We start from the raw sequence: 104,265 nt of genomic DNA on the forward strand, positions 1-104,265 counted from the left end.
AGAGTGCACGGCGACGGAGCCCTCTGCCTGTGGAAAGGAGTCAGGGCTCCGGGTATTGAGTAGGGGTCATCCGGCGCCGTGCACTGCTATTAGGTCCTGAGCATTGCTCCATGGAACCCCGTCACGTTAGTCGGAGCCAGGGTCAGCGGCCGGCCGCGGCTGGAGCGTTGCCCAGTGGCGATCTGCCAATCCGCGATCTGCGTCCACGGACGCAGCCAGCGCTGCTCCTCGCCGAGCTCCCGCCCGCGTGGACCGCGGTCGCGCGGAATCACATGCACCGCGTGCGCCGACAGCGTGCGGTGGTGGACCCGCCGGGAGTGCGCGGAGCGCACCGTCTCGGCAAGCTGCCGCACCAGCGCGAGGCGCCCCTGCAGATCGAGACCCTCACCGTGCTGGACCAGGTAATCGTCCAGGCGCAGCGTCTCCGGGTGGTAGTCGAAGAGGATCGCGGGCCCGGCGGGATGCCCCGACGGCAGATAATTCTTCAGCTGTACCGCACCGGGATGACGAAAACGGCTGAGTACCGATGCCTCGCGGGCGGCGGCACGCTCCACCGAGCGCCGCTCGTCGTCGGAGGCACCACGTTCACTGAGGAAGACCCGCACCCGTGCCAGATCGTGCAGCTGGGAATGGCGTCCCAGATAGTCGGCCCAGGACGGCCCGGAGTCGAACGCCTTCGCCTCCAGGAGGTAGGAGCCCACCTCGTACTGGCGGCGGATCGGTGCGATACGGAGCTTTTTCAGGGCTGCATCGACAAAGCGGGATGCCTCGGCTGTGATCTGGTAGCGGGCGTCTCCCGGCGGCACGGCCAGCATCTCCACCAGCTGCTTGACCGTGAACACGCCGTTCATGTCGGCAGCCGGAAGGTTCACCTGAAGCTTGTCGTCCGTGAAGCAGACAGCCTCACCCACCCAGATCTTCGTTCGGTGCGCGGGCCGACCGGAGACGCCGTTAATCAGGCCCGACAGCTCCTTGGCCTTCCGGTTCGCCAGGTGCAGCGGATTGCCGTGCCGACGGCTGGTCCCGCTGGGCGTGGTCTGCACCCAGTCGTTGCCGCCGCCGTGGACCGAGCCGTGCCAGTCCTTCAACTCGACCAGGAAGACCCCGGCCGGCGCTACCACCAGAAGATCGACCTCACGGACGTGCCCGCTGTTCGCGGTGAACATGAAGTTCGTCCAGGCACGCCACGGTTCCTCATCTGGCAGACGCCGGCGGATCGCCTCAAGACCACGGCGCTCGTGCTCATACTCGGACTCGGTGACCGTCGTCCACCGGTCTTCCAGCATGCGGCTCCCCGTCCGTGTCTGTATGCCCGCCGTGGTTCCTGTCGGCGCCTTCAGGAAGCACAGCTCAACCCTCGGACCGAATCCTAAAGGGTGACACTGACATCAAGAGCGGCCTGAGCGTGCTACGACAGAGGCCCTGCCACGCAGACCTGGTGGCGTTGGAACGGGGGAGAGTGCACCGCGAACGGATTCGGCCAGGTGGACCATAGCGATTCAAGCCGCAGCAGTGCCAAGTCGATTGCGTGTACGGATGAAGCGGTGGGTGTCGGGTGGGCGATCACATCGCCGGTGCGGTGGTGTTATACCTTCGCGTCGCAGCAATTGCTGACGCGGTCATGCCAGGTCGAACCCATGTGTCGCCGACTGCCGCCGGGGGGCGGCAAGGGCTGATTGGCAGGAGTGGGCCGTCGCAGTGATGCCCTCTGCGTAAGATCCAATGACTGTGTGAAGATCGGCCTTGGGTGCAGGAGGGGCCGGGTGGCCGGAGGGGGAATGCCATGAGCGATTCAGGGACCCAACTTTCCAGGCATATCTGGTCGCTCACGGATCTTCTTCGCGGGGACTTCAAGACATCTGAGTATGGCGGCGTCGTATTGCCGTTCACCGTGCTGCGGCGCTTGGATTGCCTGCTCGAACTCACTCGCCAGGAAGTGCTGGACACCTCGGCCAAATTGGCGGATAAGGGTGCACATTCGGACTCATTCCGGGATGTTGCGCTGCGCCGCGCCTCTGGCCATCCCTTCTTCAACACCAGTCGCTACGCCCTGGATGCTGTCGTCGCCGACCCGAGCAACTTGGTCGCGTTGCTGCGTGAGTACGTGCGCGGTTACTCCGAGAACGTCAGGGACGTGTTCCAGCGCTTCGAGTTCGACCGCACCGTCGAACGGCTGCACCACGCTGGGCTGCTGTATGCCGTCGTCAGCCGGTTCCTTTCCATGGACCTGGGGGCACCCCTCTCTGCCGGCGACATGGGGCTTGTGTTCGAGGACCTCGTACGGCGCTCTGTCGACCAGGCAGGAGGGGCTGGCGCCGATGAGCACGTCACCCCCCGTGACGTCGGCCGGCTGATGTCTGCACTGCTACTGCAGCCCGATCAGCATGAGCTCACGCGTTCCGGCGTGCTCCGCACGGTCCACGACCCGGCCTGCGGGACGGGCGGACTGCTCGAGGAGGTGGCCGAGCGCATCGAGACCGCCAACCCCTCGGCGCATGTGTCCCTGTACGGCCAGGAGATCAACGCCGAGACCTGGGCTGTCGCTGGCTCCAACATGCTGATGAGCGGACGCGATCCGGGACAGATCCTGTTCGGGAACGTCCTGCGGGAGGACCTCTTCGGGGACCAGCGCTTCGACTACCTGTTGGCGCACCCTCCATTCGGCCTCAGCTGGAAGCACGCTGAGCAACAGGTCCGCGCCGAGCATGAACTGGGCAATGCAGGACGGTTCGGTGCGGGACTGCCGCGTGTCAGCGACGGATCGCTGCTCTTCCTTCAGCACATGCTGGCGAAGATGAAGCCGGTGGACGCTTCCGGTGATGGTGGCAGTCGTGTCGTGGTCCTCTTCAGCGGCTCTCCCATGCAGGGGGGAGCCACTGGCCTGGGTGAGTCCGACGTCCGGCGATGGATTGTCGAGAATGACTGGCTCGAGGGCATCGTCGCCTTGCCTGACCAACTCTTCTACAACACCGGCGTCAGTACGTACCTATGGGTCCTGAGTAATCGCAAGAAGTCGGCGCACAGGGGCAGGGTGGCCCTGGTCAAGGCGCAGGACCACTGGCAGAAGACGCGGCAGTCATCGGGCAGCAAGCGGAAGTACCTCGGCCCCGATCAACTCAACAAGATCGTCCGGCTCTACGAAGAGGCGCTGTCGGCTCCGGTCGGCGGGTCTCCCCGCGACCAGGTGAGTGTCGTGCGGAACGAGGACCTGCTGTACCGGCAGATTGTCATCGAGCGCCCGCTGCGCTTGCGCTTCGAACTCACCACCGACGGCTTGCAGCAGCTCTCCTCCCTGCGGCCGATCCAACGAGGGGACCACCCCGATAAGCTGGTTGGCGCGCTGCGTGGGCTCGTCGGAACGTCTTGGACCACCAGCTCAGACGCCTTCTCGGCACTGCGGCACGCGGTCGCGACCGTCGGCCAGACCTGGCCGCGAGGTGCCGCCTTCGAAAGGAGCGTCCGAAACGCGATCGGGGTGCGCGATGACCAAGGAGAAGTGCAGCAGCGCCGGGGTGTGACGGAACCTGATCCGGAGTTGCGTGACCTGGTCGTCGTGCCGTTGCGGGACGATCCTGATGAATACTTCCGCAAAGAGGTGCTGCCCCACGCTCCAGATGCCTGGCTCGACCATGCGAAGACCCGGCGCGGGTGCGCCATCCGGACTTCGCTCTTCTACGTCGCGGAGCTTGACGGGGAGTTTGGGCCGCTGCGTTCCTTCGCACAGCTGGAGACAGAGCGTGTCAAGCTGCGACGTCCGCGACGCGGCGAGGCAGAGCCCATCCCGCCCAAGCATCTCACGGCCTCCTACCTGCACAGTGTCGACTCGGCCTTGGAACTGCCAGATGCGGAACTGGATGACTCCGAACTGACACCATGCACGGGCGGCGACTTGGTCGGGCGCTCTGGTAACTGGCGCCTTCTGCCTGCAGGGTTCGGTGACGCAGCCACTCGGCTGTTCGTGCTGCACCCCACCCCGGGGAGCGGTCGTGGACTATGCGAATGGCTCAACTCCCGTAAGAGCAACGCGGCTTACCCGCAAGCCCGAGAGCTGCTCGATACGCCCGTACCAGTGGAGTTGGTCGCAGCCCCGGAGGTGGAGGATCTACTGGCAGAGGTGCAGGAGGGCCGTCATGCGCTGCGAATGGCGACGGACGGCATCTTGCCGAACGTCTTCGCCGGCCCCGAGACACGCGTTGCGGAGATCCGTCAGTCCATCCGGTTCGTCGCTCGTGAGGCGCGCCTCGCGGGACAATTGGTGCGCCCTTTCGATGACCCTGTGTGGCGTGCGGAGGCGAGCTATCCATTTCACGTAGCCGCTCTCGCGCGGCGTTACCGCGTGAGCACCCACCCGGCCGAGAGGAAGGACGGACTGCTCAAGCTTGGTGAAGGAACGGCGCGCACGCTGGGCGTCCTTGCCTTGCGTGAACTTATTGCGCACCACGGGAGCTTCACCAGCTCTCTACGCAAAACTTTCGGTCAAGGGGCGACCTTTGGTACCTGGACCACGCTCATTAAGAGATTCATGGATGAGGTCCCAACGCCTCAGCTGCCGGAACTCGTCGCGCTCCGCGAACACGGCGTCACGCTATCGCTTCTGAAGGACATCAAGGATTTCCGTAATATTTCCCACCACGCTCACGGGGTACGCAGGAGTCACGAACTCGACGAGGACGTCGAAAAGCTCGAACCGTATGTGGTCTCGGCGCTCAACTCAGTCAACTGGCTGTCGAGCACCGACTGGTTTTGGGTGGAGCGCTGTGAATACCTCGATGATTCCTCCTTCCAGGCTGTGGGCCTGAGGCTACGAGGGAGCCACCCGAGTTGGGAGCCGTTTAGTCGGCCGATCAACCGCCCCCTGCGGCCGGACAGGATATATGTCGACGGCACCCCGCCAGGCGTCCCGATCGATCTATGGCCATTGGCCATGGTCAGCCTATGCCCGGATTGCCGCACTCGGGAACTGTTCCTACTCAATAAGATTTCAAATGGCACGGCAGTTCTGCGCAGCCTGGAGGAGCACGAGTTGACAATCCCGTACACTGCCCAGGCTCAGAACTAAGTTGGTGAATGCGTCTAGTTTGAGGCGTGTTCACTGAACTAGGGCGTGCTGTTTGTGTGGTTGCTGCTGGGAGGAGAATTTCGGTCGCACGCGAAACTCGCAGTTCACAGGTGGTCGCCGGATCCGTTGCTTGCTGGAGTCTGCAGCTCCGTCTCCTCGCAGCTGCGTCGCCAGTAGGGGTGGTCTTTGTCGATCTGTCTTGCCAGACGAAGAGGTGTGGGCTCGGTCTGTCGACCATCCCAACTGACGCCCTGGTTGGTGAGTACGATGCCGACTTTGCCGATGAGATCTGCATCGGCTGTCTCTGCCGCGGGGATGACGGTGAGGCGTACTGCGGTGTGGGCGTATCCGTTCTTTCCTTGCCGTGCCTTCGCCTGCGCGTCTAGCCGGGTGTATTCACCTCCGAAACGGCCACCGGGCCCAGCGGCATATGTGCGCGGGACGCTGATGAGGAGGAAGTCAGGCAGGTAAGTTGCACCGTCGTCCGAGGCAAGCTGGAACGGACTGTTGGTGGTGCTGGTGCGGCGCCATTGACCGTCCTTGCCGTAGACGTAGGCGCCGGTGGGGCGGCCGATGCGTTCCAGGTCGTTGATCGTGCGCACCACTGCCATGGGGCGCTGGGCCCGCGGAAGGCCGTGCCCGGGCAGCCACGAGGCTGGTCGTGGGAGGTCGCTGGGGGGCTGCTGACCGATATTCTCGTCTCGAAGGCCGGCCCAGATGTACTCGGAGGTGTCGCCGTTGACGTAGATCACCATGGGGCCAGGCGGAGGCAGTTGGGTTCGGGCTGCCAGCAGAGCGGCCTCGGTGATCTGTGCCGCGGCGGATGCTTGGTGGCTCTCGTCGCCGACGGTTTCGAAGTCGGCGACGTCGAGTCCGAGTTCAGTGGCGTGCACGGCGAGGCGGGTGTGGAGGTAGGGGGCCCATTGGGAGGTGACGGGTGAGTAGGCCCACATGGTCCATGGTTCGCTGGTGCCGCCGGTGGGGCGGATGGCGGTGAGCGTGATGGTGATGGGGGCGGGCTTGGTGTTGCGCTGGCCGTACTGGCGTGGCTGGTGGTGGCGTCGTACGTGGATACCGATGTGCCACCAAGGGTGCAGCGGCAGCGGGCCGAAGGCGGCGCCGAGGCGGTGGTCGGCGAGGCCGAGGCCGCGGAGCATGTCGCGCAGTGAGTTCTCGGTTGAGTTGGCGAGGCCCGACTCCCGTGCTGCGGTGGCCTTCTCGATGTACTTGGGGGAGCAGGGATCGCCGTTCTTCTTGTGCGTGGGGACGGGGGCAGGGGCTTGCTTGATGTACTGCGATGTGATGCCCATGCGGGCCAGCGCGGCTTTCGAAGGCCACTTGCCGTCTTCGGCCTCAGCCTGTTCCTTCTCCTCCGGAGTGGCGAACTTGCGGTCGGGGTCCCATTGGGTCTCGCACAGGGCGGCGATCGTCAGTCCTGGCGTGCGATGCGGGGCCAGGAGGGCCTCGAGCTGCTGCTGGCGGTGCGCTGAGGACGCGGGGCCGTGCGTGAGCGCACCGGCCTTGTCCTCCAGAAACAGCAGGTGCACCCGGCCCGGGATCACATCGGTCACGACGGTGTTGTCCGGCGCGACGAAGTCAACCCCGAGGTTCCACTGCCGGGCGATCTCGCGCTGGAGGCGGGCGCGAACCTCATCCGTGTGCCACAGCACCACGACCAGGATTGTGTCGAGCTGGGCAGCATCCATGGCGGCGGGCAGGTCTTGGGGAAGGATCGGGCCGCTGATACGGATGCCGGTCTTGGCCGGGGGAACGGAGAGGTCCGGCACCTCGACATACAGCGGGCTGCGGGATCGGTAGCGCTCGCAGTGTCCGTCGATGTCCTCCTCGATCCGGCGGAACATCTCCATCCCGTGGCCGCGCCCGAGGCCGGGCGTGACGACGCTCTTGGGGGCGACGGCCCGCACCGCGCCCAGCTCGGCATCGGGCGCGATGGCCTGTTCATCCAGCGTCTCGGGGAAGGGCGGGACACCTCGGCTCAGCCGGGATAGGCCGGCGAGCCGTCGGCTGGCGGCGACAGCGGGCACATTCAAGCGGCGCTGCCACGAAGGGCCGTCGGTGTGAGCGGCAACCGCGAGCGGCTGCTCAGGGTTGGAGAGCAGGACGGTGGCGACGCCGTACCACCGGTTTGCCAGCAGCGTGGCGACTGCATTGATGGTGACTGCGTGGCGTGAAGAGTGTCCTGTGGCTGCCGTGCCGATCTTGATGCGGGGCAGGAGGCGGCGGATTCTTCCCTGGGTATCGGGGGCGCTGGGCAGCTCGTGGCCGATGGCAGCGAGCGTGCCGTCCGTGCACAGCGTGAAGCGGACCGGATCGTTCGAGCCGAGCTTCCAGTCGATGCGGGCCAGATCCTGGGCCAGGCGCCAGCGGGCGAGTTCGCCGGGCCACCAGCTCAGGGTGCGTCGTCCGGCCACCGGGCGCGGGAGGTCGGGGTAGGGCAGGAGCGGGGCCCGGGCGACCAGCTCGGCCAACTGCTGGGCGAGCTGCCTGCCGTGCCCGTCGGGGAAGATCGCTTCGCCCCAGTACAGGAAGACGTCATAGCGGTCCTCGGCTGTCATCTCTGCGCCGGTGATCAGCTGCGCCTGCCCGTCGTTTACGTCCCAGCGTGCCCAGTCACCGAGAACGGCCCGCAGGATGGCCTCCAGGGAGCGGTACGGGGGCTGCACGTCCTTCTTCTTGTCGCCGAAGCGTTCCTTGTAGGCGCTGCACAGGTCGCACCAGAGACCAAAGGCCGTCGGGCCGGGGCGGTAGGCATAGACGGTGCCCAGGACGTTGGCGTCGGTGCGGTATTGCAGGAGGCCGGCGCGCTTGCGGGTCTCGTCGCCGGGGGGACACGGGTTCATGCGGCAACTCCGAAGTGGTCGGGGTATCCGTTCCGCAGGCCGGCGCGCAGCTGGGGGGCCTGGGCGTAATCGAGGAACTCTTCGGCGGTGTACCCGTAGGTGCGGCCGGTGCCAGCCAGTTCCTTGGGGGTGTAGCTCGTGTACAGGTCGCGCACCAGAGTGGGCAGGTCGCTGCCCCAGGTGGTGTCGTGGAAGGCGCCGTCGATGAAGTGCAGTTCGACGTGGGTCTGGCCCCGCCTGCCGCGGCCGGCCAGTTGGATGCACTGCCCGAGCAGGGTGGCGATCAGCTCACTGCGGAGATCGTCGGGGAGGGCGGTGAACCGCTTGGGGGCGGCGAGGATAGCCCACAGACGCTGCCGGGCCATCTTGCGGACCGCGGCGAGGCGGACTGCAGGAGAGCCTGCACGGGGCGTGGAACGCCAAGCGCAGGAAGCGATGCTGGCGGCCAGGACGGGCGGCTCGTCCACCGGCATGACCGGGCGAATGGCGAGTCCGATCAGCGTGATCGCCGACTCCCGCTTGCCCGACGGCGCCGTGGTCAGAATGTTCAGGCCCCGCTCGGTACGCGGCAACGGTGAGATGAGGACGTCCCCGCCTCGGTCGGCGAGCTGCGAGAACTGGTCGCGGGTGACCAGGCTGACCGCGTCGGGAACCGGCGGCAGGTCGGGGTTCTCCTTGTCGGGGGTGGCGACGCAGATCTTCAGCTTGCGGCCCAAGGCCAGCGCGGCTTCGTACAAGGCGGCGGCGAACAAGCGTGCCTGTGCGTAGGAGTTGACGGCGATCAGAGCCCGGGCCCGATGTGCGGTGGCCGGGTCAGCGGCCAAACGGGCTAGGTCTGCGATGAGGGCAGGCGCGTATCCGCTGGCCAGTGCGGCGACGCGTTGGGCGCGTTCGCGGTAGGGAGTGCTGCCCACCGCCAGGGTGCGCTGGTCGACGACGGGGGTACTTCGGAAGATGGTGAGGCCGCCCTGTTGAGCGTCGGGCATTGTCCACTGCGGTTCGGCCAGCAGGTGTGTCCGTGCGGCCCGGGGCAGATATCCGGTTGCTGACATGCCCAGGATGACCCTGCGGTGGCCGGCGAGGGCCAGCGACACGATGTCGCCGAGGTAGGCGGTCTCGGTGTGCGGATCGCCGCGCAACACCTCCATGAGCAGGCGGGGTTTTGCCGTGGGGTCGTCCAGGCCCTCGAACCGGAATCCGCTGATCTGCTGTCCCAGCGGGCCGAAGGGAACGATGTTGCCGGTGTCGCGGTGTCCGACCGCATCCGCCACCGTTGAGGCGGCGTCGATGCCGTGACCAGCCAGTTCACCGGCCCGGTCGGCGAGATCGAACACGGTGTGGTTCAACGCGCTCAGCCATGCCTTCATCATCACCGCGTGGAAGACCCCAGCGGCGAGGACCGGGGCGGGCAGCTCCTGGCGCTTTTCGCTGCGGCTCTTCTGCTCGGAATGCGGTGGTGCTTCGTGGGCCTGCTGACCCGTGTCCCTCTTCTTGCGTTCGCGGGCCTTGGCGAGCTTGGTGACGGCCTTCTCCACGATCTCGCGCAGCAACTCCTTGGTTTCGTCGAGCTCCCACTGACCGCCTTCGTCAATACTGAGTATCCGCTCCAGCACGTTAGGGACCTGCCGCAGATGGTCCGGCAGCACAGCAGCGGAAACGCGGTCTTCCGGACGGGCAGCGACAGGTGGCAGCAGGGCCTGCAGCTGGTCCATCTGCGCGATGGAGGCGCTGTCATCGACCTCCACACCGATGAGATCTTCCAGGAGTTCGCGGTCCCAATGATGCGGCTGATACCAGCGCCGGCGGTCGCGGAGCACCTGCCGCATCCGTCGCGGGTCCTGCCCGGAGGCCAACGCGTGCGCCTGATACGTCTCCGTGCACACCTCGCCACTGCTGGCCAGGTCCAAGAGCTGCTCGGAGAGGAAGACGGCCCGAGTCAGCGGTCCCCGCGCCTCCAGTCGCAGCCGTTCAGGGGCACGGTGCAGGTTGTCACGGATCTTTCGCATCATGGTGTTCGGTTCGCTGACCGACGCCAGCACCAAGCTCTGCGACGATTCGAAGCCACGGGACTGGTAGGCGTCGACCTCATCAATGATCACCAGGTGGGAGAGACGCAGCAGCGTCTCGCGCACGCTCACCTGACGACGCAGTTCGCCGTCCACGATGACGGGAATCTTCACCATGCCGCGCTGGAAACAGGCATGCGTCGTCACGATGATCTGGGCCGAGCAGGCAGCCCGGATATGGGAGAACTTGTCACACCGGTTCACGAACGGGCACAAGGCGGCGCCTTGGGGACCGTCGGGGTCCGTATGACGCAGGCTGCTGCACGGCTCCCGCCCGTCACCGAAGGCGTCGCGCCCCTCCAACTGCGCCCTAACCGCGCAGCCATAGCCCGACTCGGCCAGGCGTTCCATGAGGTCGGCCGGCATCTGGGAGAGGGCAGTGTGCTCGTCGACTGCCTTGTGCGCGGTCTGGAGTGTGAACTCGTGGCGACTTCCCGGCGCGATCAAGGGCGTCACCGCCACATCGAGGCTCAAGGCGGCCAGCTCCCGCCGCAGCGTGGCCACCTCGCCGAAGACGTCAGCGTTGTCGCTGACCAGCAGGGTGACTGTGTAACCGTCCCGGGCCAGCTGCTTGGCCTGGGCGCGGGCGAACACATTCTTTCCCACACCCGTCGGTGCGCTCAGATGACGCATCAGCCCGGGGTCCATCAGCACCGCGGACTGCGGAAGCTTCCCTCCCCCCATCGTGCCGCTCAGCAGGAGCCCCACCTGTCGCTCCCGGAACGGATCGTCGCCCATTCCGGCGTCGGTCTTGCGCGTGAGCCAGCTCAGTACGTTCGGGTTGATGGGGATCGGGCCGGTCGCGTCGACCGTGGTGATGACGGGCGGGTTGTAGGGCATGGCGGTGGTCCCGAAGGCCAGCTGCAGCGGACCGCGGGAGCTGGTGGCGACCCAGCCGCCACCACTGGCCACGCGGATCTGGACCTCCCGGTCCGTGGGCACGAGCAGCCGGTCCGCCGACTCCAGCGGGTCCTGGCCGTGGCGCGGGTAGACCTCCACCATGCGCCAGCCATCCCGGGCCCCTGCGGTGTAGCGGTAGAAGACGGGATCTTCCCACTGCTGGTCGAAGCACTTGCGCACACGGCGTTGTACCGACGTCAGATCGGCCTCGCCGCGAGACCGCTGAGCGACTAGCCGTCCGATGCGCTGCTGCTCGGGGTACGTCAGCGAGTCCCATTCGGGCCACACCTGTGCCGCCTGCCCTGACATCAGGACGTGGGCGTCCTCCAGCCGGACGACTGCACGACCTGCGTCGTCCTTTGCCGGGAAGTAGTGCTCAGCCAGCGCGAGACCCGCCGCGAGAGTCCGGCTCATGCCGCGCGAACCTCCGCGATGAGATCCAGATCCGTGATCACCCTCGCGCCGAATGGGCCCAGCACCCGGTTGAGCACAGCGGTGTATCCGCGTAGGTGCTCGGGGATGACCACGGTCAGACCTGAGCAGCCCTCCGGATCCGCGCGCATCTGCTCCGCGATGCCCTGTGGGTCAGCCCAGGTCTTGACATCGACACGCCAGGTGATGCCGTTCTTCGTGATGTGGAGGTCGTAGCTGTCGCCGAACGGCCACAGGCGAACATCTGCGCCTGCGCCGTCAGCAAGCGCCTCCAGGTCAATCTCCAGCAACCCGGGAATCGTGATCCACTGCCACAGCCCATACGACAGAGCGACCCACCCTTCGACAGGGCGGAGTTCGGGGATCTCCCGGATCTCACCCAGTGGCTTGAGCCGCCACTGTCCGTCGTCCGACTCCATCTTGAAGCGCGCACCCCGCTGGCGATGACGCTCGTCCTCACAGGCCAACTCCGCGCCGTGGCGGCCTCGTGGCGTCGCCCGCATGGTCCACTTGCACAGCGGACAGGGCGCCCACTGGCCGGCGAACTGCCGGACGGGGGAAATGCCTGTATACACCCCCAGGTCCGTGAGAAGGGCATAGCGAGACAGGGCACGCCGTCCAAGGACGGGCTCGTTCACCAAGATCCCGCGGCCTTCGGTGTAGGCGGCGAACCCGGCCTGCTGCAAAGTACGAAATACGGCGTGCTGCACCGCCTCGGCCGCGATGCGAGCCAGCCGCGCTCCTGGCGGAAGCTTCCCCAGGGCTCGCAGCACACTGTGAAGGTGCCGCAGATCAGCCGAGAGACCAGGCACCTCGTGGGCCTGATCGGACGCTTCCATGATCAGACGCGTCAGAGCGGCCGTGGCGGTGCCGTCATCCTCCAGCAGACGCGCGTCCCAGATCTCTGACCACGACCCAGGCCCCGGCAACAACGCGCCAACAGGCGCTGACTGCAACTGGTTCAGGAAGGCAGGGAACGAAGCTGCTTTACCGAATACGCCCCACGACCGCGTATAGCGACCGTGACACTCCATCAGGAGACGCGCACGACCCCGCGCATCCCCCTCGGGGGTGCACAACGTCATTGCTGCGATGACGCACGCATCAAGAGCGTCGCGCTGGCATTGATCCAGCTCATCGATCTCGGCTGGCGTTGCTTCGAGGGCAAGCATCTGTGAACGGTCCTCGATATCGTGCGCGGCGGCTGTGTCATGGATCCCTGCCTAGATGGCGGGTCGCCCTTTTGCTGCGCTTCTATCAGGTTTGTGCTCTTGTGCGTAAGAAGCGGGGCCTTGGCGGCAAAAATCTCCCCAAGGCTCGAGAGGGCGAAGAGACCGCCGTTGTGCCGTCCGGATGGGACCAGCTGACGGGCGTCTCACATGCGGCGTCGGCAGGGCATTCGCCCACGGCAGACGAGAAAGAGCCCCAGGGGACTGGAACCTCCGCCGGGACCATGTCAACGTACAACGTCCCGGAAAGCACCAGGTCAGCGAAGGGGCGAGGGTTCTGGGGCAGTCGGCTTACGGCTGGCCTCTTCGGCAGCCCGCGCCCCTCGGCCTCGCGGCCGAGCCCTGTCCCAAGGAGGCCCTTCTGTCGAAAACTTGCTCTGCGATCTGCTCGCTTCACTGCTCCTGTCCTCTTGGCGCTCGGCGCCATGAACGCGTGGACGGCCCAAAAGACGGAGGACTATGCGTCGCTGTCCACGGCACTGTGCCTCTGCGTCTGCGCGGCCGGCCTGTTCGGCGAAGATCTGTTGCAGCGCGGCTATCACCGAGACCGCGAGGTCCTCGCGCACGTCGCGGGGCACCCAGGAGCGGCGACCCGCCAGATAGCCCGAGCCGTCGGAGCCTCCGAGCGCGTCGTTGCCCGTAACCTCGACCGCCTTACCGCCGACGGACTCCTAACGCTCGTCACTGACGGCGCTAACCCTGCGCACAGGTCCTACCGACTGGCTTCCTGACCAGGGCAGGATCCCGCCCCCGGAGTGCAGGGCGATACATAGCAGACGATCCCCGGTTACCGAAACCGGGGATCGTCCGGACCATAGGTGCTGTTCGTCTTCGGCTGTGCTTGGCGGTGGAGCCGTAGCGGACGGTATAGCCCATTCGCCTAGACCCTTATTGGCGGAGGCGGCGCAGTGTTAATAATTCCACGCATTCGAGGAGAGTGAGCATTCTGTCCGATCCCATCAAGAAACTTCCTCCGAACTCGAAGGGGAAGGTTAGATACCGGTTTGTCGTCGACGTGGGGGTCGACCCTGAAACCGGGAAGCGTAAGCAGTTGAGGCGCACCTTCGATTCGTTGAAGGAAGCGAAGGCTGAATACGCGAACATAACTAACCGGCGGAACGAGGGATCGTTCGTGCCGCCCAACAAGATCACCGTGAACGAGTGGCTCGATCGATGGCTGGCCATGAAAGCCGATGACCTCGAAGAGACCACCATCTACAACTACACGATTACCCTGGATCGAGTTCGGGGGAGACTTGGCAAGATCCTCCTCCAGGATCTTACTGAAGAGCATGTGGAGGAATGGAGGGACTGGGCGCTGGCGCATGGTCGTGTGCGTGGCAAGAGGACAGGTACGCCACTCGGTGTCACGAGTGTGGATATGAGCCTCGCTCGGCTGAAGGAAGCTCTGGGGAGAGCTGTTACCCGGCGGTTGGTGTACGTCAATGTCGCTGAACACGTCACCATTCCTCGCAGGGCGCGAAAAGAGGAGCGGAAGAATAAGGAAGAGGTGCAGCCCTGGAACGTCCAGGAGGTTCAGAAGTTCATCCATGGCATCAGGGGAGAACGCCTCTACGCTGCGCTTCTGCTTTCTCTGATGGGGCTCCGCCCAGCTGAAGTCTGCGGCCTTCGTTGGGAAGATGTTGACTTGGAAAACGCTACGATCATCATTGCCAATACGCGCACGATGATGGGCAACCGGTACGTAGTGGAGAAGGACACCAAGTCTCTTGCGGGCGAGCGGGATTTGCCGCTGCCGGCTCTGGTGCTAGCCGCCCTCAAGGCGTTCAGGGCTCTCCAGGCCGAGGAGAGGCTCGCTCTGGGCGAGGCGTACGTGGTGTCCGGATATGTGCTGGTGCACGAGACCGGAGAAGCCTTCACGATCAAGCAACTTCGTCGGCGCGCGTACCGGCTTATGGAGCTTCTCGGCCTCCGCCGCGTCAGGCTCTACGACGCCCGCTCGTCGTGCTTCACCTTCCTAGCCAACAACGGCGTGCCGGACCACATCCTCGCGCGATGGGCCGGTCATACGAACGTAAAGACGACCAAGAGGTGGTACGTCAAGCCGGATGTAGAGGACCTCCGCGGAGCCGCCACCACATGGGACGGCCTGCACGGGGGTGCGGCGGAGGGGCAAGCGTGAGCCACGCGTTCCACCAGCCGAGCGACTTGCCGAGCCGTATGGCCAGCAGGATTGAGGCGGATTCGGAGTGCGGCTGCCGCTTGTCGACCGATAGCCATGATCGGGAGGGCCCATCCGGCTACGGCCAAGTCTCCTACCGGGAACGCACCCGCAGGGTCCGCTGTCGACGCGGTCATGAGTACACGCCGGAGAACACATAACTGGACGCCCAGGGGTTCCGGCAGTGTCCGGACCTGCCGACGCGAGAGGGCTAAGGTCCGCTAGGTTCACCCCGGCGATGTGACATCTCGTGACAGATGAGAGGCTCGGACGGGTGAGCGAGACACCACCGAACACCCTGCAATACCGCTTTGACGGGCCAGAAGAGGCTCCCGTCCTGATCCTGGGTCCCTCACTGGGTACCACATGGCACATGTGGGACCGCCAGGTGCCGGAGCTGACCAAGCAGTGGCGGGTCCTGCGGTTCGACCTTCCCGGTCATGGCGGGGCCCCTGCCCACCCGGCCGGGTCGGTCGCCGAGCTGGCCACCCGGCTGCTGGCCACGCTGGACTCGATCGGCGTGCAGCGGTTCGGCTACGCGGGCTGCGCGCTCGGCGGTGCCATCGGCATCGCACTGGCCCTGCGCCATCCCGAGCGGCTCGCCTCACTGGCCCTGGTCGCGGTCTCGCCCCGGTTCGGGACCCCCGACGAGTTCCGCCAGCGAGGGGTGATCGTCCGTACGAACGGGCTCGACCCGATCGCCCGGACCTCGCCGGACCGCTGGTTCACCGGCGGGTTCGCCGCGGCCCAGCCGGCCATCACCGAGTGGGCGGTGCAGATGGTCCGCACCACCGACCCGGGCTGCTACATCGCCGCCTGCGAGGCGCTCGCCTCGTTCGACGTGCGGACCGAGCTGGGCCGGGTCGGCGTGCCGACGCTCGTGCTCGTCGGCGCCGACGACCAGGTCACCGGGCCCGCCGAGGCCCGCACCCTGGTCGCCGGCATCCCGGACGCCCGGCTCGCGGTCGTCCCCGGCGCCTCCCACCTGGTCCCGGTCGAGCAGCCGGCGGCCGTCACCGACCTGCTGGTGCACCACTTCTCCACCGCCTGGCAGCAGCCCTACGACACCGGCCAGACCGCCCTGCCCGCCGTCCCGGTCAGCCCGGCCATCGCCGCGGCGCCGCACGTCAGGCCGGTCGCCGAGATAGCCCCGGCCGCCGTACCGGCACAGCCGGCCGGGCAGCCCGACCGGTACGAGACCGGGCTCAAGATCCGCCGGGAGGTGCTCGGCGACGCGCACGTGGACCGGGCGCTGGCCGAGGCCGACGGGTTCTCCGGGGAGTTCCAGGAGTTCATCACCCGCTACGCCTGGGGCGAGATCTGGGACCGGCCGGGACTCGACCGCCGTACCCGCAGCTGCGTCACGCTGACCGCGCTGGTCGCGGGCGGCCATCTGGAGGAGCTCGCCTTCCACATCCGGGCCGCCCTGCGCAACGGGCTCACCCCGGACGAGATCAAGGAGGTGCTGCTGCAGGCGGCCGTGTACTGCGGGGTGCCGGCCGCGAACAGCGCGTTCCGGGTGGCCCGGCAGGTCATCCAGGAGGAGACCACGCCCGCCGAGTGAGCCGTGCCGCGCCGCGCGAGGCGGTCGGTCCGGCAGGATGGTGTGACATGAAGCTCACGAAGAAGTCCCACGCCTGTGTCCGCCTCGACAAGGGCGGTCAGACGCTCGTCATCGACCCCGGCGGGTTCAGCGAGGAGGACGCCGCGCTCGGCGCCGACGCCATCCTGATCACGCACGAGCACCCGGACCACTTCGACGAGTTCCGGCTCCGGGCCGCCATGGAGAACAACCCCGCGGCCCGGATCTGGACGCTGAAGTCCGTCGCCGAACGGATCACGGCGGCCTTCCCGGGCCGGGTGCACACCGTCGGCCACGGCGACACCTTCACCGCGGCCGGCTTCGACGTGCAGGTCCACGGTGAACTGCACGCGGTGATCCACCCGGACATCCCGCGGATCACCAACGTCGGCTATCTGATCGACGGCGGCAAGGTCTTCCACCCCGGCGACGCCCTCACCGTCCCCGCCCATCCGGTTCAGACGCTGATGCTCCCGGTGATGGCCCCGTGGAACAAGATCTCCGAGGTCATCGACTACGTCCGCGAGGTCAGGCCGCGGCGCGCCTACGACGTCCACGACGCCCTGCTGACCGACCTGGCCCGCCCGATCTACGACCGCCAGATCGGCGCCCTGGGCGGCACGGACCACCAGCGGCTGACGCCCGGGGCTTCCGCGGAGGTCTGAGCCCGTTGTCAGAGGCTCCGGGTAGGTTGTGAGGCATGCGCATCGCTACCTGGAACGTGAACTCGATCACCGCCCGCCTTCCGCGGCTGCTGGCCTGGCTGGAGAGCAGCGGCACCGACGTGCTGTGCCTGCAGGAGGCCAAGGTCGCCGAGGAGCAGTTCCCGTTCGACCAGCTGCGCGAGCTGGGCTACGAGTCGGCGGTCCACGCGACCGGCCGGTGGAACGGCGTGGCGGTGCTCTCCCGCGTCGGCATCGAGGACGTCGTCAAGGGCCTTCCCGGCGACCCGGGCTTCGAGGGCGTGACCGAGCCGCGCGCCATCTCGGCCACCTGCGGCCCGCTCCGCGTCTGGTCGGTGTACGTACCGAACGGCCGCGAGGTGGAGCACCCGCACTACGCCTACAAGCTCCAGTGGTTCGAGGCCCTGAAGGCGGCCGTGTACGGCGACGCGCAGGGCAGCCGCCCCTTCGCGGTCATGGGCGACTACAACGTGGCACCGACGGACGACGACGTCTACGACGTGGCCGCCTTCGAGGGCTCCACCCATGTCACCCCCGCCGAGCGCGCCGCCCTCGCCTCCCTGCGCGAGACCGGCCTGGACGACGTGGTGCCGCGCCCGCTGAAGTACGACCACCCGTTCACGTACTGGGACTACCGCCAGCTCTGCTTCCCGAAGAACCGCGGCATGCGCATCGACCTGGTGTACGGCAACGGCCCCTTCGCCAAGGCCGTCAAGGACTCCTACGTCGACCGTGAGGAGCGCAAGGGGAAGGGTGCCTCCGATCACGCTCCGGTGGTGGTCGACCTCGACGTCTGATGCCACGCTGGGTCCATGAACCTTCCGTTCCTGGGCCACCGGCACAAGAAGAGCGGTGATGCGGCGACGCCCGCCGACCCCGAGGGGATCGCCGCGCTGCTGTCCGAGTGCGAACTGCTCCGCTCGCAGGCGGCCCAGGCGGGCGTCGGCCTCGACGACACCCCGGCCTCCCTGGAGGCCCTGGACCAGCTCGTCCCGCGCTGGCGCGACGACGCCGAGGTCCTGCCCTGGCTGGGCAACGACGCGGGACTGTATCTGGGCACGGTCGTGGTGCGCACCGTGCCCGGCGCCGCCTGGCTGATCCGCCCCGACGGCGAGCCCGTCGTACGGCTGGCCTCCGGCCGCGAGGTCGAGGTCGTCGGCGCCGGGCAGGACTGGGCCGCGAGCGGCGTCCCCGAACTGTCCCAGCTGTACGCGGAGATCGCCGAGACCTGAGCCGGTATCTCCTCCTCGACACCGGCCGGTTCACGTGTACCGCGTGGATGCCTCTTGGCACAAGGAGGAGTTCCTCCCGGCCGGGAAGCCCAGCGCCGCCAACCTCGACTAAGATGTGCCGTTCTGCATGCTGCGAGGCCCCAGGGGGCGGCGGTTCACACGGGCCGGGCTCGTCCGGCGGCAGCCGGAGATCACTGCTCGCCGAGCGGGACGGACACGTACGACGGGTCGTCCGGGGGCGAGGAGAAGGTCAGCTGCGCGCCGGACGGGTTGTGCTCGATGTACAGCGGGTCGACCGTGTCGACCACCAGCGCCAGGCGGTGCCCGGCGGGCACGTCGTAGGCCGTGGAGAACAGGTCCAGGTCGACGTCGAACGACTCGCCGGGCGTCCGCCCGTGCCAGGTGTACGGCGCGTTCGTGACGAGCTTGCCGACACCGAGCGGCCCCACGTCGTACAGGTAGGCGACGAGGGTGCCGCTCTCCGCGGTGGGAGTGAGCGTGGTGTGCAGGGTGGCCGTGCCGCGCACCTTCTGGGCGCTGCCGTACCGCTCCGACTGCCACACGGCCGCCCAACGGCGGGGCAGCAGCGGGATGGAGGCCATGGGCGGCAACTGGGCGACCTGGTCGAGGATGCTGGAGAGGAACACGATCCCGCCGTCCGCGCCGGAGTCGACGTTCGCGTGGATGGTGGTGGAGCCCGTGAGCGCGAACTTCCGCCGTGTCGCCTCGACCGACTTCCAGTCCGGGTAGCCCTCGTATCCCCCCGCGCTACGGGACTTCAGCTGGACCGGCTGCTCATGGTCGATGCCGTTGTCGGCGCCCTTCAGATAGTGGTCGAACCAGCGCTGGGTGTCGGTCCAGACGTCGTTGGGCAGCCCGAACAGGCCGGTCAGTTCGGCGGTCGCGTGGTCGCCGGGGCGCAGTTCGAGCCGCTTGGGCACGGTCAGCTTCTGGTAGAAGTCGGCGTACTGGTTGGCCGGGAAGATCGTGTCGCCCCAGGCGTTGGCGAGCATGAGGGCCGCGCCGTTCTTGTTCAGCTGGTCGACATAGGTCGCGGCGGAACGTTTCCGCCCCCAGTCGATCATCTCCTGTTCATTGGACAGGTCGGAGGCGTAGAAGTGGTCGAAGATCTCGCGCACTTCGGGGCTCTCCCGGCCGGTGAGAGTAGCCGCGCCGTCCAGTACGGCGGCCGCCTGGACGTGCTGGGTGCGGCCCGAGTAGATCGAGTCGATCAGGTCCGACCAGCCGCTGAGCGCGGCCACGGCCTTGATGCGCTTGTCGTGCGCGGCGGCGAGCAGACTGATCCCGGCGCCGTACGACACCCCTGCCATGCCCACGTGCCGAGGGTCGGCCGGGGTGTTCGCGAGGGCCCAGTCGATGACCTTGGAGGCGTCCGCTATGTCCGGCGGACCGGCCACTTCTATCTGTCCGCCGGACTGCCAGAAACCGCGCACGTTGTAGGTGAGCACCACATAGCCGGCGTCGGCGAGCTTCTGCGCCTGGGCGAGGTACTCCACCTGGGGCAGGCCCCAGCTCGTGGGCAGCACGATGAGCGGGTAGCCGTGCGAGCCGTCGGCGCCGGCGGGTGTGACGACGTTCGCCTTCAGCACGGTGCCGCCGTCGCCGGTGATGTCGACGAACCGGACGCCCGGGGTGCCGGCCTGAGCGGCGGGCGCCAGGACGACGCCGCCGGCGACGAGCGCCGCCGAGACGGCTCCTGCGGCGGCGGTGCGCAGAGCGGTGCGACCCTGCCCGCCCGTCGCCCGCCACCGCCCTATTCGATGGCGCGTCGCGCCACCCCGTTGAATCATGGGTCACTCCTTCACTCGAGTCAGTGCAAAGTGACCCGACGGTAACCGCGCGCGCTTACCGCAAGTAACCCGTCAGTAAGTTACGTACCAGTAAAGATTGTTGAACCGCTAAGCGGCGGCCTCGGCGGGCGCCGTCTCCGGCAGGGGAGTGCGGGCCGCCCGCGTCACGTCCGCCACCAGCTCCACCACATCCGGGCCGTACGCCTGGGAGTTGACCACCTTCAGCAGCAGCACGAAGGAGCCGGTGCCGTACTTGCGGGCCAGCCGCTCGTGGTGGCGGGCGAGATAGCGGGTGGCGGCCTGGTTGGTGATGGCGCGCTGGCCGCAGAAGAGGAACACCGGGCGGGCGTCCCGGCCCATGGTGAGCCGGGCGAGCAGCACGTACTCGCTCTGGCCCTTCTCCAGCCGGTGGTTATCGCCGCCGATGCGGAAGGCGCCGCGGTCCGGGCCGGGTTCGCCGTCCGTGTTCACCCGCACCCCCGGCAGCAGCGAGGCGAGATGGGCGGCCATCCGGCGGTTGGAGGCCGGGCCGCCGAGGCAGAACTCGGTGCGCTCGCCGAAGCCCTGCTGGGCCGCGTCGTGCGCGACGACCCGGGCGTTCGCGTGGCAGTCCTTGATTAGGGCCGAGAGCTCCAGCAGCGCGAACACGTCGTTCCGCGTCACCGTCAGGTCCGGCCCGCCCGCGTCACGGTTGACCACCAGCAGGGACTCGGAGTTGTCCGGCAGCCCGAAGAACGCCTGCTTGCGCCGGAGTTTGCGCCGCCACAGATACGTACGGGCTAGCCAGCCCAGCGAGGCGGATATCCCGGTCGCGACCAGGCCCAGGACGATGTTGCGCACGTCGTCGTTCATGGCCGCGCATGGTAGCGGGCCCGGGCGACGGCTACGTACCGGTGTTCGATCTGTGACGGTCCTATGGCGGGTGCCCCAGGCGTACTGTCGGTACTACGACAATCTGGCTACGCTGCGCGGACTGTCCCGACGGGAGGTACGGATGGGTCGTCCTGGCACGCGGAGACTGGCGGTACTGGCGGTCTCGGCCGCGTTGGTGTCGGTGGGAGCGGCGGCGCCGCCTCCCGCGACGAAGAGCGAAACTCCCCCGAAAGTTCCCGTGGCCGTCGGCTACGGCGGCGCGGTGGCCAGCGTCGATGCCGACGCCTCCGCGGCGGGCATCGAGGTACTCAGACGCGGCGGCAACGCGGTCGACGCCGCCGTCGCCACCGCCGCCGCGCTCGGCGTCACCGAGCCCTACTCGGCCGGCATCGGCGGAGGCGGCTACTTCGTCTACTACGACGCCAAGTCCCGCACGGTGCACACCATCGACGGCCGCGAGACGGCGCCGCTCAGCGCCGACTCCGACCTGTTCGTGGAGAACGGCAAGCCCCTCTCCTTCACCGACGCCGTCAGCAGCGGCCTGAGCGTCGGCACCCCCGGCACGCCCGCGACCTGGCAGACCGCGCTGGACGAGTGGGGCAGCAAGCGGCTCGGCACGGTCCTGAGGCCGGCCGAGCGGATCGCCCGTGACGGCTTCACGGTGGACGACACCTTCCGCTCGCAGACCGCGTCCAACGAGACCCGGTTCCGCTACTTCCCGGACACCGCGAAGCTGTTCCTGCCGAACGGACAGCTGCCGGTCGTCGGTTCCACGCTCAGGAACCCCGAACTGGCCCGTACCTACGAGGAACTGGGCCGCGAGGGCGCCGGCGCCGTCTACCGCGGGGACATCGGCGACGACATCGTCAAGACGGTCGAGCACCCGCCCGTGGACCCCGCCTCCGGCTGGAACGCCCGCCCCGGCAAGCTGGAGGAGAAGGACCTCGCCGTCTACCGGGCCAAGTTCCAGGCGCCCACCAGGACGTCGTACCGTGGCCTGAACGTGTACTCCATCGCCCCCTCCTCCTCGGGCGGCACCACGGTCGGCGAAGCCCTCAACATCCTGGAGAACACGGACCTGTCGAAGGCGAGCGAGGTGCAGTACCTGCACCACTTCATCGAGGCGAGCCGCATCGCCTTCGCCGACCGCGGACGCTGGGTCGGCGACCCCGCCTTCGAGGACGTACCGACGAAGGAGCTGCTCTCGCAGGAGTACGCCGACTCGCGCGCCTGCCTGATCAAGGACGACGCGGTCCTCACCAGCCCGCTCGCCCCCGGCGACCCGCGCCACCCGGCGGCCTGCGCCAAGGGCGGTACGGCGGCCCCGACGACGTACGAGGGCCAGAACACCACGCATCTGACCGTGGCCGACAAGTGGGGCAACGTCGTCTCCTACACGCTCACCATCGAGCAGACCGGCGGCAGCGGCATCACCGTGCCCGGCCGGGGCTTCCTGCTCAACAACGAGCTGACCGACTTCTCCTTCACCCCGGCCAACCCGGCCGTGCACGACCCGAACCTGCCGGGTCCGGGCAAGCGGCCCCGCTCCTCGATCTCCCCGACGATCGTGCTGGACAAGAGCAACCGGCCTGTGGTGGCGCTCGGTTCGCCCGGCGGCGCGACCATCATCACCACCGTGCTGCAGACCCTCACCGGGTTCCTCGACCGGCATCTGCCGCTGGTCAACGCCATCGCCGCACCCCGCGCAAGCCAGCGCAACGCGGCCCAGACGGAACTCGAACCAGCTCTGTACAACGGTGACTTGAGGAAGCAGCTGGAGGCCATCGGGCACTCCTTCAAGCTCAACCCCGAGATCGGCGCGGCGACCGGTGTGCAGCGGCTGCCGGGCGGCAAGTGGCTGGCCGCCGCCGAGAAGGTACGGCGCGGCGGCGGCTCGGCGATGGTCGTGGACCCGGCGCCGTAGCATGTCGTAGGTGCCGTAGCGTGTCGTAGGTCTACAACTCCGGTGCGGGCGGCTGGGTTTCCCCGGAAACGGGCGGCTGGGTGTCCTGGGGGCGGAAGTCCAGCCGTCCGTCCCGGACGTCCACCGTCACCCGGCTGCCCTCGGAGATCGTGCCGTTCAGCAGCAGCCGGGACAGCTGGTTGTCCACCTCCCGCTGGATGGTGCGGCGCAGCGGCCGGGCGCCGTACTCCGGCTGGTAGCCGCGCTCGGCGATCCAGTCGACGGCCGCGTCCGTGAACGTGACCGAGACGCCCTGCCCGTCCAGCAGCCGCCGGGTGCCCTCCAGCAACAGGTCGGTGATCTGCCGCAGTTGCCCGCCGGTCAGCTGCTTGAAGACCACGATCTCGTCGATGCGGTTGAGGAACTCCGGCCGGAAGTGCTCGCGCAGCGGCCGGAGGATCTGCTCGCGGCGCGCCTCCTCGTCCGCCTCCGCGCCACCCGGCCCGAACCCGATCCCGGCACCGCGCCGGGTGATCGCCTCGGAGCCGAGGTTGCTGGTCATCACGATGACCGTGTTGGTGAAGTCCACCGTCCGGCCCTGGGAGTCGGTCAGCCGGCCGTCGTCCAGCACCTGCAGCAGGATGTTGAAGACGTCCGGGTGCGCCTTCTCCACCTCGTCCAGCAGGAGCAGCGAGTACGGGTGCCGGCGCACCACCTCGGTGAGCTGACCGGCCTCCTCGTGGCCGACGTACCCGGGCGGGGCGCCGATCAGCCGGGAGACGGTGTGCCGCTCCTGGTACTCGCTCATGTCGAGCCGGACCATGCGGTCCTCGCTGCCGAACAGCGCCTCGGCGAGCGCCCGGGCCAGCTCGGTCTTGCCGACGCCGGTCGGGCCGAGGAACAGGAAGCTGCCGATGGGCCGGTTCGGGCTCGCGAGCCCCGCACGGGAGCGCAGCACGGCCTCCGAGACCACGGCGACCGCGTCCTCCTGGCCGACGACCCGCTGGTGCAGGTGTTCCTCCAGGCTGAGCAGCCGTTCCTTCTCCTCCTGGGTGAGCCGGCTGACCGGGATGCCGGTCTGCCGGGACACCACCGCGGCGATGGCCTCCGTCGTCACCTCCAGGTCCAGCCCCTCGTCGGCCTTGTCCTCGTGGCTCGCCTGGGCGATGCGCTGCTTCAGCTCGCCGATCCGGTCGCGCAGCTCCTTGGCCTTGTCGTAGTCCTCGTCCGCGACCGCCTGGTCCTTGTCACAGACCAGCTGGTCCACCTCGCGCTCCATCGCGCGCACGTCCGCGCCCTTCGTCCGGGCACCGAGCCGGACCCGCGCGCCCGCCTGGTCGATCAGGTCGATCGCCTTGTCCGGCAGCCTCCGGTCGGTGAGATACCGGTCGGACAGCGCCACGGCGGCGACCAGCGCCTCGTCGGTGTAGCGGACCTGGTGGTGGGCCTCGTACCGGTCGCGCAGCCCGCGCAGGATCTCGATGGTGTCCTCGGCCGTCGGCTCGGGCACCAGGATCGGCTGGAAACGCCGGGCCAGCGCCGCGTCCTTCTCGATCCGCCGGAACTCCTCCAGCGTGGTCGCGCCCACGATGTGCAGCTCGCCCCGCGCCAGGGCGGGCTTGAGGATGTTGCCCGCGTCCAGCGAGCCGCCCTCGCCGCCGGAGCCCGCGCCCACGACGGTGTGCAGCTCGTCGATGAACACGATCAGCTTGTCCGAGTGGGAGCGGATCTCCTCGACGATGTTGTTCAGGCGCTCCTCGAAGTCGCCCCGGTAGCGGGTGCCGGCGACGACGCCGGTCAGGTCCAGGGCCACGACCCGGCGGCCCGCCAGGACGTCCGGGACGTCCGAGTCGGCGATGCGCTCGGCGAGGCCCTCGACGATGGCCGTCTTGCCGACGCCCGCGTCCCCGATCAGCACCGGGTTGTTCTTGCCGCGCCGGGACAGCACCTCGATGGTCTGCTCGATCTCGGTTTCCCGGCCGATGACCGGGTCGATCCGGCCCTGCCGGGCCAGGTCGGTCAGGTCACGGCCGTACTTGTCCAGCGTGGGCGTGCCGGTGGCGCGCTGCCGCTCCACGCGGACCGGGGTGCCGCTCTCCGGGGCCTCCGACGGCAGGGAGCCGGCCGAGAACCGGGCCGCGTTCAGGATGTGACCGGCCGCCGAGTCCGGGTTGGCCGCCAGCGCGCTCAGCACGTGCTCCGGGCCGATGTACCCGGCGCCGCTCGCCCGCGCCATGTCGTGCGCGTCCAGCAGGGCGCGCTTGACGGCCGGGGTGAGCGACAGCGAGGTCGGCGGCGGCACCTCGCCCGGCGGGTGCTGGGCCGGGCCGGCCCGGTCGTCGATCTCCGACGCGAGCGAGTCCGGGTCCGCGCCTGCCCGGCTCAGCAGGCTCCGGGTGGGCTCGGCCGCCACGGCCGCGCGCAGCAGGTGCTGGGTGTCCAGGTCCCGGCTGCCGTGCTCGGCGGCGTACAGGGCGGCCCCTCTGACCAGCTCGCGGGCCGGCTGGCTGAGCAGGCGGCCGATGTCGATATGGCGAGGCGCGCCCCGGGCTCCGCCGGACCCGCCGAAGAAGCGGGCCAGGAATTCACCGAAGGGGTCAGGAGGGTAGCCGTCGGTCATGGCGTGGGCTCCTTCGCTGACGACATACGGAGCGGCCGGGTAACCCGGGGTGGGTTGCTCATGCCCACGATGTCACGATCTGTGGGGGTGAGCATGTTCGCCTACGGGGAAGCAGCCCCGCGCCCCTTCAGGGCGCTTCCCGCGCCGTGAGGATCCTGGGACCCGAATCCGTGATGGCCACCGTGTGCTCCACGTGGGCCGCGCGGGAACCGTCCGCCGTGCGGAGGGTCCAGCCGTCGCCCGCCTCGTAGTAGGCGTCCTTGCCGCTCGCGATGAGCATGGGCTCGATGGCGAGGACCATGCCGGGGCGCAACGGCAGCCCTCGCCCCGGGCGGCCCTCGTTCGGGACGTCGGGGTCCTCGTGCATACGCCGGCCCACGCCGTGGCCGCCGAAGCCGTCCGGGATGCCGTAGCCGGCCGTACGGCAGATCCGGCCGACGGCGTGGGCGATGTCCCCGATGCGGTTGCCGGCGACGGCCGCCTCGATGCCCGCCGCCAGCGCCCGCTCGGCCGTCTCGACCAGGCGGAGGTCCGCCGGGCGCGGGCGGCCCACCGCGAAGCTGATCGCCGAGTCGCCGGCCCAGCCGTCCAGGGTGGCGCCGCAGTCGATCGAGACGAGGTCGCCGTCGCGGAGCCGGTAGCGGGTGGGGATGCCGTGCACGATGGCGTCGTTCACGGAGGCGCAGATCACGGCGGGGAAGGGGGTCGGGGCGAAGGACGGGCGGTAGCCCAGGAACGGTGAGGTCGCCCCGGCCTCGCGCAGCACCTCCCGCGCCACCTCGTCCAGTTCCAGCAGGGAGACGCCGACGTCTGCGGCCCGTCGTACGGCCGTCAGGGCCCGCCCGACGACCTGGCCGGCCGCGCGCATCGCGTCGATCGATGTGTCTGTCTTCAGCTCCACCATGCCAATTACTATACCGGTATTTAAATGGGGATCGCCGTTGCGGGCCGGTATTAGAATGGGTGCATGGTGCGCACCCCTCTCACCCCCGAAGAGCGTGAACGCGGCGAGCGGCTCGGGCAGTTGCTGCGCGAGGCGCGTGGCGGCCGGAGCATGACCGAGGTCGCCGCGCAGGCGGGCGTGTCCGCCGAGACGCTCCGCAAGATCGAGACGGGCCGGGCGCCGACGCCCGCGTTCTTCACCGTGGCCGCGCTGGCCGGCGCCCTCGGGCTGTCGATGGACGAGTTGGTCGCGCGGTGCGCGCTCGTGGCCGCGTGAGGCGCCCGCGCTCTGCCGGAAAACTCTGCGTAGCAACGCCGTAACACGATTCGTGTTGCCTACCCACCGAGAGGGCCGGCGGTCGGGCGGGAGCTGAGCGATGGCGGTGGATCGACTTCCCGGTGGAGTACGGGAGTTCGCGAGCTACCTGGACGGTCTGCTGGCGCGCCTCGATCAGGGGGGAGGATGGAGCGGGGTCTTCTGGCAGCGCGACCCCGAGGGCATGCGGGCCTGTCTGGACGGGCGCGAGGTGCCGCCGTGGGACGTGGTGGAGGCGCTGCTGGAGGACCTCGCCACGGCGTACGGCCCCGCCGCCGCTGCCGCCGAGCGGGAACGGGCCCGCGCCCTGTACCGGGCCGCGCTCACGGCGTACGACGCCCGCCCCGGCGCGCGGGACACCCTCCTCGACCGCCTCGACGTGATGCTCCGCGAACAGCGCTACGCCGCCGAACGCCACGCCGAACTCACCCGCCTCCTCTCCACCCCCTCCGCCACCGCAGACCCCGACTCCCTCCGCCTCGACCTCGCCTGGGCCCAGGACGACTACGACCGCGCCACCGCGAGGTACGCCGAACTCCGGGCCCGACTGGCGGAGTTGGACCGGCGGGGAGCGACGGATACGGGTGCGGCGCGGCGTGGGGGTGAGTCCGGGCCGGGCTGGGTCGAGGACGGGGACCCGGGGGCGGCGGGGCGGGTGGCGCCCGCCGGGGTGCCGTCAGCCGCCTGGGGTGCCGGCCGTGAGGGGCGACCGGCGGAAGGGGAGTGGCGGGAAGTGCGGCGCGGGAGTGAGTCCCGGACGCCGTGGTTCGGCGAAGGCGGGGGTCTGGAAGCGGCGGGGCAGCGGCAGCCCACATCGGTTCCGCCGCGCTCCCCGGATGCCGAACACGCGCCACCCGTCTCGGCGCCCGCTCCGGCCCCGTCTGGTGTCAGGCCCGCCCGCACCCCGCAGGCCCGCACACCCCACCCCCGCACTCTTCGTGTCCCCGCGCCCGACGCCGCGGCGCCGACCCCGGAAGTCATCTCGCCCGCTCGGGGTGTCGCCGCTCCGGCCCCGCCTGGCGTCACACCCGCCCACGCCTCCCGCGCCCGCACTCTTCACGTCCCCGCACTCGACGCCGCGGCGCCGACCCCAGAAGCCATCTCGCCCGCTCGGGGTGTCGCCGCTCCGGCCCCGCCTGGCGTCACACCCGCCCACGCCCACCACCCCCGCACTCGCCACGTCCCCGCCCCCGACGCCGCCGCGCCGACCCCGGAAAACACCCCGCCCGCTCCCGACGCCGGCACGCCGGCCCGGCCGGCCGCCCCTCCCGGCGCCATGCCGACCCGGCTGGCCACCTCGCCCGCTCCTGGCGTCGCCGCGCGGGCCTGGCCAGCCACCCCACCCTCTCCCGACGTCAACGCGCCACCCTGGCGAGCCACCCCTCCCGACGCCGCCACGCCGACCCGGCAAGGCACCCCGCCCGCTCCCGGCCTCGCCATGCCGACCCGACAAGGCGGCCCGCCCGCTCCCGGCCTCGCCACGTCGACCCGGCAAGTCACCGCCCCCGCTCCCCACGCCGCCCCACGGACTCCGCAAGCCACCCAGGCCTCACTGGGCACCCAAGCCACCACCCCGCCCTCAGCCCACACCCAAGCCCCCACCCCGCCCTCCCCGTCCCCCGAAAAACCCGCCCCCGAGCCTCCCCGCAGCCCCGCCAAGCCCCGCAAACGCCGCCGTGGCAGTGCGCGGTTCGCCGGGATGGTGGAGGAGGGGGACGCGGCCGAGGGGGGCGTGCTGCCGCCGGCGGCACCGCCGGGCGTGCCGGAGGCGAGCGTGCGTCGTACGCCGCGTGGGGCGCGGTTCGCCGGGGGCGTGCAGGCGGACGAGCCCGCGGCGGCCCCCGTCGAGGTGGTGGACGCCGAGGTGGTGGCGGTCGTGGCCGGGGTCGTGGAGCGGCTCGCGCGGCTCAGGGCCGAGGGGCGTAGCGGGGAGGCGCATGTGCTGCTCGTCGAGGCCGTGCAGTGGCCGGCCGAGCGGTTCCCGGCGCTCGCGGACGCCCTGCACCGCGCCGGGCTCGGCGCCGACTGGGCGACGCTGCTGTGGGAGGGCGCCTCGCTGCCCGCGGAGCGGCTGGTCGCCGCCGCCGACGCGCTCGCCGCGGCCGGACGGGAGTCCGACGGGCTGCAGTTGCTGCGGCAGGGCGTGGCCCGCCCGGCGGAGCAGATCGGCGTGGCCGTGCTGCGGCTGGAGAGGGAGGGGCGCCGACGGGAGGCGGAGGCTCTGCTCGACGCCTGGGTGCGGGTCCGTACGGCGGAAGAGGCCGTGCGCAGTGTCGTACCCGATCCGCCCCGGCTCGTGCCGCTGCTGCTCCGCGCCGCGCAGGCCGTCTCCGACGAGCGGCACTGGGATCTGGTGCACGCGCTGCGGGTGGCCGGACACGCGACGTGACCGGCAATCCATCGCCTCGTCCCGGTATGCTCCGTTTCACCCCTTCGAGCGACGCCCTCGCTCACCCACAGGAGTGTGAAACGTGATCGACTCCGCGGGTTGACGACGATGGTCTTGGCAAGGGCCTCCCGGAGGCTTACTTTCGTCCCTCTACGGCCTGCTCTACGGGCGTAGAGGCTCTGACGGTCCCGTCGAAGGAGCAGCTCATGGCCAACGTCGTACGAGCCGCCCTGGTCCAGGCCACCTGGACCGGCGACACCGAGTCCATGGTGGCGAAACACGAGGAGCACGCCCGTGAGGCGGCCCGGCAGGGTGCCAGGGTCATCGGGTTCCAGGAAGTCTTCAACTCGCCCTACTTCTGCCAGGTCCAGGAGCCGGAGCACTACCGCTGGGCCGAGCCGGTGCCCGACGGGCCGACCGTGCGGCGGATGCAGAACCTCGCCCGCGAGACCGGGATGGTGATCGTCGTCCCCGTCTTCGAGGTCGAGCAGTCCGGCTTCTACTACAACACCGCGGCCGTGATCGACGCCGACGGGACCTACCTCGGCAAGTACCGCAAGCACCACATCCCCCAGGTCAAGGGCTTCTGGGAGAAGTACTACTTCAAGCCCGGCAATCTGGGATGGCCCGTCTTCGAGACCGCCGTCGGCAAGGTCGGCGTCTACATCTGCTACGACCGGCACTTCCCGGAGGGCTGGCGGCAGCTCGGGCTCAACGGCGCCCAGTTGGTCTACAACCCGTCGGCCACCCACCGCGGACTGTCCGGCTATCTGTGGCAACTGGAGCAGCCCGCCGCCGCCGTCGCCAACGAGTACTTCATCGCCGCCATCAACCGGGTCGGCCAGGAGGAGTACGGCGACAACGACTTCTACGGGACCAGTTACTTCGTCGACCCCCGCGGGCAGTTCGTCGGCGAGGCCGCGAGCGACAAGTCCGAGGAGCTCCTCGTCCGTGACCTCGACTTCGACCTGATCGAGGAAGTGCGGCAGCAGTGGGCCTTCTACCGCGACCGCCGCCCCGACGCCTACGAAGGGCTGGTGCAGCCGTGAACGACCTCTACTCCCGCCACCGCCAGGTCATGCCCGACTGGCTCGCCCTCTACTACGACGAGCCGATCGAGATCACCCACGGCGAGGGCCGCCATGTCTGGGACTCCGCCGGCAACAAGTACCTGGACTTCTTCGGTGGCATCCTCACGACGATGACCGCGCACGCGCTGCCCGAGGTGACCAAGGCGGTCAGCGAGCAGGCGGGGCGGATCATCCACTCCTCGACCCTCTACCTCAACCGGCCGATGGTCGAACTCGCCGAACGCGTCGCCCAGGTGAGCGGCATCCCGGACGCCCGGGTCTTCTTCACCACCTCCGGCACCGAGGCCAACGACACCGCCCTGCTGCTCGCCACGGCCTACCGGCGCAGCAACACGATCCTGGCGATGCGCAACAGCTACCACGGGCGCTCCTTCAGCACGGTCGGCATCACCGGCAACCGCGGCTGGTCGCCGACCTCGCTGTCCCCGCTGCAGACCCTGTACGTCCACGGCGGCGTGCGCACCCGGGGCCCGTTCGCCGGGCTGGACGACCGCGCGTTCATCGACGCCTGTGTCGCCGACCTGAAGGACATCCTCGGCCACACCCGCCCGCCCGCCGCGCTGATCGCCGAGCCGATCCAGGGCGTCGGCGGCTTCACCTCGCCGCCCGACGGGCTCTACGCCGCCTTCCGCGAGGTCCTGAAGGAGCACGGCATCCTGTGGATCGCCGACGAGGTGCAGACCGGCTGGGGCCGCACCGGCGAGCACTTCTGGGGCTGGCAGGCGCATGCGCGCAGCGGCCCGCCGGACCTCGTCACCTTCGCCAAGGGCATCGGCAACGGCACCTCGATCGGCGGGGTGATCGCCCGCGCCGAGATCATGAACTGCCTGGACGCCAACAGCATCTCGACGTTCGGCGGCACCCAGCTCACCATGGCCGCCGGTCTCGCCAACCTCACCTACCTCCTCGAACACGACCTCCAGGGCAACGCCCGCCGGGTCGGCGGCCTGCTCATCGAGCGGCTGCGGGCCGTCGCCGCCCAGCTGCCGGGAGTCCGGGAAGTGCGGGGACGAGGGCTGATGATCGGCGTCGAGCTGGTCAAGCCGGGCACGGACGAGGCCGATCCGCGGGCGGCCGCCGCCGTGCTGGAGGCGGCCCGCGAGGGCGGGCTGCTCATCGGCAAGGGCGGCGGCCACAACACCAGCGCCCTGCGCATCGCCCCACCGCTGTCGCTCACCGTCGCGGAGGCCGAGGAGGGCGCGGAGATCCTGGAACGGGCGCTCAGGAGCACGCACTAGAGAACGGGTGTACGGCCATGACCACCACCTTGGAGTCCCGGTACGGCTGGGAACCCGCCCTCTCCGTCCGCCAGGTGCTCACCCTGGAGCGGGTGCTCGCCGGGGAGCCCGAGGTGGTGGCCGGTGCCGGGCAGCTCGACCGGCCGGTGCGCTGGGTGCATGTCGCCGAGGCCGCCGACGTCGGGGTGATGCTCAGCGGCGGCGAGATGGTGCTCACCACCGGGGTGCTGCTGGCCGGCGACGAGGCCAAGCAGGCCGAGTACATCCAGTCGCTGCACCGGGCGGAGGCCTCCGCCGTCGTGCTCGGCCTCGGGCGGGCCTTCCCGGCCCCGCCCGAGGTGATGCGCCGGGCCGCCGAGCGGTGCGGACTGCCGATGGTCGTCCTGCACCGGCCCTTCCCGTTCGCCGAGCTCACCGAAGAGGTCCAATCCAGGCTGGTGCGACGGAAGTTCGCCGCCGTCAGCCTCTCGGAGACCGTACGGACCGAACTCACCGCCCTGATCACGGCCGGTGCGCCGCTGCAACGCCTGCTCGACGAGGTCGCCCGGCACAGCGGCTGCCCGGTCGTGCTCACCAACCTCGCCCACCGCGTCCTCGCCACGGCGGGCGAGCGGTCCGCGGTGGACGACGTGCTGCGCGACTGGGAGCGGATCGCCCGGCAGGCCGGCGCCGGCGCCGAAGGCGGCTGGATCAGCGCCGAACTCGGCGGCCGCGGGGAGCGCTGGGGCCGGCTCCTGCTGTGCGGCTACCGGGGCGATACGGCCACCGGGCGGCTGCTCGCCGACCGGGCCGCCGAGGCGCTGGTCCTGCACCGCATGCTCGACGGCGGCGCCGCGCACTCCTGGGAGGAGGAGTCCGCGCAGAGCCTGCTCACCGACCTGCTCTCCGGTGTCGTACCGGCCTGCCGGCTGCTGCCCAGGGCGCGCGCGGCCGGGCTGCCGGTCAACCGGCGCACCTTCGTCCCGCTCGTCGTCCTCGGCCGCGCCCCGGACGAACTCGACCGCGTGCTGCGGTTGCTGGGGATGTCCGGGCTGGTCGCCGAACTCGCCGACGGCCGGGCCGTCGTGCTGCTCAGCCTCGCCCGCGACCAGGACGCCGAGGCCCTCACCGCCCACTTCGCGGCCCGGCTGCGCGCCGGGCCAGGGGCCGTGGTCGCGGCCAGCGACCCCCGTACCGGCTGGGACGACGTGCCCGCCGGACTGCGCGAGGCCCGGCATGTCGCCGACGCCGTCGCCGACTCCTCGGCCGCCCTCGACCTGCCGGCCGTGGTCCGCCTGAAGGACGTACACCTGCGCGGACTGATCCGGCTGCTGCGGGACGACCCACAGGTGCAGTCCTTCGCCGAGCGGGAGCTGGACGGGCTGCTGTGCGAGGCGGAACCGGAACTGCTGAACGTCCTGCGGACGTATCTCGCGACCGGCCGCAACAAGTCCCGCACCGCCCAGCTCCACCATGTCTCGCGGCCCGCCCTCTACCGCCGCCTGGAGGCCATACAGGCCCGCCTCGGCGTCGACCTGGACGACTTCGAACAGGCGGCCTCCGTGCACATCGCGCTCCTCGCGCACGACGCGCAACAGGGGTGAAACTTGCGACGACCTGGGAAAACGGCGGTGAAACATGGGACTGCGCACACGTGACACGGTGGCACGCGCACGGCCCGCAGACGTGACACGCTGCCAATCGAAGAGTCCTCGCGGGCTTTCTACGCTCACGGCACACCGAGCTACCGGAGGTCCCGATGAGCCGAGTGATCCGCGCCGCCCTGTTCCAGACCGCATGGACCGGCGACAAGGAATCCATGATCCAGGTCCACGAGCAGGCGGCCCGCGACGCGGCCGCGCAGGGCGCCCAAGTCCTCTGCTTCCAGGAGCTGTTCTACGGCCCCTACTTCTGCCAGGTCCAGGACAAGGCCTTCTACGAGTACGCCGAACGGATCCCCGAGGGCCCGACCGTACGCCGCTTCCAGTCCCTCGCCCGCGAGCTGGGCATCGTCCTCGTGCTGCCGATGTACGAGGAGGAACAGCCGGGCGTCCTGTACAACACCGCGGCCGTGATCGACGCGGACGGCTCCTACCTCGGCAAGTACCGCAAGACCCACATTCCCCAAGTGCAGGGCTTCTGGGAGAAGTTCTACTTCCGTCCGGGCAACAGCGGCTGGCCCGTCTTCGACACGGCCGCCGGCCGGATCGGCGTCTACATCTGCTACGACCGTCACTTCCCGGAGGGCTGGCGGGCGCTGGGCCTCGCGGGAGCCGAGATCGTCTTCAACCCCTCGGCCACCTCCCGCGGCCTGTCCCGCTACCTCTGGCAGCTGGAGCAGCCGGCGGCGGCCGTCGCCAACGAGTACTTCGTCGGCGCGATCAACCGGGTCGGCGTGGAGGACCTGGGCGACAACGACTTCTACGGCACGACCTACTTCGTCGACCCCGAGGCCCAGTTCGTCGGCGAGGTCGCGAGCGACAAGGAGACCGAACTCGTCGTCCGCGACCTGGACCTGGCCAAACTCCGCGAGGTCCGCGACCGCTGGCAGTTCTACCGGGACCGGGCGCCGGGGGCGTACACACCGCTGACCGCACCCTGACCGCACTGTTGACCGAGGGAGCAGCATGAGCAGCCGTACTGTCATCCGCGGCGGCCTGGTCGTCACCGCGTCGGACGAGATCCACGCCGACGTCCTGATCGAGGACGGCCGCATCGCCGCCCTCGCCGCCTCCGGCACCCCCGCCGCCGAGGCGTTCGCCGCCGAGCAGGTCATCGACGCCACCGGGAAATACGTCATCCCGGGCGGCGTCGACGCGCACACGCACATGGAGCTGCCGTTCGGCGGCACCTTCGCCTCCGACACCTTCGAGACCGGCACCCGCGCCGCCGCCTGGGGCGGTACGACGACGATCGTCGACTTCGCGGTGCAGAGCGTCGGCCACACCCTGCGCGAGGGCCTGGACACCTGGCACGCCAAGGCCGAGGGCAACTGCGCGGTCGACTACGCTTTCCACATGATCGTCTCCGATGTGAACCAGGAGACGCTCAAGGAGATGGACCTCCTGATCGAGGAGGGCGTGACGTCGTTCAAGCAGTTCATGGCCTATCCGGGTGTCTTCTACTCGGACGACGGACAGATCCTGCGCGCCATGCAGCGCTCCGCCGAGAACGGCGGGCTGATCATGATGCACGCCGAGAACGGCATCGCCATCGACGTCCTGGTCGAGCAGGCGCTCGCCCGGGGCGAGACCGATCCGCGCTACCACGGCGAGGTCCGCAAGGCCCTGCTGGAGGCCGAGGCCACCCACCGCGCCATCCGGCTCGCCCAGGTCGCGGGCGCCCCGCTGTACGTCGTCCACGTCTCGGCCATGGAGGCGGTGGCCGAGCTGGCGCGGGCCCGGGACGAGGGGCTGAACGTGTTCGGCGAGACCTGCCCGCAGTATCTGTTCCTGTCCACCGACAACCTCGCCGAGCCCGACTTCGAGGGCGCCAAGTACGTGTGCTCGACGCCCCTGCGGCCGAAGGAGCACCAGGCCAGGCTGTGGCAGGGCCTGCGGACCAACGACCTGCAGGTGGTCTCCACCGACCACTGCCCGTTCTGCTTCGTCGGCCAGAAGGAACTGGGCCGCGGCGACTTCTCCAAGATCCCAAACGGCCTGCCGGGCGTGGAGAACCGCATGGACCTGCTCCACCAGGCCGTCGTCGACGGGCACATCTCCCGCCGCCGCTGGATCGAGATCGCCTGCGCCACCCCGGCCCGGATGTTCGGGCTGTACCCGAAGAAGGGCACCATCGCCCCGGGCGCCGACGCCGACATCGTGATCTACGACCCGCACGCCGAGCAGGTCATGTCGGCCGAGACCCACCACATGAACGTCGACTACTCGGCCTACGAGGGCAAGCGCACCACCGGCCGGGTCGAGACCGTGCTCTCGCGCGGCGAACCCGTCATCACCGAGCGCGAGTACACCGGGCGCGCCGGCCACGGCGCCTTCACCCCGCGCTCCACCTGTCAGTACCTCAACTAGGAGTGGCGCCATGGACTTCGGACTCGTCCTGCAGACCGACCCGCCGGCCTCCCGCGTCATCAGCCTGATGAAACGGGCCGAGCGCAACGGTTTCACGTACGGCTGGACGTTCGACTCCGCCGTGCTCTGGCAGGAGCCGTTCGTGATCTACAGCCAGATCCTGGCCAACACCTCGAAGCTGAAGGTCGGCCCGATGGTCACCAACCCTGGCACCCGCACCTGGGAGGTCACCGCCTCCACCTTCGCCACCCTCAACGACATGTTCGGCAACCGCACCGTCTGCGGCATCGGCCGCGGCGACTCCGCGATGCGGGTCGCGGGCCGCAAACCCAACACCCTCGCGCGCATCAGCGAGGCGATGAAGGTCATCCGGGCCCTCGCCCGGGGCGAGTCCGCCGACCTCGGCGGCGGCGCGGTCGTGAAGTTCCCGTGGATCAAGCCGGGTGCCCAGCTCCCCGTCTGGATGGCCGCGTACGGCCCGAAGGCGCTGAAGATGACGGGCGAGGAGGCAGACGGGTTCATCCTCCAGCTGTCCGACCTGTATCTGACCGAGTACATGGTGAAGGCCGTGAAGGACGCTGCGGTGGCCGCCGGGCGCGACCCCGGCGAGGTCACCATCTGCGTGGCGGCCCCCGCGTACGTCACCGCCGACGACTCGCCCGAGACCCTCGCCCACGCCCGTGAGCAGTGCCGCTGGTTCGGCGGCATGGTCGGCAACCACGTCGCCGACCTGGTCGCCAAGTACGGCGAACACTCCGCCCAGGTCCCCGACGCACTCACCGACTACATCAAGGCACGGCAGGGCTACGACTACGCCCACCACGGGCGCAGCGGCAACCCGGACACCCAGTTCGTGCCCGACGAGATCGTCGACCGGTTCTGCGTCATCGGGCCGGCCGAGAAGCACATCGAGAAACTGGCCGCGCTCCGCGCGCTGGGCGTCGACCAGTTCGCGGTGTACGACATGCACGACGCTCAGGAGGCCACCATCGACGCCTACGGCACGAAGGTGATCCCGGCCGTCAACTCCTGAGCCCTCCGCCGCCACTTCGAGTCCCCCACCTCCTGGTCACCCCTCCCCGCTCCGAAGGGGAGGGGCTGGTGCCCGCACGGCCTCTCCCGTCCCGACCTCGTTTGATTGGCCTGCCCATGACCGACACCGCTCCCACCGCCATACCGTCGTCCGCCCAAGTCACCTTGCCCGACGGCCGGGTGACGATAGCCCCCGGTTCGCCGCAGCCCAGCGGCCCCTACGCGAACGCGGATCTGCTGCCGGTCCCGGTCGAGAGGCGCACCTGGACCACGTACAACTTCTCCGCGCTCTGGGTCGGCATGGCCCACAACACGGCCTCCTGGACGCTGGCCTCCGGTCTGATCGCCGTCGGCATGGACTGGAAGCAGGCGGTGTTCACGATCGCCCTCGCCAACCTGATCGTGCTGGTGCCGATGCTGCTGACCGGGCACGCCGGCCCCAAGTACGGCATCCCCTTCCCGGTCTTCGCCCGCGCCTCCTTCGGCGTGCGCGGCGCCAACCTCCCCGCCGTCGTACGGGCGTTGGTGGCCTGTGGCTGGTTCGGCATCCAGACCTGGATCGGCGGCGAGGCGATCTACTTCCTCGCCGGGAAGCTGATCGGCGACAGCTGGTCTAACGCGGGCCACATCGGCGGCTACGCCTGGACCATGTGGCTGTCGTTCGCGATCTTCTGGGTGATCCAGGTCGCGATCATCTACCGGGGCATGGAGACCATCCGCCGCTTCGAGAACTGGGCCGCGCCCTTCGTGCTCGTCGGCGCGTTCGTGATGCTGTGGTGGATGAGCAGCAAGGCCGGCGGCGTCGGCCCGCTGTTCGACCAGCCCTCCAAGCTCGGCTGGGGCGGGGACTTCTGGAAGCTGTTCTGGCCCTCGCTGATGGGCATGATCGGCTTCTGGTCCACCTTGAGTCTGAACATTCCCGACTTCACCCGCTATGGGCGGAGTCAGAAGGCCCAGACGTGGGGCCAGGCCCTCGGCCTGCCGACGACGATGACCCTCTTCGCGTTCCTGTCCGTCCTGGTCACCTCCGGCTCGCAGGCGGTGTACGGCCAGCCGGTCTGGGACCCGGTCCAGCTTGCGGCGAAGACGGACAACGTGGTCGGCTTGCTCTACGCGCTGGTCACGGTCCTGGTCGCCACCCTCTCGGTGAACATCGCGGCCAACCTGGTCTCCCCGGCGTTCGACTTCTCCAACGTGGCGCCGCGGAAGGTGAGTTTCCGCACCGGAGCCCTGATCACCGCGGTCCTCGCCGTCCTGATCTTCCCCTGGAAGCTGTACTCCGACCCGCAGGGCTACATCTTCACCTGGCTCGGCCTGGTCGGCGGTCTGCTCGGCACCGTCGCCGGCATCCTCGTCGCCGACTACTGGCTGCTGCGCCGCACCCGCCTGGATCTCGCCGACCTGTACCGCACCGGCGGCCGTTACTGGTACGCGGGCGGCTGGAACTGGCCGGCCGTCGTCGCGTTCCTCGCGGGCGGTGTGCTGGCGATCGGCGGAGCCAGCTTCAAGCCCCTGATCGACGGCCGTCCCATCCCCGCCCTGTCCTCCCTCGCCGACTACGGCTGGGCGGTGGGCCTCGGCACGTCCCTGGTGCTCTACCTGGCCCTGACGCTGCTGACGGGCCGCAGGGAGGCGACGGCGTAAGGAGGTCGGGGGCGGTCAGCCGGACTGCGAGTCCGACTGCCCGCCCCCGAGCGCGCCCACCGCGGCCCGCGCCGCCTTGATGGCCCCCTTGTTGATCTCGTCCGTACCGGGCGCCTTCTTCGTCTCGAAGTCGCTGCCGTTGTAGGTGACGATCACCAGGGCGTTGGACACCCGGACCATCACCACGCCCTCGCGCGTCTGCTGTTTGTCCTCCGTGGAGAGGCCGACGACAGAGTAGGCGCTGTTCCCGAGCCCCGGTACGGCCCCGCCGCCGCTCTTCTCCTTCACCCGCTGCTCGTACTCCTGCGTCGCCGCCTGGTCCGACTCGCTGATCTCGAAGGTCACGTCGAGCCAGCGGTAGTCGTAGCCCTGCAGCGCGTTCCAGGAGCAGGTGCGGCGCAGCTTGGTGTCGGTCGAGGGGATCTCCTTGCCGGTCGTCTTCGCCCCCGGCACCAGCGACTTGACGGTCGCCGCGGGCACGCTGGTGCAGGGCGAGGGCGCGGTCCCGTACGCCTTCGCCGCCGCGGTGGACGACGGGTCGGAGGAGGCGGAGGAAGACGAGGAAGAGGAGGACTGGCTGGACGTCTGCTGGTTCGCCTGGTGCCCGGCGGCCGCCTGCGGCGCGGCCGGGCCGGACGACAGTGCCCAGCCGGCACAGGCGAGGACCGCGACCGGCGTCAGTCGCGCGGTGAGGGCGAGCGGCAGAGGAAGGGAACGCACGGCTCACTTCTCGTGTGGGGGAGGAGGTACGGAAGGGGTCCGCGTGGTGGACGTGGGACGCCAGTGTCACACGAGTCCCTGTGGCGCGGAAGCGGAAACTCGCAGCGTGCCCGCGCGGTCACGGCGGTGCCCTCATGACGTACTGCTCTGTCCGTTTTGTGCCTCCAGTCGGCGACGGGCGCCGACTTCGCCGGGGTGCTCGCGGAGGTTGAAGGCCGCGACCGACCGACCGACCGACGGCCCAGGCGGCCGGAGCGGGCAGAACGGGTGCGGCGATCAGCCAGAGGGCACGACCGGCGACGGCCAGGCCGGTGGAGCGGCGGCGCTCGTCTCGCTCGGCGGCACGGCACTCGTCGGGGGCGGGCGGGGCGAGGAGCTTCCCGTGGTGATCCCGGCGCTGCACCGGCCACCCCCGCACGAGGGCCACGCCAGACGCCGCCACCTGCGCCCAGTCCCACACCGGGTGGACCGCCGGCGGCAGGGCGCCGCGGGGGCTTCCGTAGAGGACGGGTGCGGTGCAGACGCAGAAGACCGGCACCGCTGGCCACGCGGCGGCACGGCGCGGCCATTGGCGCGGGCCGCGCCGGTACCAGGTGGTGCCGAGGCCCGGCAGGGACGGGATGCCGAGGGGTGTCCTGCTCGCTGTCATGACCCGGTCGGGTGTGCCTCCAGCCAGCGGCGGGCGCCGACCTCGCTGGGGTATTCGCGGACGGTGACGTGCCCGGCGAACCAGCCGACGCACCACGCCGCCACCATCGGCAGGACGGGAGCGAGGACCAGGGCCAGCCCGCGGCCCAGCGCGACCCGTCCCGGGGCACGGCTGCGCTGCCCGCGCCTGGCCGCGAGGCTCTCCGCGGGGCTGGGCGGATCGAGGAGCCTCCGGCGATGGTCTCGGCGCTGTCTCAGCCACCCCCAGACCACTCCCACACACGCCCCCGCCACCTGCACCCAGTCCGAAACGGTGCGCGCGGTGGCGGACCACTCGCTGGTGAACCCCCGGTAGACGCTCACCGCGAAGAAGACCAGGAGGGCCGAGGCGAGGAGCAGGCCGAAGGCCGTCCAGCAGCGGCGCAGCCAGTAACGCGGGCCGCGCCGGTACCAGGTGGTGCCGAGGCCCGGCAGCGCGGGGATCCGGTCGCCGCCCACGGTGGCGGACGTCTCAGAAGATGCTCGTGATGCCATGCCAGACGTCCTTCCCGAGCCGGCCGAGGTCTTGCCCTGTCTCCTTCAGCACATGGCCGCCGCCCACCGCGATGCCGCCGACGACCCCGTGGTCGTGGATGTCCTCGCTCCAGTGCTCGTGCAGGGAGTGGTCGATGACGCTGGTCGACACGATCACCGCCCCCACGCCCACCGCGGCCACTGCGGCGGCCGGTGCCTCGACCGGCAGCAACGCCGCCGCGATCGCCGTACCGGCGACCAGACCACCGACGTTGGCGGTCCCGTCGACGGCGATGGAGTGCTGCCAGGACCAGCCCTTGTCGTGGTCGTCCTTCGCCTCGATCAGACCACAGGCGCCGGCCGCGGCGACGTCCAGGACGGGCAGCTCCCTCAGGACGTCCGGCAGTGCCTCCAGGCCCTTGCCCATACGCAGCGCGTCGGCCGCGTCGGCCAGTTTGACGTTCAGGGCACGGTCGTACGGCAGCGCGGTGCTGCCGTTGTCCGCGCGGGCGATGTCCGTCTCCAGCGCGTCGACCTTGGTGACCGCGTCGCGGTAGGCGCTCTTCGCGGGCAGGTCCTTGGGCAGTGCCTTGCCCGCCTTCTGGTAGGCCTTGCGCTCCGCGCGGAGTGCCTTCTTGGCGTCCTGCGCCTCGGACTTGGCCGCGTCGAGGTGCTTGCGGGCCTCGATGCCCCCGGCCCGGGCGTCCTCGGCGTCGTACGCGTACAGGCCCCGCAGCGCGTCGTACAGGGTGATCTTGTCACCGGGGGACACCGAGTCGTCCTTCGACGTCACCTTGTCGTACAGCCCCTGCAACTGCTGCGCCGCCACCAGCCGCGCGTGCTGGGCGGTGTGCAGGATCTCGTCGCGCGCCGTGGCGTACTCGTTCATCGCCGAGATGGTCTTCTGGTCGTCCGCGCTCGGCGGATTCGCCGTCATGACCGGCAGCGGCGCGCCCTTGGCGTCCGTCGACACGCCCTTGCCGGCCGCGATGTGCTGCGCGTTCTGCAGGGACGACTCACAGGTGGACAGCGCGCCCGCCAGCGTGTCCAGGATCTCGCCCGCCGCGTGCACCAGTTCGGCGAAGCCGCCGGCGGCCAGCGCGTCCTCGCTCCACTTGGCGCGGAAGCTCTCGGCCGCCTCGCCCTTCCAGCTCGCGTCGTCGACCAGTTTGTCGACGGCGCCGCCGAGCGGCTTGACCACGCCGTCGAGCTTGTCCTTGGCGTTCTTGTACGTCTCGGCCATCGTGCGCAGTCCGCCGATGTCGCCGCCGATCCAGCTGTCACTCATCGGCTCTCACCCCATCAGGTCTTCGAAGACACCGTGGACGTCCACGTCGTGCCGGTGGAAGGAGTCCCGCGCGTAGGCGACCTTGTCCCCGTGGTCGTCGAGCCGGTCGGCCAGGCCGGTGTGCAGGGCGATGATGAGGTCCGCGACCTCCTTGACGGCCGAGTCCAGGCCCGCGTCACCGCCGCTGACCACGGGCGGTGCCACGTCGGGGTGCAGCTTGCGGTAGTCGCCGGCCTGCTCGTGGAAGGTCTTCGCCATGGTGGCGAGGTCGTCGTAGACCGCCTTGAAGTCGCTCACCGGCGTACCTCCCGCGCGTAGGCGGCCAGATCGTCGGGCCGCCAGTTGGGTTCTCCGGGCTTCACCCGCGGGTCCAGCAGGACGGTGACGCCCTGCTCGCGCACCCCCTCGGCCAGGGGGCCGAGCGAGGTGGCGGCCCACGGCTGTGCCTCGCCGAGCGCGTCGACCAGCTTCTCCAGGGAGGTGAACGCGAAGGTCACCGTGCCGAGCGCGGGGTGCTCGAAGAGTTCGAAAACGACGAAGGGCACGCGCGCGGGGCGGCTGTCCTGGCCGGTCGCGGCGACGGATCTCGGATGCGCCGGTACGAACACCGGCGTGTGGTAGGCGGGAACACCCGGCTTGGGTGCGGGCCGCTCGTCCGCGGCCGCGCGCGGCAGCGGCGCGGCCTCGACGAAGTCCAGCAGGGCGGAACGACGCCCTTGCGGAACCTGTTCCGGGCGCTCTCGTCCCGGCGGATCCGGCTCGGTGAGATCAAGCAGGCGTGAACGTATCGGCGCCCCCATCGCCGTCACCTCTTCCCCGTTGTCGCGTGGCCGATCGGGCCCGACCACGGTAGCCAGCGGTCAAGGGCGCAAATCCGGCTATGTCGGGGTGGGAGAGGGGGCGTACACGGAACTCATACGACTGCTTGGCCGACGACAGAGCAGCCCTTGACCCGTTGCTGAACCAGGCCTTCCGACCGGTACGGCGGCTACGGCACCCGAGCCGTCCACTCCGCCGACGTGAACTTGGTCCGCGCCAGCTCCTCCGCGCGCGCCAGCTCCTCGTCCGTGATCTTGCCCGGCGCCAGGCCGTAGCGCGCGCGGAACGACTCGATCATCCGGTCGATGACCGCCGCACGCGGCAGACCGGTCTGCCGCCGCAGCGGATCGACCCGCTTCTTCGCGGAGCTCGTCCCCTTGTCGGACAGCTTCTCGCGCCCGATGCGCAGCACCTCGACCATCTTGTCGGCGTCGATGTCGTACGACATGGTCACGTGGTGCAGGACGGCGCCGGGGCCCCCGCCGGGTCCGACGATCCGTTTCTGCGCCGCGCCCGCGATCTTGCCCTGGTCGGTCGCGATGTCGTTCAGCGGCTGGTACCAGGCCCGGATGCCCATGTCGCCGAGCGCGCCGAGCACCCAGTCGTCCAGGTAGGCATAACTGTCCTGGAAGGACAGGCCCTGCACCAAAGACTCGGGCACCGACAGGGAGTAGGTGATGGTGTTGCCGGGCTCCACGAACATCGCGCCGCCGCCGGAGATCCGCCGCACCACCTCGATGCCGTGCCGCGTGGCGCCCTCCGGGTCCACCTCGTTGCGCAGCGACTGGAAGCTGCCGATGATCACCGCCGGGGCGCCCCACTCCCACACCCTGAGGGTCGGCGGCCGCCGGCCCGCGGCGACCTCGGCGGTCAGCACCTCGTCCAGCGCCATGTGCAGCGCGGGCGGCTGCGGGTCCTCGTGGATCAGCTGCCAGTCGTAGTCGGTCCAGTCCGTGGCGTGCGCGAGGGCCCGGCGCACCGCGATCCCCACGCCCTCCGAGGTCAGCCCGTACATCACGGTCCCCGCGGGCAGCGCCGCATCGATCCGCTCGGCCAGGCCCGCCGCGCCGGTGTCCGCCGGGGCGCCCTCCAGCGCGCGGTTCACCGCGTCCAGGGCCTCGTCCGGCTCCAGGAAGAAGTCGCCCGCCACGCGCACGTGCCGCAGCACGCCGTCCTCGACGTCCACGTCCACGACGACGAGCTTGCCGCCGGGTACCTTGTACTCACCGTGCACTGCGTGGGCCTCCGTCCCTGCCGCCTCCCGCACGAGATCAACGGCGCAGGTCGTCGCCGTGTTCCCCGGACGGCGATCACACTCGTACGATCACCCGGACGAGGTACCCGAACGTAGGAGGCGTCTGTCGTGTTCACCACCCGGCCCACCCTGCAGGGCACCTTCGGCATGGTGTCCTCCACCCACTGGCTGGCCTCCCAGTCGGCGATGGCGGTCCTGGAGGACGGCGGCAACGCCTTCGACGCCGCCGTGGCGGGCGCGTTCGTGCTGCACGTGGTGGAGCCGCACCTGAACGGGCCGGCCGGCGAGGTCCCGATTCTGCTGGCTCCGGCGGGCGGTGCGGTGCAGGTGCTGTGCGGTCAGGGAGTCGCCCCGGCCGGCGCCACCGTCGCCCACTACCGGGGGCTCGGGCTGAACCTCGTACCCGGCACCGGACCGCTCGCGGCGGCCGTGCCCGGCGCCTTCGACGCCTGGCTGCTCCTCCTGCGCGACCACGGCACGAAGTCCCTGGACGACGTCTTGAAGTACGCCATCGGATACGCCGAGCACGGGCACGCGCCCGTGGAGAAGCTCGGCGCGACCGTGGAGACCGTGCGGGAGCTGTTCGAGGCCGAGTGGACCTCGTCGGCCGAGGTGTACCTGCCCGGCGGCCGGGCGCCCCGGCCCGGTGAGCGCTTTCGCAATCCCGCCCTCGCCGCCACCTGGAAGCGGCTGCTGGCCGAGACCGCCGGTGCCGGCGACCGGGAGGCACGGATCGACGCCGCGCGCGAGGTGTGGCGCTCCGGGTTCATCGCCGAGGCGCTGCTGCGGCAGTCCCGGCGGCCCACCATGGACACCAGCGGCGCACGGCACACCGGCACGTTCACCGAGGCCGACCTCGCCGGCTGGTCGGCGGCCTACGAGACCCCGGTGACGTACGACTGGAACGGCTGGACCGTGTGCAAGGCGGGCCCCTGGAGCCAGGGCCCCGTCCTCCTCCAGCAGCTCGCCCTGCTCCCGCCCGAGCTGCCCGGCTACGGCTCCGCCGAGTACGTCCACCTGCTGATCGAGGGCTGCAAGCTCGCCATGGCCGACCGCGAGGCCTGGTACGGGGACGCGGCCGAGGTGCCGGTCGCCGAGCTGCTGTCGGACGACTACAACGCCGGGCGGCGCGCCCTGGTCGGCGCCAAGGCCTCCGTCGAGCTGCGGCCCGGCAGCCCCGGCGGACGCACCCCGCGGTTGCCGGCGCCGGCGTACACGCGCGTGGAGAGCGGCGGGGAACGCGGCTTCGACGCGATGGGCGCCGGTGAGCCGACGGTCGCGGAGTTCCCCGGAGAGCCGCAGGTGGCCGTCGACGGCACGACCCGCGGCGACACCTGCCACCTGGACGTCGTGGACCGCTGGGGCAACATGATCGCCGCCACGCCCAGCGGCGGCTGGCTGCAGTCCAACCCGGTCGTGCCCGAGCTGGGCTTCCCGCTCGGCACGCGCCTGCAGATGACCTGGCTGGAGGAGGGCCTGCCGAACTCCCTCACCCCCGGCCGCCGCCCGCGCACCACCCTCACCCCGTCCCTCGCGCTGCGGGGCGGCGTGCCGGTCCTGGCGTTCGGCACGCCCGGCGGCGACCAGCAGGACCAGTGGCAGCTGCACTTCTTCCTCGCCGCCGCCCTGCGCGCCCCGGTCCGCGGCGGCCTGGACCTCCAGGGCGCGATCGACGCCCCGAACTGGCACAACGACAGCTTCCCCAGCTCCTTCTACCCGCGCGGCCGCCGCCCCGGCAGCGTGACCGTGGAGTCCCGCATGGACGCCGAGGTGGTCGAGGAGCTGCGGCGGCGAGGCCACGACGTCACCGTCGGCCCCGCCTGGTCCGAGGGACGCCTGTGCGCGGTGGCCCGGGACCCGGAGACCGGCGTGCTCTCGGCGGCGGCGAACCCGCGCGGGATGCAGGGGTACGCCGTCGGCCGCTGACTGATCATCCGGCACCTGTTCTTCATCCCGATTCCACCCGCTGTGCACCGGGCGGGCGGGGATTGTCAGTGGGGCGTGGTCTCATGGAGGCATGATCGAAGCAATGACGGAAACCATCGACGAGTTTCTCGCCCGCTGCTCGGCCGACGTGGAGGACGCGGTCCGCAAGGCCGCCGCGGCCGAGATCCTGCCCCGCTTCCGCCGCCTCGCCGAGCACGAGGTGGACCAGAAGAGCGGCCCGCACGACCTGGTGACGGACGCCGACCGGCTCGCCGAGCTGCGGCTCACCGCGGACCTCGGCGCCCTGCTGCCCGGCTCGGTCGTCGTCGGCGAGGAGGCGGTGCACGCCGACCCGGCGACCTACGCGGCGCTCCAGGGCGACGCACCGGTCTGGATCGTCGACCCGGTCGACGGCACCCGCCAGTTCGTGCACGGCGACGACGGGTTCTGCACCCTGGTCGCCCTCGCCCACCGGGGCGTCGTCCTCGCCTCCTGGACCTACGCCGCGGCGCGCGACCAGCTCGCCACCGCGGTCCGCGGTCAGGGCGCCTTCCTCGACGGCGAGCGGCTGTTCGCGGGCCCGCCCGCGCCCGGCCGGGACCTCGTCGTCGCCACGTCCCACCCGGACTACACCACCGACGAGCAGAAGCGCGCGCTGCGCGTCCTGTGGACCGACGGCCTCGCACCCCGCCCCTGCGGTTCCGCCGGCCTGGAGTATCTCGCCATAGCCCAGGGCGAGTTGGACGCCGTGGCCTTCTCCTGGGAGGCGGCCTGGGACCACGCGGCCGGGCTGCTCCTGGTCGAGGAGGCGGGCGGGACGCATCTCACCCGCGACGGCGAGCCGTTCCGCGTGACCGGCGGCAACGCCCTGCCCTTCACCGCGGCCCGGGACACCGCGACCGCCCGCCGGCTGGCCGATCTGCTGCGCACGGTGGCCTGAATCCGACGGGCGGCGTCCCGCCGGGCCCCATCCGCCGGTCCACCGGGCCACCCGGCCCGGGGGAATGTCAGACCCCCGGCATATCCTGAGCCCGAGTGGCCATCGGCTGACGAAGGGGTCCGAAGGTGCCGTCAATGCTCGATGCGGTCGTGGTGGGTGCGGGACCGAACGGACTGACCGCTGCCGTGGAGCTGGCCCGCCGTGGCTTCTCCGTCGCGCTGTTCGAGGCGAAGTCCACCGTGGGAGGCGGCGCCCGCACCGAGGAACTGACCCTGCCCGGCTTCCGGCACGACCCGTGCTCGGCCGCCCACCCCCTCGGCATCAACTCACCCGCGTTCCGCGCCATGCCCCTCGATCGCTACGGCCTTCAGTGGCTGCACTCCGAGCTGCCGATGGCGCATCCCTTCCTCGACGGCACCGCGGCGGTGTTGTCCCGTTCGGTGGCCGAGACGGCCGCCTCCTTCGGCCCACGGGACGCGGGCGCGTACCGCAGACTGGTCGAGCCCTTCCTCGCCCACTGGGACACCCTCGTCACGGACTTCATGTCCCTGCCGCTGACCGCGCTTCCGCGCGACCCCGTCACCCTGGCCCGCTTCGGCCTGGCCGGGCTGCCGCCGTCCACCTGGCTGCTGCGCCGCTTCAAGGACGAGCGGGCGAAGGCCCTGTTCGCCGGCCTGGTCGCCCATGTGATCGCGCCGCTCAGCGGCCTGGCCACCGGCGCCATCGGTCTGGTCTTCGCCCTGGCCGCCCACGCCCGCGGCTGGCCGGTGCCCCGCGGCGGCTCCCAGGCCATCTCCGACGCCCTCGCCGCCTACCTGAAGGACCTCGGCGGCGCCGTGCACACCGACTACGAGATCAAGCGCCTGGACGACCTGCCCCCCGCGCGGGCGTACGTCTTCGACACCTCGCCCACCGCGCTGGCCCGCATCGCCGGCTTCGGCGACCACTACGCCCACTACCGCTACGGCCCCAGCGTCTTCAAGATCGACTACGCGCTGGACGGCCCCGTGCCCTGGACCGCGCCCGAGGCCCGCTCCGCCACGACCGTGCAGATCGGCGCGAGCAAGGACGAGATCTCCACCGCCCTGCGCGCCGCCTCCCGCGAGGACCGCGCCCCCGGCCGGCCGTTCCTGATCACCGTGCAGCCCAGCATCGTCGACCCGACCCGTGCCCCCGAGGGCAAGCAGGTCTTCTGGGCGTACGGCCATGTACCGAACGGCTGGTCCGGCGATCTCACCGACGCCATGGAACGCCAACTGGAGCGCTTCGCCCCCGGTTTCCGCGACCGTGTCCTCGCCCGCGCCGTCGCCGGGCCCGCCGAGCTGGCCGCCCACAACGCCAACTACGTCGGCGGTGACATCGCCTGCGGCGCGGCGTCCGGACTCCAGCTGCTGCTGCGCCCCAGACTGTCCCTGTTCCCGTACCACACCCCTCATCCGGCCGTCTTCATCTGCTCCTCGGCCACCCCGCCGGGACCCGGCGTGCACGGTATGTCGGGGCACAACGCGGCCAAGGCCGTATGGCGAAGACTGAGGCAGGCATGACCACCATCACCCTCGTCCAGGGCGACATCACCCGGCAGAGCGCCGACGCGATCGTCAACGCGGCCAACTCCTCGCTCCTCGGCGGCGGAGGGGTCGACGGCGCGATCCACCGGCGCGGCGGCCCCGCCATCCTTGAGGAGTGCCGCGCCCTGCGCGCCTCCCGGTACGGCAAGGGCCTGCCCACCGGCCAGGCGGTCGCCACGACGGCGGGTGAACTCGACGCCCGCTGGGTCATCCACACGGTCGGCCCGGTCCACAGCCAGAGCGAGGACCGCTCCGACCTGCTCGCCTCCTGCTACCGCGAGTCCCTGAAGGCCGCCGACGAACTCGGCGCCCGCACGGTCGCGTTCCCGGCCGTCTCCACGGGCGTGTACCGGTGGCCGATGGAGGACGCGGCACGGATCGCCGTGGAGACCGTACGGAACACACCGACGGCCGTCGAAGAGGTGCGCTTCGTCCTCTTCGACGAGCGGGCGTACGAGGCGTTCGCCCGCCAGGTCGGCTGACCGGCGCTGCTGTTGATCCCGCCCCAGGCCCCCGGCGGGGCGTCCGGAACGTGCCTTCGCGCAGATCGCCGCGCGGCGAACGGTGCTCTGACGAGGCGGTTGCCGCCTGCCTCGTCGCTGCGACGTGGCACCTCAGCGGACCTCTGTCATCGCCACATCGCAGCCGCATCGGAGAGCGAGGCACACGCTGAGTGACTGAACTCCTCCGCGGACATTGAATACGCGACACCTCAACATGCGAGCCCACCAGTCCCAGGGCCGCTGACAGCACGCTGGTTCAGAGAAGCCCGGAGTGGCCGTCAGGACAGTTCGCGCAGGGTCCTGCCGAGCAGTGCCACGCCCTCGGCGATGACTCCCGGCGCGGTGGCCGCGTAGCCGAGGACCAGGCCGGACGGTCCGGGCAACTGCCGGTGCCAGGACAGGGGTTGGCATTTCACGCCCCGGGCCAGCGCGGCGGCGGCGAGCTCGGTGTCGGGTACGTTCGCGGGGTACGTGACCGTCAGATGCAGGCCCGCCGCGGCACCGTGTACGGTCCCGCCGGGCAGGTGTTCGGCGAGCGCGGCGATCATCGCGTCCCGGCGGTCGCGGTGCCGCCGCCGCAACAGCCGCAGATGCCGCTCCAGCCCACCGGACTCCATCAGATGGGCGAGCACCAACTGCGGCAGCATCGCGTTGCCCAGGTCGTTGAACCGCTTGGCGTCGACCAGGCCGGTGCGATAGCGCGGCGGGGCCACCAGCCAGCCGATGCGCAGCGCCGGAGCGAGCAGCTTCGACACGCTGCCCATGTAGCACACCCGGTCGGCCAGCAGCGCCCGCAGCGCGGGGACCGGCGGCCGGTCGTAGCGGTGCTCCGCGTCGTAGTCGTCCTCCAGGATCAGCCCGCCGTCCCGTGCCCAGCCCAGCAGCTCACGCCGGCGCTCGCCGCTGGTCACCACGCCGGTCGGGAACTGGTGAGCCGGCGTGAGCAGCACCGCGCGGGCGCCGGTCGCGCGCAACGCGTCCACCCGCACCCCGTCCCCGTCGACCGGCACCGGCGGGGTGTCGAGGCCCCCGTTGCGCAGGTGCTGGCGGCCGCCGAGCGAGCCGGGGTCCTCCACCGCGACGGAGTCGATGCCGTCCGCCCGCACCACCTGGTGCAGCAGCGTGAGCGCCTGGGCGGTGCCGGCCACGATCAGCACCTCGTCCGGCTCCACCCGTACGCCCCGCATCCGCGCGAGCCATTCGGCGACGGCCCGCCGCAGCGCGGGAGCGCCACGGGGGTCGCCGTAGCCGAAGTGCTCGGCGGACAGTTCCGCGAGCACGGCACGCTCGGCACGCAGCCAGGCGGTACGCGGAAAGGCGGCGAGATCCGGCCGCCCGGGAGTGAGATCGACGACGGCCGGCGCCTCCCGCAACGCGTCGAAGACATCGGCACCGGGGGGTCGGAGGAACGGCGTCGCGGGTGCGGTGGGGGGTGTGGGGCGGGGGCTGGGGCTCGTGCGGGAGGTGTGGCCGTCGGCTGCGTGCGGGGGTCGGGGTGCGCGTGGGGTCGGCGGCGGGCACTGCGCGCTGGAGGTCGGCGCGGCGTGGGCGCGAGAGGACGGTGCGATGGGTGCGGGGTGGGGCGCTCCCGACGGGCCCGATGGCTCGGTGCGGCATGCTCGTGGCGGGCCGGACGACTCGGTGCCGGATGCCCCTGACCACACGGCGCCGGTCATGCCGGTGCCCGGGCTTCCAGGCGTGTCGGCGGGCCAGGTCGATGATGTCCTGGGAAGGGGTCTGCCGAGTGCCGCATCCTCAGGGGCCGGCCGCGACTCCTCGCGTCCCGGTGCCCCGCCGCCGTGGACGCTCCCTGGCGGAGCGAAGGGTGCCGCCACCACCACCGTGCCCCCGCGGCGGCGGCCCTCCAGGTGGCCGTCCTCGGCGAGCCGGCGGTAGGCCTCGGTGATCACCCCTCGGGAGACCCGGAGTTCGGTGGCCAGCACCCGGGTGGGCGGGAGTCTGCTGCCCACCGCCAGACGGCCGTCCGCTATCGCCTGCCGCAGCCGTCCGGCCAGCCACTCGGCCTTCCCGCCGGCCGGCACGTCACCGGCCGCCAGCTGCAGGAAGTCCGAGCCACGGCCCGGGAGTTCGCCCGCACTTGCCTGCACCCCTCGCTCCTCGTCCACCGCGCTCATGCTGTCATGCGCCGGGTTCAGCCGCCGAAGACGAAGTCCGGCGCGGCCCGGGTGAGTACGGCCGTCTCCGTGCCGACCCCCCAGTGTGCCGCCACCTCCGCCTCGACCGTCTTCAGCAGCTCGGGCACGATCTCCGCGCCGTCGTCGTGCATGGCCTCCGCCACCACCAGCACCCGGCGGGTGTGCTCGCCGACCGCCGAGTGGCCGCTCTGCCGGTGGGTCCAGCGACGGGCGTGCGCGCGGCCCGCGGAGTCGACGAAGGTCACCTCGCCGGGCGCGGGATGCTCGGCGCCCCCGCCGAACGCCGTGTACGTCTCGTCGCCGACGGCGGGCCGCACCTCCAGCAGCGGCCAGGTGATCCGGTCGACGTCGAGGACCGCCACCGGGATCGCGTACGCCACCGACAGCGCGTTGCACAGGTCGACCAGCGGATGGATGCGCGGCAGCGTCCCCTCCTTCCGCAGCCGCCGCAGCAGCGACTCCGAGGCACACCGGTACTGCGTCGGCTTCAGCCCCGTCCGGCTGAACGTCCGCCGCCAGGCCAGCACTTCGGGGAACTCACCCTCGGTGGCGCCGGCCAGCCGGGCCAGGGCGCGGGCGGTGTACTCGGCGGCGCGCGGCCCGGTGTCCACACCGGCGCCGACGCCGTCGGCGTACAGCGCGCCGGAGGCCAGTTCGGGGAACGTGGCCCAGATGGTGTCCGCGTGCCGGAATCGCATGGTCAAGGACCTCCTCGGGTTCGGGAGCACCACCTTGCCGGGGGCGTGGTCCGGTCACCAGAGCCAAAGCCGGTGCGTGTCACCGGTCCATAACCGGCCTGCGGGCTCAGCGCCCGGTGCCGGTGCCGGGGCGCGCCGGGCACGGGTACCACCAGCAGCCGGGGTGCTCTCGTGCCGGCCATGCGGTTGGCGAGCGCCCACAAGGTCGCCCCAGGGCGTGACCCCGGGCCGAGGCCCCCGCACCGCGCGTGACATCATCGGCCGGGGTCCCGAACGCCGTCGTACGAGGAGCACGATGAACCCCGCTCTCACCGCCACCCCGGCGGTCGGTGCCGCGCTGCTGGACGACTTCTCGCTGGAGATGACCGGCAAGGACGTGCCCCGGCTGGAGGAGGCGCAGGGCAGCATCCCGCCAGGCACCCGGATCAACATCACCTTCCTCGCCGGCGAGGACCTCGGCATGCGGCTGGCGGCCGCCCGCGCGGTCAAGCGGCTCGGTTTCGTGCCCGTGCCCCACATCTCGGCGCGCCGCCTGCCCTCCCGAGCCGCCCTGGAGGAGTTCCTGTCCGGGCTGGCCGAGGACGGCACGGCCGAGAACATCTTCGTCGTCGGCGGCGACCCCGCCCGCCCCGAGGGCCCCTACCCGGACGCCCTGGCCGTCCTGCGCACCGGACTGCTGCAGCGCCACGGCGTCCGGCACGTCGGCATCTGCGGCTACCCGGAGGGCCACCCTTCGATAGCCGACGGCACGCTGTGGTCCGCGCTCACCGACAAGGCGGCGGCCGTCGGGGCGCACCGGTTCGACGGCGACGTCATCACCCAGTTCGGCTTCGACGTCGACCCCGTCCTCGGCTGGCTGGAGGCCGCCCGCGCCCGGGGCGTCCACCTGCCTGTCCGCATCGGCGTGCCCGGACCGGCGGGCGTTCGCCGGCTGCTCGGCTACGCCACCCGGTTCGGCGTCGCGACCAGCGCCTCCGTCGCCCGTAAGTACGGCTTCTCGCTGACCAACCTCATGGGTACGACCGGTCCTGACCGCTTCCTGCGCGCGCTCGCCCACCGCTACGACCCCGAGCGGCACGGCGCGGTCAAGGTGCACTTCTACACGTTCGGCGGGCTGCGCCACACCGCCGAGTGGATCACCGGGTTCCGGCACGCCGCCGCCCTCGGGACACCCGCGCCGTGAGGCCGGCGCGGACCGGCTCGGCCGCCCACATCCTCACGGGCGCATGAGACGACCGTACGAGCCCCATGCCCCACACTCCGTACGACGCCCCCGCACCGCCGCGCCCCCACGCGGATCGGCAACCCACCAGGCCCGCGAACGCTGCTGTCGGATTCCCGCCAGCGTTCGCCGCCCCGGGTGGCCGATGCTGGACGCATGCAGACAGCGACGCACCTCGACCGGGAGCACTGCGTACGCGCCGTGCAGTCCAAGGACGCGCGGTTCGACGGGTGGTTCTTCACGGCCGTCCTGACCACCCGGATCTACTGCCGCCCCAGCTGTCCCGTCGTCCCGCCCAAGCCGGAGAACATGACGTTCTACCCGAGCGCGGCCGCCTGCCAGCAGGCCGGGTTCCGGGCCTGCAAACGCTGCCGCCCGGACACCAGCCCCGGCTCCCCGGAGTGGAACCAGCGCGCCGACCTGGTGGCTCGCGCCATGCGGCTCATCGCCGACGGTGTCGTGGACCGCGAGGGCGTGCCCGGACTCGCCGACCGGCTCGGCTACAGCACCCGCCAGGTGGAGCGGCAGCTGCTCGCCGAACTCGGCGCGGGCCCCCTCGCGCTCGCCCGCGCCCAGCGCGCCCAGACCGCGCGGCTGCTCATCGAGACCACCCCGCTGCCCATGACGGAGATCGCCTTCGCGGCCGGTTTCGCCTCCATCCGCACCTTCAACGACACCGTCCGTGAGGTCTTCGCCCTGAGCCCGAGCGAGCTGCGCGCCCGCGCGCCGAAGTCCGGGGCCGGCACCCCGGGCGGGATCGCCCTGCGGCTGCCGTTCCGCGCCCCCCTCAACCCGTCCAACCTCTTCGGTCACCTCGCCGCCACCGCCGTACCCGGGGTGGAGGAGTGGCGCGACGGCGCGTACCGGCGCACGCTGCGCCTGCCGTACGGCCACGGGATCGTCTCCCTCACGCCCCGCCCCGACCACATCGCCTGCCGCCTCACCCTGAGCGATCTGCGTGACCTGCCCGTGGCGATCAGCCGCTGCCGCCGCATGCTCGACCTGGACGCCGACCCCGTCGCCGTCGACGACCGGCTGCGCACCGACCCGCTGCTCGCGCCCCTGGTCGACAAGGCGCCCGGCCGCCGGGTGCCGCGCACGGTCGACGAGGCCGAGTTCGCCGTCCGCGCCGTCCTCGGACAGCAGGTCTCCACGGCCGCCGCCCGCACGCACGCGGCCCGGCTGGTCACGGCGCACGGCAAACCCCTCGACGACCCCGAGGGCGGCCTCACACACCTCTTCCCTTCCTCCGAGGCCCTCGCCGCCGTCGACCCCGAGACCCTGGCGATGCCCCGCACCCGGCGCACCACCTTCACCACCCTGGTCCGCGAACTCGCCGACGGCTCCCTTCACTTGGGCGCTGAGTCCGACTGGGCCGAGACCCGCGCCCGGCTCCTGGCGCTGCCCGGATTCGGGCCGTGGACGGTCGACGTCATCGCCATGCGCGCCCTCGGCGACCCCGACGCCTTCCTCCCCACCGATCTCGGCATCCGGCGCGCGGCCCAGGAGCTGGGCCTGCCCTCCACCCCGGCCGCGCTCACCGCCCGCGCGGAGGCATGGCGGCCCTGGCGGGCGTACGCCGTGCAGTACCTGTGGGCGACCGACGGCCACCCGATCAACTTCCTGCCCGTGTAAGAAGGTTCCCCCGATGTCCCACACCGTGATCGACAGCCCTTACGGCCCGCTCACCCTGGTCGCCGACGCCGACGGCACCCTGTGCGGCCTGTACATGACCGACCAGCGGCACCGCCCGCCCGAGGAGAACCTCGGCCCGCGCGACGACGACCTGCCCTGCTTCGCCGCGGCGAAGGAGCAGCTGTCGGCCTACTTCGCGGGCGAGTTGAAGCAGTTCACCCTCGAACTCGCCCTGCGCGGCACCTCCTTCCAGCGCGGCGTCTGGCAAGAGCTCACGCGCATCCCCTACGGCGAGACCCGTACCTACGGCCAACTCGCCGGCTCCCTGGGCAATCCCCGGGCCTCCCGCGCGGTCGGCCTCGCCAACGGCAAGAACCCCGTCGGCATCATCGTCCCCTGTCACCGCGTCATCGGCTCGGACGGCAGCCTCACCGGCTACGGCGGCGGCCTGGACCGCAAACGACGCCTGCTGGACTTCGAGCGAGCCGGCGCCCTCTTCTGAACCGCGTTCAGGGACGTCATGGAGGCTCTGGCGTCGGACAACCCGACCCAGCAGATGGCCGCCGCGATCCTCATACCGGCCGAGCGGTACGGCAGGGACCAGGAGCGGGCATCCTTGATCGCCCGTGGCGCGGCTGTCGGTCCGGATGCGGTGCAGGAGTTCGTGGGCGCCGTGGTGGGCGGCGATGCCGGCCGGCCCGGCGGCGGGCCGTACCTGCGGGCTGCCGCCGACGGCGAGGAAGACGGTGCACGCCTCGCTGGGGCTCGCGCTGCCGCGTTGGCAGTGCTTCGGGGCTGTGAAACGCTGGCCGTATGGCATGTATGTCCGATATCCGCACATCGATCTCGAACGGATGAGGGCGACTGCCTCTCTGGAGTCACCCGGTTCCAGACTCCCGTTCGGGACAAGGAACAGCCATGACGACGACCGACCACGCCCACCACAGCGGCGACCACGGTGACCCCACCTTGTACCGCACTCCGGCGGACGCCGTCGCCGCACCCCCGGAGAAGCTCGCCTATGTCGTCGGTTTCGACCCGACCGCACAGCGCGCGGACGCGTTGTTCACCGTCGTCACCGACCCCGAATCCCCTGCCTACGGCTGTGTGACCGCCCAGGCCGAACTGCCCGACCCGGGCAACGAACTGCACCACTTCGGGTGGAACGCCTGCTCGAGCGCGCTGGCGCATGCCGGTCATCATCACGCCGCCCGGCGCTACCTCATCGTGCCGGGACTGCGCTCCTCCCGGCTGCACGTCTTCGACACCAGGCCCGATCCCGCCCGCCCCCGCCTGGTCAAGGTGGTCGAGCCGGAAGAGCTGGCCGCCAACGCGGGATATTCGCGTCCACACACCCTCCACTGCGGTCCCGACGGAGTGTTCCTTTCCTGCCTGGGCGGCGCGGACGGTGCGGACGGGCCTGGCGGCGTCGCGCTGCTGGACCACGAAAGCTTCGCAGTGCTGCGCGCCTGGGAGAGTGACCGCGGACCGCAGCGGTTCGCCTACGACGTCTGGTGGCATCTGCGCCAGAACATCGCTGTGACCAGCGAGTGGGGGACCCCGTCGATGATCGAGGACGGCCTTGTACCCGAGTTGCTGCTGGGTCGCCGATACGGCCACTCACTGCACTTCTGGGAGCTGGACTCGGGCCGGCACCTGCAGCGCGTCGACCTGGGGGACGAGAACCAGATGGTGCTGGAACTGCGTCCCGCGCACGACCCCGAGGCGACGTGGGGGTTCGCAAGCACCGTGGTCGACGTAGAGGACCTCTCGGCGTCTGTGTGGTTGTGGAACCGGGAGGGCGAGGACCGCGTGGTCCGCAAGGTGATCACCCTCCCCGCCGAGTCCGCCCCGGCGGAGGACCTACCCCCTGTGCTGCAGCCGTTCGGCGCCGTGCCGCCGTTCATCACCGACATCGACCTGTCGGTGGACGACCAGTGGCTGTACGTGTCCGCATGGGCAACCGGTGACCTGCTCCAGTACGACGTGAGCGACCCGTTCCATCCGAGACAGACCGCGTCCGTGCGTCTTGGCGGCGTCGTCGGCCGACGGCCGCATCCCGCCGAGCCGGACATTCCGCTCACCGGCGGAGCGCAGATGGTCGAGCTCAGCCGCGACGGGCGGCGCGCGTACGTGACCAACTCCTTGTACTCCGCCTGGGACGCGCAGGTCTATCCAGCGGGCATCGACCCGTGGATGGTCAAGCTCGACGCCGACACCACCCACGGTGGGCTTTCCATCGACAGCCGTTTCTTCCCGCACGGCCCGGACTTTCTCGGCTTGCGCGTGCACCAGACGCGCCTGCAGGGCGGCGACGCATCCTCGGATTCGTACTGCTACCGCCGCTGACCGCTCACGCTTGGACTCCCTCGTCCTCGTGTGCGAGGTCTCGTACTACTACGAGGCCCATGTGAGCCGCGGCGACTCCTGAGGCGGGCGGGGCCTGGTGGCGAACGGGTCCTTACGTGCCGCCCTGGGTCCGGATGCGGTCCAGCAGCGTGGGCAGCGCGGTGCCGATCGGTTCGCGTACGACCTCGTCGGCGAGGTCGTCGTACGGCGTCGGTTCGGCGTTGACGATGATCAGACGGGCGCCGTGGTCCGCGGCGACCCCGACCAGGCCGGCGGCGGGCTGCACCTGCAGGCTGCTGCCGACGGCGACGAACAGGGTGCACGCCTTGCTGATGGACACCGCCTGACCGAGGACGACCGGGTCCAGTCGCTCACCGAACATCACGGTCGCCGACTTCAGGATGCCGCCGCATTCCAGACAGGCCGGGTCCTCCTCGCCGGCCTCGACGCGGGCGAGGGCGTCCTCCATCGGCCCGCGGGCGTAGCACCGGGTGCACACGACACTGCGTGCGCTGCCGTGCAGTTCGAGCACCTTGCGGGCGGGCATGCCGGCCATCTGGTGCAGCCCGTCCACGTTCTGCGTGATGACCCGGACGGGGATGCCGGACTTCTCCAGCTCGGCGACGGCCCGGTGCGCGGCGTTCGGCTCGGCCTTGAGCGTCCGGTTCCTCCGCCGCATCTGCCAGGACCGCCGCCGGATCTCCGGGTCCGCCATGTAGTACTCGTAGGTGACGAGCTTCTCGGCCTCCGGATCCCGCCGCCACAGCCCGTTCGGCCCGCGGTAGTCCGGGATTCCGGAGTCGGTGGAGATGCCTGCGCCACTGAGCAGGGCGAGGAGAGGCCTGTCCATGGGCCGAGAGTAGGACGCCCGTCCGATCGGGGCGAGCGGATATCGGGGCCGAGTCCCCGGTCCTCGGCCGTGGCGCGGTGAGGTGCCGGTGGGCAGCGCAGCGCGTTTTGACCGAGCGTCACGCCCGGGCCCGCCATTCCGGTTCCAGGATGTCGAGGAGAACGTGGAAGGCCTGGTCCGCCCGGTCCCAGTGGCCGTTCGCCAGCGGGGCGATCACGAGGCCGAAGGTGGAGTCGGTCAGCAGGGCGGCCTGCGTGCGGGCCCGCTCCTGGTCCATGCCGAGATCGCGGAAGACGCTGGTGAGCAGGTCCGTCCACTCGGTGACGATGTCGTGCAGGACGGGCCCGTACCGGTCCGGGTGGAGCAGGCTGGCGCTCATGATCTCGAGATAGAGGGGGAGCGAGGCACGTACGTCGGGGTCGCCGAACTGACGCCACACCGCCTCCATGAAGCGACGGAGGCCCGCCGCGTCCCTCGGTGAGCCGAAGGCCTCCAGCAGCTCGCGGGTGCGCAGAAGAGGCCGGCGCTCGTAGCCCGCGAGGGCCTCGGCGACCATGCGTTCCTTGGAGCCGAAGTAGTACAGGAGCATGCGGTCGCTGGTGCCCAGCGCACGGGCCAGGGGCCGCAGGGAGAGGTCCGTCAGCCCGTTGCGGAGGACGTATGCGCGGACCCGGTCGAGCAGGTCGCGTCGTTTGGCCGGGTCGGGCGGCCGGGGCATGAGGGCTCCTGAACGCGTGAGGGAAGTTCGGGCAATGTGCCCCTATAAATACTCTTGGCGATGTCTTTACCGTAGCACCCGCTACGTATATATTTGAGGTGTAGCGACTGCTACATGTACGGACTCGCTCAGAAGGACTGATTCCTATGGCCACCCACGCCGCCCTCTCCTGGGCCACCCGGCAGTGGGCCCTGTGGTCCCGTGCGCTCGCACCAATACGACCGCTGGACGCGCCACGTGGCCGCGCCACCGTCTGGGACGCCTCCTGGCCCCTGCCCCGGGAGCTCACCTCGGCGGGCCGGGCCCGGCGGCTGGTGACCGCTCAGCTGAGCGACTGGGCGTTGGCCGACCTGGCCGACACCGCCGAGCTCCTGGTCAGCGAGGTGGTCACCAACGCCCTGCGCCACACCCGCGGGCCGCTCAGGCTCAACCTGCGGGTGCGTGACTCCCGTCTGGCATGCGAGGTCGAGGACACCGAGTCCGCCGGCCCCCTGCGCAGCGTCGTAGACACCGACGCGGAAGGCGGGCGCGGAACGGAACTCCTCGACCTGCTCGCGGACGCCTGGGGCAGCACGGAGACAGCCACGGGCAAGACCATCTGGTTCGAACTGCAATCCGAGCACCGGGCCGTGGAAGGCGCCGAGACCGCCTTGATGATGGCCTGAGCGCGTTCAGCCCAGCCGCGGCCCGGTACCCGCCGGCCGAGCAGCCGCACCCCGAGTGCGGCCAGGGTCAGCAGCGCCGGCGGCCCCGCGAGGACCCGGCGCAGGCAGCTCGGGTCGTCGGCGGGATCGGGAACGGTGACGGCAGGACCGGTGGGATCCGGGCCGGTCATGCCACGCGGTGGCCGTTCTCCAGTTCCGCGGTGCCGGAGCCGTCCGCGAGGACGTCCAGGGCTGTCAGGACGCGGCGGCCCAGGGCCCCGGGGAGGTGGCCGGTGATCTCCTCGCGCGGGACCAGGCGCCAGGACAGCAGCTCCTCCTCCTGGAGCCGGATCGCCTTCAGCTCGGCCTCCGTGAGGACACCGCCGTCGTACAGGTACGCCACCAGCGGGGGCCGGCCCACGCCGTGCACCCAGTCCACGGTCAGCAGCCGGCCCGGCTCCCGGTCGAGCCCGATCTCCTCCAGCGTCTCCCGGCGTGCGCCCTGGCGCGGGGTCTCCCCGTCGTCCGACTCGATCGTGCCACCCGGAAGCGCCCAGCCCTCACGGTAGTTGGGCTCGACCAGCAGCACGCGCCCCTCGGTGTCGCGGAAGAGCGCGGCCGCGCCGGCGAGGACACGGGGCAGGCTCGCGATGTACGTGGCGAAGTCAGGAGTCGTGGTCATTGGGGAAGGGTAACCAGGCGCGGGGCGGCTGAGGGCCCGCCGTCGCCAGGCGCAGGGTGCGTTCCGCCAGCGCACTGATCCGTACGCCGTCGAAGCCGAACACCGCGCTCCGTACCGTGTCCTGCAGCGGGTCCTTCCACTGGGCCGGGATCGCGGCCGCGCCCGTGAGCACCCCGGCCACCGAGCCGGCCGTCGCCCCGTTGGAGTCGGTGTCCAGCCCGCCGCGCACGGTCAGCGCGATGGTCCGGGTGAAGTCGCCTTCGCCGTACAGCAGCCCGGCGGTGAGGACGGCGGCGTTCGGGACGGTGTGGATCCAGCCGAGCCCGGCGGTCTCCGCGGCCAGCGTGGCCAGGGTCTCCTCCCAGGGCAGCCGCGTCTCGTGCAGGGTCATGACCCGCCGTACGGTACGGGCGAGCCTGCTGCTCGCCGGGATCACGCCGAGCGCCGTGTCGAGTGCGTCCCGCACGGTGGGGGCGGTGAAGGCGGCGGCGATCAGCGCGGCCGCCCACATGGCGCCGTACACGCCGTTCCCGGTGTGCGACAGCACCGCGTCCCGGCGGGCGAGGCCGGCGGCGACCGCGGGGTCGCCGGGGCGGGTCCAGCCGTAGACGTCGGCGCGGATCAGCGCGCCGATCCACTCCTGGTACGGGTTGTCGTACGTCGCTGTCAGCGGAGGCTTCAGTCCGTTGGCGAGATTGCGGTACGCCGCCCGTTCCGCGGTGAAGGTCTGCAGATACGGCAGCCGCAGCAGCCACAGGTCGCCGACCTGCTCGGTGCTGAAGCCGAAGCCGTACGTCTCCAGCAGGTGCAGGCCGAGGATCGCGTAGTCGACGTCGTCGTCGCGCACACTGCCGCGGATCCGGCCGCGCACGCACTCGCGCCACTCCGGGCGCAGTACGGCGCCGTCGGCCGCGTCGGCGGGCTCGGGCAGGTAGTCAGTGAGCGGCAGCGCCTCGGCCTTGCGCAGATAGCGGTCGATGAGCTCGCGGGTCCACACCTCGCCCTGCTCCACCGGCTTGCCGAGCATGTTGCCCGCGATCCGGCCCAGCCAGCCGCCGTGGATGCGGTCGGCGAGGGCGGGGGATTGCGGGCGCTGGCTGGTCATGGCTGGGATCTACCCGTTTTCCCCATGCTCCTCCCAGCCGCTTTCCCAGCCCTCGGTCGGGGCATGACGCCGGGGGTGTCATCCGGTTAAGGTCGCAGCGGCGCGACTGGCCCTGACGTGTGCGGGGCCCGGAGAGCAAGGGGAAAGCAAGGTGGCGGACGCTGCAGTGAACGAGACCCGTCGGGTGCTCATCGCCGCGGACAAGTTCAAGGGCTCGCTGACGGCCGTGCAGGTCGCCGAGCGGGTGACGGCCGGGCTGCGCCGGGTCGTGCCGGACCTCTCGGTCGAGGCGCTGCCCGTGGCCGACGGCGGCGACGGGACCGTGGACGCGGCGGTCGCGGCCGGTTTCGAGCGCCGCGAGGTACGGGTCGCCGGGCCGCTGGGCGAGGAGGTGACCGCCGCGTTCGCGCTGCGCGGCCGGACCGCGGTCGTGGAGATGGCCGAGGCGAGCGGCCTCCAGCGCCTGCCCGCCGGGGTCTTCGCGCCCCTGACGGCCTCCACGTACGGCTCCGGCGAACTGCTGCGGGCCGCGCTCGACGCCGGCGCCCGGACGATCGTTTTCGGCGTCGGCGGCAGCGCCACGACCGACGGCGGCGCGGGGATGCTGTCCGCGCTGGGCGCGCGCTTCCTGACCGAGAGCGGCGAGCCGGCGTCGCCGGGCGGCGGCGGGCTGGCGGAACTCGCCCGCGCCGACCTGTCCGGCCTGGACCCGCGCCTGTCCTCGGTGGAGCTCGTGCTGGCGAGCGACGTCGACAATCCGCTGACCGGGCCGAAGGGCGCGCCGGCGGTGTACGGCCCGCAGAAGGGCGCCTCGCCGGACGACGTGGAGACCCTGGACGCGGCCCTCGCCCACTTCGCCAAGGTCCTGGAGGCCGAGGCCGAGGCCGGGCCGCGGGCGGCGGAGTACGCGGCGTCGCCGGGCGCGGGGGCGGCTGGCGGCATCGGCTACGGCGCGCTGCTCCTCGGCGCCCGTTTCCGGCCCGGCATCGAGGTCATGCTGGACGTCCTGGGCTTCGCGCCCGCGCTGGAGCGGGCCTCGCTGGTGATCACCGGTGAGGGCTCGCTGGACGAGCAGACGCTGCACGGGAAGGCGCCGGCGGGGGTCGCCGCCGCCGCGCGGGCCGCGGGCAAGGAGGTCGTCGCGGTGTGCGGCCGGCTCGCCCTGCCCACGGAGGCGCTGCAGCGGGCCGGGATCCGGCAGGCGTACCCACTCACCTCGGTCGAGCCGGACGTGGCGCGGTGCATCGCGGAGGCCGGGCCGATCCTGGAGGACGTGGCGGAACGGATCGCCCGGGACCGGCTGGTCTGAGCGGGCGAGACGCCTGACGGGTCGGGCGGCCCGCCCGTCGGGCATCCTCGCGTGGCGTGCGCGTCTACTCCAGAGGTGTGATGTCGCCGTCCACGTCGCGGAAGTAGCTACCTGTCGTGAGCCCGTGCACCTTGCCGTCGTCGAGCCACTGACTCGACAGGTCGTGCAGGGCCTGGGCCCGCCGTTCCCAGACCATGGAGTGTCCGGCCGCCGCGAAGCGGAACATGAGCTTCTCGTTGCCCTGGATGGCCTGGTAGAGCGCCGGGACCGAGAAGTACAGGACGTCAGGCAACGAGGACGAGGTGTTGGCCTGCTTGTCCTGCTCTCCGTAGATGATGAGCACGGGCACCCGGTCGCCGAGTATGAGCCTGCCCGCAGCGTCCTTGAGCGGTACGGTCTGTTTGTTCCACCCCCACCAGTACGAGTTCCGGTAGCGCAACACGCCCTCGGGCGTGCCGTCCGGCAACCAACGTCCCCACTTGGCGCCCTCGGGGTCCTCGGCCATGAGGGCGTCCCACACCGCGTCGACCATGCCGGGCTCCCGCTGCTCGGGGCCGGACTGCTCGCCGTCCCACCCGGTCGTGAAGCCGGTCTTGCTGCCGACGTTCATCGGGAAGCCGAAGGTGACGGCCGGCGTGGACACCGGCAGCGTCTGGGCTTCGGGCGGGCGTCCGAAGGGGTCCGAGGGGACGGTGGACCAGCGGCCCTTCGGCGGGAAGATCGGGGCCAGCAGGGTCAGTGTCCTGACGTTGCCGGGGTGCTTCAGGGTGTACGGGCCCAGGACGAACGCGCCCGCGGACCAGCCGATGAAGTCGATCGGCTTGTTCCTTTCGGGCAGACCCCGGATGAAGTTGACCACGGTGTCGAGCTCCGCCCACTCACTCTCGGAATTGCCCAGTTGGTGCGGGTAGGGCGGCGACGGTGGGCACGGTTGGGCCAGCGGGTTGGGCACCAGGACCGGTTGCTGCTGGGCCGGGTTGGCGTTGCAGGGGTCGTCCATCCTGGGCCGGGGGGACCGACCGTTGCCCTGCAGGTCCATGAGGAAGACGTCGTAGCCGTGGTGCGCCAGCTCCTGCGCCCAGCTGTACCGGATGTCGGAACCGCCGGCGCTGGGCGGGAGCACGAGGTCGAAGCCGGTGACCACCGGGGAGCTTCTGCCGTGGAGCATCAGCACCGGTTTCGGCTCCTGGTGTCCGCGGGTGCCGTTGTACTCGCGGACGAACAGTTCTACCTGTTCGTTGCGGTTCGCCGGGATTGTAGAGGTGTGGCGGACGCGGTAGTCCGCGCTGGAGTACGAGGACATGGCCGTCCTCCGATGCGAGAGGTGTGATGAATCCCCCTGAGGCAGGCAAATGCCATAGGCAAACCCTGCGTATTCCACCGTCCTCCGTCCTGTGCGCCGTCGCAACTCGGCTGGAACGGCGGGTAGTTGACACCTCAACGGGGAATCCGGGCAGACCTTGAACGCGAAACGGGTGTGGCCCGAGCCGCGAAGGCTCGGGCCACACCCGTCAGTGCCGAGATGAGGGTCAGGGCAGCTGTGCCGCCCGTGCCTCCCGCCGGTTGTCGCGGAAGTTGTTCACCCGCCGAGCCGTGGCGAACAACGGAATCACCGCGCCCATGACCAGCTGGAGCGCGCAGCCCGTCTGGAGCAGCAGCTGCCCGCTGGGCGCGTCGAAGGCCCAGGCCGCCAGCAGGCCCATCGACAGCACGATCCAGGACAGCATGGCCCCGGCCAGGCGGCCCCTGGGCTTCGGGTACTCCACCCGGCTCACCATCAGCCACGCCGTACCCAGAATCGCCAGCAGCGTCGCCACGAAGGGCAGCTCCAGCAGCACGATGGAGACCACCGTCAGCGCCCCGAAGGGGCTGGGCATGCCCTGGAACATGCCGTCCTTCATGGTCACGCACGAGAAGCGGGCCAGGCGCAGGACGACGGCCAGGAGCACCACGATTGCCCCGAGCGCCGCCATTCTCTGGTGCGCGTCGTCCGCGACCATGCCGTAGACGAGGACGAAGTACGCGGGCGCGAGCCCGAAGCTGATCAGGTCGGAGAGGTTGTCCAGCTCCGCGCCCATCGGCGACGAGCGCAGCTTGCGGGCCACCAGTCCGTCGAACAGGTCGAAGACGGCCGCGCAGAGCATCAGGATGACGGCCGTGGCGGCGCTGTGCCGCGCCATGCCGGCGGACTCGTCGTTCCCGGTCAGGTGCGGGATCAGGATGCCGGTGGTGGTGAAGTACACCGCCATGAACCCGCACGTGGCGTTGCCCAGGGTGAGGGTGTCCGCTATCGACAGGCGGAGAGAGAGGGGCATCTCCTCCTCTTCGTCCACTTCGTCGGCCTCGGGCACCCAGCCGGCCTGGGTCTCCGGATCAATCACGGTCAATGCGAGTCACCCCAGCCACGGTCTTCTGGCCGACCTCGACCGCGACCTCCACGCCCTCGGGCAGGTAGAGGTCGACACGCGAGCCGAAGCGGATCAGACCGATACGGTCACCCTGCTCGACCTTCGTGCCCTCAGGGATGTAGGGCACGATGCGGCGGGCCACCGCGCCGGCGATCTGGATCATCTCGATGTCGCCGAGTTCGGTGTCGAAATGCCAGACTACGCGCTCGTTGTTCTCGCTCTCCTTGTTGAAAGCCGGAACAAAGCCGCCGGGGATGTGCTCGACGGACGTCACCGTGCCCGCGAGGGGCGCGCGGTTGACGTGGACGTTCAGCGGGCTCATGAAGATCGCGACGCGGGTGCGCCCGTCCTTCCACGGCATGATGCTCTGCACCACACCGTCGGCGGGCGAGATCACCCGGCCGGAGCCGATCTCGCGCTCGGGGTCGCGGAAGAACCACAGCATGCCCGCGGCGAGCGCGGTGGCGGGCACGGCCACGGCCTTGGCCGCGCCGGAGCGACGGGCGCGGGCCAGGCTGAGGGCTGCGGTGGCGACGGTCGGGAGAAGCCACGGCGATGCTCCGCGCGCGAGGCGTACGCCAGCTCGGCTGTCGCGAGGTGCAGAGGTTTGGCTGTGGGGCATGGATGACCTTCGTAGCGGATGATGCCGCGCAAGACGGGGGACGGCGGCTTTCCCGGGATCGTACCGGTCGCGGGCTGCAACTGGGCAAGCCAGGCTGCCGAGTCGACGGCCGAAGTGCGCATACGGGGTGTGATCTTCTTCTCGAAGAAAACACCCCGCATCCGGACAATCAGCCCTGGAATCGATACTCTTCGAGCAGTCTGCGGCCGATGATCATTTTCTGGATCTCGGCGGTGCCTTCACCGATGAGCAGCATCGGGGCCTCCCGGTAGAGGCGCTCGATCTCGTACTCCTTGGAGAAGCCGTAGCCGCCGTGGATCCGGAAGGCGTCCTCCACGACCTCCTTGCAGTACTCGGAGGCCAGGTACTTCGCCATCCCGGCTTCAAGGTCGTTACGCTGGCCGGAGTCCTTTTTGCGGGCCGCGTTGACCATCATCGCATGGGCGGCCTCGACCTTGGTGGCCATCTCCGCCAGCTTGAACTGGATGGCCTGGTGCTGGGCGATCGGCTTGCCGAAGGTGTGCCGCTGCTGGGCGTACTGGACGCCGAGCTCGAAGGCACGCTGGGCGACGCCGCAGCCACGCGCCGCCACGTTGACCCGGCCGACCTCGACGCCGTCCATCATTTGGTAAAAACCTCGGCCGGTGACGCCGCCGAGCACCCGATCGGCGGGTACCCGCAGGCCGTCCATGATCAGCTCGGTGGTGTCGACGCCCTTGTAGCCCATCTTCTCGATCTTGCCGGGGATGGTCAGCCCCGGGCGGACCTCGCCGAAGCCCGGCTCCTTCTCGATCAGGAAGGTCGTCATGGACTTGTGGGGCGCCGTGCCCTCGGGGTGTCCTTCGTCACTCCGGACGAGGACGGCCACGAGGGAGGACGTCCCGCCGTTCGTCAGCCACATCTTCTGGCCGTTCAGGACGTACTCGTCGCCGTCCTTGACCGCCTTCGACGTGATCGCCGACACATCGGAGCCCAGGCCCGGCTCCGACATCGAGAAGGCGCCCCGGATGTCGCCGGCCGCCATCCTCGGCAGGAAGTGGTCCTTCTGCTCCTGCGTGCCGTGCTGCTTGAGCATGTACGCGACGATGAAGTGGGTGTTGATGATGCCGGACACCGACATCCAGCCGCGGGCGATCTCCTCCACGCACAGCGCGTAGGTCAGGAGCGACTCGCCCAGACCCCCGTACTCCTCGGGGATCATCAGACCGAACAGGCCGAGTTCCTTCAGGCCGTCCACGATCTGCTGCGGGTACTCGTCGCGGTGCTCCAGCTCGGTCGCGACAGGAATGATCTCCTTGTCGACAAAGTCCCGGACGGTGGAGAGGATCTCCTGCTGGACGTCGGTCAGACCGGCGGTCTGGGCGAGACGGGCCATGGCTCTACTTCTCCGTGTTCTTTTCCGCAGGTGCGGTCGGCTCGGGGCGGCCGGGCTGCTCGCCGCCGCGCTCCTTGATGTACGTCTCGGTGGGCACCATCACCTTGCGGCGGAAGACACAGACGAGCGTGCCGTCCTGCTTGTAGCCCTTGGTCTCGACGTAGACGATCCCGCGGTCGTTCTTCGACTTCGACGGCCACTTGTCGAGCACGGTCGTCTCGCCGTAGATCGTGTCGCCGTGGAAGGTCGGCGCCACGTGCTTGAGCGACTCGATCTCCAGGTTGGCGATCGCCTTGCCGGAGATGTCCGGCACGGACATGCCGAGCAGCAGGGAGTAGATGTAGTTCCCGACGACGACGTTCTTGCCGAAGTCCGTCGTCTTCTCCGCATAGTTCGTGTCCATGTGGAGCGGGTGGTGGTTCATGGTGAGGAGACAGAACAGGTGGTCGTCGTACTCCGTGACCGTCTTGCCCGGCCAGTGCTTGTACGTCGCCCCGACCTCGAACTCCTCGTAGGTGCGTCCGAACTGCATCGCGCTCAGGGCTCCTTAGCTGACGGGGGTCTCGAACTTCGACGTGCGCTGCATGCCGGCGGCCCGGCCCTTGCCGGAGATGACCAGGGCCATCTTGCGGCTGGCCTCGTCGATCATCTCGTCGCCGAGCATCGCGGAGCCCTTCTTGCCGCCCGCCTCGGACGTGTAGTAGTCGTACGCGTCCAGGATCAGCTCGGCGTGGTCGTAGTCCTCCTGGGAGGGCGAGAAGATCTCGTTGGAGGCCTCGACCTGGCCCGGGTGCAGCACCCACTTGCCGTCGAAGCCGAGCGCGGCGGCGCGCTGGGCGACCTCGCGGTAGCCCTCGACGTTGCGGATCTGCAGGTAGGGGCCGTCGATCGCCTGGAGGTCGTTGGCGCGGGCGGCCATCAGGATCTTCATCAGGATGTAGTGGTAGGCGTCCGCCGGGTAGCCGGGCGGCTGCTCGCCCACGACGAGGGACTTCATGTTGATGGAGGCCATGAAGTCGGCCGGGCCGAAGATGATCGTCTCGATGCGCGGGGAGGCCTGCGCGATCGCGTTGACGTTGTTCAGGCCCTGCGCGTTCTCGATCTGCGCCTCGATGCCGATCTTGCCGACCTCGAAGCCCATGGTCTTCTCGATCTGGGTGAGCAGGAGGTCCAGCGCGACGATCTGCTCGGCCGTCTGCACCTTCGGAAGCATGATGCAGTCGAGGTTCTGCCCGGCGCCCTCGACCACGGTCACGACGTCACGGTACGTCCACTCGGTCGTCCAGTCGTTGACCCGCACCACGCGCGTCTTGCCGGTCCAGTCGCCCTCGTTGAGGAACTTGACGATGGTGTGCCGCGCCTCGGGCTTGGCGAGCGGCGCGCACGCGTCCTCCAGGTCGAGGAAGACCTGGTCCGCCGGGAGACCCTGCGCCTTCTCCAGGAAGCGGGGGTTCGAACCGGGTACTGCCAGGCACGAGCGCCGCGGGCGGAGACGGTTGACGGTCGTCATGCGGGGACCTCCAGAGGGTCGAGCTTGTTCGCTTTCCGGATCTCGTCGACGATTCGGCCGATGATTCCGGTGATGTCGAAGTCCTTCGGGGTGAAGACGGCGGCCACTCCGGCGGCCCTGAGCTGCTCGGCGTCACCGTTCGGGATGATGCCACCTGCGATCACAGGTATATCTGTGGCACCGGCCACACGCAGCCGCTGGAGTACGTCCGGCACCAGTTGGGCGTGCGAGCCGGACAGGATCGACAGGCCCACGGCATGGACGTCCTCGGCGAGGGCGGCGTCCACGATCTGTTCGGGCGTCAGCCGGATGCCCTGGTAGACCACTTCGAAGCCGGCGTCACGCGCGCGTACGGCGATCTGCTCGGCGCCGTTGGAGTGCCCGTCCAGGCCCGGCTTGCCGACCAGGAAGCGCAGCTTGCCGACGCCCAGCTCGCGGGCGGTGGCGTCCACCTTGGCGCGGACCTCGGCGAGCGCGGAGCCCGGCTCCGCGGCGACCGCCATCGGCGCGGAGGAGACCCCGGTGGGCGCCCGGTACTCGCCGAACACCTCGCGCAGGGCCGCCGCCCACTCACCGGTGGTGACCCCGGCGCGGGCGCACTCCAGCGTGGCCTCCATGAGGTTGTCGGTGCCCTTGGCGGCCTCCTTCAGCCGCTCCAGCGCCTTGCAGGGGCGCGGGTGGTTGAACGGCGGCTGGTAGCGCGTGTCGCGCCAGTTCTGGAGCCCGGCGACGACCCGGGCCTCGACCGCCGGGTCGACCGTCATGATCGCGGTGTCCAGATCGGCCGTCAGGGGGTTCGGCTCGGTGCCCTCGAAGGCGTTGACGCCGACGATCTTCTCCTGGCCGGACTCGATCCGGGCCCGGCGCTCGGCGTGCGAGGAGACCAGCTGCGACTTCAGGTAGCCGGACTCCACGGCGGCCATGGCGCCGCCCATCTCCTGGATGCGGTCGATCTCGGCGAGGGCGTCCCCGACCAGCTGGTCCACTTTCGCCTCGATCACCTTCGAGCCCTCGAAGATGTCCTCGTACTCCAGCAGATCGCTCTCGTACGCCAGCACCTGCTGGATGCGCAGCGACCACTGCTGGTCCCACGGGCGGGGCAGGCCCAGCGCCTCGTTCCAGGCGGGCAGCTGCACGGCACGCGCGCGTGCGTCCTTGGAGAGGGTCACGGCCAGCATCTCCAGCACGATCCGCTGGACGTTGTTCTCCGGCTGCGCCTCCGTCAGGCCGAGGGAGTTGACCTGGACGCCGTAGCGGAACCGGCGCTGCTTGGGGTCCTCGATGCCGTACCGCTCACGGGTGACCTTGTCCCAGATGCGGCCGAACGCCCGCATCTTGCACATCTCCTCGATGAAGCGGACGCCCGCGTTCACGAAGAAGGAGATACGGGCGACCACGTCACCCATGCGCTCCTGCGGCACCTGGCCGGAGTCGCGGACGGCGTCGAGGACGGCGATGGCGGTGGACATCGCGTACGCGATCTCCTGCACCGGCGTGGCCCCGGCCTCCTGCAGGTGGTAGCTGCAGATGTTGATCGGGTTCCACTTCGGGATGTGGGAGACCGTGTACGCGATCATGTCCGTCGTCAGGCGGAGCGACGGCCCCGGCGGGAAGACGTGCGTCCCGCGGGACAGGTACTCCTTGACGATGTCGTTCTGGGTCGTGCCCTGGAGCTTGGTGATGTCCGCGCCCTGCTCCTCCGCGACGACCTGGTAGAGCGCCAGCAGCCACATGGCGGTGGCGTTGATCGTCATCGAGGTGTTCATCTGCTCCAGGGGGATGCCCTGGAACAGCCGGCGCATGTCACCGAGGTGCGCGACGGGCACGCCCACCCGGCCGACCTCGCCGCGGGCGAGGATGTGGTCGGGGTCGTAGCCGGTCTGCGTCGGCAGGTCGAACGCCACCGACAGACCGGTCTGGCCCTTGGCGAGGTTGCGTCGGTACAGCTCGTTGGACGCCTCGGCCGTGGAGTGGCCGGCGTACGTCCGCATGAGCCACGGACGGTCCTTCTGACGCTCTGTCATCTGCGGCTCTCAGACGTTCCGGAAGCGGTTGATGGCGTCGACGTGCTTGGCGCGCATCTCCTCGTCGCGCACGCCCAGGCCCTCCTCGGGAGCCAGGCACAGCACGCCGACCTTGCCCTGGTGCAGGTTGCGGTGCACGTCGTACGCCGCCTGGCCGGTGTCCTCCAAGGAGTAGACCTTCGACAGGGTCGGGTGGATCTTGCCCTTGGAGATCAGGCGGTTGGCCTCCCAGGCCTCGCGGTAGTTGGCGAAGTGGGAGCCGATGATCCGCTTCAGGGACATCCACAGGTAGCGGTTGTCGTACTCGTGGTTGTACCCGGAGGTCGAGGCACAGGTGACGATCGTGCCGCCCTTGCGGGTGACGTAGACCGAGGCGCCGAAGGTCTCGCGGCCGGGGTGCTCGAAGACGATGTCGACGTCCTCGCCACCGGTGAGCTCACGGATGCGCTTGCCGAAGCGCTTCCACTCCTTCGGGTCCTGGGTGTGCTCGTCCTTCCAGAACTTGTAGTCCTCGGCGCTGCGGTCGATGATCAGCTCGGCGCCCATCTTCCGGCAGATCTCGGCCTTCTGCTCGCTGGAGACCACGCAGATCGGGGTGGCGCCGCCGGCCAGCGCGAACTGGGTGGCGTAACTGCCGAGGCCGCCGCTCGCGCCCCAGATCAGGACGTTGTCGCCCTGCTTCATCCGGGCGCCGTTGCCGGAGACCAGCTGGCGGTAGGCGGTGGAGTTGACCAGGCCCGGGGCCGCGGCCTCCTCCCAGCTCAGGTGAGCCGGCTTCGGCATCAGCTGGTTGGACTTGACCAGCGCGACCTCGGCGAGGCCGCCGAAGTTGGTCTCGAAGCCCCAGATGCGCTGCTCGGGGTCGAGCATGGTGTCGTTGTGGCCGTCGGAGGACTCCAGCTCGACGGACAGACAGTGCGCGACGACCTCGTCACCGGGCTTCCAGGCGTTGACGCCGGGGCCGGTGCGCAGGACCACGCCCGCGAGGTCGGAGCCGATGATGTGGTACGGCAGGTCGTGGCGCTTGGTCAGCTCGCTGAGCTTGCCGTAGCGCTCCAGGAAGCCGAACGTCGGCAGGGGCTCGAAGATCGAGGTCCACACCGAGTTGTAGTTGACCGAGGAGGCCATGACGGCCACCAGGGCCTCGCCCGGGCCCAGCTCGGGCACGGGAACGTCGTCCAGGTGGATCGACTTGCGCGGGTCCTTGTCGCGGGTCTCCAGGCCCGCGAACATCTCCGTCTCGTCCTTGTGCACGGTGATCGCGCGGTACGACTCGGGCAGCGGCAGGGCGGCGAAGTCGGCGGACGTGGCGTCCTTCGACTGGATCGCGTCCAGGATGTCCTTCACGGTCACGGTGTTGCCTCCGGCGGTGAGCGCCCTGAGGGAGGGGCGCTGAGGGTTCGTCGGTGCTGTTGCTGGGAGTGCTGCTGAGGGTTTTGGAAAGGTGCCGTCGGTTCGGCTCGGTGGTGCTTCGGCAGCGCTTTGTGGCGCGGGAGGTTGCCTGTGACGCAGGCGTCCGGGCGCGCGGGCCGTTGGCCCTTGGGGACAGCCGGCGAGCGAACGGTCTCTGCTCGCCGGCCGCCCGGACACCTTCAACGTATGACACCGCGTGTCAGGCCGCAAGGCACTGAGTGCCAGAAATGGGGCTCAGGTGAAATCTTTACGTAACAAATGAGCGATGATCGATCGAACGGTCTCTGAAATCTCCTCGAAAACGGGCCCTGACATGGCAAAACGGCCACCCGGTCGGGTGGCCGTCGTCACAGCGGGGCAGAAGCGGGCTCAGCGCTCCTTGAGTGCTTCCTCGATGGTCCGCATGACCTCGTCCAGCGGGGCGTCGGTGCGGGCGACCGTGACGAGCACCTCGCCGTGCGCGGAGGCCGTCGCGGTGGCGGTGGCGGCCGGCTTGGGGGCCGAGCCGCGTCCGGCGCCGATCCCGGTGCCGAACGTCTTCCGCACGATCGCGAAGGCGTGGTCGAGCTGCGCTTCGACGTCGCCCTGGCCGCCCGCCCGCAGCCAGCGTCTGAGGACGTGGTTGTGGGCGGTGACGACGGCGGAGGCGGCCACCTCGGCCAGCAACGGGTCGTCGTTGGCGTCGTCGGCGTGCGCGTGCTCGTCGAAGTGGCCCAGGAGATAGCGGGTGAAGAGGCGTTCGTAGCGGGCCACCGAGGCGATCTCGGCCTCCCTGAGGGTCGGCACCTCACGGGTCAGCTTGTAGCGGGCGACCGAGATCTCGGGGGCGGCCGCGTACATCCTCATGACTTCCTTGATGCCGCGGCACACGGTGTCGAGCGGGTGCTCGTGCGCGGGGGCGGCGTTGAGCACCGCCTCGGCGCGGATCAGCGTGTCGTCGTGGTCCGGGAAGATCGCCTCTTCCTTGGAGCGGAAGTGGCGGAAGAAGGTGCGGCGGGCGACTCCGGCGGCGGCCGCGATCTCGTCGACGGTGGTCGCCTCGTACCCCTTGGTCGCGAACAGCTCCATCGCTGCGGCCGCCAGTTCTCGGCGCATCTTGAGCCGCTGGGCGGCGGCGCGACTGCCTGCGGCACTTTCCGGCGCGTCGGGCGTAGCTGGTGTACGTGAGGACTTGGCGGGCTGGGACATGACCCGAACGTACTGCATGTGCGCAGTTCGGTGCGCGGGTGAGGGGTTTCCCCCGTCCCCGGGGCTTCCCCCGCCCCAGGAGGGCGGGGGTGCGTCCACCGGGTCGAGCAGCCCGCCCCAGTCCGTCTCCGTGTGGGACCAGTCGCCGGCGCCGTCAGCGGCGGGCATACTCGCGGAAGCCGCGGCCGGTCTTGCGGCCGAGGCAGCCCGCGGCCACCAGGTGCTCCAGCAGCGGGGCCGGGGCGAGACCGGGGTCGCGGAACTCGCGGTGCAGGACCTTCTCGATGGCCAGCGAGACGTCCAGGCCGACCACGTCCAGCAGCTCGAACGGCCCCATCGGGTAGCCGCCGCCGAGCTTCATCGCCGCGTCGACGTCGTCCAGGGACGCGTAGTGCTCCTCGACCATCTTGATCGCGTTGTTCAGGTACGGGAACAGCAGCGCGTTCACGATGAAGCCGGCCCGGTCGCCGCAGTCCACCGGGTGCTTCTTGATCTTCGCGCAGACCTCGCGGACGGTGGCGTGGACGTCGTCGGCGGTCAGCACGGTCCGCACGACCTCGACCAGCTTCATCGCCGGCGCCGGGTTGAAGAAGTGCATGCCGATCACGTCCTGCGGGCGCGAGGTGGCGCGGGCGCAGGCCACGACGGGCAGCGAGGAGGTGGTGGTGGCGAGGACCGCGCCGGGCTTGCAGACCTTGTCCAGCGTGGCGAACAGCTGCCGCTTGATCTCCAGGTCCTCGGCGATCGCCTCGACGGCCAGGCCGACCTCGGCGAAGGACTCGTAGGACCCGGCCGGGGTGATCCGGTCCAGGATCTGCGCGGCCGCCTCGGCGGTCAGCCGGCCCTTGTCGACAGAGCGCGAAAGCGACTTTCCGATCCTGGCCTTGGCAGCCTGGGCCTTCTCCTCGCTGCGGGCGGCCAGCACGACGTCGTAGCCCGCCTTGGCGAACACCTCGGCGATGCCGGAGGCCATGGTGCCGGAGCCGGCGACGCCGACGGAGCGGACTTCCCGCCCCTGAGCCGTCGCACCGTCCGCCGCCGGGGTCAGCGCGTCCGGCACGACCGTGGCGCTGCCCGGCGCCTCGTAGGTGTAGAAGCCGCGCCCGGACTTGCGGCCGGTCAGGCCCGCCTCGCTGAGCTGCTTCAGGATCGGGGCGGGGGCGTGCAGCCGGTCGCGGGACTCGGCGTACATGGCCTCCAGGACCGTACGCGCGGTGTCGATGCCGATGAGGTCCAGCAGCGCGAGCGGGCCCATCGGCAGGCCGCAGCCGAGCCGCATCGCCGCGTCGACGTCCTCGCGGGAGGCGTACCGGGCCTCGTACATCGCGGCGGCCTGGTTGAGGTAGCCGAAGAGCAGTCCGTCCGCGACGAAGCCGGGGCGGTCGCCGACCGCGACGGGCTCCTTGCCCAGCTCGATCGCGAGGTCGGTGACCGCGGCGACGGCGCCCGGAGCGGTCAGCACCGAGGAGACGATCTCGACCAGCTTCATGGCCGGCGCCGGGTTGAAGAAGTGCAGGCCGAGGACCCGCTCGGGGCGGGCCGAGTCGGCGGCGAGGCGGGTGACGGACAGGGCGTTGGTGCCGGTCGCGAGGATCGTCTCCGGGCGGACGACGCCGTCCAGCTCGCGGAAGATCTGTTGCTTGATCTCGTACGACTCCGGGACCACCTCGATGACGAGGTCGGCGTCGGCGGCCGCCGCGAGGTCGGTGGCGGTGCGGATACGGGCCAGGGCGTCGGTGCGCTCCTGCTCGGTGAGCCGGCCGCGCTCCACGCAGCCGGCGGTGCGGGCCTCCAGGGCGGCGACGCACCTCGCGGCCTGGGCCTCGCTGATGTCGATGCCGATCACCTCGCGGCCGGCCTTGGCGAGGACCTCGGTGATGCCGGTGCCCATGGTGCCGAGGCCGATGACGGCGATCGTCTTGAGCGGGGACAGGCTTGAGTCGGAAAGGGGAGTGGCCATCGCGGGACTCCAGAAATGAGGGTGACGACGAGGAGCGCGCCGGGTGCGCCGAGGGCGCACCGCGGAGCGGAAAGGGATGCGGGTGTTGCCGGGCTGCGAGCGCACACGCCCGGTGCTGCCGGGTGCCACGGGCGATGCACACGCCCGCCGACGGCCCTCGGCAGGGAATCCGACCGGCCCTGTCCCGGAGCCGGGTCGTACTGCGGTACGTCGTACCGAACCGACCAGCGCTTGCGATGGCTGCGTCACCAAACCATCGCCGGCGGAAGTGCGAGTGGGTAACTCGCTCGTCTGAGCTTAACCCGCGAGTAACGAGCACGCCAGACCTGAGTGCGGAACCGACTTTGTGATGTGGCTCCCTCGGGCCTCGCCACCCGCCTACGCTGGACTTCGTGGACGAAGAGTTGCGACCGCTCACGGAGCGCTTACGGCAGGAGTCGCACGGCTCGCCGGCGTTCGACCGGCTGCTGGCGACCGAGGACCACGACGAACTCGCGGAGGTGCTCACCGCGCCGGGACAGCCGCTGTGGGCGAGGGAACTGGCCGCGCTCCGGCTCGGCCTCGCCGGCGACCGGCGCGCCTTCGAGTCCCTGGTGCTCCTCCTCAACCACCGCGACCCCCCGCGCTGCGCCTCCGCCGCCCATGCCCTCGCCCGCCTGGGCGACCCCCGCACGGCCCGCGCCGCGGCGGCCCTCGCCACCAACGAACTCCGCGTCGCCTACGCCCTGCACCCGGTACGGCTCCTGACGGACCTGCGCGCCCCGGAGTCCGTGCCCGCTCTGATCACCACCCTGGAACGCCGCCTGCGCCCGCACGACCCCTACCGCCGCGTCGCCCTCGCCTGCGTGGAGGGCCTCGGCACTCTCGGCGATCCCCGCGCCCGCCGCGTCCTGAAGGAGGCCCTGGCCCATCCGGCACTCGCGGAGGCGGCGGTGCGGGCGCTGGCCCTCATCCCGCAGCAGAAAGAGGTCAGATGACACTCCGTCAGCCGGACGGTTCCCTGACGTACCGCACTTCGGGAACGGACACGCCGCCCGCCTCGAAGGGCTCCTCGGCACCGTCCGGCCGGAAACCGGCGCGCTCGTAGAAACGGCGGGCCGGGGCGTTGCCCCGGCGAGCCGGACACCGGTGAACGGGCCCGCCAGGGCTACCACCTGTGCAGCCCCTGCCCGCCTAGGAGCCCTGACCCGGCCCGCCCGGCTGGTCGCTCACCACCGCCAGCGCCTCGATCTCCATCAGGAACTCCGGAGCCACCAGCGCGGCCACCTGGACCGCGGAGGACGCCGGGAGGCGGTCGTCGGGTATGTGGGCGGCGCGGGCCGCGCGGATGGCCGGGAGGTGGGCCGTGTCCGTGACGAAGTAGGTCAGTTTCACCACATGTTCGAAGCCGGCGGCCGCCGCGGCCAGACAGCGCCTGAGGTTCTCGAAGACCTGGCGGGCCTGGGCCGCGGGGTCGCCCTTCCCGACCAGCTTGCCGTGCTCGTCCAGGGCGAGTTGGCCGGAGACGGCGACGAGGCGGCCGGTCGCCGAGACGACGTGGCTGTACTGGGTCGCGGGGGCCACGCCGTCGGGGGCGGGGATGCGGGTCGGTTCGGTCATGGCTCCATGGTGGCGCACGCCACTGACAACGCCCCGACCGGTCGCCGAGTTGCCCTGCCGGCGGACGCCGCCTAGCGGCGAAAGCCCAGCAGGCCGTGCAGGGCCGAGCCGCGCGACGACGTCGACGCCGCCTTCGTCGTCAGTGGTTTCGGGTCGGGTGACTTCGCACAGACCGCGTCGGCGACCCCCGCACCCCGCGGGACCTTGCCGTCCGTCAGGTACGCGGCCAGGTACTTGTCCAGGCAGGCGTTGCCGCTCAGCGTGATGCCGTGGTTGCCGCCGCCCTCCTCGACCACCAGGCTGGAGCGGGCGAGCAGCAGGTGGGCCGTGACACCGCCGGGGTACGGCGTGGCCGCGTCGTCCGTCGCCTGGAAGAGCAGCACCGGCGGCAACTCGGCGTTGGCGATGTTCACCGGCCTGCGCTTCGCGGTCGGCCAGAACGCACACGGTGCGTTGTACCAGGCGTTGTTCCAGGCCATGAAGGGCGCCTTGCCGTACACCTCCCAGGTCTCCGCGCGCCACCGGTTCCAGCTGCCGGGCCAGGAGGTGTCACGGCACTGCACCGCCGAGTAGACGCTGTAGCGGTTGTCCCCCGAGCCGTCCACCGCGCCGAAGTTCCGGTACGCCTCCACCAGCGGCCCGGTCTTCCTCTCGCGCACGTACGCCGCGAACGCCTCGGCGAGGTAGGGCCAGTAACCGTTGTAGTAGCTGCCGGGGATGAAGGTGTCCTCCAGCTCGGAGGCGCCCACCTTGCCGTCGGCCGGCTCCTTCGCCAGGGCCGTCCGCATCGCGTACCACTTGGCCTCGATCTTCTCGGGGTCCCTGCCCAGGTGGTACGTGGAGTCGTACCGGGCGATCCAGGCCATCAGCGCGCGATGGCGGTCGTTGAACGCGTAGTCCTGGCCGAGGTTGTCCGCGTACCAGACGCCGACCGGGTTGACGACCGAGTCCAGCACCAGGCGGCGGACCCGCATCGGGTACAGCTTCGCGTAGACCGCGCCGAGGTAGGTGCCGTAGGAGTAGCCGAAGTAGCTGATCCTCGGCGCGTCGAGCGCCTGGCGGATGGAGTCCATGTCGCGTACGGCGCTGACGGTGTCGATGTACGGCAGCACACCGGCGTACTCGCGGCGGCAGGCGGCGGCGAAGGACTTGGCGCGGGCGAGGTTGGTCCGCTCCAGCGCGGCCGTGGCGGGCAGGGTGTCCGGGCGCACCGACTTGAAGTGGCCCGGCGCGCAGTTCAGGGCCGGGCTGCTCCTGCCCACCCCGCGCGGGTCGAAGCCGACGATGTCGTACTGCGCGGCCACGTTCCGGGGCAGTGCCGAGGCGACGAATCCGGCGAGCGTCAGTCCGCTGACCCCGGGCCCGCCGGGGTTGACCAACAGCGGTCCCTGGGAGGTCTTCGCGGTGTGCGGGACGCGGGAGAGGGCGAGCGTGATCTGCCGGCCGGACGGCTTAGCGTGGTCCAACGGCACCTTCAGGGAGGCGCACTGGAGCATCGGATAGTCGCCGGTGCCGCACCTCTTCCAGGCGAGCCGCGCGGCGGGGGCGGCCGGGGCTCCGCGCGCGGGCAGAGCGGTGACCGAGCCCGCCAGCACGGCGGCGGCTGCGCACAGCACGGCTGCGCGTGTTCTCATGCGTCCTCCCGGGACGGCGGTGACGGCGGACAGCGAGGTCACATCTTCCGCCGCATCGTCCCGGAGCCGGCGCTCTGAAGAACGCGTTATAGGCATGGTTGACCCGATTGGGGCGACCGAAGCCCTCGAATGCCCTCACCCGAGGCCGGGCACCGCTCTCGGCCGGGCAACGTGCTCACATGAGGGTGAGCTGGGTCGGTTCGGCCACGGCCGGGGGCTCGGCGGGCCGTGCCGGGCGGATCCGGCGGTCCAGGCCCGGTCGGGTGGGCCCGATGCCGTACTCGTGTGCCAGCTCGTGCACCTGACGGGTGATCCGGCGCTGGTACCACTTGGGTGCGTAGGCGCCCTCCGCGTACAGCCGCTCGTAACGCCGCACCAGGTGCGGATGGCGCTGCCCCAGCCAGGCCATGAACCATTCCCGCGCGCCGGGCCGCAGATGCAGCACCAAGGGGGTGACGGAGGTGGCCCCGGCCGCCGCGATCGCCCGTACCGTGGCGCGCAGTTGAGCTGGATGGTCGCTCAGGAACGGGATGACCGGGGCCATCAGCACCCCGCAGCCGATGCCGTGTTCGCCCAGGGTGCGTACGACGTCCAGGCGGCGTTCCGGCGAGGGCGTGCCCGGCTCCACCGTGCGCCACAGCGCGGGGTCGAGGAAGCCGACGGAGACCGAGATGCCGATGTCCGTCACCTCGGCCGCCCGGACCAGCAGGTCCAGGTCGCGCAGGATCAGCGTGCCCTTGGTGAGGATCGAGAACGGGTTGGCGTGCTCGGTCAGGGCGGAGATGATGCCCGGCATCAGGTGGTAGCGGCCCTCGGCGCGCTGGTAGCAGTCGACGTTCGTGCCCATCGCCACGTGATCGCCCTGCCAGCGGCGGGAGGCGAGCTGGCGGCGCAGCACCTCGGGCGCGTTCACCTTGACGACGATCTGGCTGTCGAAGCCGATACCGGTGTCGAGGTCCAGATAGCTGTGCGTCTTCCTGGCGAAGCAGTACACGCACGCGTGCGTGCAGCCCCGGTACGGGTTGACGGTCCACTCGAACGGCATGCGGGAGGCTCCCGGCACCCGGTTGAGCACCGAGCGGGCCCGGACCTCGTGGAAGGTGATCCCTCTGAACTCGGGCGTGTCGAAGGTGCGGGTGGTGACGGCGTCGGCGCCGAACAGCGCGGTCTCGGCCCGGCCGTGTTCGCCCTCGCCCGTGAGGTTCTCCCAGCGCATGACGCCCTCCTCGCTAGCACTGCGCACACAATAGAACATGTGTTCCCATGATCGTGCGGTCCCAGGTGAGGACCCTTGACGGCGGCCCCCGATTTGGGCGGCCGGGCACCGGGGTGGTTGGCTTTCCCCAACCCCGAGAAACCAGGTGTGGAGGAACGCAATGGCGCAGGTCGAGGCCACTACGGAGCGGGTCGTCGCGGCGGACGCGGAGAAGGTGTTCGACGCCCTCGCCGACTACCGCGGCACGCGGCAGAAGCTGCTGCCCGAGCACTTCAGCGAGTACGAGGTCCGCGAGGGCGGCGACGGCGAGGGCACCCTCGTCCACTGGAAGCTCCAGGCCACCAGCAAGCGGGTGCGTGACTGCCTGCTGGAGGTCAGCGAGCCCACCGACGGCGAGCTGGTCGAGAAGGACCGCAACTCCTCCATGGTCACCACCTGGCGCGTGACCCCCGCCGGCGAGGGCAAGTCCCGGGTCGTCGTCACCACCACCTGGAAGGGCGCCGGCGGCATCGGCGGCTTCTTCGAGAAGACCTTCGCGCCCAAGGGTCTCGGCCGGATCTACGACGCCGTGCTCGCCAGGCTCGCCGCCGAGGTCGAGAAGTAGCTCCAAGGCTCCACCGGTGAAGGGGTTTTGTGCCCCTTCACTGGTTCGAGTGGATCTCCCTCTCGTCCGGAACGATGCCGTAACTCGTCGCAGTTGTTCACAGTTGACGCGTAACGCGGGATTTGTGACAGGTGTGACGAGGGGAGCGGTACGTGGGCGGCACGACACTCACGGAGCAGGAGCCGGTGGTGACACCGGCCGAGGAAGACACCGTCGCCGCGCCGCAGGCTCCCGCACCGGCCGCCGAACTCGGAGCGCCCCGCGTGCGGTTGGTGTTCTTCGGGCTGATGCTCGCCCTGCTCCTCGCGGCGCTCGACCAGATGATCGTCGCGACCGCGCTGCCCAAGATCGTCGGCGAACTGCACGGCCTGGACCGGATGTCCTGGGCGATCACCGCCTATCTGCTCACCTCCACCATCGGCCTGCCGCTCTACGGCAAGCTCGGTGACCTCTTCGGCCGCAAGGGCGTCTTCCAGTTCGCCATCGCCGTGTTCGTCGTCGGCTCCGCGCTCGCCGGCCGGGCGCAGTCCATGGACCAGCTGATCGCCTTCCGCGCGATCCAGGGCGTCGGCGCGGGCGGGCTCATGATCGGCGTGCAGGCGATCATCGCCGACGTCGTGCCGCCCCGGCAGCGCGGCCGCTACATGGGCCTGATCGGCGCGGCCTTCGGCCTCGCCTCCGTCGCCGGGCCCCTGCTCGGCGGCTACTTCACCGACCACCTCTCCTGGCGCTGGTGCTTCTACATCAACGTCCCCTTCGGACTGGTCACCCTCGTCGTCGTCACCCTCGTCCTGAAGCTCCCGAAGCCGCAGAGCCGAGGCCGCCTCGACGTCCTGGGCGCCCTGCTGCTCGCCGCCGCCTCCACCTGCCTGGTCCTGCTGACCAGTTGGGGCGGCACCGAGTACGCCTGGGACTCCCGGCAGATCACCGGCCTCGGCGCCGGCGCGTTCACGGCCGCCGTCCTCTTCCTCGTCGCCGAGCGGTTCGCCGCCGAACCCCTCATCCCGCTGCGGCTGTTCCGCGACTCCGTCTTCAACGTCAGCGGTCTGGTGGGCCTGGTGATCGGCGTCGCCCTGTTCGGCGCCGCCAGCTATCTGCCGACCTTCCTGCAGATGGTCGACGGGGCCAGCGCCACCGAGTCCGGGCTGCTGATGCTGCCCATGATGGCCGGGATCGTCGGGGCCTCCATCATCGGCGGGCAGCTCATCAGCCACACCGGCCGCTACAAGATCTTCCCCGTGCTGGGCGGAGCCGTCTCCGCCGTCGGCATGTGGCTGCTGTCCCGGCTCGAAGTGGACACCCCCCGGCCGCACTACAGCATCTGGATGGCCGTCCTCGGCGCCGGCATCGGCATGGTGATGCCCGTCCTCGTCCTCGCCGTGCAGAACTCCGTACGGCCCGCCGACCTCGGCACCGCCACCAGCGCCAACAACTACTTCCGGCAGATCGGCGGCAGCGTCGGCGCCGCGATCTTCGGCACCCTCTTCGCGAACCGGCTCACCTCCTCGCTGCACAAGGAGCTGCCCCCGCGCGCGGGCCCGGCGCTGCCCGATCCCGAGTCCATCACCCCGCAGCTCGTCCACGCGCTGCCCCCGGCGCTGCGGGACGCCTACATCCGCGCCTACGCCGACGCGATGCCCCGGATCTTCCTCTACCTCGTCCCGGTGCTCGTCCTCGGCCTGCTCATCGCCTTCTTCCTCAAGGAGAAACCCCTGGTGTCCCACCACACCGCCGAAACCGAGCCCGAGACCGTGAACACACCCATCCCGCAGGCCCGTTCCCCCTACGCCGCCGGAATTCCCGTATGCGGCACCGTCCAGCACCACGACGGCACCGTGGTGCCCCGCGCGGCGCTCACCCTCATCGACGTCGCCGGGCAGCAGATCGGGCGCGGCGCGAGCGGGGAGGACGGACGGTACGCGCTCAGCACGCCGGGCGCCGGGTCGTACGTGCTGATCGCCGCCGCCGGCGGGCACCAGCCGCAGGCTGTCTCCGTCACCGTCGGCGAACGGCCCGTCGAACTCGACGTCGTCCTCGGCGGCGCCGGTCGCCTCGCCGGCAGCGTGGTCACCGCCGACGGCACCCCCGTGCGCGACGCCACCGTCACCCTCACGAATGTGCACGGCGAGGTCGTCGCCGCCACCCGCAGCGGCCGCGAGGGCGGCTACGTCATCACCGAACTGGTCGCCGGCGAGTACACCCTCGCCGCCAGCGCTCCCGCCTTCCGCCCGGCCGCGCTCCCGGTCACCGTGCAGGCCGCCCGGGAGACCCGGCAGGACGTCGAACTCGCGGGCGGCGCCGTGCTGCGGGGCACGGTCCGGGCGAGCGGCGGCCGGCCCGTCGAGGACGCGCGCGTGACGCTCCTGGATGCCGCCGGCAACGTCGTCGACACCCTCACCACCGGAGCGGACGGAACGTTCCGGTTCGTCGACCTCTCCTCAGGCGAGTACACCGTCATCGCCGCCGGTTACCCGCCGGTCGCCACCGTGCTCCAGGTGGCCGGCGGCGGCCGTACCGAACGGGACCTGCAGCTGGGACACGAGGACTGACGAGGGCGCGCGGCGGCGGTGCTTGCAGGGCGCTGAGCTGCGCGCCGGTGCGATCCGGTGAAACCAATTCCAGGATTGCCACACATCGCGACCGGCCGCGGCCGTACCGTAGTGGCGGGCGGCACAGATCGTTTGCGTACAGCCGTGGGGAGAGAGGGCCTGGGCCATGGACCGTGGCAGCGAGCGGGACACACCTCCCGGGCGCGGCGTCGGCGACGCGGCGGCGGGCCGGATTCCGCTGGCCGTGGTCGTCGTCGACCGCGACGGCCTGGTGTCCCATTGGAGCAGCGGCGCACGGCGCCTGTTCGGCGTCGGCAGGGAGGAAGCCGTCGGGCGTGCCGCGGCCGACCTGCTGCCGGTCGCGGGTGCCCTCCCCGAGGTCATGCAGGGCGGCGCGATGCCGGACGCCTACGAGGAGTACGACGGTCTCGGCCCCGACCTGGAGGCCTCCCTCGGCGGGCACACCGCCTACGCCACCGCCGGCCGCGCCCGGCTCTTCCCGCACGAGCCGGGCGACGGCGGTGAGCGGCTCGACGTGCTGTGGTGGGCCTATCCGCTGGTCGGTCCGGGCCCGTCCCGGCTGCTCGTGCTCGCCGCCGACGCCACCCGGCTGCGCGACGAACTCGGCTACGACGACGAGACCGCCGAACGCATCTCGCCCGGCTTCGCCCGCCACACCGAGCTGCCCGCCTCCGACGAGCTCGAACGCCGGCTGCCCGAGATCCTGCCCAACATGGGCCCGGGCCACAGCGGCCGAATCGTCTCCCAGATGCTGGAACTGGGCTATCCGGTACTGGAGTTCAGCCAGTTCGACCGGGTGCCCGTCACCCCGTACTGGGGCGTGCCCCGCCGTCCCGGACGCAAGCGCACCGAGGCCGTCGTGCCCCCGCAGCGGACCACCCCGGCCGTCCTGGTCCCGGAAGGCGCCGAGCAGGACCTGGAGTACGCCGCCGTGCGCGAGCGGCTGGAGTTCCTCAACGAGGTCAGCTCCGCCATCGGCACCTCCCTCGACCTCGGCGAGACCATCCGCGAGGTCACCAGCGCCGCCGTACCCCGGTTCGCGGACTTCGCCGGCACCCATCTGCGCGCGGCCGTCCTCGCCGGCGAGGGCTTCCCGGACGGGCCGCCGGACGCGCAGACCGTGATGTTCCGGGTGTGGGTCGAGCACAACGACGAACCGGGCCGCTGGGACGACACCGTGCCCGTCGGCGAGGCCTTCGCCTTCCCCGAACACACCCCGTTCTACAAGTGCATGGTCACCGGCGAGCCGGTCCTCGTCCCCAGGGTCACCGAGGAACTGAGCGAGCGCATCGCCGGCGAGTTCGAGAAGCGGGACCTCAGGCCGCTCATCGGCGGGCGCTCACTGCTGATCGTGCCGCTCAAGGCCCGCAACGTCGTCCTGGGCTTCATGGTGCTGATGCGCCGCCCGGACCGCCCGGCCTTCGACGACATGGACCGCACCACCGGCGCCGAACTCGCCGCCCGCGCGGGCCTCGTGCTCGACAACGCCCGTATGTACACCTACCAGGAGAACGTCGCCGACACCCTGCAGGACAGCATGCTCCCGCAGGTGACCCCGCGGATGGCCGGCTGCGACATCGCCACCCGCTATCTGCCGGGCACCCGGCTCGGACGGATCGGCGGCGACTGGTTCGACACCATCAAGCTGCCCGGCTCGCGCACCGCCCTCGTGGTCGGCGACGTGATGGGCCACGGCCTCAACTCGGCCGCCATGATGGGCCAGTTGCGCACCGCCGTACAGACCATGGCGACCATGGAGACCCCGCCCGCCCAGCTCCTGCGCAACCTCGACGACCTCGCCCGCAGACTCGGCGACACCTACCTCGCCACCTGTCTGTACGCCGTCTACGACCCGATCCGCGGCGAACTGCACCTCGCCAACGCCGGACACATCCCGCCGGTGCTGGTGCGCGCCGAGGACGGCAGCAGCGAACTCCTCGACCTGCCCACCGGCGCCCCCATAGGCGTCGGCGGCGTGCCCTTCGAGGCCACCCGGGTCAAGGTCTCGCCCGGCGACCGGCTGGTGCTGTGCACCGACGGCCTGGTCGAGGTGCGCGGTTCCGACATCGGCGAGGGCCTCGCCGCGCTCTGCGAGTCCGCCGCACACCCCGCCGCCTCCATGGACGACGCCTGCGACACCATCATCCGCGCCCTGAACACGCGCGGCGGCCGCAAGGACGACGTCGCCCTGCTCATGGCCCGCCTCAACGGCGTCCCCGACGACCACGTCGCCGAATGGCGGCTGGACGCCGACCCGCGCGAGGTCGCCCGGTCCCGCCGCCTGGTCCGTGAACGGCTGCTGGAATGGGGTCTGCCGCAGGCCGTGGAGACCGCCGAGCTGCTGGTCAGCGAGGTCGTGACCAACGCCGTACGGCACGCCATGAGCGAGCCCGTCGGGCTGCGCGTGGTCCGCACCGACGCCCTGCTGTTCGAGGTCACCGACGACGAACCCGGGCTGCCCGAGATGCTGGCCGCGGAGCCGTACGACGAGTCGGGCCGCGGGCTGCGCGTGGTCAGCCGGCTGGCCCGGGAGTGGGGCGCCAGCGGCAGCGGGCACCGCAAGACCGTCTGGTTCGAACAGGCTCTCGCCGGACGGGGATGACCAGGGGGCGTGCGCTCTGCCGGCGTGCGCCCCCGCCGGTTGTCCGGGGCCCGTACATCCGGTGAAGGTGGCCTCCAGCCCCTTGCCCCGTTCCTGGCCCTCGCGATATCCCGATCACGGAACCGAACCGTGGGGAGAACGCATGAACGTCTCGGACAAGTACCGCAGCAATTGGGAGAGTTACTGGAGAGAGACCTCCGACGAGGCGGGCGAGGCGATCTGGGACTGCGATCCCGCCCTGTCCGCCGAACCGTACAGCGCCCTGCTCCTGCCCCATGCGGACCCGGCGCGCACCATCGTCGACCTCGGCTGCGGCAACGGCACCCAGACCCGCTACCTCGCGACCCGGTTCGCGCGTGCCCTCGGCGTCGACCTCTCGCACGCCGCCGTCGAGCACGCCCGCCGCGCCACGCAGGACGACGCCGTGGACTTCCAGCAGCTCGACCTCACCGACTCCGGGGCCGTACGCGCCCTGCACGAGCGCCTCGGCGACGTCAACGTCTTCATGCGAGCCGTCATCCACCAGAGTGAGCCCCAGGCGCGGCCCGCGGTCGCCGCCGCCGTCGCCGAGCTCATCGGCACCGAGGGCCGCGCGTTCGTCGTCGAACTCACCTCCGGTTCCCGGGACGTGCTGAAGCGCGCCGCGACCCAGGAGGGCGGCCCGGGGCCCAAGCTGCAGCGCGTCTTCCACCACGGGCTCAAGCCGGCCGACGCCGACGACACGGAGATCCCGCGCCTGCTCGGCGAGGCGGGTCTGAAGGTCCTCGCCGAGGGCGAGACCACCCTGCCGCAGACCGAGCACCTGACCGACGGCACCCGCATCGACCTGCCGGCCCACTGGTTCGTCCTCGCCGGTGCGTAGGCCCCACGACTGTGGAAACGGGCGGGCCCCCGGCCGCTCCTTCGGGGAGCGGCCGGGGGCCCGCGGCGGTTGTCGTACGGGTCAGTGCAGGGCGCCGACCTCGGTCGCCGAGAGGGTCCGCGGGTAGACGTGGACGTCGGCGACGGAACCGGGGAACGCCAGGTACGGGGTCGGGGCGGAGGCGCTGTTGACGCAGCCGCCGATGGTCAGGGGCAGGGACGAGTCGTACTGGGGGCTGAGGTTCTTCGCCGTTCCCATCAGGGTGCCGTCCTGGTAGAGGGACATCGTGCCGGTGCTGGAGTCCCCGGCTACCGGTGCCTGATAGGTGGCGACCAGGTGGGTCCAGACACCGACGACGCCGGTATTGGCGTCTCCTTCCGCCGTGGGGAAGTCGGAGCTCGGATCGTTGCTGGTGGTGGTCTGGAACATCCAGCCCTGGTTGCTCTTGTCGTAGGCGAGATAGAACGCCTGGTGCGTGGTGGTTCCCTGACAGATCGCGGCGGTTCCCAGCGCCGAGTTGATCTTCACCCAGGCGGAGACGGTGTAGTCACCGAGGGTGTTCACCGCGCTCTGCTTGCTCTTGAGGAAGCCGGTGCTGCCGTCGAAGGCAACACTGCCGGACAGCCCGCTCGGCGCGTCCGTGCCGAAGGCGGCGCTGCCGGAGGCGGTCAGCGGGTTCAAGGAGGCCGTGTCGGTGCCGTTCGGGGACAGCTTCCATTCGTCCTCGGGCATGCCCTTGTCCCAGCCGGTCGGCACGATCACGCTGTTCGTGCCGGCCTCGCTCGCGGTCATGGCGTACGGGTAGACCTGCACGTCGGAGACGGAACCAGGGAAGGCGTTGTACGGCGAGGTCGCGTCGGGGCTGTTGACGCAGCCGCCGATGGTCAGGGGCATGGAGGAGTCGTACTGCGGCGTGGGGTTGATCGCGGTGCCCATCAGGGTGCCGTTCTGGTAGATCGACATCACCCCGGTGCTGTCGTCTCCGTCGACGGGCGCGGTGTAGGTGACCAGGAGGTGGGTCCAGGTGCCGAGGGCGCCGGTGCCCGCGTCTCCTTCCGCGGTGGGGAAGTCGGCGTTGTCGTCGTTGGTGGTCGTGGTCTGGAACATCCAGCCCTGGTTGCCCCGGTCGTATCCGATGTAGAACGCCTGGTGCTGACTGGTGCCCTCGCAGATGGCCGTGGCGGGATTGTCCGCCGAGTCGAGCTTCACCCAGGCGGAGACGGTGTAGTCGGCGAGTGTGTTGACCGCCGTGTGGTCGCTCTCCAGGAACCCGGTGCTGCCGTCGAAGTGCGTGGCCGTGGTCGGGGCGTTGATCGCGTCGGGTCCGGCCGAGTTGAAGGTCGCCCCGCCGACCGCGGTGAACGGGTTGTCCCCGCGTGCGTCGGTGCCGTCGGTGGCCAGGTCCCATTCGTTGTCGGGGGTGTCGCCGGCGGTGGCCTCTGGGACGATCAGGTTCGGCGCGATGCTGACGACCTGGGTGTTGGTGTCGTTGAGGTACCGGGCGCCGAGGTCGGCGTAGTACGCGTCGGACGGGTTGCCGCCCGAGAGGTCCGCCGCCTTCACCGTTGAAGAGGTGGCCGTGCCGTCCGTGGAGACCGCCGCGGCGAAGTCGATGACCTGCGTCGGGAAGTTGTCGAGCAGGTAGCCGTTCACCTGCTCACGTGCGGACTCCTGGGTCGCCGTGCCCGGGTGGGCGGCAGTGAACGGCGGGATGGTGGTGAGGTAGACGGTGATGTTGGAGTTCTGCGTGACCGGCTGCCCGTTGGCGTAAGTCTGTCCGTCGTCGGTCGCGTACGAGCTCAGCTCACTGTTGAGCGCGGCCAGTCCGTTCTCGACCTTGGCCGCACAGGTGTTGGCGTCGCTGGCGCAGTTGAGCAGGTCGGCGGAGCCGGTGGAGACGAGAACGGTACGTACGTTCCCCTGGGCCAGTGCATTGCGGTCGACCGGGTTGAGCGCGTTGGTCGGGGTGTCGCTGCTGGTCTGCGGCAGCAGGTTGTCGTTCAGGCTGTTGCTGTTGGTGCCGGCGTTGAGCACGCCGTAGTCCACGGTGCCGTCCCCGTTCGGGTCGCCCACGATGGCGTCGGTGACGGCGTCGCTGAGGTGGTGCCGGCCGTCGCCGCTCGCGGTGTCCCCATTGACGCTCTGGTCGCCGTAGAGGACCAGTGAGCCGGTGGGGGCGGAGGTGGGCGTGGTGACGTCGATGCCGGCCAGGTACGGCAGACCGGTGTACGTCGTCTGGGTGAACTTCGTGGCCGCGGTGTCACCGGTGCGGTTGGCCGCGTCGCTGACCCACACAGGTGTCCGGGCCGTGGCATGACCGGGCATGGCGGACACCGAACCGTGCACCTGCAGGCTGACCAGCACGGTCGCCTGCTGGTCGACGTGCAGCGTCACCGGGTCGCTGGTGACGTCCCCGCCCGCCGGGATGCTGACGAAGGCGGCGCCGCCGAAGGCCAGCGGCACCGGTGCCGCGGCCGCCGTGGCGCCGCCCGCGGTGCCGTCCTGCAGGGCGACGGAGGCCGCGTCGAAGGTCACCGGGCCGGTGCCCGTGGCGTTGGACAGGTGGATGCGCACGCCGTCCCCGGCGTCGGTGCCGATGCTGACATGGGCCGGGATACGCAGCGTCTGCCCGTTGACGGAGGCGGTGGTGCCGCCGGACTGCTGCACCTTGGCGGTGTCCGGTACGGAGGACCAGGTGCCGACCCAGTGCTTGGCGCCGGCGACGGTCAGCGGTCGCACGCCCATCCCGAGGATGTGCAGGCTGGGCTGTCCGGACTGGACGCCGTTGGTGAACAGGGGCAGGGAGATGCTGCTGACGACCGAGCCGGGGCAGGCCAGCGGAACGCTGATCGCGTAGATCTTCGGGCCGCTGCTGGGGCTGGTCTGGGTGTTGTCCTTGTGGTTCTCGTGGGCGAGGGTCAGTGTGGCCGCGGAGGCGGGCCCGCTGATCCAGTCGGGCACGGTGTCCAGCTGGTAGGACTGGTCGGCGGGGTTGCCGTCGGGATCCAGGCAGTTGTTCCTGCCGTAGGTGATGGTGCCCGTGGCGCCCTTGGCGGCGCCGCCGGTGGCGAAGACGAGGAAGACCACGGCGTCACCGGTGTTCACCACGCCGCTGCCCGGCACGGTGATCGTCTGTCCGGAGGCGAGCATGTTGTCGTAGGTGCCGGTGCCGAACTTCGGCAGCGTGACGGTGGCGCCGTCGACGGTGACGGTCTTCCCGCTCTGCCAGCCCGACGTACCCGTCAGATCGGCGGAGTTGATGCTGTTGCCGTTACCGTCCGCGTCGGCCGGGCCGGTCGTGGTGGTGAAGGTGCTGGTGGCGGTGTTGTTCTGGCAGCTGCCGGTCGAGTTGACCGCGCAGGACAGCGCCGGTGCGAGCCGAAGTACGTCGATACCCGCCTGGTAGCCGGTGGACGCGGTGTTCTTGCCGCTCAGGCTGAGGGTCAGGGTGTGCACCCCCTGCTTGAGGCTGAGCAGCTGACCGCTCGAGTCCCTGGGGATGCCCAGGTCCATGTACCGCGTGGTGACGTAGGAGTTGTAGGCGTCGAAGTCGCTGATCAGGGTGGCCTGGGTGGACTTGCCCGCGTCCAGGACCAGACTGTAGGTGCCGTAGTCCTTGGCCTTGGTCAGGTTGGCCCCGAAGCTCCAGGGGCCGTCCTTGGGGATGTCGAAGCTGAAGGTGGCGCTGTCACCGCTGATCACCTTCGAGGTGCTGCTCTTGTTGGCGAGCATGGCCTGGTAGCCGTCGGCGAACTCGTAGCCACTGCCGGCGGCCTGGGTGATCAGCTGACCGCCCTTGGTGGTGGTGGTCGCCTTGGGCACGACGGTGGTCGTGCCGTCGCTGTTGGTCGCCGTCCAGCCGTTGACCATCTTGTCGCCGTAGGCGTACGTCGGTGTGCTGGTGCCGGCGTAGAAGGCGTAGGCGGCCTGGGTGACGGACGTCGAGCCGGCCTGGTCGACGGCCTTGGCGTACAGGGTGTGCGGTCCCGCCGTGCCCGGGACGAACTTGGGGGAGGCACTGCCGTTGACGACCGAGGTGCCGGTACCGGCGCCGTTGTCGGAGGTCACGTAGTACACATGGCCCGCTGTGATCTTCGTGCTCGACGTCACGTGCGTGACATTGGTGCTGGTGTACACCGTGTTGCCGAGCGTCGCGTCCAGCGAGAACAGGTAACCGGTGATGTTGTTCGTGTGGTTGTTGCTGAGCGTGAAGGTGCCCGTGTCGCCGAACGCGGCGCCGATCTGCTTGGCCGGGAACTGACTGGAGGTCACCGTCGGTGCGGGCGGCGCGCTGGTGTCCACGGTGAAGGTCTGGGTCTTGGTCCAGATGCCGGAGCCGCTGTTCGTCCAGTAGCCGGCCGCGTTCTGCGCGGTGGCCTTCCACGTGTAGGTGCCGTCCGGCAGGCTGGGGGTGGTCCAGTCGCTGCCGTTGGTGTTGTACCGGGGGCGCTTCTTCGAGTCCGTGCTGGGACCGTAGCCCGTACCCACCAGGGTGCCGGAGGAGTTGTAGACGTCGTACAGGATCCGCACCAGCTCACTGCCGCCGGCCAGGTCGGGGTCGACCGCACGGGCGGACAGTGTCGGGGTGTGGGTGGTGGTCATCGTCTTGCCCATGCTCACCGTGGACGGCTTGATGGCCGGGGTGCCGGTACCGTTCTTGAGCTTGGGCCGGTAGCTGTAGGTGACCGACATGGTCGCGCCGCCGCCGTAGGCGAGCTGTTTCCACTGGTGCGGGTCGTCCATGTCGGGTGACTGGACCATCAGCGTCATGCTCTTCCAGCCGCCGGCCGTCGCACTCCGCGCCCGGGACGTCACGTCGAACTCGAGCGACGGCGGGCTGACCCAGGAGTTGGAACCTTCGGTGACCGGGCAGGTGCCGGCCTCGTGGCTCTTGGGATCGGTGCCGAGCGAGCCGGTACGGCCTCCGGGCTCGTGGCCCCAGTACAGCGACGAGGAGCTCCACCCGGCCGGGCGGTCGGTGCCGTAGACGGCGGCCGGGGTGTCGTCACAGGAGGCTGCGGAGAGCTGCTTCACGTACAGCGAGGCATGGGTGACAACGGCGCCCTTGATGCCGCTGGTGTTCAACTGGTAGTAGGTGCGGGCCCGTTCGCCGTTGCCGGGATAGGAGTTGTCCCATCCTTCGCGGGCGTTGGTGGAACCCGAAGTGGACGTCGAGTTGTAGACGTTCCAGCCGTTGTCGGAGATCCGTGCCCAGTCCAGCTGGGACGGCCTGCCGCTCCACTCCGGGTCCACGTACACGGGGTAGGCGGTGCTCTTGGCCGTGAGCAACTCCCTGTCCAGCCCCAGAAGTTGTTTGCCGTGCCGTAGGGTCACGCGGACCTGGGAGCGGTGCTTGCCGACCTTGGCCGCCGCCTTGTGCTCGGCCCGGGCGGCGGAGGCGTTCGCGGTGTGGGCCAAGGGCTCGCCTGCGGCCTCGTGGCCGGCGCTGTCCCACATGAGCGCGGTGTCGCTGTGGAAGACCGTCTTGCCCGTGCGCTTGTCCGTGGCCTGGGCACCGCCGTCGCGGGTGCCGGTCAGCGTGAGGTTGGCCGAGGTGGTGTCGAGCGCGAAGCTCCGCAGGCGTGGATCGGCCGCCGCCTTCGGCGACTTGATCACGAGGATCGAGGAGTATCCGGAGGCGTCCGCCGTCAGCTGCAGGTCGACCTGGGGCAGCACGTCCGGGTAGGTGGCGGTGTCACCGGAGACCACCGGTTTCGGTAGTGCGCCCGGCCAGGAGAAGCCCAGTTTGTCCGTGCCGCTGCGCATCGTGACCAGCGCACCGGAGCCGCCGCCGGAGAAGGCCACGTCGGTCACGGCGGCCCTGGGCGCCCAGCTTCCGTCCGCCTGCCGCACCAGCGTGGTGTCGATAGGCACCCACTTCCCGTGCTGTCGCGTGCGCTCGGGCATCGAGGAGTCGGTCAGCGTGAAGGTGCCGTCGGGGTTGGCCACCACCAGCGTCCCGACATCGGTGAGTTGATCGACCGTCACCGGCTTGCCGGTCGCCTTCGCCCGGGCGGACGCCGTCTCCGTGGGGTTGAGACGCCGGGCCGCGGACTGCGAACTCGGCCGGTGCGACGCCGGCTTCGGGTGGGACGAGCGGGTGGGGGCGGCGGGTGCCGCGTGAGCCGTCACCGTGGCGGTCAGCGAGCCCGTGGCCAGGGCCGCGACAACGGCGACGGCGACGGGTCTGGACGCGGGCCGTCTGGACGCGCGCATGAGTGTGCGAAAGGCGGACATCGACGTTGGGATCCTTCGCAGGTGTCAGGCGGTCCCCCCGTGGGTCCGCGCCGCTGTGCATTCTCAGCGCCGACCGTCGCGGGGGTCCATCGCGGATTGATCGCTCGCTGTTCGCGCACAGTCCGTTTTTGACGGGTGCGGGTCAACTTGACGTCCCGGCTGGGTAATTCCTTTGCTCTTCGTGTGGAGATCCTTTGCGTCTTGTGTCGATCGCAGGCCCTAGCGTGAGGGTTCCGCGGGGGGTTCGATCTACTGTGCCCTCCTCTTGACATGCCCTCAATCGCAGTTCGTTCAGGGCGAGTTGGGTGTCCATGGTTCGGGGAGGGGAACGCACACCATGGTGCGAAGAACGGGGTTTCGTCGTACGACACTGGCCGCGGCCGGCGCTCTGATCGCGGGGTTGCTGCCCACGGGCGTGGCCACGGCGGCCACCACGACGCAGCACCACGTGTCGGCTCCCGCCGTGCCCCACGACAAGCGGATCCCCTTCACCCGTGAGACGCCCGAGCGGGTCCCCCTGCACAAGGGCTTCAAGCACTTCGACCCCACCGCGCACGCCAAGTCGCCCGCACCGGGCAGCGCAGTGGTCACCCTGCCCGTCGCGGCCGCCACCACGCGGCTGACCGCCAAGGCGACCCAGGTACGGGCCGGACGGACGCCCGTCCTGCTGGGTGCCGGCGCGGGCGTGCGGCCGCAGGCGACCGCCGTCACCGGATCACAGCGCGTGCGGGTGACCGTGCTGGACCAGAAGACCGCGCGCGCCGCCGGCGTCCACGGCCTGCTCTTCACCCTGCGGCGCACCGGCCCTGGCAGCGGGAAGGTCTCGCTGCGGGTGGACGACTCCTCGTTCCGCTACGCCTTCGGCGGTGACTTCGCCGCGCGCCTGCACCTGGTCCAGCTGCCCGCGTGCGCGCTGACCACGCCGAAGCTGACCGAGTGCCAGGCCCAGACCGCGGTGCATACCGCACCCGGAACGCCGCTGTCCGCCCAGGTGTCCGTGCCCGCGGCAGCACCCGCCGGTCCGGGAGCCGGCGTCCCCGCCCGCTCGGCGACGGCGTCGTCCACCTCCATGGTGGTCATGGCGGCGACCTCCGGCACGTCGGGCTCCTCCGGCGACTACTCGGCGACCAGCCTGTCGCCGGGTGGCTCCTGGTCGGTCTCGGGGAACACCGGCGCTTTCACCTACAGCTACCCCATTTCGGTGCCCCCGGCGATCGGCGGCGCGGCACCGAACGTCGGTCTGTCCTACAGCTCCTCCACCCAGGACGCGCGCACCGAGGGCACCAACAACCAGTCCTCCTGGCTGGGAGACGGCTGGAACACCACCGAGGACTACATCGAGCGCACCTACAAGTCCTGCAAGGACGACTCCTCCTCCGGAGCCCCGGACAACGACGGCGACCAGTGCTGGGCGGGACAGATCCTCACCCTCTCGCTCAACGGCAAGTCCACCGACATCGTCTACGACGACGCCACCAAGACCTTCCGCCCCGCCGCCGACGACTCCACCACCAAGATCGAGGACCTGACCGGTGCCACGAACGGCACCGACAACAAGGAGTACTTCAAGGTCACCGAGGCCGGGGTGCAGTACTTCTTCGGCCTGAACCGGCTGCCGGGCTGGTCCAGCGGCAAGGACGAGACCAAGTCCGCGTGGACCCAGCCCGTTTACCACGCGCACAGCGGGGTGTCGGCGTGTCCGGACAGCACGACCTTCGCCGACACGGCCTGCACGCTGGGCTACCGGTTCAACCTGGACTACGTGGTGGACTCGCACGGCAACGCCACCGCCTGGTACTACAGCCCGGAGACCGGCTACTACGGCGCGGACACGAAGGACACCGCCGTCGCCTACACGCGCGGCGGCACCCTGTCCCGGATCGACTACGGCATGACGTCCTCGACGGTCTACTCCGGCACCGCACCGGAGCAGATCCTCTTCGACACCGCCGAGCGCTGCATCCCGGGCACCCCGTCGGGCAACACGTGCGCGGACAGCCAGTTCAACGCGGCCGACGCCGCCTACTGGCCGGACGTGCCGATCGATCTGAACTGCACCTCGGGCTCCAGCTGCACCAACCACAGTCCCAGCTTCTGGTCCCGTAAGCGCCTGACCGCCATCACCACGCAGGTCCAGACCGGCGGGACCACCAAGCAGGTCGACAAGTACACCTTCACCCAGTCCTTCCCCGACGGCGGCGACCACGCCCCCACACTCTGGCTGGACTCGGTCCAGCACACCGGCCTGGACACCCTGGGCGGCGCGTCGGGCAGCGCTTCGACACCGGCGGTGAGTTTCGACCCGCCGCTGCAGCTGCCCAACCGGGTCGGCACGATCCCGCAAATGCCGCTGATGTACCACGACCGGATCCAGACGGTCACCACCGAGACGGGCGCCGAGACGACGGTCACCTACGACCGGCCCGACTGCTCCAGCGCCCCGGCCAGCGACCCGAACGACCCCACCGACGCGGCGGCCCGGACCTTCGCCTCCACCAACACCCTGTCCTGCTTCCCGGTGTACTGGACCCCCGACGGGCAGCCCGCGCCGTGGATGGACTGGTTCTACAAGTACAAGGTCACCTCGGTCGTCACCACCGACCCGCACAACTCCTACCAGGACGGGACCCAGCCGGAGCTGGAGACCGACTACGCCTACAAGGGCAACCCCGGCTGGCACTACGACGACAACGAGCTCGTCAAGGCCAAGAACCGCACCTGGGGCCAGTTCCGCGGCTACCCGGAGGTGGACGTCACCACCGGAGACCCGAACGTCTTCCACTACACCGACGGCGCCAAGGTCCACGACCAGAAGACGCTCGCGAAGACGTACTACTTCCTGGGCATGAACGGCGACACGCTGCCCGGCGGCAAGACCCGTGCGGTGCCGGATCTGACCAGCCAGGACGGTGCGACCTCGGTCGCGGACGACGACGCGCTGGCCGGCCAGACCTTCGAGACCGACACCTACTCCGCCTCCGGCGGCAGCCTGAGCAAGGCCGTCGTGAACGTGCCCACCATCATCGGTCCCACGGCCAGCCGCAACCGCAGCGGTCTGCCGGACCTGACGGCCCAGATGGTGCGCCCCGCCAAGACGCTGACCCGCCAGGCCGTGTCGTACGGCTGGCGCAAGACCGAGACCGACACCTTCTACAACCGGACGCTGGGCAAGTCGACCACCGGCATGCCGGTGCAGGTCGACGACCGGGGCGAGACCACCGACAGCGCCAACGTCTCCAAGTGCACCTACACCCGCTACCTCACCGGCAGCCCGAGCACCCTGGTGCTGCCCGCAGAGGTCATCTCCACGTCCCAGGACTGCTCCAGCGCCGGCGCCACCCCGAGCGGTGCCCTGCTCTCCGACGTCCGTACCTCCTACGACCACAACGCCTTCGCCTACGACGGCGACGGCCAGCAGAATCCGGCACTCCCCGAGGTCGGCGACGCCACGCTGGACCAGCAGGCCTCAGCCGCCAGCGGCGCCACCGCCACCGCGTTCGTGGACCAGGCCGCCACCACCTACGACTCGTACGGCCGCACCATCAAGGCCGTCCGTACTCCCCACTCGGTCTCCCCCGACGGCAAGAGCCTCGCCCAGACCGTCTTCACCTCCTACAACCCCACCACCGGCGCGCTCCCCACGAGCAGCACGACCATCACCCAGGTCGCACCCGGTGTGGACTGCTCCACGGTGACCGTGTCGTCCAAGGACTGCCAGCTCGCGAGCAGCGCCCTGGACCCGGCACGGGGCCTGCCCACGGCCAAGACGGACGCAGCCGGCCTGCTCACCTCGCTCACCTACGACGCGCTCGGCCGCATGACCGGTGTATGGCTGCCCAACGAGATCAAGGCCAACGGCGCCCCGGCGAACACGACCTACACCTACGCCCTGTCACAGTCGGCCCCCTCGGTCGTCTCCTCCAACACGTTGCTGGACAGCGGTGGTTACGGCAGCAGCGAAACGCTGTACGACGCGATGCTGCGTCCGTTGCAGGTACAGGCGACCGCGGAGAACTCCACCACCACGGTCTCCGACACCGAATACGACTCGCACGGCTGGACGGTTGTCACCAACAACGCCTACAACGTGGCCGGCAGTCCCGGCAACAGCCTGATATCGGTCTCACAGGTCTCCATCCCCGACACCACCGTCACGGACTACGACGGACAGGGCCGGGCCGACCTGGTCACCGAGGAACACGACGGGGCCAAGACCTGGACGACGACCACCGCCTACACCGGGGACAAGACCACCGTCCTGCCGCCCAAGGGCGGGGTCGCCACCACCACGGTCGTCAACGCACGCGGTCAGACCACCGAGCTCGACCAGTACACCGCCGCGCCCACACTGAGCGGGTCCGCCGCGGCAGGCTTCACCGCCACCGGCGGCAGCCCCTCACCCACCACCTACGGCTACAACGGCGCCGGACAGCAAACCCGGGTCACCGGGCCCGACAAGGCCGTGTGGACCTTCGGCTACGACCTGCTGGGACACAAGAAGTCCCAGACCGACCCGGACGCGGGCGGCAGCAGCTACGGCTACGACGACGCGGGCAACCTGACGTCCACCACGGATGCCAAGCAGGTCGAGCTCGACTACACCTACGACCTGCTGGGCCGCAAGCTCACGGCCACCGACAAGTCCAAGTCGAACTTCGAGTTCGCCTCCTGGACCTACGACACCCTCCGGACCGGCCTGCCGACCTCGTCGACCCGCTACGTCCAGGGCACGACCGGCGGGTACACGGTGGCCACCACCGGCTACACCACCCTCGGCAAACCGACCGGCACCAGGATCACGCTGCCGGCCTCCGAGGCCCCGCTGCCGTCGACGTACACCACGACCTATACGTACACCACCAACGACCAACTGCCGAAGACACAGACCGACCCGCGCACCCAGGGCCTGAACAGCGAGACCATCACCTACGGCCGGGACGCACTGGGCAACCCGACGACCACGGCCAGCAGCATCAGCACCTACGTCGGCGCGACCGTCTACAGCAACTACGGTGAGCTCTCCCGGGTCACGTTCGGCCCGTCGACGAACCCCGCCTGGGCGACCTACAGCTACGACGACCAGACCCGACGACCGACCGACCGTCTCGTGGAGCGGACCCAGGCCCCCGGTCCGACGGTGGACGACACCAAGTACACCTACGACGCCTCCGGCAACCCGACCTCCACCACCGACCAGCAGTCGGAGACCGGCAACACCGTCACCGACCAGCAGTGCTACAGCTACGACACGCTCGACCGGCTGACCGACGCCTGGACCGCCAAGGACAACTGCGCGGCCAATCCGCCCACGAGCAGCACCCTGTCCACCACGGCCGGCTCGTACTGGCAGTCCTTCAGCTACGACGCGGTCGGCGACCGCAAGCAGAGCGTCGACCACGCCGTCGGCGGATCGGGCACCACCAGCACCACGACCTACACCGACGGCTGCACCACCGGCTGCAACAGCACCGGCGCCCAGCCGCACACCCTCACCGCCACCACGGGAGGCACCGACCCGACGAGGTTCGGCTACGACGAGATCGGCAACCTCCACACCCGCACCCCCACCAGCGGCCCCGGCCAGACGTTGACCTGGGACGACGAGAACCACCTCGCCCAGGTGGACACGGGAGGCGCCAGCCCCACCACCACCAAGTACCTCTACGACGCCGACGGCAACCAGCTGATCCGCCGCGACCCCGGCCAGACCACCCTGTTCGCCGGCGACACCGAGATCATCGTCAACACCGGCGTCACCCCCAACGTGCTGCTCGGCGCCGTCCGCACCTACAGCCACGGCGGCTCGGGTGCCCCTGTAGCAGTCCGCTCCAGCCTCGCGGGCGGGGGCACGAAGTATCTCTTCAACGACCCGCACGGCACCGCTTCCCTGGCGATGGACACCACCACCCAGCAGGTCGCCCGTCAGCAGTACACCCCCTACGGCCAGCCCCGCGCCAGCACCAACACCACCACCTGGCCCGACCCCACCCACTCCTACTTGGGCAAGCCCCAGGACGCTTCCACCGGCTACACCGACATCGGCGCCCGCAAGTACGACCCGACCCTCGGCAGCTTCATCAGTCTCGACCCCGTCTTCGAAGCCGCCAGCCCCCAGGAACTCGGCGGATACACCTACGCCGCCGACAACCCCGTCACCGGCAGCGACCCCACCGGCCTCGAATCCTGCTATCCGTCCAACTACTGCTCCGGCAGCAACGGCACGTACGGCGACTACCACTCAGAGAACGACCCGGAATCCAGCAATTACAAGGGCTCCAGCCACTACTGCGACACGCACTCCTGCACCGGTAGCAGCACCGGCGACCATTACTGCGACGGATGCCATGGGGACGGTCCTGCCCCTGTTCCGGTGCCGCCCCTGAAAACCGTCCAGATGTTCCAGCAGAAATACCCGAGCGTGGCGCAGATGGCGGACCAGGGGGACTACAACCCGCTGTACACCTATGCGGTCAATGTCGAGCTCTACTTCCGCGGGAGGTGCAGCCAGGACATGACCCAGGGCGGATGCCTGGAACTCTCGCACTTCTACCACACCTGGGCGGATGTCGATGACATCCCCGAGAACCCCTGCGCGGCGGGCTCGCTCTGCGACATGCTGCCGTTCGTCCTGGCCGGGGCCGGCGCCGCGGAGGAGGAAGCGCCTCCGGCGAGGACCGCGCCGGAGCCGGGCCTGCTGTCGGGGAACGGCGGACTGGGCATGCTGGTCAACTCGACCAAGCAATTCGATCCGAACGCACAATTGTTGGCGAACAAACTCGGCGGTCGGGCCCAAGTCGAGTTCCTGAACCTCAAGGATGTCGAATTCGATGCGGTCAGTGACGAGTATGTCGCATCCGCGAAACCCGGGAATTTCAAGATCGGTAGCGGCTTCCGAAATTCGGCAAAACGAATGTACGAGGTGGCTGCGGCCTCGGGCAGAACGCCGTACTTTCAGTTCGACAGCGAGCCCTCCAGGGATGTACTGAATGCGATCAGGCGGTATGATTCGCGATACGGAATGCAGGCGGTCATCGACATCGGTCCGCTGGCCGGTCAGTGAGCCGGGGGCTCGTGGGTGTAAGGTCAGGGGCTGATCGTCGTGGGTGTCTTCGTTAGGATCAGGGGTTGGCTGGAGTGCGATGATCGGCAGCTCGCCCAGGTCAGAGAGATCGTTGAACCGGACGATCCTGACCGGACGTACAGCGGTGGCTGGGCCTTTCCCCCGAGGCAGTACAACTTCGTCAACTGGGTTTTCTTCGGGGCCGAGATGCGCGCTCAGTCCGTCGACTGGTTCCTGGATCGACTACGGCGCGTGGCGCGGATTCCGGCCTCCGATGACGACGATGACCTGATCACCGGTCTGTTCTTCGTCAGCCACGAGGTCGAAGGCATGAGTGAGTGGCAGGTCCGCGACGGCACCGTGGTGATCCAGGCCGCGAGCGAGGCGTATCAGTTCCTCGACGAGTAGGGCGTCGTCTCCAAACGGAGTGAGCCGCAATACGACGCGGCGACGGGGACCGTAGCCCGGTTCCCGTTCGGCGCGTACCGTGCGCACCATGAAGATCCTCATCAGTGCCGACATGGAGGGGGCCACGGGCGTCACCTGGCCGGCCGACGTGCTGCCCGGGACGCCGCAGTGGGAGCGGTGCCGGTCGATGTTCACCTCGGACGTGAACGCCGCCGTGGAGGGCTTCTTCGACGGTGGCGCCGACCAGGTGCTCGTCAACGAGGCCCACTGGACCATGCGCAACCTGCTGCTGGAGCGGCTTGACGAGCGGGTCGAGATGCTCACCGGGCGGCACAAGGCGCTGTCGATGGTGGAGGGCGTGCAAAGCGGAGACGTCGACGGCATCGCGTTCGTCGGCTACCACGCGGGCGCCGGCGCGGAGGGCGTCCTCGCCCACACCTACCTCGCCAACCAGATCACCGGGGTGTGGCTGAACGACGTCCGCGCCAGCGAGGGCCTGCTCAACGCGCACGTCGTCGCCGAGTACGGCGTCCCCGTCGTCCTCGTCACCGGGGACGACGTGGCCTGCGAGGACGCGCTCGGCTACGCGCCGGAGGCGTTGAAGGTCGCCGTGAAGGACCACGTGTCCCGGTATGCGGCGGTGTGCCGGACGCCTGCGCGTACGGCCGCCGACATCCGCGCCGCCGCCAAGGAGGCCGCACGGCTGGCGGTGCGCCACGAGCCCGTCGAGGCGGGGCCGTTCACGGTCGCCGTGGAGTTCGACGCCGAGCACCTGGCGACGGCCGCGACCGTCGTGCCCGGGGTCGCGCGCATCGGAGAGCGGAAGGTGGCGTACACCAGCGCCACGATGTACGAGGGGATCCGGACGTTCAAGGCGGTCACGACGATCGTCTCCGCCGCCGTGGAGGAGCAGTATGGCTGACCAGCAGGCCGACGAGCCGGCCCTCACCGAGGTCGTGGAGTTCACCTCGGAGCTGATCCGCATCGACACCACCAACCGGGGCGGCGGGGACTGCCGGGAGCGGCCCGCCGCGGAGTACGCGGCCGAGCGGCTGGCCGGGGCCGGACTGGAACCCGTGCTGCTGGAGCGGACGCCGGGCCGGACCAACGTCGTCGCCCGGATCGAGGGCACCGACCCCTCCGCCGACGCGCTGCTGGTGCACGGTCACCTCGACGTGGTGCCCGCGGAGGCCGCCGACTGGAGCGTGCACCCGTTCTCGGGCGAGATCCGCGACGGAGTGGTGTGGGGGCGGGGCGCCGTCGACATGAAGAACATGGACGCGATGATCCTCGCGGTCGTCCGGTCCTGGGCCCGGCAGGGCGTACGGCCGCGCCGGGACGTCGTCGTCGCGTTCACCGCCGACGAGGAGGCCAGCGCCGAGGACGGCTCCGGGTTCCTCGCCGACCGGCACCCCGAGCTGTTCGAGGGCTGCACCGAAGGCATCAGCGAGTCCGGCGCGTTCACCTTCCACGACGGCGCCGGCCGGCAGCTCTACCCCATCGCGGCGGGGGAGCGGGGCACCGGCTGGCTCAAGCTCACCGCGCGCGGCCGGGCCGGGCACGGCTCCAAGGTGAACAAGGAGAACGCGGTGACAAGGCTGGCCGCCGCCGTCACCCGCATCGGCGAGCACGAGTGGCGCCTGAGACTCACCCCGACCGTACGGGCCGCGCTCACCGAACTCGCCGCCCTGTACGGCGTCGAGCCCGACCTCACGGACGTGGACCAGCTGCTGGAGAAGCTCGGCCCGGCGGCGAAGCTGGTCGAGGCGACCCTGCGCAATAGCGCCAACCCGACCATGCTGAACGCCGGCTACAAGCTGAACGTGATCCCCGGCGAGGCGGTCGCCTACGTCGACGGGCGCTATCTGCCGGGCGGCGAGGAGGAGTTCACCGCCACCCTCGAACATCTGACGGGACCGGACGTGAGCTGGGAGTTCGCGCACCGGGAGGTAGCCCTGCAGGCGCCCGTGGACTCGCCGACCTACGCGAAGATGCGGGCCGCCGTCGAGGAGTTCGCGCCCGAAGGGCACGTGGTGCCGTACTGCATGTCGGGCGGCACGGACGCCAAGCAGTTCTCCCGGCTCGGCATCACCGGCTATGGTTTCGCCCCGCTGAAGCTGCCCGAGGGCCTCGACTACCAGGCGCTGTTCCACGGCGTGGACGAGCGGGTGCCGGTCGAGGCGCTGCACTTCGGCGTCCGGGTGCTCGACCGGTTCCTGCGGACGGCCTAGACGATGGGGGACGAGATGCTGAAGACACCGTACGGATCCTGGCCGTCGCCCGTCGACGCGGCCCTGGCCGCCGCGCACGACGGCCGGCCGGAGTGGCCGGGCTTCGTCGGGGACGAGACCTGGTGGACCGAACCCCGGCCGAACGAGGGCGGCCGCCGCGCCCTGGTACGCCGCCGCGCCGACGGAACCGAGGAGTCGGTGCTGCCCGCGCCGTGGAACGTGCGCAGCCGGGTCATCGAGTACGGCGGCCGGCCCTGGGCCGGGGTGGTACGCGACGGGGAACCCCTCGTCGTCTTCGTGAACTTCGCCGACCAGCGGCTCTACCGGTACGAACCCGGCGGCGAGCCGCGCCCGCTGACCCCGGTGTCGCCCGTGGGCGGCGGGCTGCGGTGGGCCGAACCGCGCGTGGACGTAGCGCGCGGTGAAGTGTGGTGCGTGCTGGAGGAGTTCACCGGGGAGGGTCCCGGTGACGTGCGGCGCGTCCTCGCCGCCGTACCACTGGACGGCTCGGCCGCCGAGGACCGCGGCGCCGTCCGGGAACTCTCCGACGGCCGGCACCGGTTCGTCACCGGGGCGCGCCTCGCCCCCGACGGCCGCCGCGCCGCCTGGCTCGCCTGGGACCATCCGCGCATGCCGTGGGACGGCACGGAGCTGCTCGTGGCCGACGTAGGCGACGACGGCACGCTGCGGGACGCGCGTAGCGTCGCCGGCGGACCGGACGAGGCCGTCGCCCAGGTGGAGTGGGCCGCCGACGGCAGGCTGCTCTACAGCAGCGACCGCAGCGGCTGGTGGAACCTCTACCGCGACGGCACCCCGCTGTGCCCGCGCCACGAGGAGTTCGGCGGCCCCCTGTGGCAGCTCGGCCTGCGCTGGTTCGCGCCGCTGGGCAACGGGCTGATCGCGGTCGTCCACGGCAAGGGGTCGACCGTACTCGGCATCCTGGATCCGGAATCCGGAGAGATCGTCGACGCCGCCGGCCCGTGGACCGAGTTCTCGGCCCATCTCGCGGCCCACGGCGCACGGGTGGTCGCGATCGGGGCCAGCCCGCGCACCGCCGTCGAGGTGGTCGAGCTGGACACCGTCACCGGCCGGGCCCGCGCCATCGGCGCCCGGCACCGGGACGCCGTCGACCCCGCGTACTACCCGGAGCCGCAGCTCCGCGTCTTCACCGGCCCCGACGGCCGCGAGGTGCACGCCCACGTCTACCCGCCGCACCACCCCCAACACACCGCGCCCGACGGCGAGTTGCCGCCCTACGTCATCTGGGCGCACGGCGGCCCCACCAGCCGGGTGCCGCTCGTGCTGGACCTGGAGATCGCCTACTTCACCTCGCGCGGCATCGGCGTCGCCGAGGTGAACTACGGCGGCTCCACCGGTTACGGCCGGGCCTACCGCGAGCGGCTGCGTGAGCAGTGGGGCGTGGTCGACGTCGAGGACTGCGCGGCCGTCGCCCGCGCCCTCGCCGACGAGGGCACCGCCGATCCCGCCCGGATCGCGATCCGGGGCGGCAGCGCGGGCGGCTGGACCACCGCCGCCTCCCTGACCACCACCGACGTCTACGCCTGCGGCACCATCATCTACCCCGTGCTGGACCTGGCCACCTGGGGCCCGGGGGAGACCCACGACTTCGAGTCCCGCTACCTGGAGTCGCTGATCGGCCCTCTCGCCGAGGTGCCCGCCCGGTACACCGACCGCTCGCCGACCACCCACGCCGACCGGCTCACCGCGCCGTTCCTGCTCCTCCAGGGCCTGGACGACGTGATCTGCCCGCCCGCCCAGTGCGAACGCTTCCTCGCCCGGATCGCCGACCGGGACGTGCCGCACGCCTACCTCACCTTCGAGGGAGAGGGGCACGGGTTCCGGCGTGCGGAGACCATGGTGCGCGCCCTGGAGGCGGAAATGTCCCTGTACGCCCAGGTGTTCAAGCTGGACGTGCCCGATGTGCCGAGACTGGGGTTGCACACGTGAAGGAACTGACGCGCCCGGAGCGGCTGGCCCCGGGCGTCCGGGTGGCCGTCGTCGCCCCCAGCGGGCCGGTGCCCGAGGAACGGCTCCAGGCGGGGCTCGACGTGCTGCGCGGCTGGGACCTGGATCCGGTCGTGGCACCCCATGTGCTCGACCGGCACGGGGAGTTCGACTACCTGGCCGGCCGGGACGCCGACCGTGCGGCCGACCTCCAGAACGCCTGGTGCGACCCGTCCGTCGCCGCGGTGCTGTGCGCCCGCGGCGGGTACGGCGCCCAGCGCATGGTCGACCTGCTGGACTGGGACGCGATGCGGGCGGCCGGTCCCAAGGTGTTCGTGGGCTTCAGCGACGTCACCGTGCTGCACCAGGCGTTCGCCACCCGGCTGGGCCTGGTCAGCCTGTACGGACCGGCCGCCGCCGGGGTCGACTTCATCAAGAGCGCCCGCGCACAGGAGCATCTGCGCTCCACCCTGTTCGCTCCGGAGAGCGTGCGGACCCTGACCTCGGCCGGGGCAGGGCTGGCGCCCGGCCGGGCCCGGGGGATCACGCTCGGTGGCTGTCTGGCCCTGCTGGCCTCCGACCTCGGCACCCCGTACGCCCGGCCCGGTGCACGGGGCGGGCTGCTGCTCCTGGAGGACGTGGCCGAAGCGCCGTACCGCGTCGACCGGATGCTGACCCAGTTGGTGCGCTCCGGCTGGCTCGACGGGGTCACCGGGATCGGGCTCGGCTCCTGGCGCGACTGCGGCCGTTACGAGGAACTGCGCCCGGTCCTCGCCGACCGGCTCGGCGGACTCGGGGTGCCGGTGGTGGAGGAGCTGGGATTCGGGCACTGCGACGACGCGGTGACCGTTCCGTTCGGTGTGCCAGCCGAACTCGACGCGGACGCAGGCACGTTGACTCTGGACGAGCCCGCGTTGCGCTGACGACACGCACTGAATCTCCGTCAAGAAACCACGCACACACTGATCGACCGGGATCTGACACACCGGACTGGCCGGATGTCGGGGGCTGGTTCGGGTGGTTGGGCTGGGGTTGGGCCGGCCGGATGTCGGGGGCTGGTTCGGGTGGTTGGGCTGGGGTTGGGCCGGCCGGATGTCGGGGGCTGGTTCGGGTGGTTGGGCTGGGGTTGGGCCG

The 104,265-nt window shown here is 70.4% G+C and carries 71 protein-coding genes and 2 pseudogenes; 38 read left to right on the forward strand and 35 right to left on the reverse strand.

What is annotated here, in order from left to right; all coding sequences use genetic code 11:
- Positions 1-119: 119 nt before the first annotated feature.
- Positions 120-1,286: pseudogene (locus tag AB0M27_RS17840) on the reverse strand (NERD domain-containing protein); the annotation flags it as partial.
- 497 nt (positions 1,287-1,783) lie between these two features.
- On the opposite strand from AB0M27_RS17840, the gene AB0M27_RS17845 reads away from it, so the two are divergent.
- The gene (locus AB0M27_RS17845; protein WP_365722719.1) at positions 1,784-5,059 is read left to right on the forward strand and encodes a class I SAM-dependent DNA methyltransferase; all 3,276 of its coding nucleotides are present in this window, start codon (positions 1,784-1,786) and stop codon (positions 5,057-5,059) included.
- A 104-nt stretch (positions 5,060-5,163) separates the two neighbouring features.
- On the opposite strand, the gene AB0M27_RS17850 is transcribed toward AB0M27_RS17845, so the two are convergent.
- The 3 genes from AB0M27_RS17850 to AB0M27_RS17860 are packed head-to-tail and all read right to left on the reverse strand — an operon-like array spanning position 5,164 to position 12,490.
- Entirely contained in the window at positions 5,164-7,920 is a 2,757-nt protein-coding gene (locus AB0M27_RS17850) for an RNaseH domain-containing protein (protein WP_365722721.1), read from the reverse strand.
- Entirely contained in the window at positions 7,917-11,300 is a 3,384-nt protein-coding gene (locus AB0M27_RS17855; RefSeq protein WP_365722723.1) for a hypothetical protein, read from the reverse strand. Before AB0M27_RS17855 ends, AB0M27_RS17850 begins: the two co-directional genes overlap by 4 nt.
- Entirely contained in the window at positions 11,297-12,490 is a 1,194-nt protein-coding gene (locus AB0M27_RS17860) for a hypothetical protein (RefSeq protein WP_365722725.1), read from the reverse strand. The genes AB0M27_RS17855 and AB0M27_RS17860 overlap by 4 nt, the downstream gene beginning before the upstream one ends.
- A gap of 482 nt (positions 12,491-12,972) precedes the next feature.
- On the opposite strand from AB0M27_RS17860, the gene AB0M27_RS17865 reads away from it, so the two are divergent.
- From AB0M27_RS17865 to AB0M27_RS17890, 6 genes are all read left to right on the forward strand, one after another.
- Positions 12,973-13,278, forward strand: a complete 306-nt coding sequence (locus AB0M27_RS17865; RefSeq protein ID WP_365722939.1) for a winged helix-turn-helix domain-containing protein — start codon at positions 12,973-12,975, stop codon at positions 13,276-13,278.
- A gap of 206 nt (positions 13,279-13,484) precedes the next feature.
- On the forward strand, positions 13,485-14,690 hold the full coding sequence (locus AB0M27_RS17870; protein ID WP_365722728.1) for a tyrosine-type recombinase/integrase: 1,206 nt from the start codon (positions 13,485-13,487) through the stop codon (positions 14,688-14,690).
- A 313-nt stretch (positions 14,691-15,003) separates the two neighbouring features.
- Positions 15,004-16,293: a 4-carboxymuconolactone decarboxylase gene (gene pcaC, locus AB0M27_RS17875; RefSeq protein WP_365722730.1), complete on the forward strand. Its 1,290-nt coding sequence runs from the start codon at positions 15,004-15,006 to the stop codon at positions 16,291-16,293.
- Between the two features lie 47 nt (positions 16,294-16,340).
- Entirely contained in the window at positions 16,341-16,976 is a 636-nt protein-coding gene (locus AB0M27_RS17880) for an MBL fold metallo-hydrolase (protein WP_365722732.1), read from the forward strand.
- A gap of 35 nt (positions 16,977-17,011) precedes the next feature.
- The gene (locus tag AB0M27_RS17885; RefSeq protein ID WP_365722734.1) at positions 17,012-17,791 is read left to right on the forward strand and encodes an exodeoxyribonuclease III; all 780 of its coding nucleotides are present in this window, start codon (positions 17,012-17,014) and stop codon (positions 17,789-17,791) included.
- Positions 17,792-17,806: 15 nt separating this feature from the next.
- A complete protein-coding gene (locus tag AB0M27_RS17890; RefSeq protein ID WP_365722736.1) occupies positions 17,807-18,226 on the forward strand; it encodes a DUF6278 family protein in 420 nt (139 codons plus the stop codon).
- Positions 18,227-18,417: 191 nt separating this feature from the next.
- Here AB0M27_RS17890 and AB0M27_RS17895 read toward each other — a convergent pair whose 3' ends face one another.
- Both AB0M27_RS17895 and AB0M27_RS17900 read right to left on the reverse strand, forming a co-directional pair.
- Positions 18,418-20,037: a CocE/NonD family hydrolase gene (locus tag AB0M27_RS17895; RefSeq protein WP_365722738.1), complete on the reverse strand. Its 1,620-nt coding sequence runs from the start codon at positions 20,035-20,037 to the stop codon at positions 18,418-18,420.
- Positions 20,038-20,145: 108 nt separating this feature from the next.
- Entirely contained in the window at positions 20,146-20,889 is a 744-nt protein-coding gene (locus AB0M27_RS17900) for a hypothetical protein (protein WP_365722740.1), read from the reverse strand.
- 142 nt (positions 20,890-21,031) lie between these two features.
- Here AB0M27_RS17900 and ggt point away from each other — a divergent pair, with 142 nt between their 5' ends.
- The gene (ggt, locus tag AB0M27_RS17905; RefSeq protein WP_365722742.1) at positions 21,032-22,834 is read left to right on the forward strand and encodes a gamma-glutamyltransferase; all 1,803 of its coding nucleotides are present in this window, start codon (positions 21,032-21,034) and stop codon (positions 22,832-22,834) included.
- Between the two features lie 31 nt (positions 22,835-22,865).
- Here ggt and AB0M27_RS17910 read toward each other — a convergent pair whose 3' ends face one another.
- Together AB0M27_RS17910 and map are read right to left on the reverse strand one after the other, a co-directional pair.
- Entirely contained in the window at positions 22,866-25,433 is a 2,568-nt protein-coding gene (locus AB0M27_RS17910; protein ID WP_365722744.1) for an ATP-dependent Clp protease ATP-binding subunit, read from the reverse strand.
- Between the two features lie 127 nt (positions 25,434-25,560).
- Positions 25,561-26,337, reverse strand: a complete 777-nt coding sequence (map, locus tag AB0M27_RS17915; RefSeq protein ID WP_365722746.1) for a type I methionyl aminopeptidase — start codon at positions 26,335-26,337, stop codon at positions 25,561-25,563.
- Positions 26,338-26,400: 63 nt separating this feature from the next.
- Between map and AB0M27_RS17920 the strand changes: the two genes are divergently transcribed.
- The 9 genes from AB0M27_RS17920 to AB0M27_RS17960 all read left to right on the forward strand — a co-directional run bounded on the left by AB0M27_RS17920 (position 26,401) and on the right by AB0M27_RS17960 (position 38,095).
- A complete protein-coding gene (locus AB0M27_RS17920) occupies positions 26,401-26,652 on the forward strand; it encodes a helix-turn-helix transcriptional regulator (RefSeq protein ID WP_365722748.1) in 252 nt (83 codons plus the stop codon).
- 100 nt (positions 26,653-26,752) lie between these two features.
- Positions 26,753-29,080, forward strand: coding sequence for a hypothetical protein (locus tag AB0M27_RS17925; RefSeq protein ID WP_365722750.1), 2,328 nt, complete (start codon positions 26,753-26,755; stop codon positions 29,078-29,080).
- A 206-nt stretch (positions 29,081-29,286) separates the two neighbouring features.
- Positions 29,287-30,129, forward strand: a complete 843-nt coding sequence (locus AB0M27_RS17930) for a nitrilase-related carbon-nitrogen hydrolase (protein ID WP_365722752.1) — start codon at positions 29,287-29,289, stop codon at positions 30,127-30,129.
- The gene (locus AB0M27_RS17935) at positions 30,126-31,409 is read left to right on the forward strand and encodes an aspartate aminotransferase family protein (protein WP_365722754.1); all 1,284 of its coding nucleotides are present in this window, start codon (positions 30,126-30,128) and stop codon (positions 31,407-31,409) included. The genes AB0M27_RS17930 and AB0M27_RS17935 overlap by 4 nt, the downstream gene beginning before the upstream one ends.
- A gap of 17 nt (positions 31,410-31,426) precedes the next feature.
- Positions 31,427-32,992 (forward strand): PucR family transcriptional regulator ligand-binding domain-containing protein, encoded by a 1,566-nt coding sequence (locus tag AB0M27_RS17940; protein ID WP_365722756.1) that lies wholly within the window; start codon positions 31,427-31,429, stop codon positions 32,990-32,992.
- 155 nt (positions 32,993-33,147) lie between these two features.
- Positions 33,148-33,990, forward strand: coding sequence for a nitrilase-related carbon-nitrogen hydrolase (locus tag AB0M27_RS17945; RefSeq protein WP_365722758.1), 843 nt, complete (start codon positions 33,148-33,150; stop codon positions 33,988-33,990).
- Positions 33,991-34,015: 25 nt separating this feature from the next.
- Complete coding sequence (gene hydA / locus AB0M27_RS17950) at positions 34,016-35,419, forward strand: dihydropyrimidinase (protein ID WP_365722760.1); 1,404 nt, start codon at positions 34,016-34,018, stop codon at positions 35,417-35,419.
- A 10-nt stretch (positions 35,420-35,429) separates the two neighbouring features.
- Positions 35,430-36,452, forward strand: a complete 1,023-nt coding sequence (locus AB0M27_RS17955) for a TIGR03842 family LLM class F420-dependent oxidoreductase (RefSeq protein ID WP_365722762.1) — start codon at positions 35,430-35,432, stop codon at positions 36,450-36,452.
- A gap of 116 nt (positions 36,453-36,568) precedes the next feature.
- Positions 36,569-38,095: an NCS1 family nucleobase:cation symporter-1 gene (locus AB0M27_RS17960; protein WP_365722764.1), complete on the forward strand. Its 1,527-nt coding sequence runs from the start codon at positions 36,569-36,571 to the stop codon at positions 38,093-38,095.
- A gap of 15 nt (positions 38,096-38,110) precedes the next feature.
- Here the strand turns inward: AB0M27_RS17960 and AB0M27_RS17965 are convergent, their stop codons facing one another.
- From AB0M27_RS17965 to AB0M27_RS17990, 6 genes are all read right to left on the reverse strand, one after another.
- Positions 38,111-38,815 (reverse strand): hypothetical protein, encoded by a 705-nt coding sequence (locus tag AB0M27_RS17965; RefSeq protein WP_365722766.1) that lies wholly within the window; start codon positions 38,813-38,815, stop codon positions 38,111-38,113.
- Between the two features lie 645 nt (positions 38,816-39,460).
- Positions 39,461-39,997: a hypothetical protein gene (locus AB0M27_RS17970; protein ID WP_365722768.1), complete on the reverse strand. Its 537-nt coding sequence runs from the start codon at positions 39,995-39,997 to the stop codon at positions 39,461-39,463.
- Positions 39,975-41,264 carry a hypothetical protein gene (locus tag AB0M27_RS17975; protein WP_365722770.1) on the reverse strand — a complete coding sequence of 430 codons (1,290 nt, stop codon included), beginning with the start codon at positions 41,262-41,264 and terminating at the stop codon, positions 39,975-39,977. Before AB0M27_RS17975 ends, AB0M27_RS17970 begins: the two co-directional genes overlap by 23 nt.
- A gap of 6 nt (positions 41,265-41,270) precedes the next feature.
- The gene (locus AB0M27_RS17980) at positions 41,271-41,561 is read right to left on the reverse strand and encodes a DUF6317 family protein (RefSeq protein ID WP_365722772.1); all 291 of its coding nucleotides are present in this window, start codon (positions 41,559-41,561) and stop codon (positions 41,271-41,273) included.
- Positions 41,558-42,064 carry an SAV_915 family protein gene (locus AB0M27_RS17985; protein WP_365722774.1) on the reverse strand — a complete coding sequence of 169 codons (507 nt, stop codon included), beginning with the start codon at positions 42,062-42,064 and terminating at the stop codon, positions 41,558-41,560. Before AB0M27_RS17985 ends, AB0M27_RS17980 begins: the two co-directional genes overlap by 4 nt.
- 188 nt (positions 42,065-42,252) lie before the next feature.
- Entirely contained in the window at positions 42,253-43,317 is a 1,065-nt protein-coding gene (locus AB0M27_RS17990) for a biotin/lipoate A/B protein ligase family protein (RefSeq protein ID WP_365722776.1), read from the reverse strand.
- A gap of 129 nt (positions 43,318-43,446) precedes the next feature.
- On the opposite strand from AB0M27_RS17990, the gene AB0M27_RS17995 reads away from it, so the two are divergent.
- The 4 genes from AB0M27_RS17995 (at position 43,447) to AB0M27_RS18010 (ending at position 48,254) form a co-directional block, all read left to right on the forward strand.
- Positions 43,447-45,264, forward strand: a complete 1,818-nt coding sequence (locus tag AB0M27_RS17995) for a gamma-glutamyltransferase (protein WP_365722778.1) — start codon at positions 43,447-43,449, stop codon at positions 45,262-45,264.
- Between the two features lie 91 nt (positions 45,265-45,355).
- Complete coding sequence (locus AB0M27_RS18000) at positions 45,356-46,204, forward strand: inositol monophosphatase family protein (protein ID WP_365722780.1); 849 nt, start codon at positions 45,356-45,358, stop codon at positions 46,202-46,204.
- 125 nt (positions 46,205-46,329) lie between these two features.
- Positions 46,330-47,748, forward strand: a complete 1,419-nt coding sequence (locus AB0M27_RS18005; RefSeq protein ID WP_365722782.1) for an NAD(P)/FAD-dependent oxidoreductase — start codon at positions 46,330-46,332, stop codon at positions 47,746-47,748.
- Positions 47,745-48,254 carry an O-acetyl-ADP-ribose deacetylase gene (locus tag AB0M27_RS18010; RefSeq protein WP_365722784.1) on the forward strand — a complete coding sequence of 170 codons (510 nt, stop codon included), beginning with the start codon at positions 47,745-47,747 and terminating at the stop codon, positions 48,252-48,254. Before AB0M27_RS18005 ends, AB0M27_RS18010 begins: the two co-directional genes overlap by 4 nt.
- 299 nt (positions 48,255-48,553) lie before the next feature.
- Here the strand turns inward: AB0M27_RS18010 and AB0M27_RS18015 are convergent, their stop codons facing one another.
- Together AB0M27_RS18015 and AB0M27_RS18020 are read right to left on the reverse strand one after the other, a co-directional pair.
- Positions 48,554-50,410, reverse strand: coding sequence for an aminotransferase class I/II-fold pyridoxal phosphate-dependent enzyme (locus AB0M27_RS18015; protein ID WP_365722787.1), 1,857 nt, complete (start codon positions 50,408-50,410; stop codon positions 48,554-48,556).
- Between the two features lie 17 nt (positions 50,411-50,427).
- Positions 50,428-51,129, reverse strand: coding sequence for a phenylalanine--tRNA ligase beta subunit-related protein (locus tag AB0M27_RS18020; protein ID WP_365722789.1), 702 nt, complete (start codon positions 51,127-51,129; stop codon positions 50,428-50,430).
- Between the two features lie 295 nt (positions 51,130-51,424).
- Here AB0M27_RS18020 and AB0M27_RS18025 point away from each other — a divergent pair, with 295 nt between their 5' ends.
- The 4 genes from AB0M27_RS18025 (at position 51,425) to AB0M27_RS18040 (ending at position 56,335) form a co-directional block, all read left to right on the forward strand.
- On the forward strand, positions 51,425-52,312 hold the full coding sequence (locus AB0M27_RS18025) for a methylenetetrahydrofolate reductase (RefSeq protein ID WP_365722791.1): 888 nt from the start codon (positions 51,425-51,427) through the stop codon (positions 52,310-52,312).
- 195 nt (positions 52,313-52,507) lie between these two features.
- Positions 52,508-53,986: an AlkA N-terminal domain-containing protein gene (locus AB0M27_RS18030; RefSeq protein WP_365722793.1), complete on the forward strand. Its 1,479-nt coding sequence runs from the start codon at positions 52,508-52,510 to the stop codon at positions 53,984-53,986.
- 13 nt (positions 53,987-53,999) lie between these two features.
- Positions 54,000-54,488, forward strand: coding sequence for a methylated-DNA--[protein]-cysteine S-methyltransferase (locus AB0M27_RS18035; protein ID WP_365722795.1), 489 nt, complete (start codon positions 54,000-54,002; stop codon positions 54,486-54,488).
- A gap of 416 nt (positions 54,489-54,904) precedes the next feature.
- Positions 54,905-56,335 (forward strand): selenium-binding protein SBP56-related protein, encoded by a 1,431-nt coding sequence (locus AB0M27_RS18040; RefSeq protein ID WP_365722797.1) that lies wholly within the window; start codon positions 54,905-54,907, stop codon positions 56,333-56,335.
- Between the two features lie 112 nt (positions 56,336-56,447).
- Here the strand turns inward: AB0M27_RS18040 and AB0M27_RS18045 are convergent, their stop codons facing one another.
- The gene (locus tag AB0M27_RS18045) at positions 56,448-57,185 is read right to left on the reverse strand and encodes a Sir2 family NAD-dependent protein deacetylase (protein WP_365722799.1); all 738 of its coding nucleotides are present in this window, start codon (positions 57,183-57,185) and stop codon (positions 56,448-56,450) included.
- A gap of 118 nt (positions 57,186-57,303) precedes the next feature.
- Positions 57,304-57,903 (reverse strand): TetR/AcrR family transcriptional regulator, encoded by a 600-nt coding sequence (locus tag AB0M27_RS18050; RefSeq protein WP_365722801.1) that lies wholly within the window; start codon positions 57,901-57,903, stop codon positions 57,304-57,306.
- A gap of 146 nt (positions 57,904-58,049) precedes the next feature.
- Between AB0M27_RS18050 and AB0M27_RS18055 the strand changes: the two genes are divergently transcribed.
- Positions 58,050-58,568 carry an ATP-binding protein gene (locus tag AB0M27_RS18055; RefSeq protein ID WP_365722803.1) on the forward strand — a complete coding sequence of 173 codons (519 nt, stop codon included), beginning with the start codon at positions 58,050-58,052 and terminating at the stop codon, positions 58,566-58,568.
- 166 nt (positions 58,569-58,734) lie between these two features.
- Here the strand turns inward: AB0M27_RS18055 and AB0M27_RS18060 are convergent, their stop codons facing one another.
- Both AB0M27_RS18060 and AB0M27_RS18065 read right to left on the reverse strand, forming a co-directional pair.
- Positions 58,735-59,229: an NUDIX hydrolase gene (locus AB0M27_RS18060; protein ID WP_365722805.1), complete on the reverse strand. Its 495-nt coding sequence runs from the start codon at positions 59,227-59,229 to the stop codon at positions 58,735-58,737.
- Entirely contained in the window at positions 59,213-60,334 is a 1,122-nt protein-coding gene (locus tag AB0M27_RS18065) for an ADP-ribosylglycohydrolase family protein (RefSeq protein ID WP_365722807.1), read from the reverse strand. The genes AB0M27_RS18060 and AB0M27_RS18065 overlap by 17 nt, the downstream gene beginning before the upstream one ends.
- A 166-nt stretch (positions 60,335-60,500) precedes the next feature.
- On the opposite strand from AB0M27_RS18065, the gene AB0M27_RS18070 reads away from it, so the two are divergent.
- The gene (locus AB0M27_RS18070; RefSeq protein WP_365722809.1) at positions 60,501-61,643 is read left to right on the forward strand and encodes a glycerate kinase; all 1,143 of its coding nucleotides are present in this window, start codon (positions 60,501-60,503) and stop codon (positions 61,641-61,643) included.
- A 64-nt stretch (positions 61,644-61,707) separates the two neighbouring features.
- Here AB0M27_RS18070 and AB0M27_RS18075 read toward each other — a convergent pair whose 3' ends face one another.
- From AB0M27_RS18075 to AB0M27_RS18120, 10 genes are all read right to left on the reverse strand, one after another.
- Positions 61,708-62,946, reverse strand: coding sequence for an alpha/beta fold hydrolase (locus tag AB0M27_RS18075; protein WP_365722811.1), 1,239 nt, complete (start codon positions 62,944-62,946; stop codon positions 61,708-61,710).
- A gap of 226 nt (positions 62,947-63,172) precedes the next feature.
- Positions 63,173-63,994, reverse strand: coding sequence for a CDP-diacylglycerol--serine O-phosphatidyltransferase (gene pssA, locus AB0M27_RS18080; RefSeq protein WP_055708676.1), 822 nt, complete (start codon positions 63,992-63,994; stop codon positions 63,173-63,175).
- Between the two features lie 22 nt (positions 63,995-64,016).
- A complete protein-coding gene (locus AB0M27_RS18085; RefSeq protein ID WP_067127091.1) occupies positions 64,017-64,673 on the reverse strand; it encodes a phosphatidylserine decarboxylase in 657 nt (218 codons plus the stop codon).
- A gap of 169 nt (positions 64,674-64,842) precedes the next feature.
- Positions 64,843-66,048: an acyl-CoA dehydrogenase family protein gene (locus AB0M27_RS18090; RefSeq protein WP_365722813.1), complete on the reverse strand. Its 1,206-nt coding sequence runs from the start codon at positions 66,046-66,048 to the stop codon at positions 64,843-64,845.
- A 4-nt stretch (positions 66,049-66,052) separates the two neighbouring features.
- A complete protein-coding gene (locus tag AB0M27_RS18095; RefSeq protein WP_365722815.1) occupies positions 66,053-66,580 on the reverse strand; it encodes a MaoC family dehydratase in 528 nt (175 codons plus the stop codon).
- Positions 66,581-66,595: 15 nt separating this feature from the next.
- Positions 66,596-67,558 carry a CoA ester lyase gene (locus AB0M27_RS18100; protein ID WP_365722817.1) on the reverse strand — a complete coding sequence of 321 codons (963 nt, stop codon included), beginning with the start codon at positions 67,556-67,558 and terminating at the stop codon, positions 66,596-66,598.
- A complete protein-coding gene (locus tag AB0M27_RS18105; RefSeq protein ID WP_365722819.1) occupies positions 67,555-69,582 on the reverse strand; it encodes a protein meaA in 2,028 nt (675 codons plus the stop codon). The genes AB0M27_RS18100 and AB0M27_RS18105 overlap by 4 nt, the downstream gene beginning before the upstream one ends.
- Before the next feature lie 9 nt (positions 69,583-69,591).
- The gene (ccrA, locus tag AB0M27_RS18110) at positions 69,592-70,929 is read right to left on the reverse strand and encodes a crotonyl-CoA carboxylase/reductase (RefSeq protein ID WP_365722940.1); all 1,338 of its coding nucleotides are present in this window, start codon (positions 70,927-70,929) and stop codon (positions 69,592-69,594) included.
- 435 nt (positions 70,930-71,364) lie between these two features.
- A complete protein-coding gene (locus AB0M27_RS18115; RefSeq protein ID WP_365722821.1) occupies positions 71,365-72,183 on the reverse strand; it encodes a TetR family transcriptional regulator in 819 nt (272 codons plus the stop codon).
- Between the two features lie 154 nt (positions 72,184-72,337).
- Positions 72,338-74,143: a 3-hydroxyacyl-CoA dehydrogenase family protein gene (locus tag AB0M27_RS18120; protein WP_365722823.1), complete on the reverse strand. Its 1,806-nt coding sequence runs from the start codon at positions 74,141-74,143 to the stop codon at positions 72,338-72,340.
- Positions 74,144-74,535: 392 nt separating this feature from the next.
- On the opposite strand from AB0M27_RS18120, the gene AB0M27_RS18125 reads away from it, so the two are divergent.
- Positions 74,536-75,120, forward strand: coding sequence for an adenylosuccinate lyase (locus AB0M27_RS18125; protein WP_365722825.1), 585 nt, complete (start codon positions 74,536-74,538; stop codon positions 75,118-75,120).
- A 7-nt stretch (positions 75,121-75,127) separates the two neighbouring features.
- Here the strand turns inward: AB0M27_RS18125 and AB0M27_RS18130 are convergent.
- From AB0M27_RS18130 to AB0M27_RS18145, 4 genes and pseudogenes are all read right to left on the reverse strand, one after another.
- Positions 75,128-75,256: pseudogene (locus AB0M27_RS18130) on the reverse strand (GNAT family N-acetyltransferase); the annotation flags it as partial.
- A 60-nt stretch (positions 75,257-75,316) separates the two neighbouring features.
- The gene (locus AB0M27_RS18135; RefSeq protein ID WP_365722827.1) at positions 75,317-75,742 is read right to left on the reverse strand and encodes a RidA family protein; all 426 of its coding nucleotides are present in this window, start codon (positions 75,740-75,742) and stop codon (positions 75,317-75,319) included.
- Between the two features lie 71 nt (positions 75,743-75,813).
- Positions 75,814-77,376, reverse strand: coding sequence for an alpha/beta hydrolase (locus tag AB0M27_RS18140; protein WP_365722829.1), 1,563 nt, complete (start codon positions 77,374-77,376; stop codon positions 75,814-75,816).
- Positions 77,377-77,551: 175 nt separating this feature from the next.
- The gene (locus AB0M27_RS18145; protein WP_365722831.1) at positions 77,552-78,592 is read right to left on the reverse strand and encodes an Rv2578c family radical SAM protein; all 1,041 of its coding nucleotides are present in this window, start codon (positions 78,590-78,592) and stop codon (positions 77,552-77,554) included.
- 160 nt (positions 78,593-78,752) lie between these two features.
- On the opposite strand from AB0M27_RS18145, the gene AB0M27_RS18150 reads away from it, so the two are divergent.
- The 4 genes from AB0M27_RS18150 to AB0M27_RS18165 all read left to right on the forward strand — a co-directional run bounded on the left by AB0M27_RS18150 (position 78,753) and on the right by AB0M27_RS18165 (position 85,230).
- Entirely contained in the window at positions 78,753-79,196 is a 444-nt protein-coding gene (locus AB0M27_RS18150) for an SRPBCC family protein (protein WP_153545860.1), read from the forward strand.
- Between the two features lie 152 nt (positions 79,197-79,348).
- A complete protein-coding gene (locus AB0M27_RS18155) occupies positions 79,349-81,745 on the forward strand; it encodes an MFS transporter (protein ID WP_365722833.1) in 2,397 nt (798 codons plus the stop codon).
- Positions 81,746-81,911: 166 nt separating this feature from the next.
- The gene (locus tag AB0M27_RS18160) at positions 81,912-84,368 is read left to right on the forward strand and encodes a SpoIIE family protein phosphatase (RefSeq protein WP_365722835.1); all 2,457 of its coding nucleotides are present in this window, start codon (positions 81,912-81,914) and stop codon (positions 84,366-84,368) included.
- Positions 84,369-84,510: 142 nt separating this feature from the next.
- Positions 84,511-85,230, forward strand: a complete 720-nt coding sequence (locus tag AB0M27_RS18165) for a methyltransferase domain-containing protein (RefSeq protein ID WP_365722837.1) — start codon at positions 84,511-84,513, stop codon at positions 85,228-85,230.
- An 81-nt stretch (positions 85,231-85,311) separates the two neighbouring features.
- Here the strand turns inward: AB0M27_RS18165 and AB0M27_RS18170 are convergent, their stop codons facing one another.
- Positions 85,312-91,467: a LamG-like jellyroll fold domain-containing protein gene (locus tag AB0M27_RS18170; protein WP_365722839.1), complete on the reverse strand. Its 6,156-nt coding sequence runs from the start codon at positions 91,465-91,467 to the stop codon at positions 85,312-85,314.
- A 337-nt stretch (positions 91,468-91,804) separates the two neighbouring features.
- Here AB0M27_RS18170 and AB0M27_RS18175 point away from each other — a divergent pair, with 337 nt between their 5' ends.
- From AB0M27_RS18175 to AB0M27_RS18200, 6 genes are all read left to right on the forward strand, one after another.
- On the forward strand, positions 91,805-98,527 hold the full coding sequence (locus AB0M27_RS18175) for an RHS repeat-associated core domain-containing protein (RefSeq protein WP_365722841.1): 6,723 nt from the start codon (positions 91,805-91,807) through the stop codon (positions 98,525-98,527).
- A 39-nt stretch (positions 98,528-98,566) separates the two neighbouring features.
- Positions 98,567-98,935 (forward strand): hypothetical protein, encoded by a 369-nt coding sequence (locus tag AB0M27_RS18180; protein ID WP_365722843.1) that lies wholly within the window; start codon positions 98,567-98,569, stop codon positions 98,933-98,935.
- Between the two features lie 88 nt (positions 98,936-99,023).
- Positions 99,024-99,857: a M55 family metallopeptidase gene (locus tag AB0M27_RS18185; RefSeq protein ID WP_365722845.1), complete on the forward strand. Its 834-nt coding sequence runs from the start codon at positions 99,024-99,026 to the stop codon at positions 99,855-99,857.
- Entirely contained in the window at positions 99,850-101,166 is a 1,317-nt protein-coding gene (locus AB0M27_RS18190; RefSeq protein WP_365722847.1) for a M20/M25/M40 family metallo-hydrolase, read from the forward strand. The genes AB0M27_RS18185 and AB0M27_RS18190 overlap by 8 nt, the downstream gene beginning before the upstream one ends.
- Positions 101,167-101,169: 3 nt before the next feature.
- On the forward strand, positions 101,170-103,134 hold the full coding sequence (locus AB0M27_RS18195; protein ID WP_365722849.1) for a prolyl oligopeptidase family serine peptidase: 1,965 nt from the start codon (positions 101,170-101,172) through the stop codon (positions 103,132-103,134).
- A complete protein-coding gene (locus AB0M27_RS18200; RefSeq protein ID WP_365722851.1) occupies positions 103,131-104,054 on the forward strand; it encodes an LD-carboxypeptidase in 924 nt (307 codons plus the stop codon). The genes AB0M27_RS18195 and AB0M27_RS18200 overlap by 4 nt, the downstream gene beginning before the upstream one ends.
- The last annotated feature ends 211 nt before the right edge of the window (positions 104,055-104,265 follow it).

Origin of the sequence: Streptomyces sp. NPDC052107, from assembly GCF_040680215.1 — a bacterium.
GTDB lineage: Bacteria > Actinomycetota > Actinomycetes > Streptomycetales > Streptomycetaceae > Streptomyces.

Excerpts from the sequence above, each read along its gene's own strand:
- AB0M27_RS17845 (WP_365722719.1), top strand. The coding sequence starts at position 1,784 with ATGAGCGATTCAGGGACCCAACTTTCCAGGCATATCTGGTCGCTCACG.
- AB0M27_RS17850 (WP_365722721.1), bottom strand. The coding sequence starts at position 7,920 with ATGAACCCGTGTCCCCCCGGCGACGAGACCCGCAAGCGCGCCGGCCTC.
- AB0M27_RS17855 (WP_365722723.1), bottom strand. The coding sequence starts at position 11,300 with ATGAGCCGGACTCTCGCGGCGGGTCTCGCGCTGGCTGAGCACTACTTC.
- AB0M27_RS17860 (WP_365722725.1), bottom strand. The coding sequence starts at position 12,490 with ATGCTTGCCCTCGAAGCAACGCCAGCCGAGATCGATGAGCTGGATCAA.
- AB0M27_RS17865 (WP_365722939.1), top strand. The coding sequence starts at position 12,973 with ATGAACGCGTGGACGGCCCAAAAGACGGAGGACTATGCGTCGCTGTCC.
- AB0M27_RS17880 (WP_365722732.1), top strand. The coding sequence starts at position 16,341 with ATGAAGCTCACGAAGAAGTCCCACGCCTGTGTCCGCCTCGACAAGGGC.
- AB0M27_RS17885 (WP_365722734.1), top strand. The coding sequence starts at position 17,012 with ATGCGCATCGCTACCTGGAACGTGAACTCGATCACCGCCCGCCTTCCG.
- AB0M27_RS17890 (WP_365722736.1), top strand. The coding sequence starts at position 17,807 with ATGAACCTTCCGTTCCTGGGCCACCGGCACAAGAAGAGCGGTGATGCG.
- AB0M27_RS17895 (WP_365722738.1), bottom strand. The coding sequence starts at position 20,037 with ATGATTCAACGGGGTGGCGCGACGCGCCATCGAATAGGGCGGTGGCGG.
- AB0M27_RS17900 (WP_365722740.1), bottom strand. The coding sequence starts at position 20,889 with ATGAACGACGACGTGCGCAACATCGTCCTGGGCCTGGTCGCGACCGGG.
- ggt (WP_365722742.1), top strand. The coding sequence starts at position 21,032 with ATGGGTCGTCCTGGCACGCGGAGACTGGCGGTACTGGCGGTCTCGGCC.
- AB0M27_RS17910 (WP_365722744.1), bottom strand. The coding sequence starts at position 25,433 with ATGACCGACGGCTACCCTCCTGACCCCTTCGGTGAATTCCTGGCCCGC.
- map (WP_365722746.1), bottom strand. The coding sequence starts at position 26,337 with ATGGTGGAGCTGAAGACAGACACATCGATCGACGCGATGCGCGCGGCC.
- AB0M27_RS17920 (WP_365722748.1), top strand. The coding sequence starts at position 26,401 with ATGGTGCGCACCCCTCTCACCCCCGAAGAGCGTGAACGCGGCGAGCGG.
- AB0M27_RS17925 (WP_365722750.1), top strand. The coding sequence starts at position 26,753 with ATGGCGGTGGATCGACTTCCCGGTGGAGTACGGGAGTTCGCGAGCTAC.
- AB0M27_RS17930 (WP_365722752.1), top strand. The coding sequence starts at position 29,287 with ATGGCCAACGTCGTACGAGCCGCCCTGGTCCAGGCCACCTGGACCGGC.
- AB0M27_RS17940 (WP_365722756.1), top strand. The coding sequence starts at position 31,427 with ATGACCACCACCTTGGAGTCCCGGTACGGCTGGGAACCCGCCCTCTCC.
- AB0M27_RS17945 (WP_365722758.1), top strand. The coding sequence starts at position 33,148 with ATGAGCCGAGTGATCCGCGCCGCCCTGTTCCAGACCGCATGGACCGGC.
- hydA (WP_365722760.1), top strand. The coding sequence starts at position 34,016 with ATGAGCAGCCGTACTGTCATCCGCGGCGGCCTGGTCGTCACCGCGTCG.
- AB0M27_RS17955 (WP_365722762.1), top strand. The coding sequence starts at position 35,430 with ATGGACTTCGGACTCGTCCTGCAGACCGACCCGCCGGCCTCCCGCGTC.
- AB0M27_RS17960 (WP_365722764.1), top strand. The coding sequence starts at position 36,569 with ATGACCGACACCGCTCCCACCGCCATACCGTCGTCCGCCCAAGTCACC.
- AB0M27_RS17970 (WP_365722768.1), bottom strand. The coding sequence starts at position 39,997 with ATGGCATCACGAGCATCTTCTGAGACGTCCGCCACCGTGGGCGGCGAC.
- AB0M27_RS17975 (WP_365722770.1), bottom strand. The coding sequence starts at position 41,264 with ATGAGTGACAGCTGGATCGGCGGCGACATCGGCGGACTGCGCACGATG.
- AB0M27_RS17985 (WP_365722774.1), bottom strand. The coding sequence starts at position 42,064 with ATGGGGGCGCCGATACGTTCACGCCTGCTTGATCTCACCGAGCCGGAT.
- AB0M27_RS18000 (WP_365722780.1), top strand. The coding sequence starts at position 45,356 with ATGATCGAAGCAATGACGGAAACCATCGACGAGTTTCTCGCCCGCTGC.
- AB0M27_RS18010 (WP_365722784.1), top strand. The coding sequence starts at position 47,745 with ATGACCACCATCACCCTCGTCCAGGGCGACATCACCCGGCAGAGCGCC.
- AB0M27_RS18015 (WP_365722787.1), bottom strand. The coding sequence starts at position 50,410 with ATGAGCGCGGTGGACGAGGAGCGAGGGGTGCAGGCAAGTGCGGGCGAA.
- AB0M27_RS18020 (WP_365722789.1), bottom strand. The coding sequence starts at position 51,129 with ATGCGATTCCGGCACGCGGACACCATCTGGGCCACGTTCCCCGAACTG.
- AB0M27_RS18025 (WP_365722791.1), top strand. The coding sequence starts at position 51,425 with ATGAACCCCGCTCTCACCGCCACCCCGGCGGTCGGTGCCGCGCTGCTG.
- AB0M27_RS18030 (WP_365722793.1), top strand. The coding sequence starts at position 52,508 with ATGCAGACAGCGACGCACCTCGACCGGGAGCACTGCGTACGCGCCGTG.
- AB0M27_RS18035 (WP_365722795.1), top strand. The coding sequence starts at position 54,000 with ATGTCCCACACCGTGATCGACAGCCCTTACGGCCCGCTCACCCTGGTC.
- AB0M27_RS18040 (WP_365722797.1), top strand. The coding sequence starts at position 54,905 with ATGACGACGACCGACCACGCCCACCACAGCGGCGACCACGGTGACCCC.
- AB0M27_RS18045 (WP_365722799.1), bottom strand. The coding sequence starts at position 57,185 with ATGGACAGGCCTCTCCTCGCCCTGCTCAGTGGCGCAGGCATCTCCACC.
- AB0M27_RS18050 (WP_365722801.1), bottom strand. The coding sequence starts at position 57,903 with ATGCCCCGGCCGCCCGACCCGGCCAAACGACGCGACCTGCTCGACCGG.
- AB0M27_RS18055 (WP_365722803.1), top strand. The coding sequence starts at position 58,050 with ATGGCCACCCACGCCGCCCTCTCCTGGGCCACCCGGCAGTGGGCCCTG.
- AB0M27_RS18060 (WP_365722805.1), bottom strand. The coding sequence starts at position 59,229 with ATGACCACGACTCCTGACTTCGCCACGTACATCGCGAGCCTGCCCCGT.
- AB0M27_RS18065 (WP_365722807.1), bottom strand. The coding sequence starts at position 60,334 with ATGACCAGCCAGCGCCCGCAATCCCCCGCCCTCGCCGACCGCATCCAC.
- AB0M27_RS18075 (WP_365722811.1), bottom strand. The coding sequence starts at position 62,946 with ATGTCCTCGTACTCCAGCGCGGACTACCGCGTCCGCCACACCTCTACA.
- AB0M27_RS18085 (WP_067127091.1), bottom strand. The coding sequence starts at position 64,673 with ATGCCCCACAGCCAAACCTCTGCACCTCGCGACAGCCGAGCTGGCGTA.
- AB0M27_RS18090 (WP_365722813.1), bottom strand. The coding sequence starts at position 66,048 with ATGGCCCGTCTCGCCCAGACCGCCGGTCTGACCGACGTCCAGCAGGAG.
- AB0M27_RS18095 (WP_365722815.1), bottom strand. The coding sequence starts at position 66,580 with ATGCAGTTCGGACGCACCTACGAGGAGTTCGAGGTCGGGGCGACGTAC.
- AB0M27_RS18100 (WP_365722817.1), bottom strand. The coding sequence starts at position 67,558 with ATGACGACCGTCAACCGTCTCCGCCCGCGGCGCTCGTGCCTGGCAGTA.
- AB0M27_RS18105 (WP_365722819.1), bottom strand. The coding sequence starts at position 69,582 with ATGACAGAGCGTCAGAAGGACCGTCCGTGGCTCATGCGGACGTACGCC.
- AB0M27_RS18115 (WP_365722821.1), bottom strand. The coding sequence starts at position 72,183 with ATGTCCCAGCCCGCCAAGTCCTCACGTACACCAGCTACGCCCGACGCG.
- AB0M27_RS18120 (WP_365722823.1), bottom strand. The coding sequence starts at position 74,143 with ATGGCCACTCCCCTTTCCGACTCAAGCCTGTCCCCGCTCAAGACGATC.
- AB0M27_RS18135 (WP_365722827.1), bottom strand. The coding sequence starts at position 75,742 with ATGACCGAACCGACCCGCATCCCCGCCCCCGACGGCGTGGCCCCCGCG.
- AB0M27_RS18140 (WP_365722829.1), bottom strand. The coding sequence starts at position 77,376 with ATGAGAACACGCGCAGCCGTGCTGTGCGCAGCCGCCGCCGTGCTGGCG.
- AB0M27_RS18145 (WP_365722831.1), bottom strand. The coding sequence starts at position 78,592 with ATGCGCTGGGAGAACCTCACGGGCGAGGGCGAACACGGCCGGGCCGAG.
- AB0M27_RS18150 (WP_153545860.1), top strand. The coding sequence starts at position 78,753 with ATGGCGCAGGTCGAGGCCACTACGGAGCGGGTCGTCGCGGCGGACGCG.
- AB0M27_RS18160 (WP_365722835.1), top strand. The coding sequence starts at position 81,912 with ATGGACCGTGGCAGCGAGCGGGACACACCTCCCGGGCGCGGCGTCGGC.
- AB0M27_RS18165 (WP_365722837.1), top strand. The coding sequence starts at position 84,511 with ATGAACGTCTCGGACAAGTACCGCAGCAATTGGGAGAGTTACTGGAGA.
- AB0M27_RS18170 (WP_365722839.1), bottom strand. The coding sequence starts at position 91,467 with ATGTCCGCCTTTCGCACACTCATGCGCGCGTCCAGACGGCCCGCGTCC.
- AB0M27_RS18175 (WP_365722841.1), top strand. The coding sequence starts at position 91,805 with ATGGTGCGAAGAACGGGGTTTCGTCGTACGACACTGGCCGCGGCCGGC.
- AB0M27_RS18185 (WP_365722845.1), top strand. The coding sequence starts at position 99,024 with ATGAAGATCCTCATCAGTGCCGACATGGAGGGGGCCACGGGCGTCACC.
- AB0M27_RS18190 (WP_365722847.1), top strand. The coding sequence starts at position 99,850 with ATGGCTGACCAGCAGGCCGACGAGCCGGCCCTCACCGAGGTCGTGGAG.
- AB0M27_RS18195 (WP_365722849.1), top strand. The coding sequence starts at position 101,170 with ATGGGGGACGAGATGCTGAAGACACCGTACGGATCCTGGCCGTCGCCC.